Raw genomic sequence first — 115,343 nt, 5'->3', positions numbered from 1 at the left:
CGGTGACGTCGCTGCCCTCACCGACGCCGACTTCACGTTGCACCGGAACACGATCTACGGCCTGCTCGGCCGCAACGGCGCCGGCAAGACCACCCTGATGCAGCTGCTTGCGGGCCACCTGCGTCCCACCACCGGCAGCGTCGAGGTGTTCGGAGCGGATCCGTACGAGAACACCGCCGTACTCCAGCAGCTGTGCTTCGTCGCCGACACCCAGCGTCATCCCGACGACCTGCGGGTCGGGCACGTGCTCGCTTCGGCGGAACTGTTGCTGCCACTGTGGGATCGGGGGTATGCCGAGCGGCTGGCCGAGAGGTTCGCGCTGCCCTGCGGCCGCAAGGTCAAGAAGCTCTCCCGCGGCATGAGTTCCGCGCTGGGCATCGTGGTGGGCCTCGCGTCGCGCGCACCGGTGACGATCTTCGACGAGCCGTATCTGGGCCTCGACGCCGTCGCCCGGCAGATGTTCTACGACGAACTGCTGCTCGACTACGCCGAGCGGCCGCGCACCGTCGTGTTGTCGACCCACCTGATCGACGAGGCCGCCGACCTCCTGGAACACGTCCTCGTGCTCGACCGCGGACATCTCGTCGTCGACGAGGACACCGACACGCTGCGCACCCGGGCCGCGCAGGCGACCGGACCGGCGGACGAAGTGGCACGGATCGTCGGCGACAGCACCGTCCTGCACACGGAGGGACTCGGCGGCGTCGCCCGCACGACCTTCCTCCGCAGCGACCCGGACGAACTTCCCCGCACCTCCGGACCGGTGGACGTGCAGCCGATCTCGCTCCAGGACCTCGTGGTCCATCTCCACCGGACATCCGCATCCGCCACCACGAACGAGGAGGCATCGCTGTGACCACCGCGATCCCGCTGCCGGCCCCGATCACCACCGGGCCCGCGCGCGTCCTGTCCGTCGCCCGCCTGCAGCTCGTCTCGTGGCCACTGCTCCTCGCGTGGCCCGTCGGACTGCTGGCCACCTCGGCCCTCATCCCGTGGGTGATCTTCTCGCTCGTCGACACGGGTGCCGAGTACAACGTCACCGGGAGCGTGCTGTCGGTCTACGGCTTCGTCATCGCGTTCTACCTCCTGGCGATGACCCAGATGTTCTCGTTCGCACTGCGTCTCGGCTCCACCCGATCGCACTACATGCAGTCGATGGTGTGGATCGCCGTGGCCCAGTCCGCGGTGTTCTCGGCCGTCTTCCAGATCCTCTCGGTGCTCGAAGCCGCGACCGGTGGCTGGGGCGTGAACATGCGGATGTTCGGAATCCTGCGTTTCGTCACCGACAGTTCCGTGGTGCAGTTCCTGGGCTTCTTCACCACGATGCTCCTGATCATCGCACTGGCGATGCTCGCCGGCGCCATCCAGCACCGTTGGCGCGCAACGGGTCTGCTGACGGCTACCGCGTCCGTCGTGGTGCTCGGCGGCCTCGCCGCGATCGTCGTGACGTGGACCGGATCGTGGTCGGCGCTGTGGTCGTGGTTCGCCGATGCCGCGCCGACCACGACCCTGGTGGTGCTTCCAGCACTGGTCGCCGCGGTGTGCACGAGCGCGACCTGGTGGGTCGCCCGGAACGCCGCGCCCTAGGTGGTCACGGCAGGGTGAGGATCTCGGCGCCCGTGTCGGTGACGACGATGGTGTGCTCGAACTGCGCGGTCCACTTGCGGTCCTTGGTGACGACCGTCCAGCCGTCGTCCCAGATCTCGTAGTCGGGGGTGCCGAGATTGATCATCGGCTCGACGGTGAACACCATCCCGGGTTCGATGATCGTGTCGATGTCGGGACGGTCGTAGTGCAGGATCACCAGGCCGTTGTGGAAGGTCTCGCCGATGCCGTGGCCGGTGAAGTCGCGGACGACGCCGTAGCCGAAGCGGTTGGCGTAGGACTCGATGACCCGGCCGACGACGTTGAGGGCCCGGCCGGGCCTGACGGCCTTGATGCCCCGCATCGTCGCCTCGCGGGTGCGTTCGACCAGAAGGCGGACCTCCTCGGAGACGTCGCCGGCGAGGAAGGTCGCGTTGGTGTCGCCGTGGACGCCGTCGATGTAGGCAGTGACGTCGATGTTGACGATGTCGCCGTCCTCGACGACGGTCGAGTCGGGGATCCCGTGGCAGATCACCTCGTTGAGCGAGGTGCAGCACGATTTGGTGAAGCCGCGGTAGCCCAGCGTCGACGGGTAGGCACCGTGATCGCACATGTACTCGTGGGCGACGCGGTCGATCTCGTCGGTGGTCACACCCGGCGCGACGGCCTTACCGGCTTCCACGAGCGCCTGCGCGGCGATCTTCGAGGCGAGTCGCATCTTCTCGATCGTCTCGGGTGTCTGCACCCACGGCTCGTTGCCTTCCTTCGCCGTGGGCTTCCACACGTACTCCGGGCGTTCGATCGACGCGGGCACCTCCCGGACGGGAGTCGGAGTGCCGGGGACGAGCGGAGCGCGGGTAGCCATGACTTCCAGATTAGCTGCCGCGCCCCGCTCCCCCGTCATCCACCGATCAGGCCGTCATCCACAGATCAGCCGACGGCGCCCGCCTGGCGCAACCTGAACCGCTGGACCTTGCCGCTCGGCGTCTTGGGCAGGTGCGGAACGAAGTGGACGGCGCGCGGGTAGGCGTGCGCGGCGTACTTCTGCTTCACGAGCTTCTGGAGGTCCGCCTCGAGCGCATCGTCGCCGTGGACTCCCTCGCGCAGCACCACGAACGCCTCGAGGACCTCACCGCGCAGCTCGTCCGGCAATCCGACCACTGCGGCCTCGATCACGTCGGGGTGCATCACGAGCACCGATTCGACGTCGAACGGGCCGATGCGGTAACCGGCCATGATGATCACGTCGTCGTCGCGGGACGAGAAGAAGAAGAATCCGTTCTCGTCGACCTTCCCGGCGTCGCCGGTCAGATACCACCGGCCGTCGGCGCTGAACCGTTCGGCGGTCTTCTCGGGAGCGTCGACATACCCGGTGAACCACACCAGCGGGCTCGCGTGCACGTCGATCGCGACGCGGCCGACCTCACCCGGTTCGGCCGGTTCGTCGCTGTCCTCCTGCAGCACCGTGCAGCTCCAGCCCGGCAGGGGCTTGCCCATCGACCGCGGCGGGGTGTCCTCGCGCAACTCGTCCGCCCATGCGTCGACGACGAACATGCCGTGTTCGGTCTGCCCGTACTGGTCGCGCACCACGACGCCGAGGGTCTCCTCGGACCAGGCGAGGACGTCGGGGGTGAGCGGCTCACCGGCCGAGGAGGCGCGGCGCAGCCGGACCCGCGGATGCTCCGCCGTGTCGGCCTTCAGGCTCCGGTAGACGGTCGGGGCCGCCGCGAAGTTGGTGACGCCGAAGGTGTCGAGGATCTTCCAGGTGAGCGCGGGCGAGAAGCCGGCGTGCAGCAGGAGGCTGCGCCGACCGGCGGCGAGCGGCCCGAGCAGCGCGTAGTAGAGCCCGTATGCCCATCCCGGGTCGGCGGCGTTCCAGAAGACGTCGTCCTCGCGCACGTCGAGACCGAACTCCAGGTAGGCGTGGAAGGACGCCAGCGCCTTCACCGGGACGGGAACGCCCTTGGGGGTGCCGGTCGTGCCGGAGGTGAACAGCTGGACCAGCCGTCCGCCCCCACCCACGGCGACCGCCTCGCCTCGGGGGTCGTCGGCCGAATGCGCTGCGAGCAGTTCGCCGAAGTCGCGGGCCCCGCGACCCGATGCGTCGGCATTGCCCTCACCGGCCACGACGACCTGCCACGACACGTCGGCGGGAAGGTCGGAGCCCGCGGCGAGCTTGCCCGCCTGGTCGCGGTCGGCCACGACCACCTTGGTGCCGCTGGCGTCGAGCCGGAAGGCGATCGCCGGCGCCGCGAAGGCGGTGAACAACGGCACGTGCACCGCGCCGCGACGCCAGATGCCGAGGACCGCAACCACCAGATCGGCGGACTTGCCCATGAGCGTGGCGACGTGGTCGCCGGGTTCGACACCGAGATCCGCCAGCGCCGCGGCGAAGCGCGCCGAGCGTTCCCGAAGCTCACCGTAGGTGAGATCGGTGGAACTCAGATCGGCGTCGATGACGGTGAACGCCACCGCATCGGCGGGGTGGTCGTCGCACAGCAATCGGGCTGCGCAGGCGTCTGCCGTGTCGTACCGCTCGAGCAGTGTCCGCACACGGCTTGCTGTGTCGCGCATCGTGGTCCTTTCGTCCGTACCGGCCGGTATGTCGTCGTCTGTGGGATAGACCCGTTCGACGTCTATGATTCGAGTCACACCGTATTCCCGATACCCCCGGAAAGGGGTGGCGTTCGTGTCGTCCTCCTCGTCGGCGCTCCTGCGTCCCCGCGACGGTGATGCCTTGCGGGGAGAACTCCGCCGCACCGCGGCGCACGCCCAACTGCCCGTGGTCTTCGCCGGTGAGGTACAACAGGGATCGCTGCAACTGAGCGAATTCTTCGGCACCCGCACCAACAGCCTGGCCGGTGTCGTGGTGCCGCCGCGCGCAGGTCTCGGCGGCCGCGTTCTCGCGGAGTCGCGGGTGGTGACGGTGTCGGACTACGGTCGCTCCGCGTCGATCACACACCACTTCGATCGTCCGGTGCTGTACGAGGGGTTGCGGTCCATCCTCGCCGTGCCCGTGCTCGTCGAAGGGAAGGCCCGCGCCGTGCTGTACGGCGCGGCCCGCGAGTGCGCCCCGGTCGGCGATCGCGCGGTGACGGCGTTCGCGCAGGCGGCAGCACGTCTCGCGCACGAAATCGCGGTGCGCGACGAGGTCGATCGGCGACTCGCGATGCTCGAGCATTCGTCCGGCGACCGCGATCCGGTCGCGACCGCGCAGGTCCGCGAAGTACACGCCGAGCTACGGGTGCTCGCCCAGGGCGCGACCGACCCGGCGCTCCAGGACAAGCTCCGCTCGCTCTCCGACCGGCTCGCCGGAGTGCTCGACGGGACGCAGCCGGAACCGACGGAGGTCGTGCTGTCCCCGCGCGAGACCGACGTGCTGTCCCATGTGGCGCTCGGGTGCAGCAACGCCGAGATCGCCCAGCGCCTGTCGGTCGGTGCCGAGACGGTCAAGAGCTACCTGCGCAGCGCCATGAGCAAGCTCGACGTCCATTCCCGCCACGAGGCCGTCGTCGCGGCGCGTAAGTCGGGGCTGCTGCCCTGAATCCGGCCGGGTCCACAGACCCGAACTCAAGCCCCTTCGTCGTATTCGGGCGGCAGGGCGTCGAACATGTCACGCGTGACCGCGACCGCGTTGTCGGAGCTGCCGCCGCGGACGACGAGCGTCGCGAACGCGAGATCACCGCGGTAGCCGACGAACCACGAGTGCGACCCGCCTTCGACCTCGGCCTCACCGGTCTTGCCGTAGACATCGCCCTGGTCCCGGATGCGATCGGCGGTGCCGCTGGTGATCACCAGCCGCATCATCTCGCGCAGACCCTCCACCATCTCCGGCGTCACCGGCGGCGGTGCACCGTCGACGACCGTCTCGCGCCCGGCGATGAGATAGGGCACGGGGGTGCGGCCGGCAGCGACCGTCGCCGCGGTCAGCGCCATCCCGAACGGGCTGACGACGACCTTGCCCTGGCCGAAGCCGTCCTCGGTCCGTTCGACGAGATCCTCTGCAGGAGGAACCGAACCGGTGAAGGTCGGCATCCCGACCACCTCGTAGTCCACGCCGATCCCGAACCGGGAGGCGGCGATCGTCAACGCGTCCGGCTCCATCTCGGAGGCGAGCTTGGCGAAGGAGGTGTTGCAGGATCGGGCGAACGCCGTGGCGAGAGATACCGTTCCGAGCTCGAATTCGTTGTAGTTCGGCACGCTCCGCTCCCCGATGGTGATGCGGCCGGGGCACGGAACCATGGTATTCGGGGTCGCACGCCCGTCGGCGATCGCCGCACCGGAGGTAATGATCTTGAACGTCGAACCCGGTGGATACTGGCCCGCCAGCGCGACGGGCCCGTCGCGGTCGGCGGCCTTGTTCTGGGCCACCGCCAGGACGGCGCCCGTGGACGCCTCGATCACCACCGTCATCGCCTGTTCGGTCCGCGCATCGACGGCTGCCTGGGCCGCGACCTGAAGGGGACGATCGAGGCTGACCGAGAACGACGGGGCCGGCTGCGGCGGTGTCTCGGTGAGTACCCCGGTGTCGACGCCGTACTGGTTCACCACCACGACACTCCACCCCGCCGTACCGTCGACCTCGTCGATGACGGTCTTCTTGATCTGCCCCACGAGATCGGGAGCGAAGTTGCGGTCGGTCGCGACGAGATCGGCCTGCTCGGTCACCACGACTCCGTCGATCCCCGACAGGCGGGGGGCGACGCGTTCGTAGTCGTCCTCGCGCAGCCGCACCACCGCACGCGGACCGGAGGCGGCCGTCACCGATTCCGCGATGGCCTGCGCGGTGAGCGAGGCATCGAACTCCGAGAGTGCTGATGCGAGCTGACGCGCCGCACCGGCGAGGTCGGTGGCTTTCGACGCGTCGAACGCGATGCCGTAGACCGTGCCGGGGACGAGGATGTCGCTGCCGGCATGCTCGTTGACGCGGGCACGCGGTGCCGGGCTGCTGCGGAGCAGCATGGTCTGTCGTTCGCCGAGCTGTGGGTGCAGCGCGGACTTCGCCCACCGCACGACCCAGTCGGTCCCGCTGCGCCCCATGTTGAGTTCACCGGCGTACTGCCACACCCGTTCCTTCGGCAGGTGCCATTCGTAGCTGTATCCCACGGCGGCGGAGTCGCCGCTGATCCGGACAGATGTGGTTGTGGCCGTGAGAGATTCGGCCTGCAACCCGTCCAGGACCTCCTGCATCGCGACGGCCGCGTCGTCGGGACGGTCGGTGCGGGCCGCCGCCGAGTCCACGTCCTGCGCGGCGAACGAGTCGAGAAATGCCTGGGCGGCCGCCTCGGGACCGGCCGGTCGCGGCGTGCACGCGACGGCCAGACCGAGGAGCACGACGGTCGCCGACAACGCCGCGCAGATCCGGAGCGCGCGGGTGTACGAGGATGCCGGGGTGCCGCTTCGAGGTCTCATCGCCCGTCATCGTAGGCAGAGCCGGCGGGAAATCAGTCGAGCAGCACCGTGGAGAACGTCGCGACCTGACGGAATCCTGCGCGGGCGTAGGCTCCGCGGGCCGGAGCGTTGAAGCTGTTGACGTAGAGACTGGGCAGACGACCGCTGCGAGCGACCGCGCACGCCACAGCGGCTGTGCCGACCGTGCCGAGACCTGTGCCACGGTGTGCGGGATCGACCCAGACGCCCTGGATCTGGCCCACCGTGGACGACTGCGAGCCCACCTCCGCCTTGAACACGACCTGCCCGTTCTCGAAGCGCGCCCAGGCACGTCCCGCCGCGATCAGACTCGCGACACGACGCCGGTAGCCCGCACCGCCGTCGCCGGTTCGCGGATCGATGCCGACCTCCTCGATGAACATCGAGATCGCGGCGGGCAGATACACATCCAGTTCGTCGGTCCGCACGGGCCGGACCAGCGGGTCGGGGTCCACGAGCGGTTCGCGGTCGAGGACGAGGAGGGGTTGCTCGGCGCGCACCTCGCGGGGAGCGCCCCACGTGGATTCGAGCCGCTCCCACATGGGCAGCGCGTACTCGGCGCGACCGACGATGGACGAACACAACCGCGGACCGCGACTCGCGCGTTCGGCGAACGCCTGGATGTCGTCCGGGCTGCCCAGCAGCGGAATGAGGTTGGCACCCGAGAAACACAGCGACGTCTCCGGTCCACCGCGGCTCCACATCTCGCCGCCGACGGCACGTCCGTCGAGCCCGTACTCCTCGATGCGGCCGGCCACCATGCACGCGGCCACGGGGTCTCGGGCGAGCACCCGGAGCACCGCGGCGGTGTCACGTCCGCCCAACGACCGGACACCCAGAAGCTTGAGCACTCGCTCACCACCCGTCGACAAGCCGATACGACATCAGGGTGCCATGTCGGGCGGCGGCGTGGAAACCGGAGGACCCGAAAGTGAGAGAGGCCCGTCCCGTGCGCCCCACCCGTATCAGCCGACCGACACCACGGGACCGCCGCCCGCGGCGTCGCCTTCCATCTCGTCGGCGATCCGCATCGCTTCCTCGATGAGCGTCTCGACGATCTGCGCCTCGGGCACGGTCTTGATGACCTTGCCCTTGACGAAGATCTGGCCCTTGCCGTTTCCGGAGGCCACACCGAGGTCGGCCTCGCGGGCCTCACCGGGGCCGTTGACGACACAGCCCATCACCGCGACCCGCAGTGGCACCTCCATGCCTTCGAGGCCGGCCGTGACCTCGTTGGCGAGGGAGTAGACGTCCACCTGGGCGCGTCCGCAGGACGGGCAGGAGACGATCTCGAGCTTGCGGGGACGCAGGTTCAGGGACTGCAGGATCTGGGTGCCGACCTTGATCTCCTCGGCCGGTGGCGCCGAGAGCGACACGCGGATCGTGTCGCCGATGCCCTCGCTCAGCAGCGCACCGAAGGCCACGGCCGACTTGATGGTGCCCTGGAAGGCCGGACCGGCCTCGGTGACACCCAGATGCAGCGGGTAGTCGCACTGCGCGGCGAGCTGCCGGTAGGCCTCGACCATCACGACCGGGTCGTTGTGCTTGACGGAGATCTTGATGTCGCCGAAGCCGTGTTCCTCGAACAGGCTCGCCTCCCACAACGCCGACTCGACGAGCGCTTCCGGGGTGGCCTTGCCGTACTTGGCCATCAGGCGGGGATCGAGCGAACCGGCGTTGACGCCGATGCGGATGGGGATTCCCGCATCGCCGGCCGCCTTCGCGACCTCTTTGACACGACCGTCGAATTCCTTGATGTTGCCGGGATTGACGCGCACGGCCGCGCAACCGGCGTCGATCGCGGCGAAGATGTACCGCGGCTGGAAGTGGATGTCGGCGATCACCGGGATCTTGCTCTTCTTCGCGATGATCGGGAGTGCGTCGGCGTCCTCCTGACGCGGGCACGCGACACGCACGATGTCGCAGCCGGACGCCGTGAGTTCCGCGATCTGCTGGAGAGTGGCGTTCACGTCGTGCGTCTTCGTGGTGGTCATCGACTGCACGGACACCGGGTGATCGCTGCCGACGCCGACATTTCCGACCATGAGCTGGCGGGTCTTGCGCCGGGGTGCGAGGACCGCAGGAATTTCGGGCATGCCCAATCCGACGGGGCTGGTCACAGTTCGCCTTCTTTCGTCGCTACTCGGCAAGTCTACCGGCGCAGATCAGAACAGCTTGATGGGGTTGACGATGTCTGCTGTGAGTGTGAGCACCATGTATGCCCCACCGATGACCACCGCCACGTAGGTCAGCGGCAACAGTTTCATGTAGTCCACGGGCGGGCCGACGGGCAGCCCGCGCAGGCCGCGCAGCCAGTTGCGGGCCTTCTCGTAGATCGCGACGGCCATGTGCCCGCCGTCGAGCGGCAGCAGCGGGAGGAGGTTGAACGCACCGAGGAAGAAGTTCAGCTGTGCGAGCAACAGCACGAACGATTCCCAGATGCCGCGCTCGGCGAACTGGCCACCGATGACGCTGGCTCCGACGACGCTGACCGGGGTGTCGACCGCACGCTCACCACCGGTGACGGCCGTCCACAGGTCGGCGACCTTGCTCGGCAGGCTCACGAGTGCCTCGGCGGTACGGGCCGCGAGGTAGCCCGTGAAGTCGAGGGTCGCAGGGATCGCCGAGAGCGGCGTGTACTCGATGATTCCCGGCTCACCACCGACACCGATCGCGCCGACCGTCCGGGAGACGGGTTCGGCGTCGGGCGACTCGCTCTCGTACACCCAGCGCTGGACCTGCTGCACCGTGACCGGCACGGTGAGGGTCTCGTCGCCGCGCTCGACGGTGAACGGCACTGTGCCCGACAACGGCTGCGTGGCCCGGACGAGGTCGCCGAACGTTTCGACGGGCTGCCCGTCCACCGCGACGATCACATCGCCCGGTGCGATGCCGGCCTGTTCGGCCGGACCGGGACCCGAACAGTCGGCCGGGGTGTAGTCGGGCGGGCCGTCCTGGGTCGGTGCGGCACAGCCGACGGTGCCCACCACTGCGCGGTTGTCGGTGTTGGGCAGTCCCGCGCTCGCGGCGAGGCCGTAGACGAGCACGATGCCGAGCAGGAAGTTCATCGCGATGCCACCCGACATCACGACCAGACGCTTCCACGTCTTCTGCTTGTACATCGCGCGGTCGACCTCGTCGGGCGCGAGTTCGTCCAGGGCCGTCATACCCGCGATGTCGCAGAACCCGCCGGCCGGAACGGCTTTGAGACCGTATTCGGTCTCCCCGCGGCGGAACGCGAACACACGGGGGCCGAAACCGATGTAGTAACGCCGGACCTTCATGCCCAGCTTCTGCGCCGTCCACATGTGGCCGGCCTCGTGCAGAGCGATCGAGATGGCGATGCCGAGGGCGAACACCACCACGCCCAGTGCGAACATCATGAGTGGCCGATCCTCCTATACGAGTGTGCGCGCCCGGTCGCGGGCCCAGCCGTCGGCGGCGAGCACGTCGTCCACGGTACTGGGTTCGGCGGACCACTCGTGCGCGTCGTTCAGCACGGCCTCGACGGTCTGCACGATCCGCGGGAACGACAGGGTTCCGGCGAGGAAGGCCTCCGCAGCGACCTCGTTGGCCGCGTTGTAGACCGCCGTGAGACATCCGCCTCCGAGACCGGCCTGGCGTGCGAGCCGCACCGCAGGGAAGACGTCGTCGTCGAGGGGTTCGAACTCCCAGGTCGACGCCGCCGAGAAGTCGAGCGCCGGTGCAGCGTGCGCGACGCGGTGCGGCCAGCCGAGAGCCAATGCGATCGGCAACTTCATGGACGGCGGCGACGCCTGGGCGAGCGTGGAACCGTCGACGAAGGTGACCATCGAGTGCACGATCGACTGCGGGTGCACGGTCACGTCGATCCGGTCGTACTCCACGCCGAAGAGCAGGTGCGTCTCGATGAGTTCGAGTCCCTTGTTGACGAGCGTGGCCGAGTTGAGGGTGTTCATCGGTCCCATCGACCAGGTGGGGTGCGCACCGGCCTGCTCGGGTGTCACCGAGTCGAGGCGATCGGCCGTCCAGCCACGGAACGGTCCGCCCGAGGCGGTCAGGACCAGGCGCGCCACCTCGTCGCCGCTGCCGCCACGCAGGCACTGCGCCAGCGCGGAGTGCTCCGAGTCGACAGGAACGATCTGGCCCGGCCCCGCCGCCTTCGTGACGAGCGACCCGCCCGCGACCAGCGACTCCTTGTTCGCCAATGCGAGTCGCGCGCCGGTGCCGAGCGCCGCGAGGGTCGGTTCGAGACCGAGGGAGCCGACGAGGGCGTTGAGCACGACGTCCGCGCCGACCTCACGCACGAGTTCGGTGACGGCGGCCGGGCCGCTCCGGACCGGCAGGTCGAGCCGGGCGGCGGCGTCGGGATCGGCCACGGCGACCTCCCGTACGCCGGTCGCGCGGATCTGCTCGGCGAGCAGGTCGGTCCTGCCGCCGCCGGCGGCGAGACCGACGACTTCGAACTCGTCGGGGTTGGCGGCGATCACGTCGAGTGCCTGGGTACCGATGGAACCGGTGCTGCCCAGCAGGAGCACCCGGGTGCGGGAAGAAGATCGAGTGTCGGCCACGCGAGCATTGTTCCCCACGCACCTGAACAGTTCCTGAACCGCCCGGCCTCCACCCACCGGGAGGCGCCACACGCATGCCCCGCTTCGTACGACAGGGGGTCGTATGTCACGATAAGCAGCAACAGAAGCATCTGGTGAGCAGGAGGAAGCCGTGGCCGGTACCGAGTTGCAGTCCACTCGTAGTGATGTGGCGGCGGAAGTTCCGTCGGCCGAGTGGGGTTGGAGCGGGGAAGCCCCCAAGTTCTTCCGCGTCATGGCCCTGGTCGTCGCGGTGTTCCTGCTGCTGATGCTCATCGGCAACCACGAGGGACACGTGGAGAGCCTGTACCTGATCGGCTCGGCGGCCCTGCTCGTCTTCATCGTCGCGCGCGACGCGGTGCGCCGGCGCCGTCTGCGCTAGTTCCACGAACGTTCGGGGCCCGTCCGGAATTCTCCGGACGGGCCCTGTCGTGTCTTCGGTGCCGCCTCAGCCTTCGGCGGCGAGCTGCCCGCAGGCTGCCGCGATCTCCTGGCCACGGGTGTCGCGCACGGTGCACGACACGCCCTGGGCCTGCACGCGCCGCACGAATTCGCGTTCGACGTCCTTCGGGCTGGCGTCCCACTCGCTGCCCGGTGTGGGGTTCAGTGGGATCAAGTTGACGTGCACGAGCGACCCGAGCGCCTTGTGGAGCTTCTTGCCGAGCATGTCGGCGCGCCACGGCTGGTCGTTGACGTCGCGGATGAGGGCGTACTCGATCGAGACGCGCCGGCCGGTCTTGTCGGCGTAGTACCGCGCCGCCTCGAGAACCTCGGCGACCGACCACCTGTTGTTGACGGGGACGAGGGTGTCGCGCAGTTCGTCGTCCGGGGTGTGCAGCGACACCGCGAGGGTGACGCTCAGACCTTCGTCGGCGAGGCGCCGGATGGCCGGTGCCAGTCCCACGGTGGAGACGGTGACCGAGCGCTGCGACAGGCCGAGCCCTTCGGGGGCAGGTGAGGTGATGCGGCGCACCGCCGCGACCACCCGCTTGTAGTTCGCGAGCGGCTCCCCCATGCCCATGAACACGACGTTCGACAGCCGTCCGGGTCCGCCGGCGACGTCACCGTCGCGCAGCGCCGCAGCAGCCGCACGCACCTGATCGACGATCTCCGCCGTGGACAGGTTCCGGTCGAGGCCGCCCTGGCCTGTCGCGCAGAACGGGCACGCCATGCCGCATCCCGCCTGGCTCGAGATGCACAGCGTGGCGCGGTCGGGATACCGCATGAGCACGCTCTCGAGCAGGGTGCCGTCGTGCGCGCGCCACAACGTCTTGCGGGTCTCCCCTCCGTCGCACGCGATGTGCTTGACCGCGCTGAGCAGAGGCGGGAACAGCGACTCCCCCACCTTGTCGCGGACGGCGGCGGGAAGATCGGTCATCTTCGCCGGATCCGCCTCGAGCCGTCCGTAGTACTGCCGGGCGAGCTGGTCGGCACGGAAGGCCGGCAGCCCCAGTTCGCGCACCGCGTCGCGACGCTGATCTGCGTCGAGGTCGGCAAGATGGCGCGGCGGCAGACCACGCTTGGGCGCATCGAAGACCAGGGGCAGAGAAGAAGCCATAATCACCCATTGTCCCATGATCCGGGACGGATGGGTCGCGGTGTCGCTGTGATGCTCGCCCCCCTTCGGGGGCCGTGATGTTTCTTCCCGTCCGGGATCGGTCCCGATCGGTTCCGCACACTCCGAGTCGCCCGGCGCCGGAGTGGGAATGCGGGAGGATGGACATCATGACCGGTCTCGTCGCTCCCGAAGTCGCACGCTCGTGGCTGCTCGTTCCGGGCCGCTCCCCCGAACTCTTCGACGCCGCCGCCGGCTCTCCGGCCGATGCGGTGGTGCTCGACCTCGAAGACGCGGTGCCGGCCCCGGCCAAGCCGGCGGCACGCGACGACGTCGTCGCGTGGCTTCGCGGTGGCGGGCAGGCCTGGGTGCGCATCAACGACGCCACCACGTCGTTCTGGACCGACGATCTCGCCGCGCTCTCCGGGGTCCCCGGCCTCCGGGGCGTGATGCTCGCCAAGGCCGAGAGCGGTCACCAGGTCGAGGCCACCGCCGACCGTCTGCCGGAGGGCACCCGCATCCTGGTGCTGATCGAGTCGGCGATGGGTCTGGAGGCGGCTCCCGAGATCGCCCGGGCCGAGGGCACCTTCCGCCTGGTCTTCGGCAGCGGCGACTTCCGGCGCGACACCGGTATGAGCGACAGCCCGATGGCGATGGCGTACGCCCGGTCGCGACTGGTGATCACGAGCCGCGCCGCACGCCTGCCCGGACCCATCGACGGCCCCACCCTCAGCGACGATCCCGACGTGCTCGAACGCGAAGCCGAGCTGACCCGCTCGATGGGGATGACCGGCAAGCTGTGCATGACGGCCGAGCGCGCGTCGTACGCGAACGTCGCGCTGAGCCCGAACACCACGGATGTCGACTGGGCGGAGGGCGTGATCGATCGGCTCGGCGAGGACGGCCGCAACGTCCGCGACGGCAGCGACCTGCCGAATCTCGCGAAGGCGAAGAAGATCACCGAACTCGCGAGAATGTTCGGTATCGGCCGGTCGCGCTGAGGGGCGCGGCTCAGCGTAGTTCGAGGCGGGCGGGTCTGCGGCGCACGTGCAGCCGGTAGCGGACGGTGAGCGTCGTGCCGGGTGTCTCCCGGATCGCCCGGGCCGCGACTCGAGGTCCGAACTCGATGCCGAGCACGCGCGCCAGCGTCGCACGGTCCGGGAACTCCCATTGCGTGTCGATCCGGCGCAGGTCGAAGCCCTGGGCGTCGAAGAACCTTTCGACCGCCGCCGGGTCGTAGTGCGGCAGGTCGTCTCGCATCCAGTCGCCGTAGGGGTGAGCGGTGGCGTCGAGGTCGACGACGGCGAGCGCGCCACCCGGACGCAGCACGCGCATCGCCTCGAGGATGCCGGCACCGCAACCGGGACCGAAGAAGTAGGCGGTGCGGGCGTGGACGAGGTCCACCGACGCATCGGGCACAGGCATGTCGGCGGCGGCGCCTTCCGCCACGGTGACCGAGGGAAGATCGCGCACGCGGGCGCGTGCCGCAGCGACCAGCGGCGGATGCGGTTCGATCCCGGTCACCGCGCGCGCGTCGGCCGCGAACATCGGAAGGTGGAAACCCGAGCCGCACCCCACGTCGACGACGTCGCGACCGGTCCAGTCCGCGACCTGCCGCAGCGCCGCGTACACGGCGCCACGGGGGTCCTGCGCGCGGTTCTCCTCCTCGTACACCTCGGGCCAGTGCCAGATGTTGGGGCTGGCGATCACACCGCCACCCGACGTCGGCGTACGGAGCTTCGACGAACGCACCATCGGCCGGGCTACACGAAGGCCGTCAGGATCAGCCAGGTGACGAAGGCCGACGGCAGGATCGAATCGAGCCGGTCCATGATGCCGCCGTGGCCGGGCAGCAGGGTGCCCATGTCCTTGATCCCGAGATCGCGTTTGACCTGCGACTCGATCAGGTCGCCGGCTGTGGCGGTAAGGGCGAGCACCGCACCGAGCAGTACACCGACCCACCACGGTCCGTCCAGCAGGAAGACGACGGTGAGGACGCCGGTGGCGATACACGCCGCGAGCGACCCGCCGAATCCCTCCCAGGACTTCTTCGGGCTGATCGCGGGCACCATCGGGTGCTTGCCGAACAGCACGCCGGCCGCGTAACCACCGATGTCCGACGCGACGCACACGAGCATCAGGCAGAACACACGCTGGGCGCCCTGATCCTGGAGGACCATGAGGGTCGCGAAGGACGCGAGCAGCGGCAGCCAGGCGGCGACGAAGACCGCAACCGCGGTGTCGCGCAGGTAGTTGCGTGGCTGCGCGACGAGGCCGTGATCGAACAGGCGCCACAGCATCGTCACCACGACCGTGCCCGCGAACGCGCCCAGCACACCCGTTGTGCCGTACGGCCACCCGAGCCAGATCATCGCCTGGCCACCGGCCAGCAACGGCAGTCTGGGGACGAGCACGTCCGCCTCGCGCAGACGCTTGGTGACCTCCCAGGTCGCGATACCGATCGCGGCCGCGACCACCGCGAGCCAGGCCGTCGGGGCGAACAGCAGGATCCCGATGACGAGCGCACCCAGACCACCGCCGACCGCGAAGGCGGCGGGAAGGTCACGTCCGGCCCGCGACGGCTTCTCGACCGGCTCCGACCCGGGGTCGGTCGCCGGTGCCGGGTCTGCAGGGGTGGCACCGGAGTCGGCTCCGGCACCGAGTGGAAGCTGCGGGTCGGAGGACCCGTCGGCTCGGCCCACTGTCAGACCTCCATCAGTTCGGCTTCCTTGTGCTTCATCAACTCGTCGATCTGACCGACGTATTTCGCGGTCGTCTTGTCGAGCTCCTTCTCGGCACGGTTCACGTCGTCCTCACCGGCTTCGCCGTCCTTCTGGATGCGGCCGAGTTCCTCCATCGCCTTGCGGCGGACGTTGCGCACCGCCACCTTGGCGTCCTCGCCCTTGGCTCTGGCCTGCTTGACGAGTTCGCGGCGACGCTCCTCGGTGAGCTGCGGGACCGAGATGCGGATGATGTTGCCGTCGTTGGAGGGGTTGACCCCGAGATCGGAGTTGCGGATCGCGGTCTCGATCGCGTTCAGCTGCGAGGCCTCGTACGGCTTGACGATGACCATGCGCGCTTCGGGAACATTGATGCTGGCGATCTGCGTGATCGGCGTGGGAGCACCGTAGTAGTCGACGACGATGCGGTTGAACATGCCCGGGTTCGCCCGACCGGTCCGAATGCCGGCCAGATCGTCCCGGGCCACCGTGACGGCTTTCTCCATCTTCTCTTCGGCTTCGAAGAGGGCTTCATCGATCACGGCAGTTCCTCCATGTTCCGTTGTCCGTTCATGACCGTACGAGTGTTCCGATCTTCTCACCGGCGATGGCTCGAGCGATATTGCCCTTGGTCAGCAGATTGAAGACCATGATCGGCATGGCGTTGTCCATGCACAGGCTGAAGGCGGTCGCGTCGGCGACCTTGAGGCCCTGTTCGATGACCTCGCGATGGGTGATCTCCTCGAACAGCACCGCATCGGGGTTGGTGCGCGGGTCGTCGGAGTAGACGCCGTCCACGGCCTTCGCCATGAGGACGACCTCGGCGCCGATCTCGAGGGCACGCTGCGCGGCGGTGGTGTCGGTGGAGAAGTACGGCATACCCATGCCTGCACCGAAGATGACCACGCGCCCCTTCTCGAGGTGCCGGCGCGCACGCAGCGGCAGGTAAGGCTCCGCGACCTGCCCCATCGTGATCGCCGTCTGCACGCGGGTATCGATGCCTTCCTTCTCCAGGAAGTCCTGCAGCGCAAGGGAATTCATGACCGTGCCGAGCATGCCCATGTAATCGGACCGCGCACGCTCGAGACCACGCTGCTGAAGTTCGGCGCCGCGGAAGAAGTTGCCGCCACCGATCACCACCGCGACCTCGGCGCCCCCGCGCACGACCTCTGCGATCTGCTGGGCCACCGTCGTCACCACATCCGGGTCGAGTCCGACCTTGCCACCGCCGAACATCTCGCCGCCGAGCTTGAGCAGTACCCGGCGGAATCCGGGCCGATCGTGGGCGTGGTCGGACATGACTCTCCTCTGGTTGCACATGAATCGGCCCTTACCATCCTGCCTCATCCACCCTGGGGAACCGAGATCGGGCGGATCGACACGCCACACCTGTCACCGCGCGACACGCGCGGGCGCCTCCGGGCCCGAGGCGGCGTGGCCCGACACACCTCGACCCCGCCGGTTGTGAACCGACGGGGTCGAGGAGTGGAAGAACTAGCTGGCGCCGACCTCGAAACGCACGAAGCGGGTGACGGTCGCACCGGCCTCGTCGAGGATCGCCTTGACGGTCTTCTTCGAGTCCGTCACGGACGCCTGCTCGAGCAGGACGACGTCCTTGAAGTAACCGTTGACACGGCCTTCGACGATCTTCGGCAGGGCCTGCTCCGGCTTGCCCTCGGCCTTGGCGGTCTCCTCGGCGATACGACGCTCGTTGGCGACGACCTCCTCGGGAACCTCGTCGCGGCTGACGTACTTGGCCTTCAGCGCGGCGATCTGCATCGCGGCACCGCGAGCGGCCTCGGCAGCAGCGTCGCCCTCACCGGTGTACTCGACGAGCACGCCGACCGACGGCGGCAGGTCCGAAGCACGCTTGTGCAGGTAGACGGCGGTCTGGCCCTCGAACGCCGCGACGCGACGCAGTTCGAGTTTCTCGCCGATCTTCGCGGACAGCTCCTGGACGAGGGTGTCGACGGTCTTGCCGTCGGCCTCGACGGCCTTGAGTGCCTCGACGTCGTTCGAGCGGGCCTGCGCGGCAGCGGTGACGACCTTGTCGGCGAGAGCCTGGAACTCGTCGTTCTTGGCGACGAAGTCGGTCTCGGAGTTCAGCTCGACCAGAACGCCGTCCTTGGCGACGACGAGGCCCTCGGCGGTGGAGCGCTCGGCGCGCTTGCCCACGTCCTTGGCACCCTTGATGCGCAGCTGCTCGACGGCCTTGTCGAAGTCGCCGTCGTTGTCGGCGAGCGCGTTCTTGCAGTCCAGCATTCCGGAGCCGGTGAGCTCACGAAGACGCTTGACGTCGGCGGCGGTGTAGTTCGCCATGGAAGCGAGCCTCCTGTGTCTGTGGTGGAAAAGTCTCGGGGCGCAGCCTCGGCACCCGGACGGGCTCGGGCTGCGATGCGACGGCCCCGACCATGATCTTTCGATCGAGCGGTCGGGGCCGGGCAACGAATCAGGCCTCGGGGGCTGCGTCTGCGGCGGGGGCTGCGTCCGCTGCGGGCGCCTCGGCGTCTGCGGCGGGGGTGGCCTGCGCGAGCAGTTCCTGCTCCCACTCGGCGAGCGGCTCGGCGCCGGCCTCGGGCTTGGCCTCGGCGTCGCCGCTCTTGCCGGCGCGGGCCTGCAGGCCCTCGGCGACTGCGGAAGCGACGACCTTGGTCAGCAGCGCCGCGGAGCGGATCGCGTCGTCGTTACCCGGGATCGGGTAGTCGACGAGGTCCGGATCGCAGTTGGTGTCGAGGATCGCGATGACCGGGATGTTCAGCTTGCGGGCCTCACCGACGGCGATGTGCTCCTTGTTGGTGTCGACGACCCAGATCGCCGACGGAACCTTCGCCATGTCGCGGATGCCGCCGAGGGTGCGCTCCAGCTTGTTCTTCTCACGCGTGAGCATGAGGATTTCCTTCTTGGTGCGTCCCTCGAAGCCGCCGGTCTGTTCCATCGACTCGAGCTCCTTCAGGCGCTGCAGGCGCTTGTGGACGGTCGAAAAGTTGGTGAGCATGCCGCCGAGCCAGCGCTGGTTCACGTAGGGCATGCCCACGCGGGTGGCCTCTTCGGCGATGGATTCCTGCGCCTGCTTCTTGGTGCCGACGAACAGCACGGTTCCACCGTGGGCGACGGTCTCCTTGACGAACTCGTACGCCTTGTCGATGTACGTCAGGGTCTGCTGCAGGTCGATGATGTAGATGCCGTTGCGGTCGGTGAAGATGAACCGCTTCATCTTCGGGTTCCAGCGACGGGTCTGGTGTCCGAAGTGGGCGCCGCTGTCGAGCAGCTGCCGCATAGTCACAACAGGCATGCCTGTTTCTCTCTTTCGTGTCGGTTTCCGCGGTGGATCTTGCGATCTCCGCCCTGGCGTCCACATGCCCGTCGAACCCTTGCGGGACCGGCGACGGTCATTTCCGGTGCGGCCCGGAGAAAACGGGTCGGTACCGATGCGCGGACGCGCGAAGTCGATCTGCGTATACAGACCGCCCGACAAGTGTACGCGGAGCGGGCGCGGATCCCTAACCGGGAGGCACCGAGGCTGTGGAGAGATCCGGGTTGTCCCCAGATCGCGACGACCTACTGGTGCGGAGGACTCCGATTCACGAGGCTGGCGACATGGCCCTTGCCGCTCCCCTGCGGATGCTCCCCGTCGCGATCGCCGCGCTCGTCCCGCTCGGTGCGCTCGCCGCACCCGTCGTCGTCCCGGGCACCGCCTCCGCCGACCCCGGACGGTTCGTGTGGCCGCTCGATCCGCGTCCCGCGGTGAGCAGACAGTTCGATCTTCCCGAGCAGAACTGGCTCCCCGGACACCGCGGCGTCGACCTCGACGCACACGCGGGACAGACCGTCGCGGCCGCCGGTGACGGCGTCGTCGCGTTCGCCGGCACCGTGGCGGGCAAGCCCGTGGTCTCCATCGATCACGAGGGCGGTCTGCGCACCACCTACGAACCCGTCGACGCCTCGGTCACCGCCGGTCGCCGGGTGACGAGAGGCGATCCCATCGGCACCGTCGCCGCCGGCCACGAAGGATGCGTCTCCCCCGCATGTCTGCACTGGGGGCTGCGCCGCGGACGCGCCGACTACCTCGATCCGCTCCCCCTCGTGCAGCGTCCGGTGATCCGGCTGCTGCCCGTATGAGACGGTCAGTGCCCCGTGCGCCGACCCGGCTGGTGCACCGCGTGCCGGCCCGAGAGGGCGGGGAAGTCGTCGGCGACCATCGCGGCCAATTCGACGAACGCGGTCCGGGTCGCGGGCCGGAGCCGATCGAGATCGATCTCGGCGCCCTCGGCAAGATGCTCGTCGAACGGAATCACCTTCACCGCGCGGCAGCGAGCGAGGAAGTGCGCGGTCAACGCGTCCATGTCGATGCTCGCCGAACCCGGCCGGGGAGAACTGACGACCACGACCGTCCGTTCGACCAGCGCGGAGAAGCCGTGCGCCTGTAGCCAGTCGAGTGTCGCGGCAGCACTGCGCGCCGCGTCGACCGCCGGCGACGCGACGAGCACGAGGGTGTTCGCCAGGTCCAGCACTCCGCGCATGACCGAGTGCATGATCCCGGTTCCGCAATCGGTGACGATGACGTTGTAGTAGACCTGCAGGATGTCGACGACGCGGCGGTAGTCCTCCTCGCTGAACGCTTCCGACGCAGCGGGATCACGTTCGCTCACAAGCACTTCGAGTCGGCTCGGCGCCTGCGAGGTGTAGGCGCGCACATCCGAGTACCGGCGGATCCCCGACGCGTTCGCGAGCAGATCCCGCACCGTCGACGTGGTCTGCTGCGGAATCCGTTGGGCGAGGGTGCCGAAGTCCGGATTCGCGTCGACGGCGATGACGCAGTCGCCACGCAACGAGGCGAACGTCGATCCCAGCCCGACGGTGGTGGTGGTCTTTCCCACCCCACCTTTCAAGGACAGCACCGCGATCCGGTAATCGCCCGGGATCGGCTGGCGGATCCGGGCGACGAGTTCCTCGCGGCGCTCGCTGCTTCCGCCGTCGAGTCTGCCCCCGGTGAGTCTGCCGACACTCTCCCGCCACCGCCCCGACGGACGTCGCGACCGGCGGACGAGCACTCCCGACGCGAGGTCGATGTTCGACGGTCGATGGTCGAAGTGCTGCGCCGCGTACTGCGAGTCGTCGGCCGCGGTGTCCGTCGGCGGTGAGACGGGATCGAGCATCGGTACCGGACGAGGACCGACGGACACGGGTTCGGGCTCTGCGGTCTCCCGGACCGGCACCTCCGGTGCCGGCTCCCCGGTTCCGGGCCCTGACGCCACCCCCTCGGCTGCCGGATCGGCGGAAACGGATTCCGGTTCCACCGACGCGGGATCGGAAACCGACTCGCGTTCGGCCACCTCGCCCAGGATCGTCTCGGCGGATTCCGGGCATGCGGGGGCCGGTGCGGCCACCGGCTCCGACACTTCCTGCACGGAACTCTCGTCCGTGGTGATCCGGGGCCGCAGCGCCATGCCGAGCGGTACGGATGCCGTCATCCCGAGCGGAGCGGAGGGAACCGGAGCGGACGCACCGTCGCCGGGCGGAGCCGAAGGGCCGGATGCCTCGGCGCCCCGGCCCGCGCGGCGGAAGCCGCGACGCGCGGAGTCGGTCTCGGATTCCGGTGGGTCCTGCAGCCAGGCGGGCACGGCAGGACTCGGATCGTTGCGTCTCATCTGTTCCCCCGATTCGATGGTGCCGGCGCACGCTATCAAACCGGGAGGGTTCGTCGGCAGCCGATCAGGCGCGGGGATGGGCCTGATCGTGCGCGGCGCGCAGGCGGGCCGCCGAGACGTGTGTGTAGAGCTGCGTGGTGGCCAGACTCGAATGTCCCAGCACCTCCTGGACCACGCGCAGGTCCGCTCCCCCTTCGAGCAGGTGCGTGGCAGCGCTGTGCCGCAGGCCGTGCGGCGCGAGATCGGGTGCGCCGGGCACCGACGAGACGGCCTCGTGCACCACGGACCGGACCTGCCGCTGATCTATCCGCCCGCCGCGTTTGCCCAGCAGCAGCGCCGCACCCGACGACGGGCGCACGAGGTACGGGCGTCCGTGACGCAGCCACGCGTCGATCGCATCCGCCGCGGGAGCTCCGTAGGGGACGATCCGTTCCTTGTCGCCCTTGCCGAGGACCCGGACGACTCGGCGCTCGGCGTCCACATCGTCGATGTCGACGGCGCAGAGTTCCCCGACCCGGATTCCGGTCGCGTAGAGCAGCTCGACGATCAGGCGATCCCGCAGGGCGACAGGATCGAGTTCGCGCGCACCGGATTTCGCGGCCTCCATGATCTCCAGCGCCTGATCGTCGCGGAGTACCGCGGGCAGCGACCGGTGCGGGCGCGGCGAGACGAGGCGCGTCGCCGGGTCGGTGTCGAGACGCCGGGTGCGCTCGAGCCATGCCGTGAAGACGCGTGCCGACGACGTGCGCCGCGCGAGCGTGGCGCGCGCCGCGCCCCCTGTCACCATCCCGGCGAGCCACGAGCGCAGCAGATCGAGGTCGAGGTCGGTGATGCGCGCCTCCGGGTGCCGGTCGGCGAGGTGCTGCAGAAGCGAGCGGATATCGGTCCGATAGGCGCGGATCGTGTGTTCCGAGCGGTTGCCTTCGAAGCGGAGATGGTCGACGAAGTCGTCGAGATGCACGGCCAGTGTCGCCGGGAGCATGTCGGAACTGTCACCTCGCATGCGTCCACCGTGCGGCACGACGGCTCCGGGTGCAACGACCCGCGCCGACTAAGGTGCTTTCGTGAACAAAACGATCCCGGTACCGATGTTGTGCGCCCTGGCGTTGCTGTCGGCGATCGCGCCGCTCGCGACGGACATGTACCTTCCGGGACTTCCCGTCATGGCGGAGAGCCTGGGCAGTTCGACCGTCGGCGTTCAGCTCACCCTCACGACCTTCATGGCGGGGCTCGGACTCGGTCAGTTGCTCGTCGGTCCGCTCTCGGACGGCTGGGGCCGGCGACGGCTGATCCTCGCAGGCACGATCGTCCTCGCGGTCAGCAGCGCGATCTGCGCGATGGCGCCCACCGTCGAGATTCTGATCGCGGCGCGTCTCATCCAGGGATTCAGCGGCGGCACCGGCATCGTTCTCGCCCGCGCGGTGATCGCCGACCGGGCCCGGGGCAATCAGGCGGCGAAGTTGTTCAGCCTGATGATGATCATCGGCGGCATCGCACCCGTCGCCGCGCCGCTTCTCGGCGGGGTGCTGCTGGATCCGATCGGGTGGCGCGGCATCTTCTGGGTGCTCACGGGCCTGGCAGTCCTGATGGCCGCCGGCGCCTTCGCGTTCGTCCCGGAGACCCTTCCGCCGGAGAAACGGCACAGCGGCGGCCTGAAGACGATGGCCGGCAACTTCGGGTACGTCCTCCGGCAGCGACGCTTCGTGGGTTACGCCGCCGCCATGGCCCTGGGCTTCGGCGCGATGTTCTCGTACATCTCGGCGTCGCCGTTCGTCACGCAGAACATCCTCGGTCTGAGCCCCGGCCAGTTCTCGATGGTCTTCGCCGTGAACTCGGCCGGTCTCGTGCTGGCCAACGCCGTCAACACCCGCCTCATCGGCCGGTTCGAGGTGCGGACACTGCTGCTCTTCGGTGTGACCACCATGTTCACGGCGGGCACCCTGCTGCTGCTGACGATGGTCGTCGTCGGCTACGTCGCGGCGCTGATCCTGCCGCTGCTGTTCGTCGCGATCAGCATGATGGGCCTGACGCTGGGCAACGCCACCGCGCTGGCCCAGTCGCAGGTCCCGAAGGCGGCCGGTACGGGCTCCGCCGTGATCGGTGCCTCCCAGTTCGGTCTCGCCGCCGTGGTCTCCCCCCTCGTCGGGCTCGGCGGCGAAGGCACCGGTATCCCGATGGCCGTCGCCATCGTGGTGTGCTCGGGACTCGCGCTTGCCTCCGCTGCGGTGCTGGCGCGTGACTCGGCCGCGGTGCCGGCGCGCGAGTCCTCGAGCTGACGCGAACCGCCGGCCGTCAGTTGCTCTGGACGGCCGCCAGTTCGCTCTTCCACACGCGAAAGCCCTCCTCGGTGCGTCCGCGACGCCAGTAACCCGAGATCGACGCGCGTGCCGGCGGTACGGCCCGTTCCTTCCGCAGGTACGGCCGGATGTGCTTCATGACGGCCTCGGCCTCACCGTGCACGAAGACCTGCACGTCGCCGCCCGGCCAGGGCAAGGCCTTCACCGCGGCGACGAGCGGCGAGTTGCCGTCGATCAGGTCGGCACCGGCGTCACCGGCCGCGACACCGCGATGGAGCCACGTGACGTCCACCCCCGCCGGGGCATCGAGTTTCAGTTCGTCGCCGGGCCCGATGACCTCCAGGAAGACCGCTCCCCTCGCATCGGCCGGAAGATCCTCGAGCGCAACCGCGATCGCGGGGAGCGCGGTCTCGTCGCCGGCGAGCAGATGGAAGTCGGCGGAGCGATCGGGCCGGTAACCCGCGCCGGGACCCCGCACCACGACCTGCGTGCCCGGTTGCACCGATCGAGCCCACGGTCCCGCGACACCCTCGTCGCCGTGGACGACGAAGTCGATCCAGATCTCCCGGGCGTCGGGGTCGACGCGCCGGACGGTATAGGTGCGGACGACGGTCTCGTCCCCTGCCGCCAACTCGATCTTCACGTAACTGTCGGTCTCCGGGCGGGCGGGGAACTCGCCGAATCCGTCCCCACCGAGCACGACACGAACGAAATGCTCGCCGATCGTCTCGGTCCGCAGGACCGTGAGTGTCGTCGATGCGGGCGCTTTCCGAGCCACCGGACCTCCAAATTAGGGTTACCTATTACTGCGCCACCGTACTCTGCGGCGGGGTGCGGCGGGGACGTCACGATCGGCGACGCTCTAGGCTCGAGAACATGAGCACCACCGCGGCCGACATCGCCACCTGGATGACCGACATCATCACCACCGAACGCAGGGTCACCCAGACCGACATGGTCGACGCGATCGACGCCAAGTTCGGCTCCGACTGGATCTACGTCAACGACAACGGCCACCCGTCGATCGACCGGGCAGTCCTCAAGGAGTTCCGCAAGGCACATCGCGGCGCGGTGAAGTGGAACCGCGACGACCGCGCCTGGTACGTCGACGACGAGCCGACGGCGGGCACCTCGACCGAATGATCGACGCTCGGGGCACCGGTCACGTCCGCCGCCATCCTCCGTCCGTGGTCTCCACCAGTCCGTCGAGTTCGAGCAGGGGCAGTGCTGCCCGCACCCGCTCGATCGGCAGCCCCGCCGACTCGGCCACCATCGCCGGATCACTGACGTCCGACGCCGGAAGCGCCTCGTAGACCAGTGCCATGTCGCCCGACAGTCCGTCCAGCTCGCGGCGGAACAGGCCGTCGCGGTCGTCGTCCCCGCCCGCCATCAGCGGACCGCACTCCTCGACGACGTCGCGCGCCACGCCCACCAGGCGGGCTTCTCCTTCCCTGATCATGCGGTGACATCCCTGTGAGGCCGCCGAGGTGACCGGTCCGGGCACCGCCATGACCGGTCGGCCGAGTCGTCTCGCCCACGCCGCGGTGTTGCGCGCACCACTGCGCCACCCCGCTTCGACGACCACGGTGCCGGCCGACAGGGCCGCGATCAGCCGGTTCCGGGCCAGGAACCGGTACCGAGCGGGGCTCACCCCCGGCGGATACTCGCTGACCACCAGTCCGGACTCGGAGATCTGCCGCAGCATCGTCGTATGTGCCGCCGGATACGCCCGGTCGACACCGCACGCCAGGATCGCGACGGTGGTGCCGCCCACCCCGAGCGCCGCGCGATGCGCGGCCGCGTCGACGCCGAAGGCGGCCCCGGACACGACCGTCCACCCGTCGGCGGCGAGATCCCCGGCGATCTCCGCGGTGACGTGTTCACCGTAACCACTCGCGGCGCGGGTTCCGACGACGCCGATCGCGCGTTCGGCCAGTTCGTCGAGCCGCCGGCTCCCCCATACCCACAGTGCGAGGGGTGGCCCCTCGGCGTCGGTCGCGGTGTCGAGGGTGCCGAAGCCGAGCATCTGCCACGCGGGCCATTCGTCGTCGTCCGGCGTCACCAGCCGCCCTCCGGCCCGCCCCAGACGCTCGAGATCCCGGGCCGCGGTATCGAGATGCGCCCGAACCGAGTACCGCGCCGAGAGCTCGTCGGGGGTCGAACCCGAGCGGATCGAGGCCGCCACCTCGACCACTCCCCGGGCATCGACCGCCGCCGACAACGACCGCGACGCACCCTGCGCGACGGTGGACAGATATGCCCAGGCCAAGCGGCGTTCGTCCGGCTTCTCGTTCACGCGACACCTCGATCCCGGAAGTCGAGTGCGGCGGCGACATGCGTCGCCGACGGCGAATCCGAACCCTCGAGGTCGCTCAGTGTCCACGCGACCCGCAGTGCCCGATCCGCCCCGCGGGCGGTGATCGCGCCCTTGCGCAGCGCCCATTCGACCGGTTCGAGGGCGGCACGCGGGAGCCGGAACTTCTGGCGCAGGGCCGGACCGGGAACCTCGGCGTTGGTGGCCCAGCCGTATTCGGCCCACCGCTCACCCGCTGCGGCTCTCGCCCGGGCGACCCGCGCCCGCACCTCGCCGGTGCTCTCGCCGGTCTCCCCCATCAGTGCGCTCGTCGCGACGGCCTGCATCCGGACGCGCAGGTCGACGCGGTCGAGGAGGGGGCCGGACAGGCGTCCGAGATAGCGGCGGCGCGCGGTCGGCGCACACACGCAGTCGGCATCGCGTGGAGGTGCGCACGGACAAGGATTGGCCGCGAGGATCAGCTGGAACCGGGCCGGATATCGGGCGACGCCGTCCCGGCGGGCGATGCGCACCTCCCCGTCCTCGAGCGGTGTCCGCAGCGCTTCGAGGACCTTCGTTCCCATCTCGGCGACCTCGTCGAGGAAGAGCACGCCGCGGTGCGCCCGGCTCACCGCGCCGGGTTTCGCCATTCCCGTTCCTCCTCCGATCAGGGAACTCACCGACGCCGTGTGATGCGGTGCGATGAACGGTGGTTCGGTCACCAGAGGGCGATCGCTGGTGAGGGTGCCCGCCACCGAATGGATCGCCGTCACTTCGAGGGCATGACTCTCGCTCAGGTCCGGCAGTATCCCCGGAAGACGCTGTGCGAGCATCGTCTTCCCGATTCCGGGCGGACCGGTCAGCATCAGGTGATGCGCCCCGGCCGCGGCGACCTCGATCGCGCGGCGCGCCTCGTGCTGGCCGACCACTTCGCTGAGGTCGCCGCGCACCGCACGTGGCGGAAGGGCACGCGGATCGGGTCGTTCGAGCGGACCGTCTCCCTGGAGCCACAGCACCAGCTCGCGCAGCGTCTCGGCGCCGTAGACGTCGATGCCGTCCACGAGCGCCGCTTCGGTCATCGTCGCGGCCGGCACCACCACGCGCGACCAGCCGTGCCTCTTCGCCGTGAGCACGGCGGGCAGCACACCGCGCACCGGGCGGACCCGGCCGTCGAGCGCGAGCTCGCCGAGCAGCACCGTCCGGGAGACGGCCTCGGCCGGCACGACATCCGCGGCGTCGAGCACCGCGCAGGCCAGCCCGAGATCGTAGACACTGCCGACCTTCGGCAGGGTGGCCGGCGACAACGCGAGGACGACCTTCGAATCCGGCCACGCGGCCCCGGAGTTCGACACGGCGGCGCGCACCCGGTCGCGCGATTCCTGAAGCGCGGTGTCGGGCAACCCGACCATCGTCACACCGGGCAGACCTCGCCCGATGTCTGCTTCGATCTCGACGACCTGTCCGTCGATCCCGGAGACCGCAACCGACCAGGCGCGCCCGAGCGCCATCAGAGGACCTGCTTGCGGTGGGTGATCTCGGGCGCACGGCCCCGCGCGAGCAGCACGGTCACCACGTCGACCCGGATATGCGACCAGCGGCGCGTCTGTTCCGACAGCCACAGTCCGGCGAGGCGGCGGATACGTTCGGCCTTCGCCGGCGTCACCGCTTCGGCAGGGGTGCCGTAACCGGTACCCGTGCGGGTCTTGACCTCGACGAAGACGACGGTCGCTCCGTCCTGCACGATCAGATCGAGTTCGCCGTAACGGCTGCGCCAGTTCCGTTCGAGGACGACCATGCCGGTCGATTCGAGGTATTCCGTGGCGAGATCCTCACCTCGCGCGCCCAGATCCCGGTTGTGCCCTGTCCTGTTTCTCCCCTGCATACCCTCACTGTGGAGTACCGGGGTCCGCGGATTCGGCCGCCGAGTGCGCGATCGCGGGATCTGTGGACGAGTGCGGTGCCTGTGGACAACCGCAGTCGGAACGTCGTGGGGAACCGCTCGGTGGCGGCGTCCCCGTTAGGATGCGGCCGCTCGGCGCGGGTCCATCCCCGTGATCGTCAGCCCAGCTTGTCGGGCAGTCTCAGTTCGGGCTTGTCGAGCTCTTCGATGTTGACGTCCTTGAACGTGATCACGCGGACGTGCTTGACGAAGCGTGCGGGACGGTACATGTCCCACACCCAGGCGTCGGACATGCGCACTTCGAAGTACACCTCGCCGTTGGCGTTGTGCGGCAGCAACTCGACCGCGTTCGCCAGGTAGAACCGGCGCTCGGTCTCCACGACGTACGCGAACTGACCGACGATGTCCCGGTACTCCCTGTACAGCGAGAGTTCCATCTCGGTTTCATACTTCTCGAGATCCTCGGCACTCATCGGTCTCGGTGTCCTCCCACTCTGGTGTGTCCTGCAATCATCCCGCATCCGCCTCGTCCGTGAACAATCGACGCCCGACATCGTCGGTGTACGGGCGACGACCCGGGTCATCGGCGAACAACCGGCGACGCACCGCGGGCACTCCGCACACCGAGCGCACATTGGCCCACGACCGCCGGTGCTGCGGTGACGGGCCGTGCTCGGCCAACGCCGCCATGTGCGTCGGAGTGCTGTAGCCCTTGTGTACTGCGAAACCGTACTCCGGTAGCTCGCCATCGAGGTCGACCATCATGCGATCGCGTGTGACCTTCGCGAGCACACTGGCCGCCGCGATGCACGCGGCCGCCGCGTCGCCGCCGATGACCGGCAGGGACGGTGCAGGCAGTCCGGGCACCCGGAAGCCGTCGGTGAGCACGTAGCCGGGCGGAGTCGACAGACCTGCCACCGCGCGTCGCATGCCCTCGATGTTGGCGACGTGGATGCCGATCGCGTCGACCTCCTCCGCGGGGATCACCACCACGCTCCACGCCCGGGCGCGTCGCACGATCACCGAGTACAGCTCCTCACGGGTGCGTTCGGTGAGCTTCTTCGAATCGTCGAGCCGGTCGAGCGACGCGTGCGGCCGGTCGCCGAGCACGCAGGCGGCGACGACCAGCGGTCCGGCGCAGGCACCGCGGCCGGCTTCGTCGACCCCGGCGACCGGACCGAGACCGCACCGCGCGAGCGCGGACTCCATGGTGCGCAGTCCCGAGGAGCGACGGATCACGGGTCGAGGTGGCCAAGCAGTCACGAGGGCAGGATCTCCGGTGATTCGATCAGGCCCCATCGGCCGGGAGGCAGCACGATGAAGCGGGCTTTTCCGATGACGTTCTCGAGCGGGATGGCGCCCTGATGCTCGTCGCCCACGTGGTAACGGGAGTCGGCGGAGTTGCTCCGGTTGTCGCCCATCACCCAGACGTGCCCGTCGGGAACCGTGACGGGTCCGAAGCACCGCCCGGAAGGCACCTCGGTCTCGCACGTGACGACACCCGGTGTGAACGGGAAGTCCATGGTCACGTACGGCTCGTCGAGCGGCACCCCGTCGACCAGGACGCGACCCTGGTCGTCGCAGCACTCCACCGTCTGACCACCGACCGCGATCACGCGCTTGACGAGATCGTTCTCGTCCGGGGGCACGACACCCACGAGGGAGCCGATTTCCTCCAGTCCCCGCACGACGACGTTGTCGGAACGAGTGGACACGTAGCCCGACGACCACGAGTCGGGTCCTTCGAAGACGATGACGTCGCCGGGCCGGGGATCGGTGAAGCGGTATCCCACCTTCTCGACGACGATGCGGTCGCCGGTGCAGCCCGGACAGCCGTGCAGTGTCGGCTCCATCGATTCGGACGGAATGAGGTAGACCCTCGCCACGAAGGTCTGCAGCAGGAAGCTCAGGGCCAGAGCGACGACGATGAGGATCGGCAACTCGCGCCAGAAGGACTTCTGTTTCTTCGCCTTCGGGGCGGTGTCGTTCGCTGCGGGGTCCTCGCGCCGGTGGTGTGCACCGTCGGCTCGATCGCTCCGAGCCGAACCTCGAACGTCGTTGCGGTTCACGTCCGGTCCGGCCGGATCGTGCGGGGAATCTGCCACCTCGACAGACTAGCGTCTGCCGCAGGGCGGACCTCCGAGGACGACCCTCGACCCCGCCGCCCGGTAACGGACCATCCCCGCAAAGACGACGACCCGGCCGGGACATGGGTCCCGACCGGGTCGTCGGATGCTCTATCGGGTGGCTCGAGAGCCGCGCCGAGCAGCCCGAAGGGCTTCTCAGCGGCCGAAGATCAGCGCTTCTCCTTGATCTTGGCAGCCTTGCCGCGCAGCTCACGCAGGTAGTAGAGCTTCGCACGGCGGACGTCGCCACGGGTCAGCACGTCGATCTTGGCGAGGTTGGGGCTGTGCACCGGGAAGGTGCGCTCCACGCCCACGCCGAAGGAAACCTTGCGGACGGTGAAGGTCTCGCGGACACCGCCGCCCTGACGCCGGATCACGACGCCCTTGAAGACCTGCACGCGCTCCTTGCTGCCCTCGATGACCTTGACGTGCACATCGAGAGTGTCGCCGGGACGGAAGTCCGGGATGTCGTTGCGCAGCGACTTGGCGTCCAGAAAGTCCAGGGTGTTCATCGGTTGTTCATCCTCTTGTTCGCTCGAGCAGAGGAACCTGGCGGCGACCGCCGTGTGGCGGGCTCGACCGGTTCGTGCCCAGGTCAGGTAGGCGTGCCCGAACGGGGCAACCCGTCCATTGTGCCAGACGGAACATCGATCGAAGAAATCGGCGGCGGGGCCGGACGGACCCGCCGGTCCAGTTCCGCCTCGGTCGCGGTACGCGAGTGCTCCACACTGCCCCGCACGGTCTCGAGCGTCGGGGCCCCCGCAACGAGGTCCTGCACGAAGATCTTGGCGCGGATCACCGGACGTCGCACTCGACGTTCGCGCTCGAGCGCCCGGCTCATCCGGCGCGACCGCTCGCCGTACCGCCAACGCGCCCAAGGGGCACCCGGCCGGGAGAGCCGGATCGCCCCGACCCACAGGAGCGGAACGACGAACAGCCCGACCAGACCGGTCCAGATCTTGCCCTTCGCCAGGACGATCGCGGCGAGGAGGAGGTTCACGAGCACGGCCACGACGAGGCCGGCCCGTTCGGCCCAGTCACCGCTGTCCTCGAAGTTCGTGGCGTCCCCCAGTTCGAACGGGCGCAGGCCGAGCAGCCACATCCCGGTCACGGCGATCGCCACGAAGACGGCGTCGACGGAGACCCGCCCCTGCTCTTCCCAGTACACGTCGTTCAGATAGAAGATCAACGCGAACTCGTCGAGGGTCAGTGCGGCGCCGATGCCGAACACCGCGGCGAGGACCGTGGCGGCGACCCGGTTCGAGTCCTCGGAGATCGCGATCAGTCCCCCGCCGGCGATCACCATCGTGACGACGCCGAACACCACGTGGTGCACGTGCTGCCCACCGGGGGTGATGTTGCCGGGCCACCAGCGCACCTGTGCCCGGATCAACCGCACGCTGATCCGGATGAAGACGAACGCGGCCACGAAGCCGAGCAAGAAGGCCAGCAGCGGCAGGTGGCCCTGATCGACGATCTCGCGCCGCACCCAGTCGAGCATCACCGGATCACCCCGGCCACCGTGGATTCATGTCCACAGCATTGCAGGAGTGACCCGGTGATTCGGGTCAGTTGTTGCCGAAACCGGCGCGTCGCAGCGCGTCGGCCATCGACCCGGACGCGGCAGGTGCCGAACGGCGGTCGCCGCCCCGGCCCTGCTGGTCACGCTTGCCCTGACCGTTCCGGCCCCGCCCGCTGCCCTGGTTCCCCCCGCTCCGGTTCGCTGACCGCCGGGCACCTCCGCGCGGCTGATCTCCGGATTTCTCGGCGTCCGGCGCGGGGATCTCGTCGTCGAGTCGCAGTGTCAGACCGATGCGTTGGCGGGCGACGTCGACCTCGAGGACCTTCACCTTGACGACCTCGCCGGATCGGACGACGTCGTGTGGATCCTTCACGAAGCTGCGCGACATCGCGGAGACATGGACGAGGCCGTCCTGGTGCACTCCGACGTCGACGAACGCGCCGAACGCCGCGACATTGGTGACCACGCCCTCGAGGACCATGCCGGGCTTCAGGTGGGCGACCTTCTCGACACCGGCTGCGAAGGTCGCGGTCTTGAACTCGGGACGCGGGTCGCGGCCGGGCTTCTCGAGTTCGGAGATGATGTCGGTGACGGTCGGGACACCGAAGCGGTCGTCGGCGAATTCGTCCGGCCGCAGCTTCCGCAGGGTGGCGGTGTTGCCGAGGAGTTCGCGGACGCTCCTGCCGGTCCGGTCGACGATCCGGCGCACCACGGGGTACGCCTCGGGGTGCACCGCGGACGCGTCGAGCGGATCGTCGCCGCTGGGGATGCGCAGGAAGCCCGCGCACTGCTCGAAGGCCTTGGGGCCGAGACGCGGAACGTCCTTGAGTGCGGTCCGCGCACGGAACGGACCGTGCTGGTCGCGGTGGGCGACGATGCTGTCGGCCAGAGAACCCGTGATGCCGGAGACGCGGGCCAGCAGCGGAACCGACGCGGTGTTGACGTCGACGCCGACGGCGTTCACCGCGTCCTCGACCACCGCGCCGAGCGACCGCGCGAGCATCGTCTCGGACACGTCGTGCTGGTACTGGCCGACACCGATCGACTTCGGGTCGATCTTCACGAGTTCGGCGAGCGGGTCCTGCAGGCGGCGCGCGATGGAGACCGCACCGCGGATGGACACGTCGAGGTCCGGAAGCTCCTTGGTGGCGTACTCCGAGGCCGAGTAGACGGACGCTCCCGCCTCCGACACCACGATCTTGGTCAGCCCGGGCACCTTCGCCAGGGAGACGAGTTCGGTTGCGAGAGCGTCGGTCTCACGCGACGCCGTGCCGTTGCCGATCGCGATCAGTTCGACACCGTGCCGCGCGACCAACGCGGCGAGCACCGCGAGGGCCTCGTCGCGCTTGTTGTGGGGCTGATGCGGATAGATGGTGGTGTGGTCGACGACCTTGCCGGTCGCGTCGACGACCGCGACCTTCGTCCCGGTGCGGTAACCGGGGTCGAGGCCCATCGTCGGGCGGGTGCCGGCCGGGGCAGCGAGCAACAGATCCTTGAGGTTCGCGGCGAACACGTCGACCGCGTCCTTTTCCGCGGACTGCCGCAGCCGCATCCGGATGTCGAGTGCGAGCGACATCTGCAGCTTGGTACGCCATGCCCACCGGACGGTGTCGAGGAGCCACGTGTCGGCGGGGCGCCCCTCGTGGGCGATGCCGAAACGGGTGGCGATCCGTCCCTCGTAGTAGCTACGTTCGCCGGGGACGGTCTCGTCGGCCTCGGGATCGAGTGACAACGAGAGCACCTCCTCCTTCTCCCCGCGCAGGAGGGCGAGGATGCGGTGCGAGGGGAGCTGGGTGAACGGCTCGGAGAACTCGAAGTAGTCGGAGAACTTCGCGCCGTCGATCTCCTTGCCGGAACGCACGGTGGAGGTCACCTTGCCGCGCGTCCACATCGCCTCACGCAGTTCGCCGACGAGATCGGCGTCCTCGGCGAAACGCTCGACGAGGATGGCGCGCGCACCGTCGAGCTGCTCGGGCGTGTACCCGGCGGGATCGGTGGTGGGATCACCGATGAGCGCGTCGGCGACGGGTTCGTGACCGGCCTCACGGGCGATCTGCGCCTTGGTACGCCGCTTCGGCTTGAACGGCAGGTAGATGTCCTCGAGCCGAGCCTTGGTGTCGGCGAGCATGATCTGGCCACGCAGCGCGTCGTCGAGCTTGCCCTGCGTCTCGATCGACTCGAGGATCGCGGTGCGGCGCTCGTCGAGTTCGCGCAGATAACGGAGGCGTTCCTCGAGGGTGCGCAACTGGGCGTCGTCGAGCCCGCCGGTCGCCTCCTTGCGGTAGCGCGCGACGAACGGCACGGTCGCACCTCCGTCGAGCAGACCCACGGCCGCAGCGACCTGGTCTTCGCGGACGTCGAGTTCCTGAGCGATCCGCCGGTTCACGGTGTCGAGTTGGGTCGTCACGTCGAACGACCCTACAGTTGCCTTCCCCGGCCGCGCCCGTGACCGCACGGGGCGCCCCGCGCCCGTGACCGCATGGGGTCCCTGCAGGATCCCGAGTGGACCGGCGCTATTGTCCACAGCACAATGGAATGCAGGGACCGGAAATGAAGCGCACACGCGGACGCGCACGATCGGGCGCGATGATGCTGTGCACGGCCGCCACACTGGCCGTATCCGGCTGCGATTCCATGGATCCCCATCCGCTCCCGCACGAGGCGCTCGGCCTCGCCTCGATCGCGGACGCCGGTCTCGACGAGCGCAACGTCTCGCTGTCGACGGCCGAGCTCCCCCGACAGATCGACGCCGCCGTCGCGCTCGCCGACAGCCGGGGAGCGCGCCTCACCGTCGCCGTGCTCGACCGTGAATCCGGGACCCGCGTCGTCGGCGGATCGGACGAACCCTTCGAGACGGCCTCTACGGTGAAGCTGTTCATCGCCGAGGAGGTCCTGTACCGCGAGGCGGTGGGCGAGGTGACGCTCGCCGACGAGGACCGGGAATTGATCCGTTCGATGCTGCGGTCGTCGGACGACAACGCCGCGACGGTTCTGTGGGAGGCCTACGGCGGTCCCGAGATCGTCGAGCATGCCGTGGAACGGCACAATCTGACCGGTACGACTCCCCCGGACCCGGAGTCCTGGTGGTGGAACACGACCACGACGGCGTCGGACATTCTGACCTGGTACGACGATCTGCTCGGCGACAGCGCGTCGGGCGAGGAGAGTGCTGCCCGGATCGTCGGCCACCTGTCGGAGTACACCGACGAGGGTGTCGACGGATACGACCAGAGCTTCGGGCTCCCCGAGGGCGTCGGCGACTCCACCGATCTGGGCGTGAAACAGGGGTGGATGTGCTGTCTGGCCGGTGAATGGCTCCATCTGTCCACGGGTTTCCTCGGCGCCGACCACCGGTTCGTGGTCGTGGTGGCCGCACGGGAAGCCGTCACCTACGACGAGTCGGATCCCTTGTACGAGACGGGATTCCTGCCCGACACGGCGCTCTACGACGCGACCGACGACGGCAGCGCGCAGCACGCGCGCGAGACGGTCACGCTGGCGGTCGAGACGACCCTCGGAACCGCCCATCGCCCCTGAGAGCGGACCGATCCGGCGTCAGTCGTCGGACGGGAGCAGATCGGGGCGCCGCTCACGGGTGCGCTCCAGCGACTGCTCGTGGCGCCAGCGAGCGACCTTGCCGTGGTCGCCGGACATCAGCACCGGCGGCACCTCGAGATCGCGCCACACTGCCGGCCGGGTGTAGCTCGGGCCCTCGAGAAGCCCGTCGGAGAACGAATCCTCCTGGTGTGACTGCTGATTGCCGAGCACACCGGGCAGCAGCCGGACGACCGCCTCGACCATGACGAGCACGGCGACCTCACCGCCGATGAGGACGTAGTCGCCGATGCTCACCTCTTCGACGCGCACGCGCCGCGCGGCATCGTCGAACACGCGCTGATCGATACCCTCGTACCGTCCGCACGCGAAGACGATCCGCTTCTCCTGCGACCAGCGTTGCGCGGTGGCCTGATCGAAGCGGCGACCGGCGGGGGTCGGAACGACGAGCAGCACCTCGGGATCGGTCTCGCCGTCGGGACCTGCCAGCACGTCGTCGAGCGCCGGCCCCCACACCGTGGGTTTCATGACCATGCCCGGTCCGCCGCCGTAGGGCGAATCGTCGACGGCCTTGTGCACGTCGTGCGTCCAGTCGCGCAGGTTGTGCACACCGACGGAGATCAACCCCTTGTCGATCGCTTTGCCGAGCAGCGCGACGCGCAGAGGTTCGAGATATTCGGGAAAGATGGTGACGACGTCGAGCCGCACGGACTACTGCTTCCCCTCGCTCGACTTCTTCTTGGACGGGGGTTCGCCGAAATCGGGGTCGAGCAGACCGTCGGGCGGATCGATCTCGATGACACCCTCGCGGACCGACACCGTCGGCACGATCTCGGTGACGAACGGGATCAGCAGCTCTCCGCGCTCCTGCCCGGCAGGACGGATCGACAGCAGTTCGCCTGCCGCGGTGTGCAGGACCTCGCGGACGGTGCCGATCTCGGTGCCGCCGTCGGGGCGACCGCCGACGATCCGCACCGTCAAGCCTTCGAGTTCGTGGTCGTAGAACTCGTCCGGATCGTCGGACGGAGGCAGATCGGCGCTGTCGACGACGAACAGCACCCCGCGCACTGCGTCGGCCGCGTCGCGACCGTCGATGCCCTGCAGGCGCAGCAGAAGCCGCCCGGAGTGTTCCCGGGCGGCTTCCACTGTGTACTCGTGCAGGTGCTTGTCGCGAGGCTTGCGGCCGCGCAGGACCGTGCCGACGGCGAAGCGCTCCTCGGGTTCGTCGGTGCGAACCTCGACGACGACTTCGCCTCGAATGCCGTGCGATTTGGCCACACGGCCCACGACGAGCTCCATCGACGCTCGCCTAGCGGTCGGTGTCGACGACGTCGACACGGATACCCCGGCCACCGATTCCGGTGACGAGGGTCCGCAGAGCGGTCGCGGTGCGACCGCCCCGGCCGATGACCTTGCCGAGGTCGTCGGGATTGACGTGCACCTCGACGGTGCGGCCCCGACGGCCCGCGATCAGGTCGACGCGGACGTCGTCGGGATGGGCGACGATTCCACGAACGAGATGCTCGACGGCATCGGCGACCACGGCGCTCATTACTCGGCGGCCTCGGTGGACTCGGCCTCGGTGGACGCCTCGGCGGACTCTTCCTTGGCAGCCTTCTTCTTCTTGGGCGTGACGGCCTCGGCAGCCGGCTCGTTCTCGGCCTGCGCGAGAGCAGCCTGGAACAGCTCGAGCTTGGACGGCTTGGCCTCCGCCTTCTTCAGGGTGCCCTCGGCGCCCGGCAGACCCTTGAACTTCTGCCAGTCACCCGTGATCTTGAGGAGGTTGAGGACCGGCTCGGTCGGCTGCGCGCCGACGGCCAGCCAGTACTGCGCACGCTCCGAGTCGATCTCGATCAGCGAGGGCTCTTCCTTCGGGTGGTACTTGCCGATGGTCTCGATCGCCCGGCCGTTGCGACGGGTGCGCGAGTCCGCGATGACCACGCGGTACTGCGGGTTGCGGATCTTGCCGAGACGGGTGAGCTTGATCTTGACAGCCACTGCTGTTTCTCCTTCGGGGTGCGCCGAGGCGCGTGTCACGTGCAATTCGGACGACGCGCCCTTCTGGCACGCCCGGTTTTGCCACCAACCTGTGACCGCCGCGCGGTACGTAACCGGATGCGACGACAGCGAACCATTCTGCCAGACGCGCGAGCCAGGACGAAACCGGCACCCGGTGACCCCGCGCACGCCTCGCGGTTGCGCTGTCACAGGCGCAAGACTGTCGTCCCGGGCCCGGCTCAGTTCTTGGGGAACTTCAGCTTCGACAGGTCGAAGTTCTCCAGACCCGGAGGCAACTCGTCGAGCCCCTTCGGCATCTTCGACAGGTCGGGCATTCCGGCCGGCATGCCACCCGGCAGACCGGGGAAGCCGCCGGGCATACCGCCCCGCACCTTCGGCGGCGTCGGTCCGCGACCGCCCTTCTTCCCCTTCTTGCCCTTCTTGCGCTGGTTCCTGCGCGCACCGGGCATGCCCATCTGGCCGGCCATCGCGGTCATCATCTTCCGGGCCTCGAAGAACCGGTCGACGAGCTGGTTGACGTCGGAGACCTTCACGCCGGAACCGTTGGCGATACGCAACCTTCGCGAGCCGTTGATGATCTTCGGGTTGGCGCGCTCCTCCGGCGTCATGCCGCGGATGATCGCCTGGATGCGGTCGAGCTGTTTCTCGTCGACGTTGGCGAGGGCGTCCTTCATCTGCCCGGCCCCGGGCAGCATGCCGAGGAGGTTGGCGATGGGCCCCATCTTGCGCACGGCCATCATCTGCTCGAGGAAGTCCTCGAGGGTGAGCTCGCCGGAACCGATCTTGTTGGCGGTGGCCTCGGCCTGCTCGGCGTCGAAGACCTGCTCGGCCTGCTCGATCAGGGTGAGTACGTCGCCCATACCGAGGATGCGGCTGGCCATGCGCTCGGGGTGGAAGACGTCGAAGTCCTCGAGCTTCTCACCGGTGGACGCGAACATGATCGGCTGGCCGGTGAGCTCACGGACGCTGAGCGCGGCACCACCGCGGGCATCGCCGTCGAGCTTGGTGAGTACCACGCCGGTGAAGCCGACGCCCTCGCGGAACGCCTCGGCGGTGCTCACGGCGTCCTGACCGATCATCGCGTCGAGGACGAAGAGCACCTCGTCGGGCTGCACGGCGTCGCGGATGCCCGCGGCCTGCGCCATGAGTTCCTGGTCGATACCGAGGCGACCGGCGGTGTCGACGATGACCACGTCGTACTGCTTGGTGCGCGCCTCGGCGATACCCTGCTCGGCCACGGCGATCGGGTCGGCAGCCGTGACACCGAGCTCGTTCTCGCCGCCGCCGACGGACGTGCCGGGGTGGGGAGCGAAGACCGTCACGCCGGCCCGCTCGCCGACCACCTGCAGCTGGGTGACCGCGCCGGGACGCTGCAGGTCGCAGGCGACCAGCATGGGCGTGTGCCCCTGCGCCTTGAGCCACTTCGCGAGCTTGCCCGCGAGGGTGGTCTTACCGGCACCCTGCAGACCGGCGAGCATGATGACCGTCGGCGGGGTCTTCGCGAACTGCAACCGCCGGGTCTCGCCACCGAGGATCCCGACGAGTTCCTCGTTGACGATCTTGACGACCTGCTGGGCCGGGTTGAGCGCGCCGTGCACCTCGGCACCCTTGGCGCGCACCTTGATCTTCTTGATGAACTCGCGCACGACGGGCAGTGCGACGTCGGCCTCGAGCAGGGCGAGCCGGATCTCGCGGCAGGTCGCGTCGATGTCCGCGTCGGACAGCCGCCCCTTGCCGCGCAGGTCCTTCAGGACCCCTGTCAACCTGTCGGAAAGGGATTCGAACACCGAATGCGCTCCTGAGCTCTGACGAAGATGCGGACAATGCTGCGAACCAGGGTAACCGTTCGCGATCCGTCGCGGCCGCGGGTGGCCACGCCGTGCGGCGGGCCACCCGCGCGGTCACGATGCGCCGGCGGGCGCGGCAGGTCCGGGAGCGGGCAGGACGGAGAGGAGTTCCCGTTCGAGATGTTCCCGGGAGACACGGGTGTGGGCGCCGGCGAGATCGACACAGAACGAGTCGATCACGGTCGAACCCAGTGTGCTCACCCGCGCCCACCGCACGTCGGCCCCGACACGCTCGAAGACGTCCGCGAGACGGCACAGCAGACCGATCCGGTCCTCCGAGCGGATCTCGAGCACCACCTGGTCCGACTCGAACCCGTCGAACCAGATGATCCGCGGCGGCGCGAGCGCGGCGCCGACGGGGACCGCCCGGGCCGTTCGTTCGGGAAGGCGACTCTCGCGTTCGGCGCGGTCCTTGGCCTCGAGCGCACCGAGCAGATCCAGGTCGCCGGATCGCGCCCGCACGAGTTCCTGCCGGAGCAGTGCCGCCTCGGGCGGTGAGCCGAACCTCGGGGCCACCACGAACGTGTTGACCGTGCTGCCTGCGTGGCTGCCGATGGAGGCCGACAGCACGCGCAGACCGTGCAGCGAGAGCACCCCGGCCTCGTCGGAGAGCACACCCCTCTCGTCGGGGGCGAGGAAGGTCGCCGTGAAGCTGCGGCCGTCCTCACGCGGTTCGAGTGCGACGTGCAGGGCACCGTCCTCGGCGAGGTTCGCGAGGACGGGATCGATCGGATCCGGCGCGGGCAGCTCGTCGCCCGCCATCATCATCCGGCAGCGGCGCACGAGTTCCCGGATCAGCGACGCCTTCCAGTCGCCCCAGACCCCCGGGCCGGTGGCCTGGGAATCCGCTTCGGCCAGGGCGTGGAGGAGGTCGAGCAGCACCGGATCGCCGTCGAGGGCCTCGACCACCGCCGCGACCGTCTCCGGATCGTCGAGGTCGCGCCGGGTCGCGGTGTGCGGCAGGAGCAGGTGGTGCCGCACCATCGCGGTGAGCAGCGCCAGATCCGAGGGCCACACTCCCATCCGCCGCCCGATCTGCAAGGTCAGCTCCGCACCGACCACGCTGTGATCGCCGCCGCGCCCCTTGCCGATGTCGTGCAGCAACGCCCCGAGCACGAGCAGGTCCGGACGGGCGACCCGCGTGGTCAGTTCGCTCGCGTAGACGGCGGTCTCGACGAGGTGCCGGTCGACGGTCCACGTGTGGACGGCGTCACGCGGCGGCAGGTCGCGTACCGCGCCCCATTCGGGGAGCAGGCGTCCCCACAGTCCGGTCCGGTCCAGCGACTCGATGACGTCGACCGCACGACGCCCCGAACCGAGCAGCACCAGGAAGTCGTCGAGGGCTTCGCGAGGCCAGGGTTCCCGCAGTTCCGGGGCGTGATCGGCGAGCCGGGTGAGGGTGGCCGCCGAGACCGGCAGACCGGCCTGTGCGGCCGCCGCAGCGACTCGCGTGGTCAGACCCGGATCCCGACGCGGATGCGCGTCCCGCGCGAGGGCCACCTCTCCCCCGTGCTCGACGACCCCTTCGTCGAGGGGACGCCGCACCGGTCCGCGACGCAGCCGCGACAGACCTTTCCGCGGCAGCGAGTTGGCCGCGGTGCGCAGACCGACATCCACGGAATAGCTGATGGTACGGGCCGATTCGGTGAGCACCCGGGCGAGATCGAAGCGGTCGCCGATCCGCAATGCCGCGGCGATCTCGTCCGCGTCCTGCGCACGCAACTGGTCGCGGGAGCGACCGGCGACGCGGTGCAGTTCGGTGCGTACGTCGAGCAGTCGCCGGTGGGCGGCCGCGAGGCCACCACCGGGGACGTCCGGTCCGAGCCCCGGCATGCCGTCGGTGAGCTGCGCAACGGACAGGGCATTGAGTAACTGCACGTCCCGCAACCCGCCGCGACCGCTCTTGAGGTCGGGTTCGGCTCGGTGGGCGATCTGCCCGCTGCGCTGCCATCGCCCCTCGGTCATCTCGATGAGTTCGTCGAAGCGGGACCGGATGCCGGTCCGCCACTGACGTCGTACGCCGCCGATGAGGAGATTGCTCAGCTGGGCGTCGCCCGCGATGTGCCGCGCCTCGAGCATCCCCAGCGCGGCCGTGAGATCGGAGGAGAACACCTGCAGGGCCTGGGGCACCGTCCGGACACTGTGGTCGAGCTTGATGTGCGCGTCCCACAGCGGGTACCAGAGCTGGTCGGCAACCTTCGACACGACGGCCGGCGCCATGTCGTCGTGGAGAAGGATGAGGTCGAGGTCCGAGTACGGGAGCATCTCGCGACGACCGAGGCCCCCCACCGCGACGATGGCGAAACCGCCCTCGCGCCTGATGCCGAGTTCGGAGCCCTTCGTCGTCAACCAGAATTCGTGCAGGTCCACCAGGGCGTGACGCAGGGCCACGGTGTCGAGGCGGCGGCTGCGGGGGCCGCCGGAGAGCAGGGCGTCACGGGCTGCCGTGAGATCGGCGGCTCCCGCGGGTGCGGGCGTGCGGGCCGAGGACACCGAAGGCCCCGACCCCACTGCCGACGCAGCGGGATCAGGGCCTCGAGAGTCGGACCCCTGGGGGTCAGAGCGCATCCGAACCTCGTTCTCCGGTACGGACCCGGACCACACCTTCCACGGGGGTGACCCACACCTTGCCGTCGCCGATCTTCCCGGTACGGGACGCCTCGACGATGGTCTCGACGACCTTGTCGACAACGGAGTCGTCCACGACGACCTCCACCCGGACCTTGGGGACGAAGTCGACGGAGTACTCCGCCCCGCGGTAGACCTCGGTGTGGCCCTTCTGGCGGCCGTACCCCTGCACCTCGCTGACGGTCATTCCGAGCACTCCGGCCTGCTCCAGGCCCGCCTTGACGTCCTCGAGCGTGAACGGCTTGATGATCGCCGTGATCAGCTTCATTTCCTCATCCTTCCCAGAGCCCGCTGGCCGCTGTCATCCCTGCTCGCTGTCGTGGTCTTCTTATCACTTGAGAGCCGGCGCGAAGTCGTATGCGGATTCCGCATGTTCGGCTTCGTCGATACCGCGGGCCTCTTCTTCGTCGCTCACACGCCAGCCCATCGGCTTGAGTGCGAAGGCGATCACGGCGGTGACGATCGCGGTGAACACCAGGGCGACGACTGCGATGACGATCTGGATGACGAGCTGCTTGTAGTCGCCACCGTAGAACAATCCGGTCTCGGTGCCGAGGAAGCCGATGGCGACCGTCCCCCACAGGCCGGACACGAGGTGGACACCCACGACGTCCAGCGAGTCGTCGTAACCGAACTTGTACTTCAGGCCCACGGCGAGGGCGGACAGGACGCCGGCGACGACACCGAGGGCGATCGATCCGACCGGGCTCAGCGAGCCGGCAGCGGGCGTGACGGCCACGAGACCGGCGACGGCACCGGACGCGGCACCGAGGCTGGTGGCCTTGCCGTCACGGATGCGCTCGGTGAGGAGCCAGCCGAGGATGGCGGCAGCGGTGGCCGTGGTGGTGTTGACCCAGGCCAGGCCTGCGAGGCCGTCGGCCGCGAATGCCGAACCGGCGTTGAAGCCGAACCATCCGAACCACAGCAGTGCGGCGCCGAGCATGACGAACGGCAGATTGTGCGGGCGGAAGGCGGTGCGTCCGAAGCCGGCGCGCTTGCCGATGACGATCGCCAGGACGAGAGCCGCGATACCGGCATTGATGTGGACGACCGTGCCGCCGGCGAAGTCGATCGGGGCCACCGAAGCGACGACCTCTCCGCCGTCGTCGACGGTGCCGAACAGTGCGGCTGCGATGCTGTCCTCGGAACCCGACAGCAGACCGCCACCCCACACCATGTGGGCGAGCGGGAAGTAGGCGCAGGTCACCCAGATCGCCGCGAACGCCATCCACGTACCGAACTTGACGCGCTCGGCCAGCGCACCGCTGATCAGCGCGGTGGTGATGATCGCGAAGGTCACCTGGAAACCGATATCGATGATCTGCGGGTAGTTGCCGAGACCGGCGAGGAATTCCCCGTCCTCGCCGTAGATGGCGCCCTGCAGACCGAACTGCTCGAACGGGTTCGCGAAGATGCCGAGCACGTTCTGGGTTCCGTAGGACATCGACCAGCCCCACAGGACGTAGATCACCGCGATGACCGCCATGGACCCGAACGACATCATCATCATGTTCAGCACGGACTTGGACCGGGACATCCCACCGTAGAAGAACGCCAGGCCCGGGGTCATCAGCAGCACGAGGGACGCAGCCATCAGCATCCACGCCGCGTCGCCTGTGTTCACCACTTCCTCCACTTGCAACCTCCCTGTAGGCCGCGCCGATCGGCACGTTGTCGAGGGAAAGCTTGCTGCCCGGATGTTTCCGTGGAGGCGCCGCGCTGTTTCATGGGCGTGAACGCAGGAACCGACCTTGTTTCATCCTTGTTTCACACTTCGGACACAGCACCCCGCCGACGAAACCGGCCGCTGTCCGCACGAGCGGACAGCGGCCGGAGGACCCGGGACGGATCAGCCGAGCAGAGCGTCGACGAACGCCTCGGGTTCGAACGGAGCGAGATCGTCGGCGCCCTCACCGAGACCGACGAGCTTGACCGGGACGCCGAGCTCGTGCTGCACCTGGAAGACGATGCCGCCCTTGGCGGTGCCGTCGAGCTTGGTGAGCACCACCCCGGTGATGTCGACGACGTCGGCGAACACGCGGGCCTGCATCAGACCGTTCTGGCCGATCGTCGCGTCGAGGACCAGCAGCACCTCGTCGACGGCGGCCTTCTTCTCGACGACGCGCTTGACCTTGCCGAGTTCGTCCATCAGGCCGGTCTTGGTGTGGAGGCGTCCGGCGGTGTCGACGAGGACGGCGTCGACCCCGTTGTCGATGCCCTTCGCCACGGCATCGAACGCGACCGCGGCGGGATCGGCGGCCTCCTTGCCGCGGACGACCTCGGCACCCACACGCTCGGCCCAGGTCTGGAGCTGGTCGGCGGCCGCGGCACGGAAGGTGTCGGCGGCACCGAGCAGCACCCGTCGTCCGTCGGCGACGAGCACGCGCGCGAGCTTGCCGGTCGTCGTGGTCTTGCCGGTGCCGTTGACGCCGACGACGAGGAGAACCGCGGGATGGTCCTCGTGCGGGAGCGCCCGGATGGAACGGTCGAGCTCCGGACGGAGTTCGTCGACGAGCACGCTGCGCAGCACAGCCCGGGCGTCGGCCTCGCTGCGCACGTTGCTCACCGCCATCTCCTCACGCAGACGGTCGACGATCTTCGTCGTCGTGGCGGCACCGAGGTCCGCGACGAGCAGCGTGTCCTCGATCTCCTCCCAGGAGTCCTCGTCGAGGTCGCCGCCGCCGAGCAGACCGAGCAGGCTCTTGCCGACCGCCGACTGGGAACGGGCCAGACGGCCGCGCAGGCGCACCAGGCGACCCGCGGTGGGTTCGATCTCCTCGATCGGGGCGGCCGGGGGAACAGCTGCCGGCCCGGCCGGTTCTGCGGGTGCGGGCAGCACCTCCGGCTCGACGACCGCCTCCGTAGCGGGTTCCGGCGTCGGCGCGACTTCCGGTTCCGGCGTCGGCGCGGGGACGACCTCGGGCTCGACGGGTTCGGGAGCGGGTCGCTCCGGTGCCGGGACGACCTCGGGCTCGACCGGCTCGGGTTCGACCGGCTTCGGCTCTGCCGGCTTCGGTTCGACCGTCGGCTCAGGCTTCGGTTCGACCGTCGGCTCAGGCTTCGGTTCGACCGTCGGCTCAGGTTTCGGTTCGACCTTCGGAGGTGCGACCTTCGGCTCCGCAGGGGCGCTCGGCGGAGCTTCGGTGATCTCCTCCGGCAGCGGCACGGTACGAGGCGCCGGCTCGGGTTTCGGTGCGGGCTTCGGCGCCGGCCGGGGTGCCGGCGCCGGAGGGGCGGCCGTCCCCTGCGAGAAATTGAATCCGCTCTGCGCCTTGTAACCGCCGGAGCGGTCCTTGGTCTCTGCGGAATCGAGCTGCGGGGTCTCGGGCGCCTTGAGCGACACCTGCCGCCGACGGTAGAGGGTCAGGCCGACGACGAGCGCGACGAGAACGACCGCCAGCGCGGCGGCGATGACTATCCAGGCTCCGGTACTCACGCACCCATACTGTCAGGCCTGGAGCTCTTCCTCCGGTTCGGGGACCGGTGTCGCGATCGCGCGTCCGCGCAGGCGTTGCGAGATGACCCGGGTGATGCCGTCGCCCCGCATACTCACGCCGTACAGCGCGTCGGCGACCTCCATCGTCGGTTTCTGGTGCGTGATGACGATGAGTTGGGACTTCTCGCGCAGCTGCTCGAAAAGCCCGATCAACCGCCGGAGGTTGGTGTCGTCGAGCGCGGCCTCCACCTCGTCCATGACGTAGAAGGGTGACGGTCGCGCCCGGAAGATGGCGACCAGCATCGCCACGGCGGTGAGCGACTTCTCGCCACCCGACAGCAGCGACAGCCGCTTGACCTTCTTGCCCGGCGGGCGGGCCTCGACCTCGATGCCGGTGGTGAGCATGTCGCTCGGGTCGGTGAGCACCAGCCGTCCCTCACCGCCGGGGAACAACTTCGCGAAGACCTGTTCGAACTCGCGCTCGACGTCGGCGTACGCCTCCGTGAACACCTGCAGGATCCGCGCGTCGACCTCTTCGACGACGGCGAGCAGGTCCTTGCGGGCACCCTTGACGTCCTCGAGCTGGGTGGACAGGAAGTTGTACCGCTCCTCGAGGGCCGCGAACTCCTCCAGCGCGAGCGGGTTGACACGCCCGAGCGTCGCGAGATCCTTCTCGGCGCGTTTGGCCCGCCGCTCCTGAGCGGCCCGGTCGTACGGCATCGGCTGCGGAGCGACCACCTGTTCGCCGCGTTCGCGGGCCTGCTCGTACTCGGCCATCTCCAGCGGCGTCGGCGGCAGCGGCACGTCGGGGCCGTACTCGGCCACGAGGTCGTCGAGGGCGATGCCGTGCTGCTCGAGGATGGTCTGTTCGAGTTGCTCGATCCGGAGCGAGGCCTGCGCCCGGGCCACTTCGTCACGATGCACCGCGTCGGTGAGCTGGTCGCGCTGCGCCGACAGTTCGCGGACGAGTTCGCGGGCCCGTTCGAGTTGCTCGGCGCATTCGGCGCGGCGCCGGTTCAGGTCGTCGCGCTGGGCGAGTGCCGTCACCACGGCCACCTCGAGTTGTTCGGCGAGTCGCTGCCCTGATTCGGCCACCGCAGCGGCGACGGCCGCGGCCTGCCGTCGCGCGACGCGAGCGCGTTCGGCACGAGCGCGGGCCTCGCGTTCGGCCTGCGCCGCGCGACGGAGCGAATCCGCTTTGCCCCGAAGCGCTTCGGCGCGTTCCTCGGCCGTGCGCGCCGCGAGTCGCGCGTCGACCTCGACGGCCCGCACCTCGGCGAGAGCGGCTGCGGCCATCTCCCGTTCGGCGGCCGTGTGCTCGGTCCCGGCTCCGTCGCCGGTCCCGGCCGAGTCGTCCTCGGCCAGACGCAGTCGCTCCTCGAGCTCCACCAGCTTCTCGCGCGCCGCGTCACGTTCCTTCTCGGCTTCGGCGCGCTGGGCCGCGAGTCGGCCGGATTCGGCATGGGCAGTGCGTGCCGCCTGACCGAGACGGCCGAGTTGCTCGTAGACGGCGGACATCGCGGCGTCGGATTCGTTGAGCGCGGCGAGGGTCTGCTCGACGTATTCGGCGCGTTCGGCCTGCTCCGCGAGGGCGCCTGCCAGGGCTGCGGCCAGTTCCTCGGAGCGGCGTTCGGCCTGTTCGAGACCGGCCCGGGAGGTGTCGATCGCCGCCTGGATCTCGAGAGTGCTCGGGGCACGGTGGGAACCGCCGACCACCCAACCCGCGCCGGCGAGGTCTCCCCCGCGCGTCACGGCGCGCAGGCCGGGCCGGGTCGCGCAGACGTCCAGGGCGGTGCGCAGGTCGTCGACCACGACGGTGCGGGCCAGCAGGCCGTCGACGCCCCCGCGGAGGTCGGCGGGACACTCGACGACCTCGCGGAGCCATCGGGCACCGGCCGGCAGGCCGCCGGTGTCGGCGGGAGCGGCGGGGCCCGGATGGACGAACGCGACCCTTCCCTGATCGGCCTCCACCAGCGCGGCGACCGCCGCGACCGCCGCATCGGCCGACTCCACCTCGAGCGCGTCGGCTGCCGCGCCGAAGGCCGCCGCGACGGCGGCCTCGTATCCCGGAGCCACCCGCAGCCGGTCGGCCAATCGGCCCACGAGTCCGTCGCCGGAGCGCGTGTCGATCAGCCAGGCCGCACCGTCGGTGCGTTCGAGTCCCATCGAGAGGGCCTCGATGCGGGCGCCGAGGGACGCGACCTCCTTACCCGCGGCGCGTTCGGCCTGCTGGAGTTCGGCGACCCGTTCGTCGGCGAGTCGCTGTGCTTCGAGCGCTCGTTCGTGCTGGGCGTCGGCGTCGACTTCGCCGGCGTCGAGATCGTCGATGCGCGCCTGAGCGGTCTCGAACTCGGCCTGGGCCTCGACGCCACGCAGCCGGGCCTCCTCGATGGCCACGGTCAGGCGCGCGATCTCGGCGTCGATCGATTCGGCCCGGGTCCGCATCGTGTCGACCTGGCCGGCGAGGCGCGCGAGGCCCTCGCGCCGATCGGCGACGGCACGGACCGCGGCGAGATGCGCGCGTTCGGCGGCGGCCGCGGACTCCTCCTGCGCGGCGAGTTGTTCGCGGGCCGCTTCGAGGGCTCCGTGCGCGATCTCGACCGCCTCGATCAGTTCCGCCTCTTCGGCGGCGATCCGATCGGCGCGGGCCTCCATCTCGTCCGGATCCTGACCGGAGCGGTCCTCGGGTTCGGCGTGCAGGTGCCGTGCGCGTTCCTGCGCGACCCGCACGGTCGCCGAGACGCGCTCGGCGAGGGCCGACAGGCGGAACCAGGTCTGCGACGCCGCTTCGGCTCCCGGCGTGAGCTGCGCGAGAGCTTGTTCGTGACGGGCGAGTTCGGCGTTCGCGTCGTCGAACGCCGCGAGAACGGTGTCGAGGCGCTCCCGGACCATCTTTTCCTGCTCGTCGTGCCCGGCGAGTTCGGCTCGGCGGGTGACGAGGTCGTCGGCGGCAAGGCGCAACCGCGCATCGCGGAGGTCGGCCTGGATGGTCTGGGCGCGACGCGCGACCTCGGCCTGCCGGCCGAGCGGTTTGAGCTGACGGCGCAGTTCGGCGGTGAGGTCGGTGAGGCGGGCGAGGTTGGCCTGCATGGAGTCGAGCTTGCGCAGCGCCTTTTCCTTGCGCTTGCGGTGCTTGAGGACGCCGGCGGCCTCCTCGATGAAGGCGCGCCGGTCCTCCGGGCGGGATTCGAGAATCGCGGCGAGACGGCCCTGCCCGACGATGACGTGCATCTCGCGGCCGATACCGGAGTCGGACAACAGTTCCTGCACGTCCATGAGACGGCAGGAACTGCCGTTGATCTCGTATTCACCCGCACCGTCGCGGAACATGCGGCGGGTGACGGAGACCTCGGAGTACTCGATGGGCAGCGCGCCGTCGGAGTTGTCGATGGTGAGCGTGACCTCGGCGCGTCCGAGGGGCGGGCGCCCGGTGGTTCCGGCGAAGATGACGTCCTGCATCTTGCCGCCGCGCAGCGCTTTGGCACCTTGCTCCCCCATCACCCAGGTGAGTGCGTCGACGACGTTCGACTTGCCGGACCCGTTGGGTCCGACCACACAGGTGATGCCCGGTTCGAAACGCAGAGTCGTCGACGAGGCGAAGGACTTGAAGCCCTTCAACGTCAGACTCTTGAGGTACATGGGTGAGAACTCTACCGGCGGGTTGTGACCGTTCTCCTTCGCCGGGTACGCGGTACGGACCGCGCCACCGAAACCGGTCGTGTACAGGACGTTCGGGTCCGACCCACACCACCCGGCCGCTTCCACTCGGTCGGAGCGGATACCGAGCGAACGGGAGACGGGACGAAGATCAGCGCTCGACGAAACCGGTGAGATCGCCTCGCGGCGGATCCCACGATTCGACGACGAGCCGCACCTCACCGGGGGTGTCGCCGGATCGCAGCCACGCGAGGAGCTGTTCGAGCGCGGACCGGGGGCCTTCGGCCACGACCATCACGCGACCGTCGGGATGGTTGGTCGCATGCCCGACGAGACCGAGTTCGAGTGCGCGGGCACGCGTGAACCAACGGAAACCGACCCCTTGGACGCGGCCGTGCACCCACGCCGTGAGCCGTTCGATGCCTGCGGGGGTGCTCATCGGTCAATCCTCGGCGGTGATCGCCAGCGAGATCTTCGTGCCCGCCTTCAGGGTGCGACCCACCGTGCACACCTTGTCGACGGAGCGTTCGACGAGGGCGATGAGCCGGTCGCGGGCGTCGGCGTCGAGTTCCGACAGGTCGAGGATCATCTCCTCCTCGAGGTGCGGATAGACCTCGGTCTCGCGGTCCGCCGCTCCGGAGACGCGGATCGTCGCGTCGTAGTCGTCGCCGAGCCGGCGGGACAACGGGAAGTCCGAGCTCATGCCGGAGCAGGCGGCGAGTGCGATCTTGAGCAGCTCACCCGGAGTGAAGACGCCCTCGACGCTCTCCGAGCCGATGAGTACCTCGGCGCCGCGCGAGCTGCGGCCGGTGTAGCGACGCGTACCGGTGCGCTCGACCCACAGCTCGGTGGCGGGAAGGTCGGAAGTCTGGTCAGCCATGGGGGAAATCCTGCCATGCCCCGTCGACGGGGACAGCGCGCAGGATGGTCACGAAATCCTCGAGCGCCGCGGACGACGCGTCGGCACTGCGTCGCAGCACTCCGATCGGCTCGACGGTGCCCGCGGTGGGCACGTCCAGGCGCCGGACCACCCCGTCGGCGAGGTCGTCGCGGGCCGCACGTTCCGTGGTGATCCACACCGCGTCGCTGCGCCGGACCACCCCCCGGGCCACAGCGAGATCGAGCGTCTCGATCAGCCCGGCCGGCAGTCGCAGGCCGTGACGTTCGAACAGTGCCTCGGTCGCGTGGCGGGGCACGGTTCCGCGGGTCGCGACCACCAGCGGGTGTTCGAGTGCGTCGGTGACCGAGGCGGAACGCTCGGCGAGAGGATGGCCGGGCCGGACGACGAGGATCAGCGTCTCGGCGTACAGGAGCTCGAACGACAGCCCGACCATCCGGGAGGGTTCGGCCATGCGTCCGAGGGCGACGTCGAGGGCGCCGGCGGCCAGCGCCGACAGCAGGACGGCATTGGGGTCGGTGCGGATCCGGATGTCCAGATCGGCGCGCACGCGGCGCAACTCCGCCAGAGCTTCGGGGAGTACGGACCCGGCCACGGTGGGCAGGGCCCCGATCCGCAGCGGCTCGCGAGCGGGTTCGGCCGCTCCCGCCAGTGCGGCCACCGCTGCGTCCAATGAGGTGGTGACGTCCTGCGCGTATCGCAGGAAGCGGTGACCCGCCGCGGTGAGGCGCGCACCGTGTCGGCCGCGGTCGAGGAGTTTCGCTCCGGCGAGCACCTCGAGCTCGTTGAGGGTCTTCGTGACGGCCGGCTGGCTCAGCTGCAACAGCTCGGCCGCGCGTCCGACCTGCCCTTCGCGCGCCACGGTCACGAAGCACCGGAGGTGCCGGAGGCGGATCCGTCGGGCCTGGTCCGGCACGGATGAGGAGAGACCCCTGTCGGATTGCATCACCGGAAGTTATGAATAAACGGCAATTTTGTCAATTTACATGAGTTTTTCTTCACCATATGGTGGTCCTCACCGCTCAGAGATCGGAGATCGCATGCCCAGCGGCGAATACGTCGAGCGCGACCACACACTGCACCCACCCGCGCTCACTCCCGGTTATCGCACGTCGGTGCTGCGCGCACCGAAGAACGCGCTCATCACGCCGAAGCCCACCCTGTCGGAGATCACCGGCCCCGTCTTCCGCAGCGACGAGCTCGGCTCCCTCGACAACGACCTGATCCTGAACTTCTCGAAGGACGGCCTGCCGATCGGTGAACGCATCATCGTCCACGGCTTCGTCGAGGACGAGTTCGGCAATCCGGTCGAGGGTGCACTCGTCGAGGTGTGGCAGGCCAACGCCGGTGGCAGGTACCGCCACAAGAAGGACACCTATCTCGCGCCCATCGATCCGAACTTCGGCGGCTGCGGGCGGATGCTCACGGACGCGAACGGCTACTACCGGTTCCGGACGATCAAGCCCGGCGCCTATCCGTGGGGCAACAGCCGCAACGCCTGGCGCCCGGCGCACATCCACGTGTCGATCCTCGGCCGCGGATGGGCGCAGCGCCTGATCACCCAGCTGTACTTCGAAGGCGACCCGCTGATCGAGAAGTGCCCGATCGCGCGGACGATCCCGACCGTGGACCAGCTCCGCAGCCTGATCGCCCAGGAGGATCCCGCCTCGAACGCCCCGTTCGACGCGCGCGCCTACCGCTGGGACATCACCCTGCGCGGGCGACGCGCCACCTTCTTCGAGAACACCGACCTGCCGGGAGCCCCGCGATGAGCCTGCCCACCGATCCCTACCGGCCCGTGCCCCCGCTCCTCCCCCGCCCGATGGTCACGCATTTCCCGGAGACGCCTTCGCAGACCGGCGGTCCCTACGTCCACATCGGTCTGGCGCCGCAGCAGGCCGGCTTCGACATCTTCGACAACAACTTCGGCAACGTCCTCGTCACCGACGAGACCGAGGGCGAGCGGATCGTGTTGGAGGGCCGCGTCATCGACGGCACCGGCACCCCGGTGCGCGACGCGCTGCTCGAGAGCTGGCAGGCGAACGCCCACGGCCGGTACGCGCATCCCGACGACGAGCAGGACACGGACCTCGATCCGGACTTCCGAGGCTGGGGACGCACCGGCGGCGACTTCGAGACCGGCGTGTTCACGATCGAGACGATCAAGCCCGGTGCCGTCACCAATCCCGACGGATCCGTCTCGGCACCTCACATCCTGCTGGTGATCTTCGCGCGCGGTATCAACCTCGGGCTGCACACGCGGGTCTACTTCGAGGACGAGACCGAACTCAACGCCGAGGATCCCGTCCTGAAGGGCATCGAATGGGAGGTGAGGCGCACCACCCTCATCGCGTCGCGTTCCGAGCGCGACGGCCGCACCGTGTACACGATCGACATCCGGCTGCAGGACACCCCGGACGGCGGTGCCGAGACGGTGTTCTTCGACATCTGACCGACACTGCTCCGAACAGCCCGGTATGCGCGTGCGCTACCGGGTCGTTCTCGGTCGGGGCTGACACTTCGGGCAACTGTACGACGAGCGGTTCATGAATTTCTCACGGCGGATCGGGGCGCCGCATCGCCGGCACGGCTCGTTCTCTCGCCCGTACACGTTCAGGGAGCGTTCGAAGTAACCGGACTCCCCGTTGACGTTGACGTAGAGGGCGTCGAACGACGTACCGCCCTGTCCGAGCGCCTCGGCCATCACTTCGGTGGCAGCGTCGAGTGCCGACCGGAGTTTCGGTCGCGACAGCGCGTCGGTCGGCCGGTTCCCGTGAATCCTTGCGCGCCAAAGCGCTTCGTCGGCGTAGATGTTGCCGATTCCGGAGACGACGGTCTGGTCGAGCAGCGCACGCTTGATCTCCGTGTGTTTGGTGCGCAGCACGGCCACGACCGCGTCCGGGTCGAAGCGGAGATCCATCGGGTCGCGGGCGATGTGCGCGACCGGCAGCGGCAGTCGATCGCCGTCCACCTCCACGAGCGGCGCCAGGGCCCAGCCTCCGAAGGTGCGCTGGTCGACGAAACGCAGATCGGCGCCGTTGTCGAGGACGGCGCGGATACGCAGGTGCTTCTCGTCGGGGACGCTCGGCGGCTGCACGAGCATCTGCCCGCTCATCCCCAGGTGCACCACGAGGGCCAGGTCGGCCGGCTCGAGCACCAGCCACATGTACTTGCCGCGGCGTTCGACGGAGGCGACCTTCTGACCGGTCACCTGCAGTGCGAGATCACGCGGCCCGGGTTCGTGCCGGCGGACGGCACGGGGGTGCAGCACCTGCACCGAATCCACCGTCGCGCCGACGACGTGAGCGTCGAGTCCGCGACGGACCACCTCGACTTCGGGAAGTTCCGGCACCTGCGGTCAGTTGCCCTCGGTGGATCCGGACTGCGCGGCGTCATCCGACTGCGCGGCGTCATCCGACTGTGCACGGGGGGCTCCGGCTTCGGCAGTGTCGCCGTCGGTCAGCGCATTCCACGCAGCCGACGCGGCCTTCTGCTCGGCTTCCTTCTTGGTGCGCCCGATACCGGTCCCGTAGGGATTGCCGGCGATGAGAGCGGTGGCAGTGAATTCCTTGTCGTGATCGGGACCGGTGGCGGTGATCTCGTAGGCGGGAACACCGAGGCCACGTTCGGCGGTGAGCTCCTGCAGACTCGTCTTCCAGTCGAGGCCCGCACCGAGCCGGGGGCCTCGTTCGAGCAGGTCGGCGAACAGACGCAGGACCACTTCGCGCGCGACATCGATGCCGTGCGCGAGATGGACGGCACCGAGGAGCGATTCCATCCCGTCGGCGAGAATGCTGGCCTTGTCGCGGCCGCCCGTCAGTTCCTCGCCTTTGCCGAGGTGGAGATGCACCCCGAGCCCGCCTTCTCCGAGGCCGCGCGCCACCTCTGCGAGCGCGTGCATGTTGACGACGCTCGCGCGGATCTTGGCGAGTTCGCCCTCGGACTTGTCCGGATGGGTGAGATAGAGCTTCTCGGTCACCGCGAGCCCGAGGACGGCATCGCCGAGGAACTCGAGACGTTCGTTGGTGGGCAACCCGCCGTTCTCGTAGGCGTACGAGCGATGGGTGAGCGCCAAGGACAGCAGTTCTGCGTCCAGAGGCACGCCGAGGGCGGCGAGGAGAGACTCATGGCTCTCTTCGCCGCCCTCGGTAGCTGTTTCGGGGGACTTGCTCGTCACGTGAGTACCGATTAGACGGGCGCGGTCACCTGACGGCCGTTGTAGGTGCCACACGACGGGCACGCCACGTGAGGCAGCTTCTTCTCTCCGCAACCCCGGTTCGGGCAGGTGACGAGCGTCGGCGCAGTGGTGTTCCACTGGCTGCGCCGCGACCGGGTGTTGGAACGCGACATTCTGCGCTTGGGGACGGCCACGTCTACTTCTCCTCGTTGTTCGAGCTGTCGATTTGACTGCTGGGTTCTTCGGAGCCCGCGCCGAACTTGGCTGCCAACCCAGCCCAGCGAGGATCCATTGTCTCATGACGGTGCCCGGATTCCGCAATCGCCAGGCGAATGCCGCATTCGGGGCACAATCCCGCACAGTCGTCACTACACAACGGCTGCAACGGAAGTTCCAGGCCCACCGCGTTCACGAGGACCGGTTCGAGATCGATCAGATCGTTCTCGACGCGGTACACCTCGTCGTCCTCGGTGGTCTGCTCCGTGACGCTGTTCGGGTAGGCGAACAGCTCGGTGAGGTACACGTCCACCGGTTCGGCGAACGATTCGAGGCACCGCGAGCACTCACCCACGGCGTCCGCACGAACTGTACCGGTGACCAGGACACCCTCCGACACCGACTCCATGCGGAGATCGAGGTCGATCTCGGACCCCTCTTCGATCGCGATGAGATCGAGTCCGATGCGCGACGGTGACGGCACCTTCCGCTCGACCGCACGCATCGATCCGGGCCGGCGACCCAGGGAGAGCGTGTCGAACACCAGACCGGAGTCCCTGCCGGGACGGGTCGTGCCGGAACCACGGGTGGACACGGGGAACTCACCTTCTTCGGACGACGCAGAACACGACTCGGTCGTGATAGGGCAACCGCTCCATGATACGCGATGGGCGGCACGAGCGGAAATTCCGCCGATCAGCGGCGGCGGCTCGCCCGAGGGTCGGCCTCCGCGAAGTCGGGGGCACCCGAGAGCCGCAGCTGCTGCCGGCCGCGGCCGACCGACCGCAGGGTGGTGCCGAGCAGTTCCTCGAACTCCGAGAGCTTTCCGTCGATGTACTCGTCGCATTCCGTCCGCAGGCGGTCGGATTCGGCGTGGGCCGAATCGATGACGCGAGCCGACTCGGCGTGCGCGGCCTGCACGACCTCCGTCTGCGACACCAGGCGCGCCTTCTCGGCCTCGCCCTCGGCCACGGAACGCTCGTACGACGCCTGGCCGGACTCGACCAGGCGGTCGGCCTCGAGGCGGGCGCGCCCGGTCACGCTCTCGTACTGCTTGTTGCCCTCTGCTACGAGGTCGTCGGCCTCGGCCTGAGCGTCGCGCACGAGTTCGTCGGCGTGGGCGCGTGCTTCCTTGACCATCCGGTCCGCCTGCGCCTTCGCGTCCGCCAGCATGCGGTCGGCGTCGGTACGCGCGTCCTCGAGCAGGGTGCGCGCCTCCTCGTCGGCGTCGCCGACGGTCTTCTCGGCCTGCGCCCGCGCGTCGTTGATCAGCTTGTCGCGGTGATCGAGCACGTCCTGTGCGTCGTCGAGTTCGGGCGGCAGCGCGTCGCGCACGTCGTCGAGCAGCTCGAGGACATCGCCGCGCGGTACCACGCAGCTCGCCGTCATCGGAACGCTACGTGCCTCTTCGACGATTGCGACCAGCTCGTCGAGTGCCTCGAATACCCGGTACACGCCCAACCCCAATCACTCGCTCGGCGCGACCGGTGCGGACGCGCCACCGTCCAGTCTGCCGCAGCGCAGGGCACGCTCGTGTGCCCTGCGCTCGGTGTGTCGGGATCCGGCCGTCACAGACCGTGCGGGAGGGGTGCTGTCTATTTCGCGGCGGCCCGCTCGGCGAGGCGCGCGAGCAGACGAGCGTGCACGGTGCCCGGCAGCATGTCGGAGACATCGCCGCCGTAGGTCGCAACTTCCTTGACGAGCGAGCTCGACAGGTAGCTGTACACCGGGTTGGTGGCGACGAACAGGGTGTCGACGCCGGTGAGCTTGTGGTTCATCTGCGCCATCTGCAGCTCGTAGTCGAAGTCGTTGGCGCCGCGCAGGCCCTTGACGATCGCGGTGATCCCCCGCTCGCGGGCGTAGTCGACGAGCAGGCCCTGCCAGGCGTCGATCGTGACGTTCGGCAGGTGCGCCGTGGCCTCGGTGAGCATCTCGAGGCGTTCGTCGATCGTGAACATCCCCCGCTTGTTGGGATTGATCGTGACGGTCACGACGACCTCGTCGAACTGGGCCGAGACCCTGCCGATGACGTCGAGGTGTCCGTTGGTGACCGGGTCGAAGGATCCTGGGCAGACCGCGCGGCTCATGATCCAGCACCGTAGCAGGTGGCGATCTCCACCCTCGTCTCCCCGTATCGCCGCGACCTGCCGACCTCGAATGCCTGCGGCCACACCGTTTCCGGCGACCGAGACGAGCGTTCGACCACGACGACCGAACCGTCCTCGACCCAGCCGCCGGACACCAGCGCCTCGAGCACTCCGGTGACGGCCCCCTCGGTCACGGCGTAGGGCGGGTCGGCGAGGACGAGGTCGTACACCCGGTCGGCGGTACCCGCGAGCACGGCGGCCACCGGTGCCGTGCGCAAGACCGCCCCCGGCAGTCCGACCGTCGCGATGTTCTCGCGGATCACCCCCGCCGCCTTGGCGTCGGACTCGACGAGCATCGCGTGCTCGGCGCCGCGGGACAGCGCCTCGAGGCCGAGAGCCCCCGACCCCGCGTAGAGGTCGAGGACTGCGGCACCGTCGATGTCCATGCGTGCGTCGAGCGAACTGAACAAGGCCTCACGGACCCGTTCGGAAGTGGGCCTGGTCCCGCGGGGCGGCACCTTCAGGCGCCGCCCCCCGGCCCGGCCGGCGACGATCCGTGTCACTCGGCGCTGTCTCCCGTGGACACCTCGACGAGCAGGTCGCCACCTTCGACCTGTTGCACCGGGCCGATCGCGACACGCGTGATGCGTCCGCCGCGCGGCGCGGTGATCGCGGCCTCCATCTTCATCGCCTCGATGGTGGCGACGGTGTCGCCCGCCGAGACGCTGTCGCCCTCGGACACCACGAGGGTGACCGTGCCGGCGAACGGCGCGGCGACGTGACCGGGATGGTTGCGGTCGGCTTTCTCCGCGGCCGGGATGTCGGCGGCCACCGACCGGTCGCGCACCGACACCGGGCGCAGCTGCCCGTTGAGGATGCACATCACCGTGCGGAAGCCTTTCTCGTCGGCGTCGGAGATCGCTTCGAGACCGATGAGCAGTTCGACGCCCTTGTCCAGGCGCACCCGGTGCTCCTCGCCGTGCCGCAGCCCGTAGAAGAACTGGTTGGCCGACAGCTCGGTGGTGTCGCCGTAGGTCTCCCGGTGCTGTTCGAACTCCTTGGCCGGTCCGGGGAACAGCAGGCGGTTGAGCATGCGGCGACGCTCGGCCGAGGTGCCGCCGAGGGCCTTCTCCTCCTCGGGCGCGAGCGGGGTGATCGGCTTGGGCTCGGCTCGGCCCGACAGCGCCTTGCTGCGGAACGGCTCGGGCCAGCCCCCGGCGGGGGTGCCGAGGTCGCCGCGCAGGAAGCCGATGACCGAATCGGGGATGTCGTACTTGCCGGGCTCGGCGGCGAAGTCGTCGACCGAGACCCCGGCACCGACGAGGTGCAGCGCGAGGTCGCCGACGACCTTGCTCGACGGGGTGACCTTGATCAGGCGGCCGAGGAGACGGTCGGCGCCGGCATAGGCGGCCTCGACCTCCTCGAAGCGGTCGCCGAGTCCCAGCGCGATGGCCTGCTGGCGCAGGTTCGACAACTGGCCGCCGGGGATCTCGTGGGTGTAGACGCGGCCGGTCGGGGCGGGCAGCCCCGACTCGAACGGTGCGTAGACCCTGCGCAGCGCCTCCCAGTACGGCTCGAGATCGCACACGGCCTGCAGGTCGAGGCCGGTGTCGAACTCGCTGTTCGCCGCGGCGGCGACGATCGCCGACAGGGCGGGCTGGCTCGTCGTACCGGCGAGCGCCGCGGAGGCACCGTCGACGGCGTCGGCACCGGCGTGCCAGGCCGCAAGATAGGTCGCGAGCTGCCCACCCGGAGTGTCGTGGGTGTGCACGTGGACCGGCAGGTCGAAGTTGCTGCGCAGCGCCGAGACGAGCGTCGCGGCGGCCGGGGCGCGCAGCAGACCGGCCATGTCCTTGATGGCGAGCACGTGTGCACCGGCCTCGACGATCTCCTCGGCCAACCGCAGGTAGTAGTCGAGCGTGTAGATCGTCTCGTCCGGGTTCGACAGGTCGCCGGTGTAGGACATCGCGACCTCGGCGAGCGTGGTGCCGGTCTCGCGCACCGCGTCGATCGCCGGACGCATCTGGTCGACGTTGTTCAGCGCGTCGAAGATGCGGAAGATGTCGATGCCCGTGTCTGCGGCCTCCTGCACGAACGCGCGGGTCACGGCCTCCGGGTAGGGGGTGTAGCCGACGGTGTTGCGTCCCCGCAGCAGCATCTGCAGGTTGATGTTCGGGATCGCCTCGCGCAGCGCGGCCAACCGCTCCCACGGATCCTCGTGCAGGAAGCGCAGAGCGACGTCGTAGGTCGCGCCGCCCCACGCCTCGATCGAGAGGAGCTGCGGGGTCATCCGGGCCACGTGCCCGGCGACCGTCAGCAGGTCCTTGCTGCGCACACGGGTCGCGAGCAGCGACTGGTGCGCGTCGCGGAAGGTGGTGTCGGTGACGCCGATGGACTTCTGCTCACGCAGCGCACGGGCGAAGCCCTCGGGTCCGAGTTCGAGCAGCCGCTGCCGCGAACCGGCCGGCGGCGCGGCGCTCAGGTCGATCGCGGGCAGCTTGTCGTGCGGGTAGAGCGTGGTGGGGCGCTCGCCGTGCGGCTTGTTGACCGTCACGTCGGCGAGGTAGTTCAGGATCTTGGTGCCGCGGTCGGCGGACGAACGCAGCGTCAGCAGCTGCGGACGTTCCTCGATGAACGAGGTGGTGACGTGTCCGTCGCGGAAGTCGGCGTCGTCGAGCACGGCCTGCAGGAAGGGGATGTTCGTCGCGACACCGCGGATGCGGAACTCGGCAACCGCGCGGCGGGCACGGGCGACAGCGGTCTCGAACGTCCGGCCGCGGCAGGTGAGCTTGACGAGCATCGAGTCGAAGTGGGCGGAGATCTCCGCGCCGACCGAGGTGCCGCCGTCGAGACGGATGCCGGCACCACCCGGGGTGCGGTAACCGGTGATACGGCCGGTGTCCGGGCGGAACCCGTTGGCGGGATCCTCGGTCGTGATGCGGCACTGCAGCGCCGCGCCGCGGATGGTGATGCTCTCCTGTGACAGACCCAGATCGGCGAGCGACTCGCCGGCGGCGATGCGCAGCTGCGACTGCACGAGGTCGACGTCGGTGATCTCTTCGGTGACCGTGTGCTCGACCTGGATCCGGGGATTCATCTCGATGAACACGTGGTTGCCGCGCTCGTCGACGAGGAATTCGACGGTGCCCGCGCACTGGTAGCCGATCTCCTCGGCGAATGCGACGGCGTCGGCGCAGATTCGGTCGCGCAACTCCGGGTCGAGATTCGGGGCCGGGGCGAGCTCGATGACCTTCTGGTGCCGGCGCTGCACCGAGCAGTCGCGCTCGTACAGGTGGATGACGTTGCCGTACTTGTCGGCGAGGATCTGTACCTCGATGTGCCGCGGGTTGACCACGGCCTGCTCCAGGAAGACGGTGGGATCACCGAAGGCCGCGTCGGCCTCGCGGGAGGCGGCTTCGATCGCTTCGCGCAGCTGGGAGGGCTCGGCGACCCGGCGCATGCCGCGTCCGCCACCACCGGCGACGGCCTTGACGAAGACCGGGAAGTTCATCGACTCCGACGCGGCGATCAGCGCGTCGACATCCGAGGACGGCTCCGACGACGCCAGCACCGGCAGACCTGCGGCCTTCGCCGAGGCGATCGCGCGGGCCTTGTTCCCGGTCAGCTCCAGGATCTCCGCCGAGGGGCCGACGAAGGTGATGCCCGCGTCCGCGCACGCCGCGGCGAGGTCCGGGTTCTCGGACAGGAAACCGTAGCCGGGATAGATCGCGTCGGCTCCGGCCGACACGGCCGCTTCGACGACCTTCTCGACCGACAGGTATGCGCGGACCGGGTGCCCCTCGTCACCGATCTGATAGGCCTCGTCGGCCTTCAACCGGTGCAGGGAGTTCCGGTCTTCGTACGGGAACACCGCGACCGTCCCGGCACCCAGTTCGTAGGCGGCACGGAAGGCACGGATCGCGATCTCGCCACGGTTGGCGACAAGCACTTTCGAGAACATTGGTCGACGGTACCGCGACGTAACATTCCGCCTTCGACGCGCATTCCACATCGTGGGACGGAGTGGCCGGACGGCACGACTGGAACGATGCAGTGGGACCGTCCGTAACACGTTGTCAACGTTCCGGGGAGGGTGGTGGAAACCTCACCGGAGGTTCCACGGCACGGTGTACAGAACGTAACTCAGGACTTGTCGAGGTACTCGACGCGCTCGGCGTCGAGCGCCGCGCGCACCATGCTCGCGAGCCCCGGATGGTGTTCGAGGCCCGGATCCTTCTCGGTCACCGTCCGGGAGAAGTCGCGGGCCGCCTCGATGACGTCGGCGTCGTCGACGAGCGAGAGCAACCTGAGCGTCGACACCGTGCCGGACTGGGCGACCCCGAGGACGTCGCCCTCCCGTCGCAAGTGCAGATCGAGCTGGGCGAGTTCGAACCCGTCGGTGGTGCCGGCGACGGCCTCGAGCCGCATCATCGTCGGGGTGCCTGGTTTCGCGTCGGTCACGAGCAGACACAGCCCCTGGTGCCCACCACGGCCCACGCGACCGCGCAGCTGGTGCAGCTGGCTGACACCGAACCGGTCGGCGTCGACGATCACCATCACCGTCGCGTTCGGCACGTCGACACCGACCTCGACGACGGTCGTGCACACCAGCACGTCGAGCTCCGCCGCGTTGAAGGCCTGCATCACGGCGTCCTTCTCGTCGCCGGGCAACCGGCCGTGCAGCAGACCCACCCGCAGGTCGCGCAGCGGACCGGAGGTCAGGAACTCGAACTGCTCGAGCACCGAGGTGGTCTCGGGTGGCGCCTGCTTGCCCTTCCCCGAGCCCGACGGCTCGGGAGCGCCCGGATCGAGGAGTGCGTCGTCGTCGGAATCGCCGTCGCCGATGCGTGAGCACACCACATAGGCCTGCCTCCCGTCGGCGACCTCTTCGCGGATACGTTCCCACGCCCGGTCGACCCACGTCGGGTGCACCTTCGCCGGGACAACGCGGCTGACGATCGGCGACCGCCCTCGGGGCAGTTCGCGCAGGGTCGAGACCTCGAGGTCGCCGAGCACGGTCATCGCGATGGTGCGCGGGATGGGCGTCGCGGTCATCACCAGCACGTGCGGTGACGCCCCGTCGCGGCCGCGCGACCGCAATGCGTCGCGCTGCTCGACGCCGAACCGGTGCTGCTCGTCGATCACCACGAGACCGAGGTCGAAGAACTGCACCTTGTCCTCGATGAGCGCGTGGGTGCCGATGACGATCCCGGCATCTCCCGTCACCGCCTCGTTGAGCGCGGCCCGCTTGCGCGCGACCCCCATCGAGCCGGTCAACAGGGTCACGCGGGTCGCGAGTTCGTGGGCACCCAGTTCGCCCGCCGCCGCGAGGTCGCCGAGCATCGTGGTCAACGAGCGGGCGTGCTGCGCCGCGAGCACTTCGGTGGGTGCGAGCAGGGCGCACTGCCGCCCGGAGTCGATCACCTGCAGCATCGCCCGCAGCGCGACGATGGTCTTGCCCGAACCGACCTCGCCCTGCAGCAATCGGTTCATGGGGTGTTCTCGGGCCAGATCGGCGGAGATCTCCTCCGCCACGGCGAGCTGGCCGGCCGTCAGCTCGAAAGGCAGGCGCCGATCGAACTCGTCGGCGATCCCGTCCGCGCGGTGCGGGCAGGACGGCGCCGAACGCACCTCGACGTCGTGCCGGCGGCCCGCGAGCACGAGCTGCACCGCGGCGGCCTCGTCGAACCGCAGGCGGTCGCGTGCCCGGTCGATCTCCTGTTTCGTGTCGGGCAGGTGGATCGATCGCAGGGCATCGTCGAGACCCACGAAGCCGTGCTCGTCGCGGACCCACGCGGGCAGCGGATCGTCGACGTGGTCGAGCTGGTCGAGCACCTGCCGCACGCAGCGCATGACGGTCCACGACTCCACCTCGCGGGTCGCGCGGTACATCGGGATCAGCGCGCGGTCGAAGACCGACATGTCCACCCCGGAGCCGTCCTGCGCGGTACGCGCGAGACCCGCCAGGGCACCGGCGCCCCGCACCCGCGCGGGCGCCGCCGAGACGAGATCGTCCGCGTCGCGCGGCTCGGGAAGCACGAGATAGCTCGGGTGGGTCAGGCTCCACTTGTCGCGGAAGTACTTCACGGTGCCGGAGAACATCGCGCGCACACCGGGCTTGATGTTGTGCTTGACCCGGTGCGGATTGAAGAAGGTGACGTCGATGCTGTGGCGATCGGAGCGCAGCCGCACCGCGAGGCGCTTCCCGGCGCGGGACTTCATCGGCACCTCCTGCGCCGATTCGACCCGCGCGATGATCGTGATGTGCCGGCCCTCCTCGGGCCGGCTCTCACCGAGCTCGGCGCCCTGGGTGGCGTAGCGGTGCGGATAGTGCCGCAGCAGATCCTCGACGGTGGCCATCCCGAACGCGTCGTGCAAGGCGTCCGCCGTCTTGCGGCCGAGGACATGATCGAGCCGGTCCGCGAGTGTCGCCACTGCCGTCCCTTCCGCTACTCGTGCGGTGGCCTCGCGGCGCACCGGCTACTCGACGCCGAGCTGCAGCAGGTCGCTGCGCTGACCGCCCTGATAGACCACCACGTCGATCTCCGGGTGGCGGCGATCGAGGTGGTCGGCCAGTTGCTCGACGAGTCCGTCGGGAGCCTCGGCCCCGACCAGCATCGTCACGAGCTCGCCGCCCGCGGCGAGAAGCCTGTCGAGCAGCGATGCTCCCGCTGTCACCAGATCATGCTCGATCACTACGACATCATGGCCGGCGAGGCCGAGACTGTCGCCGGGCTCGCACGTTCCGACCCAGGTCAGAGCACGTTCGTTCGCGTACCGCAGCGACCCCCAGCGCACGCACGACGCCGCCTCCGACATCGCGAACGCATCGTCGACGGTGGCCCGCATCGGATCGTGCACGGCCAACGACGCCAGCCCCTGGACCACCGAGGACGACGGCAGGAACATCACGTCGCAGTCCTCCCGCCGCGCCCGGGCGCCCACGGCGACGACGTCCTGCGCGGAGAGCGCGCCGTTGGGGAGCACGAGGACGTCCCGGCTCGGCAGTGCCCGGATCGCCGCGAGCAGCTCGTCGGGGACGGAGATCTCCTCCGCCCGCAGCACCTGCGCGCCCTCCGCTTCGAACAGTTCGGCAGCACCGTCGCCGCCGACCACCGCGAGGACCGCGCGGGACTGCTCCCCCGCCATGTGGGTGTGCGCCGGGACTGCGGCCGTGCCCGACGCGGCGGCTCCGTCGCCGCACCCGCGACGTGCGGACTCGAGCGCGAAGCACGTGATGTCGATGCGACGCAGGGCACCCGCCGCGAGACCGGCCTCGACCGCTGCTCCGGGATCGCAGCAGTGCACGTGCACGGACCAGCAACCCGACTCCCCGGCGACGATCGCCACGGAGTCTCCCAGCACGTCGAGATGGGAACGCAGGGCGGCGATGCGCGTGTCGTCGGAGTTCTCGACGAGATACATCACCTCGTACTCCTGCTGGTCGCTGTCGTGGCGGTCGTCGACGATCTCGGGTTCGACCACGGGACGCGAGGCGCCGGCGAGCACCATCCGGCGGTCGGGGCGCGTTCCCGTGGTGACCTCGACCAGGCAGTCGAGCAGCACGAGCAGGCCGAGACCGCCGGCGTCGACCACCCCTGCCTCGGCGAGGACGTCGAGCTGGGTGGTAGTGCGCTGCAGCGCGTCGGCAGCGGCGTCGGCGCTGGCGACGACCACCTCGCACACGGTCGGGTCGGTCTCCGCGGCAGCGCGGGCGGCACCGTCGGCTGCGGCTTCGAGGACGCTGACGATCGTGCCCTTCGCGGGCGCGCTGAGCGCTCCGGTCACGAGTGCCGCGGCGTTCGAGAGTGCGGCGGCGAGATCCGCGGCGCCGACGGTCGTCAGCCCGGCGACTGCGTCGGCCACACCGCGCAGGGCCTGCGCAAGGATGATCCCCGAATTGCCCCGGGCGCCGGTGAAGGCACCGCGTGCGAGCCCCTCGGCGACGTCGGACGCGGTGAGCGCGCCGTCCGCGGGGCCACCGATCCGGGCCGCGGCGGCCTGCAGGGTGCTGAGCAGGTTGTTTCCGGTGTCGCCGTCGGGTACCGGGAAGACGTTGAGCGAGTTGATCTCGGCCCGGCGCTGTTCGAGCGCGTCCACACCGAACTCGACCCACCTGCGCAGCGCTCGCCCATCCACCGTGTCCTCGGCTTCGAGCAACGATTCCACCCCCTTCGCCTCTCGCCTCCGGGCCGCATCCGCCACTACGATGGGTACCGATCGCCACGGTGCCGAGCCCTGGCGAACAGGTTAGCCGCGAGCCGTCCCGGCGTCCGGTTTGGCCATCCGCACTCGAGTTCGCTAAGCTTGCCGGGTTGCCTCGCACGGGTGGCTCGTTCCCCGTGTTTGCAGGGTGAAACAACACAGACAGAAGATCTATCCACTAGACACAAGGAGTTCGCGACATGGCTGCCGTCTGCGACGTATGCGCCAAGGGCCCCGGCTTCGGGAAGTCGGTCTCGCACTCGCACCGGCGTACCAACCGTCGCTGGAACCCGAACATCCAGAGCGTGCGCGCTCAGGTTGCACCGGGCAACACCCGCAAGATGAACGTGTGCACCTCCTGCCTCAAGGCCGGCAAGGTCGTCCGCGGCTGATTCCCGGTCGAGTCGTAGTGAAGGCCCCTTGCGCTGATTGCGCAGGGGGCCTTCACTGTTCGATTCTGCGGCCGGATATCGTGCGGGAATGACCGAGAACCAAGTTTCCTTTCCTGCCGGCAACGGCTCTCTTCACCCGCTGGTGAGTGTGGAGGACCGGGTCCTGCGGATCGCCGTGGCGACCTCCGAGTACGGCACCTCCCTGTCCCCCGCGGGAATGGAGCAGGGCATCGCGGCTCTGCGGGCGGCAGGCCCGGAGATCGGCGCCGTCCTGCTCGTCGGCGAGGGCGCGAACTTCTGTGCGGGCGGCAACGTCCACGGATTCGCCGCGGCCGAGGATCGTGGCGCCCACCTGTTCGAGGTCGCGAGTCTCTTCCACGACTTCGTCCGTGAGCTGAACAAGGCCGCCGTCCCGGTCGTCGCCGCCGTGCACGGCTGGGCTGCGGGCGCCGGCATGAGCCTCGCGTTGCTCGCGGACATCGCGCTCGCCGGCCCGGGTACGAAGATGCGCGCCGCGTACCCCTCGATCGGTTTCTCGCCCGACGGCGGGATGTCCTGGACCCTGCCGCGGATCGTCGGTCCGGCGCGGGCGCGCGAGATCATCATGACCGATGCCGTGATCGGCGCCGACGAAGCCGTGCGTCTGGGTCTGCTGAGCCGGCTCGTCGCCGACGGGGAGATCCAGGGCGAAGGGTTGCGGCTCGCCCGGACCCTCGCCCACGGCCCGACGCAGTCCTACGCCTCGATCCGCTCGCTCGTCGCCGAGTCGGCAGGACGGTCGCTGTCGGAGCACCTCGACGCGGAAGCCGCCGCGATCTCCGCGGCCGCGACGAGCCCCACGGGCATCGAGGGCGTCGATTCCTTCGTCGCCAAGCGCCGCCCCGACTGGGATTCGATCCGCGCCTGACGATCCGGTATCGGTGACGGACCGGTGGTCAGGGCAGTCGCCAGTCCACCGGTTCGCCGCCCTGTTCGACGAGGAGAGCGTTCGCGCGGGTGAACGGACGCGACCCGAAGAATCCGCGGGAAGCCGACAGCGGGGACGGATGCGCCGACTTCACGGTGGGCGCACCGCCGAGCATGGGCTCGAGGGTCGCCGCGTCGCGGCCCCACAGGATGGCGACGAGCGGGGTACCGCGCGCGACCAGCGCGCGGATGGCCTGCTCCGTGACCGCCTCCCAGCCCTTGCCCCGGTGCGAGGCCGGCTGGCCCGGCGCGACCGTGAGCACCCGGTTGAGCAACAGGACGCCGTGCTGCGTCCACGGCGACAGGTCGCCCGTGGACGGCTGCGGCAGATCGAGATCCTCGGTGTACTCGCGGTAGATGTTGGCGAGACTGCGAGGGATCGGACGGACGTCCGGAGCCACCGAGAAGCTCAGTCCCACAGCGTGACCGGGAGTGGGATAGGGATCCTGCCCGACGATCAGGACGCGTACCGCCTCGAAGGGCTGGGCGAAGGCACGCAGCACGTTCGGGCCGGACGGCAGGTAGCTGCGTCCCGCGGCGAGTTCCGCGCGGAGGAACTGCCCCATGGCGGTGATGTCGTCGGCGACGGGTTCGAGCGCTCGGGCCCACCCCGGGTCGACGAGTTCGGAGAGGGGGCGGCCGGATCGGGGTTCACCCTCTCCACCGGACGCGGACTGTGTGTCGACGGTGTCGGCCACCTGTCACTCCTGGTCGATACGGCGGAGGGCGGTCCGGTAGTAGGCCGCGTTCGCTGCGTACATCTCGGCGTTGGCGTCGAAGTTGTTCTCGGGAACCTCGTACCCCTCGCGGACCTTGGCGGGGATGCCCATCGCCATGCGGCGGGGCGGGAGTTCGAATCGCGGAGGGATCAGGGCGCCGGCGGCGACCTGGGCACCGGCACCGATGACCGAGCCGTTGAGGACGAGCGAACCCGACCCGATCAATGCACCGTCACCGATGGTGGAGCCTTCGATGTGCGCGTTGTGACCGACGACGCACCGCGCACCGATGACGGTGGCCTCGATCGCGGTGCAGTGGATGATCGTGCCGTCCTGGATGTTGGTCTTCTCCCCCACGGTGATCGTGCCGTAGTCCCCGCGCAGCACCGCCGAAGGCCACACGGAGGCCCCGGCACCGAGGGTGACGTTGCCGATCACGACCGCGTCGGGGTGAATCCATGCGTCGGGATGGATATCGGGGACACGCTCGCCGAGTGCGTAGACAGCCATGACTGCAGAACCTATCTCGAGTCGGGACCCTGGGATGCAGCGCCCGGCGCGAAGCTCTCCCAGCCTCCGGATCCCTCCCGGCCTTCCCCGTCGACGGTGACACCGGCGCCCTCGAGCACCACCCCGATCGGCCGCCATCCGTCCGGCAGGGCGACCCCGCGCGGGAAGCATGCCGCGAGGGCGTGGTCCTCGCCGCCGGTGAGGATCCACTCCCACGGATCGGCCGACAGCGCCTCGCCGGCCTTCCGGAGCTGCGTGTCGGGAGTGAGCGCGTCGGAGTCCAGGTCGATCGCGACTTCCGAAGCTGTACAGATGTGCCCGAGGTCGGCGACGAGACCGTCGGAGATATCGGTGCAGGCGTGGGCACCCGCCGCCGCTGCGGCAGGACCTGCAGCGTAGGGCGGAGTGGGCACGAGATGCGACGCGACGAGCTCGGGGAACTCCGGGTTGCCGGCAAGCAGCAGAGCGAGGCCGGCTGCCGAGCGGCCGGTGCTGCCGGCGAGTGCGACGACGTCACCGGGACGGGCGGTCGAGCGGAGCAGCGGGAGTCGGCCCTCGAGGTCGCCGAGCACGGTGACCGACACGATCACCTGGCCGGCCTGCACGAGGTCGCCCCCCACCACTCCGGCACCGATCTCCTCCGCGGCCTCCCCGATTCCCGCGGAGATGCCGTCGAGCACGGCGACGGGAGTGTCGGGCGGGCACCCGAGACCGACGACGAAGGCGGTGGGGCGTGCCCCGACCGCGGCGACATCCGCTCCGTTCTGGGCGACGGCCTTGCGCCCGACCTGTTGCGGGCCGGACCAGTCGAACCGGAAGTGACGTCCTTCGACGAGCATGTCGGTGGAGATCGCGATACGGCCGTCGACCGCTGCCACGACCGCCGCGTCGTGGCCCGGACCGACGAGCGTGCTGCGTGGCTGTCGCCGTGCCCTCACCGCCCGTTCGATCACGGGAAACTCCCCGATGTCGGAGACGGTGGGTCCGGTCGGGTTCGTCACGGTGACGGTCGCCTCTTTCTCGGTCGGCGGCGGGAGAGAGCCGGCACGTGTCCTGCTACGTTCGGTTCACGCTACCGCCCCCTGTCCCCGAGCCCGGATTCTGGACACGATGAACGACACCTCTGCTTCCGACCGCGAACCCTCCGACGACGTCCCCGGCGAGACGCCCGAAATGGATGCGACCCGCCGCAGTCCCGCCCTGATCGCCACGGCGATCGCACTGCCCGTCGCTCTGCTGGTCGGGGTGGTCGTGGCGGCCGTGACGGTGTCCCGGTCACCTGTGAACACGCCCGTCGGTCTGGGTCCCGTGCCCGCCCCCGAGGCCGAATCCGAATCGTGCGCGCAGTTGCTCGCGGCCCTGCCCGAGGAGCTCGGCGACTACACGCGCGCCGAACTGGCCGACCCGGCTCCGGTGGGCGCCGCGGCCTGGCAGTCCGACGAGGGCGACGAGGTGGTCCTGCGCTGCGGTCTCGACCGGCCCGAGGAGTTCGACCAGGCAGCGGCTCTGCAGGTGATCGACGAGGTGCAGTGGTTCGAGGTGTCGGGGGCCGAGCAGGGCATCCCGGCGAGCACGTGGTTCACGGTCGATCGTCCGGTCTACGTGGCGCTGACCGTGCCCGACGGTTCCGGGCCGACCCCGTTGCAGGACATCACGGCGGCGATCGAAGCGACGCTCCCGCAGCAGCAGATCGATCCGGCGCCGATCCGCTGAGCCGGACATACCCTGCGGCGGGTCACCGAGCCGGACATACCGGGCGAGGGGTCACCGAGCCGGACGAAGGTCGGCCCCGGCACCGTGGATGTGGTGCCGGGGCCGACCTCGTTCGTCGCCGCGTCGATCAGGACGCGTGCATGGTCCCCGTGCGCTGGTAGCGCTCGTGGAAGGAGAACGCCTCACCGAGCAGGTGCGGGGTGTGGCCTGCTCCGGGAGCCGCTTCGGCGCGCTCGATGTAGTCGAGCAGTTCGGCGCGGTAGTCGGGATGCGCGCAGCGCTCCACGACGACCCGCGACCGACGACGGGGAGACAGGGCGCGAAGATCGGCGAGACCCTGTTCGGTCACGATGACCTGCACGTCGTGCTCTGTGTGGTCGACGTGCGGCACCATCGGAACGATCGAGGAGATCGCGCCGCCACGGGCGGTCGACGGGCTCAGGAACATCGACAGGTAGCCGTTGCGCGCGAAGTCGCCGGAGCCACCGATGCCGTTCATGATACGGGTGCCCATCACGTGGGTGGAGTTGACGTTGCCGTAGATGTCGGCCTCGAGCATGCCGTTCATGGCGATGATGCCGAGTCGGCGCACGATCTCCGGATGGTTGCTGATCTCCTGCGGTCGCAGCACGATGTGATCGCGGTAGAAGTCGATGTTCTCGACGAAATCCTTCAGACCCGCTTCGGACAGCGCCAACGAGGTCGACGAGGCGAATCGGACGGTGCCGTGCTTGACGAGGTCGAGCATGCCGTCCTGGATGACCTCCGAGTAGCAGGTCAGCCCCCGGTAGGGTCCGCTGTCGAGGCCTGCGAGCACGGCATTGGCGACATTGCCGACGCCCGACTGCAACGGGAGCAGGGTGTCGGCGGGCAGCCGTCCCGCAGCGACCTCGTGTGCGAAGAAGTCGAGGACGTGGTCGGCGATCGCCCGACTGGTGGCGTCCGGCTCCGTGAGCGCCGTGGCACTGTCGGGCCGATCGATCTCGACCACCGCGACGACACGTTCCGGATCGATCCGGAAGTAGGGCTGCCCGATGCGGTCCTCGACGCCGGTGAGGTCGATCGGCCGGCGGTGCGGCGGGAGCGCCGTACCGTAGTAGACGTCGTGCACGCCCTCTATCGCGGAGGGGATCCACGAGTTGACCTCGAGGATGACCTTCTCGGCAACGTCGAGCCAGGTCTTGCTGTTCCCGATCGACGTGGCGGGGATCAACTCGCCCGTTTCGGTGATGCCGGCAATCTCGACGACGGCGACGTCGACGTGTCCGTAGTAGCCCTCCCAGACCTGCTGCGCGACATGCGACAGATGGATGTCGACATAGTCCATCCGGCCCTCGTTGATCCGTCCGCGTGCGGTGGGCTCCGCCTGGTACGGCATACGCAGCGCGATTCCGTCGACGTCGGCGAGCATGCGCTCGACGTCGGAGGCGACCGACGCACCGGTGAGGAGATTGATCCGGAAGTCGCCGCCGGTCGCCCGGGTGCGCCGGATGCGCTCGGTGAGGGCCGGGGGCACGGCCTTCGGGGTGCCTGCGCCGGAGAAACCGCTGATAGCGACGGTGTCGCCGGGACGGATGCACTGCACCGCATCCTGCGCCGACATGATCTTGTTGCGGTAGGTCTCATGACGTACCCGAGCCTCGGCCGGGCTCACGACGACCGACTCCACAGACGGCGCTGCGGGGGATGAAAGGGCTGCGTACATGACGACGACCATAGCGGCGCGGATGATCCGCTCGTCACACTCGGGCCGGACCGGCGAGCGCCGTCACCAATGTGGACACAGAGTGTCACGAGTCGCACTCCAAGATCGATACCATCGGAAATTGTTGTTCCGCAATATTTTACATCATAATTTCCCGCCACCCGGAGTGACACTCGGTGCCACCCTACTTGCGGAAGCACGTGTGGTCATCGCCTCCACGGTATCCCCGTTCGCCGCCGCATCGGTACCGTTCACCGCCCGCGACGAACCGCTCACCGCTGCCGTGACGGAACGACGTCGGGCACGATTGCAGCATGACGAACTCCACCGAGCTTTTGCGCGACGACGCCGAGCATCTCCTCCGCGAACTGGCGGGTCCCGACGCCCGGCTCCGCGGCGACCAGTGGGTCGCGATCGAAGCGCTCGTGGTGCACCGTCGCCGCGCCCTCGTCGTGCAGCGCACGGGCTGGGGGAAGTCGGCCGTCTACTTCATCTCCGCCAAGTTGTTGCGTCGGCAGGGCCGGGGTCCGACCGTGATCGTCTCGCCGCTGCTCGCGCTGATGCGGAACCAGGTCGCGGCCGCCGAGCGGGCCGGCGTCCACGCGGCGACCATCAACTCCGGCAATGTCACGGAGTGGGACTCGATCCACGAGCAGATCGCGGCGGGCGAGGTCGACGTACTCCTCGTGAGCCCCGAGCGCCTCAACAATCCCGACTTCCGCGACCAGGTGCTACCGTCTCTCGCCCGCGATGCCGGACTGGTGGTCGTCGACGAGGCGCACTGCGTGTCGGACTGGGGTCACGACTTCCGGCCCGACTACCGCCGAATCCGCACCCTCGTCTCCGAACTCGGCGACGACATCCCGGTGCTGGCGACGACCGCGACCGCCAACGATCGGGTGGTGGCGGACATCGCCGCACAACTCGGTGTGGGCGGGAACGCCGATGTCGACGGAAGCAGCGATCCCGGCCCCGGCGAGACACTCGTGCTGCGCGGCGGGCTCGACCGTCCGTCGCTGCACCTGTCGGTGGTGCGGATCGACGAGCCGGCACGGCGTGCGGCGTGGCTCGCGCAGCATCTGAAGGACCTGCCGGGCTCGGGCATCGTCTACGCGTTGACGGTCTCCGCCGCCCGCGACCTCGCAGCGCTCCTGGCCGACCACGGTTACGCGGTGGCCGCGTACACCGGGCAGACCGAACCGACCGAACGCGAACAACTCGAGGCCGACCTGCTCGACAACAAGGTCAAGGCACTCATCGCCACCTCGGCACTCGGCATGGGTTTCGACAAGCCCGACCTCGGCTTCGTGGTCCATCTCGGTGCCCCGTCGTCGCCGATCTCCTACTACCAGCAGGTGGGGCGCGCGGGTCGCTCCACCGACCGTGCCGAGGTGGTCCTGCTCCCCGGCCCGGAAGACCGCCGGATCTGGCAGTGGTTCGCGTCCGTCGCCTTCCCGGACGAGACTCTCGTCCGTCGTGTGATCGAGGCGCTCGATATCGAACGGCCGGTGTCGACCCCCGCCCTCGAACCTCGGGTCGACCTCACCCGCTCACGCCTGGAGATGGTCCTCAAGGTTCTCGATGTCGACGGAGCTGTGAAGAGGGTCAAGGGTGGCTGGATCGCCACCGGGCAGCCGTGGGTGTACGACGACGAGCGGTACGGGCGCCTCGAGGAGGCACGCGCGGCGGAGCAGGAGGCAATGCTCGAATACGAGCACACCACCGAATGCCGCATGGTCTTCCTGCGTCGCCAGCTCGACGACCCCGGACTCGATGCGCAGGGCACCGGCTGCGGTCGCTGCGACAACTGCACCGGCTCCCGATGGGCGACGTCCGTCGGCGACGACGAGGTCGCCCGGACCCGGGCCCGACTCGAACGCCCCGGCGTCGATCTGCCGCCGCGCCGCCAGTGGCCCACCGGGATGTCGACGCTCGGGATTCCCCTGTCGGGACGGATCGCGGACGGACCTCGTCCCGGCCGCGTCCTGGGTCGGCTGTCGGATCTGGGCTGGGGGCCTCGACTCCGGGAACTGCTCGACGGGCCGGATCGCGAGGTACCGAAGGCGGTGGTCGACGCGTCGATCGCGGTGCTCGCCGCGTGGGACTGGGAGGAACGACCGACCGCGGTCATGGCGCTGGAATCCCCCGACCACCCCCTCCTCGTGGAGTCCCTCGCGTCACGATTGGCACAAATCGGACGATTACGAGATCTAGGTGTACTACGACGCCGTAGCGGGAATACGGAGCCCACGGCAGCGAACTCGGCATACCGGGTCGCCGCGTTGATCGATGCGTGGGAACAACCCGACACGGTCGGGTCGAGTGGTCCGATCCTCCTCGTCGACGCGGTGACCGACACCGGCTGGACGTTCACCATGGCGGCGAGAACCCTCGTCGCCGCGGGAGCCGACGCGGTGTTGCCGTACGCACTCGCGAGCCCGAAGTAATCGCCACGAGGAGGACCGACGTAACATGTTTGTGACCGGTATCACAACATGCGCTCCACCTGCACGGACCACAGGGTTCCGATCCCGATTCCGGGCATCGAGGTGATCTCGATACCGGAAGTTGTTAGGTTGAAAGGACATATGAGGCCCGTCAAGGAAAGAAGTACCCCGACCCCCGACTCGGCTGAATCGAATATCGCGACCACCCCTCGGGGCGTGGCCGCATCCGAGTCCGGTAGTGAGCCGGCTGCAATCGAATTCCGGCGTCCGCGTATCGCCGACGGTAGACGACTCTGGCAGATCGCGCGTGATTCGCAGGTTCTCGACGTCAATTCCGGTTACGCATATGTGTTGTGGTGTCGCGATTTCGCCGACACATCGGTTGTCGCAACCGACGATACCGATCGCCCTGTGGGGTTCGTGACCGGCTACCGCCGTCCCGATTCCCCGCACACACTGTTCGTCTGGCAGGTCGCGGTCGACGCCGATCAGCGTGGACGCGGAGTGGCGGGCCGCATGCTCGATGCCCTCCTCGACCGACTCGAGCCGCTCGGCGTGACCCGTCTGGAAACGACGGTGAGCCCCGACAACGAGGCATCGATCGCAATGTTCACCGCTCTCGCACGTCGCCGTGGAACGCATATCACTCGCACAGAGTTGTTTGCACCCGACGATTTCCCCGATTCCCACCTGGCCGAGGATCTGTACACCGTCGGCGAATGATCGCAGCGCATCTGCGCGCGGAAATCCCATAATCTTCGAATAATCACAGGAGGACCACGACATGACCATCCTGGAAAACAAGCCCGAGACCACGCCCAATTCCGACACCGCAATTTTCTCGCACCTCGAATCCGAGGTCCGCAGTTACAGCCGCGGTTGGCCCGTCGTTTTCGACAAGGCATCGGGATCCTGGCTGCGCAGCGAGGACGGGAAGGACTACCTCGACTTCTTCGCCGGCGCCGGAGCCCTGAACTACGGCCACAACAACCCTGTTCTCAAGTCGGCGCTCGTCGACTACATCATGGGCGACGGCATCACCCACGGCCTCGACATGCACACCGTCGCCAAGCGCACGCTCCTCGAGACCTTCGAGTCCCACGTGCTCGCACCCCGCGGCCTGGACTACAAGGTCCAGTTCCCCGGCCCGACCGGCACCAACGCGGTCGAGGCGGCGCTCAAGCTCGCCCGCAAGGTCACCGGCCGCGAGTCGATCATCAACTTCACCAACGCTTTCCACGGTATGACCCTGGGCGCCCTGTCGGTGACCGGTAACTCCATGAAGCGCGCCGGCGCAGGCATCCCCCTCGTGCACGCCACGCCGATGCCGTTCGACAACTACTTCAACGGCGTCACCGAGGATTTCCAGTGGTTCTCGCGCGTCCTCGACGACGCGGGCAGCGGACTCAACCGTCCCGCCGCGGTCATCGTCGAGACCGTGCAGGGTGAGGGTGGCGTGAATGTCGCTCGCCCCGAATGGCTTCGCGCTCTCGCCGACCTGTGCCGGGAACGCGACATCCTGCTCATCGTCGACGACGTGCAGATGGGCTGCGGCCGCACCGGTCCGTTCTTCTCGTTCGAGATCGCCGGCATCACGCCCGACATCGTGACCCTGTCCAAGTCGATCGGTGGCTACGGAATGCCGTTGGCGCTCACCCTGTTCAAGCGTGAGCTCGACGTGTGGGGGCCGGGCGAGCACAACGGCACCTTCCGCGGCAACAACCCGGCCTTCGTGACGGCCGCCGCCGCCCTCGAGCACTACTGGTCCGACGACAAGCTCGAGCGCGAGACCCTGCGCAAGGGCGAGCGCATCCGTCAGACCTTCATGAACCTGTCCGACATGTTCGACGGTGTCTCGACCCGCGGCCGCGGCCTGGTCCAGGGTCTGGTCTTCGAGAACCCGGACGACGCCGAGAAGGTCTGCGCCCTGGCCTTCGAGGAGGGTCTGCTCGCCGAGACCTCCGGTCCGTCGGACGAGGTCGTCAAGCTGCTGCCGCCGCTGACCATCACCGACGACGAACTCGAGTTCGGGCTCAACATCCTCGCGGAAGCGACCGCCAAGGTCCGCTCCTGAGCGGTCCGCTTCTCCGCCCGTCCCGAACCGATTTGCAGAAGAAGGACTTTCGACACCCATGATCGTTCGCACGACAGAAGAGATCACCGGCACCGAGCGCGATGTCGTCTCCGAGGACGGCCAGTGGCGCAGCAAGCGCATCATCCTCGCCGGCGACAAGGTGGGCTTCTCGTTCCACGAGACGACCATCGAGCCCGGCACCGTCAACGAGTTCCACTACGCCAACCACGTCGAAGCCGTGTGGCTGGTCGAGGGCACCGGCAAGCTGCAGGATCTCGACAACGACGTGGAGTACGAGCTCGCCCCGGGCTCGATGTACCTGCTCGACGGGCACGAGCGTCACCGTGTGCTCCCGGAGACGCGGATGCGCATGCTCTGCGTCTTCAACCCCCCGGTGACCGGCCGCGAGGTGCACGACGAGAACGGTGTGTACCCGTTGATCGAGGAACCCGCCTGAGCGCGGTAACCACGTGACCGATGCGGGGCGGACGCTTAGAGTCGAGAACATGACTCCCGAGCGTGCGCCCCGCATCGCTGTCGGTCCCGAGCGCGACCCCCGCTTCGAACGGGCGGTCGCGGCTGGGGGCGGTGTGTGCTGCAGGCTCGAGGACGCCCCCGACGCGCTCGTCTGGACTGCCGGGCCACAGAACTTCCCCGAGGCCCTACCCGCCTCCGTCCGTTGGGTGCAGCTCCCCTCCGCCGGAGTCGAGTACTGGTTGTCGCAGGGTGTCGTCAAGGCCCACCCGCGGGTCACCTGGACGTCCGCCGCGGGCGCGTACTCGGCGGCCGTCGCCGAACATGCCCTTCTCCTTCTCCTCGCCGGGGTCCGGGCGTTACCGGCGCACCTGGCCGCCACATCGTGGGCACCCGAGAGCCTCGCTCCGGCCGTCGGCACCCTCCGGGGCGCGACCGTCGGGATCGTCGGCGCAGGTGGTGTCGGCCGGGCGCTGATCCCGATGCTGGCCGCACTGGGCGCCCACACCCTCGCCGTCACCCGGAGCGGCCGTCCCGTACCCGGGGCCGTCGAGACATTCCCCGTCGAACGGATCGACGAGTTATGGCCTCTCGCAGATCATGTCGTCATCTCCGCAACGGCCACCCGAGACGTCGAGACCCTCGTCGGCGCCACTGAACTCACCGCGATGAAATCCACGGCGTGGGTCGTCAACGTGTCCCACGGCGAACTCGTCGACACCGATGCCCTCGTCGCCGCACTCCGGTCCGGCGCGATCGGCGGCGCAGGTCTCGACGTCACCGACCCCGAACCGCTCCCGGACGATCATCCGTTGTGGACCCTGCCCAACGCCGTGATCACACCCCACGATTCCAATCCGCCGCCGCTACGTATCCCGGCCTATCTCGAGCACGTCACCGAGAACGTCACGCGCTTCGCATCCGGACTCGTACCGATCGGGGTCGTCGACCCCAGCGCCGGATATTAGGCCGCGGCTGTCAGGCCACGCCCACGAGGCCACCGGGCTCACTCCGACCCCTTCTCCTGCTTCTCGTCGCGTTCCGCCCATTCGAGCAACGGATCGAGGGAGAAGACCGCGTCGTCGATACCCGCGTGCAGGTCGCCGAGCTCCTCGACGCGCTGCGGTACGGTCCGGATCGTGAAGTCCCTCGGGTCGAGATCGTCGATCTCGTCCCACCGCACGGGGGTGGAGACCGTCGCCCCGGGCACACCGCGGACCGAATAGGCACTGGCGATCGTGTGGTCGCGCGAGTTCTGGTTGTAGTCGACGAAGACCGCCGCCGGGTCGCGTTCCTTGCGCCACCATGCCGTGGTCACGTCGCCGGATGCGCGCCGTTCCACTTCACGTGCGAAAGCCCATGCGGCCCTTCGGACGTCGTCGAAACCCCATTCGGGTGCGATGCGAACGTAGATGTGCAGACCGTCTCCTCCCGAGGTCTTCGGCCAGCCCACGGCACCGAGCTCGTCGAGCACTTCGTGCGCCACCGCCGCGACGCGCCGGACCCGGCCGAAATCGCAGTCGGGCATCGGGTCGAGGTCGATCCGCCACTCGTCGGGCCGCTCCACGTCGCTGCGCCGCGAGTTCCAGGGATGGAACTCCACGGTCGACATCTGCACGGCCCACACGACGTCGGCGAGATGGGTGACGCACAGCTCGTCGGCATCACGGTCGTAGCGCGGGAAGTGCACCCGGACGGTCTCCACCCAGTCCGGCGCCCCGCGGGGCAGCCGCTTCTGGTGCACCTTCTGCCCTTCGAGCCCGTCGGGGAACCGGTGCAGCATGCAGGGCCGTTCGCGGAGCGCCCGGACGATCCCCTCCCCCACGCTCAGGTAGTAGTTCGCGAGGTCGAGCTTGGTCGCCCCGATCTCGGGGAAGTACACGCGCTCGGGGTGCGAGATACGCACCGTGCGACCGTCCACGTCGAGCTCGACTGCATCGGCGTCCTTGCTCATCGGCGCCTCCCGCCTTTCCCTCTCGTGCACCATCCTCGCCTCTCGATTCCCGCCTCGGTGAGGAAATACACCACCGACGCACGATTTCCTCCGCCCGGCACAGCGGGACGCTAACGTCGAAGCGATGCTGCTGCACTCGGTTGTCGACACCTCCGTCGCCGTCGCCGCCACACGGTCACGACGCACCAAGATCGACCTGCTACGCGAACTGCTCGACCGTGCCGAACCCCACGAGGTCGAATCGGTGGTCTCATGGCTGTCCGGGGAGATGACACAGGGTCGCCTCGGGGTCGGCTTCCGCACCCTCGCAGCTCTGTCCGCACCGGTCGCCGCGGAGCCGACACTCTCCGTGGACCAGGTCTCGGGCCTGCTCGACCGGCTCGCCGGCATCTCCGGACCCGGATCCGCCGCCGCGCGGCAGCACCTGCTCGTGGAACTGTTCGAGCAGGCCACCGAGGCCGAGCAGCGCTTCCTCGTCGCACTCCTGGGAGGTGAGCTGAGACAGGGGGCTCTCGAAGGGGTCATGACCGATGCGGTCGCGGCTGCGGCCGGTCTCGCGGTGGAGCCGGTCCGCCGGGCGGTGATGTTGTCCGGCCGATTGGCCCAGGCCGCAGCAGCGGCCTTCGAGGGCGGTGTGGACGCCCTCGCCGGGTTCGGCCTCGAACTCGGCCGACCGGTCCGGCCGATGCTCGCCTCCCCCGCCGAATCCCTCGACGCCGCGCTCACCGAGTTCGACGGTGCCGTGAGCGTGGAGTACAAACTCGACGGTGCCCGCATCCAGGTGCACCGCCGGGACGACGCCGTATGGATCTTCACCCGCACCCTGCGCGACATCACCACTTCGGTCCCCGAACTGGTCGATCTCGTACGGGCACTTCCCTGTCGCAGTGTCGTGCTCGACGGCGAGACGCTCGCGCTCACCGATTCCGGGCGTCCCCGGCCGTTCCAGGAGACCATGAGCCGGTTCGGTGCCCGTTCCGAACGCGAACTGCTGTTGCACCCGTATTTCTTCGACTGCCTGCACCTCGACGGCGACGACCTGCTCGACGAGCCGTTGTCGGTACGACTCGACCATCTCGCCCGCGTCGCGGGTGAACATCGCATCCCGACGCTGGTCGCTCCGGACGCCGACAGCGCCGAGGCCCATCTCGGCGACTCGCTCGGCAACGGCCACGAGGGCGTCATGGTGAAGTCGCTCACGTCGACCTATACCGCCGGCCGCCGGGGCCGGGCGTGGCAGAAGGTCAAACCGGAGCACACCCTCGATCTCGTGGTGCTCGCCGCGGAATGGGGATACGGGCGCCGCACCGGTTTCCTGTCGAATCTGCACCTGGGCGCCCGCGACCCGGACGGCGGCCCACCGATCATGGTCGGAAAGACCTTCAAGGGCCTCACCGATGCGTTGCTGCAGTGGCAGACAGAGGAATTCCCGCGGTACGAGTCGCATCGCGACGAGCACACCGTCCACCTCCGACCCGCGATCGTCGTCGAGATCGAACTCGACGGGGTGCAGACCAGCAGCCGATATCCGGGTGGGGTCGCGTTGCGGTTCGCGCGGGTGCTGCGCTACCGACCCGACAAGTCGGCCGGCGACGCCGACACGATCGACGCGGTCCGTGCGCTCCTGCCCACAGCGCCGGTTTCCGGAACCGGCCTACCGTAGATGGGGTGATCGACCTTTCACTCCGCTCCGACGACCTGCACACGCTCCTGCACGGACGTCGGATCGCCGTTCTCACCGGCGCCGGCCTGTCGACGGATTCCGGTATCCCCGACTATCGCGGACCGGACTCGCCCCCGCGCAATCCGATGACCTTCCAGCAGTTCGTCGGCGATGCGGAGTTCCGGCAGCGTTACTGGGCCCGCAACCATGTCGGCTGGAGACACATGGACGCCGCCCGGCCCAACGCCGGGCACCGTGCCCTCGCATCCCTCGAACGCGCCGGATCCGTCGTCGGTGTGATCACCCAGAACGTCGACCTGCTGCACACGAAGGCCGGCAGCCGCCGGGTCGTCGACCTGCACGGCACCTATGCGCAGGTCCGGTGCCTGTCGTGTGAATACCGCATCTCCCGGTTCACGCTGCACGAACGGCTGTGCGCGGCCAATCCGGGATTCGACGACCGGGTCCGCGCGACGACCGGCCTCGAGGTCGCTCCCGACGCCGACGCGGTGGTCACCGACACCGAGGACTTCGTCGTGGTCGACTGCGAGCGCTGCGGCGGGATGCTCAAGCCCGACATCGTGTACTTCGGGGAGACGGTTCCGCGCCCGCGCGTCGATCTCGCTTTTTCCGTCGTGGACGGCGCCGACGCCCTGCTGGTCGCCGGCAGTTCGCTGTCGGTGCAGTCGGGATTGCGTTTCGTGCGCCGCGCCGCGCAGCAGGACATCCCGGTGGTGGTGATCAATCGTGGCGCTACACGCGGTGATGCGCTGGCGACTCTCAAGCTCGACGCCGGCACGTCGGAGACGCTCGCGTTCCTGGCCGATGCGGTGACCGCGCCCGGTCTGTGACGGCGGTCAGACCACCCGCACGAGATCGTCCGCGTGCACGACGGGTCGCTGGAGATCCGGCGGCAGCTGACCCGTGGAGAAGCCGATCATGAAATCGAGTTCGGACGCGTCGTAGGCCACCACACCGCGAGCGACCGTGCGGCCGTCGGGCGCGACGATGCCCACGACGTCGCCGGCGTGGAAACCGCCACTGGTGCCGGTGATCCCGGCAGCGAGCAGCGAGCGGCGCCGTTCCATCACGGCCCGCACGGCACCCTCGTCGAGATACAGCGAACCGTGCACGTCGGCGGCGTGACGCACCCAGAAGCGCCGCGCGGACAGGCGCTGGGGACGAGCGGCGAAGGCCGTGCCGACGTCGGCGGCGGCAAGAGCGCGGTCGGCCTGGGAGGCCGCGGCGAGCAGCACCGGCACCCCGGAATCCGCCGCGAGGCGGGCCGCGGACAGTTTCGACGCCATGCCACCGGTGCCGAGAGCCCCACCCGATCCGGCGACCACGCCGTCCAGATCCTCGGGGGTGCGCACCTCGGGGATGAGGTTCGCGGCGCCCTTACGCGGATCACCGTCGTACAGGCCGTCGACGTCGGAGAGCAGGATCAGCGCGTCGGCGCCGATGAGATGCGCGACCAGCGCGGCGAGGCGGTCGTTGTCGCCGAAGCGCAGTTCGACGGTGGCGACGGTGTCGTTCTCGTTGACCACCGGAACCGCCCCGAGCGAGCGCAGGCGGTCGAGCGTGCGTTGCGCGTTGCGGTGCTGGGTGCGCCGGCCGATGTCGTCGGCGGTGAGCAGCACCTGGCCCACGGTGCGGTCGTAGCGGGCGAAGGAGGTACCCCACGCGTGGGCGAGGGCGAGTTGCCCGACGCTCGCCGCGGCCTGTTTCGTCGCGAGATCCCGCGGCCTGCTGGTCAGGCCGAGGGGTGCGAGACCGGCACCGACGGCGCCGGACGAGACCACGACGACGCTCGCGCCCGTGCCGATCCGGCCTTCGATGGCGTCGACGAGACGGTCGAGCCTGCTGCGATCGAGCCCACCCACCAGGCTCGTGATCGCCGACGACCCGATCTTGACCACTACGCTGCGGGCCTGGGAGATGACCTCCCGAGTGTCGCTCATGTTCTCCTCGGTACGCTTCGGACTTCCTGATCGATGGGAAGGCGGGGCCGGCTACTCGAACTCGTCGTCGGTGGCCAGGCCGCGGCGCACCTTCTTGGCGTGGCGGCGTTCGGCGGCGCCGACGCGGTCGACCTGATCGAGACGGGCATCGGTGCCGCGACCGGTCGGCACGACATCCACGCCGGCCTGCGTCTGCGGTTCCCACTCGAAGCCGACCTCGCCGATGGTGACCCAGCATCCGGGTTCCGCGCCGAGCTTGACGAGCTTGTCCTCGACCCCGAGACGTGCGAGGCGGTCGGCGAGATAACCCACCGCTTCGTCGTTGTCGAAGGCCGTCTGGCGCACCCACCGCTCGGGACGTGTGCCCTGCACGACGAATCCGCCGGGCACCTCGGGATCGCGGACCACGGTGAAGGCCTCCTCGTCGCGGGCGACGGGACGGATCACCGGGCGGGTGGGCGCGGCCGGAGGATGCGCCGCCCGGTACTCGTCGACCATCTTCGCGAGGGCGAACGTCAAGGGGCGCAGCCCGTCGCGGCTCACGGCCGAGATCGTGAAGACCGGCCATCCGCGCGCCTCGAGTTCGGGGGTGACGAACTCGGCGAGTTCCTTCGCGTCGGGCACGTCGGCCTTGTTCAGGATCACGATGCGGGGACGCTCGGCCAGGTCGCCGAGTCCGCTGTCGCCCGACAGGGCAGGCTGGTAGGCAGCGAGTTCGGCCTCGAGCGCGTCGATGTCGGAGATCGGGTCGCGGCCGGGTTCGAGGGTCGCGCAGTCGACGACGTGTGCGAGTACGGCACAGCGCTCGAGATGCCGCAGGAAGTCGAGGCCGAGACCGCGACCCTCGCTCGCACCGGGGATCAGACCCGGCACGTCGGCAACGGTGAAGGTCGTGTCGCCCGACTGCACCACACCGAGATTCGGCACGAGAGTGGTGAACGGATAATCGGCGATCTTCGGCTTGGCCGCCGAGAGCACCGACACGAGAGACGACTTGCCGGCCGACGGGAAGCCCACGAGGCCGACGTCGGCGACGGACTTCAACTCGAGGACGAGATCCAGTTCCTCGCCTTCTTCACCGAGCAACGCGAAACCGGGTGCCTTGCGCGCCTTCGACGCGAGCGCAGCATTTCCGAGACCACCGCGACCACCGTGCGCGGCCACGAAACGCGTACCGGTTCCCACGAGATCGGCGAGGATCCGGCCTTGGCCGTCGAGCACGACGGTGCCGTCGGGAACCTTCAGGACGAGGTCGCCGCCGTTGGCACCGTTGCGGTGCCCGCCGGCGCCCTGGGCCCCGTTGGTCGCCTTCGCGTGCTGGTGGAAGTGGAAGTCGAGCAGGGTGTGGACATTGCGGTCGACCTCGAGGACGACGTCGCCGCCGTTGCCTCCGTTACCCCCGTCGGGGCCGCCGAGCGGCTTGAACTTCTCGCGGTGGACGGAGGCGCAGCCGTTGCCGCCCTTGCCGGCGCTGACGTGCAGCACCACCCGGTCGATGAAGCGGGACATGGGTGGACCTTCTCTCGTCCTAAGAACAAACGTGGTGATCAACGCAACAAGGGCGGGTCAGGGTGTGCGACCCTGGCCCGCCCCTATTGGGAGTATGTCGCGGGAGATGTCCCCGCGGTGTCCGTACCGGACGGCAGATCAGGCGTCTGCCGTAGCCGGAACGATGTTGACGGTCTTGCGACCGCGCTTGGTACCGAACTCGACGGCACCGGCCGCGAGAGCGAACAGCGTGTCGTCGCCGCCGCGTCCCACGTTCACGCCGGGGTGGAAGTGGGTGCCGCGCTGGCGCACGATGATCTCGCCGGCGTTGACGGCCTGGCCACCGAAGCGCTTGACGCCGAGTCGCTGTGCGTTCGAATCGCGACCGTTACGGGAGCTGGATGCACCCTTCTTGTGTGCCATGACGAACCCTCCTGGGGTTGAAGCTCGAAGCTCGGTTTACTTGATGCCGGTGACCTTGACGACCGTCAGCTTCTGACGGTGGCCCTGGCGCTTGTGGTACCCGGTCTTGTTCTTGAACTTGTGGATGCGGATCTTCGGGCCCTTGGTGTGCTCGACGATCTCGCCGGTGACCGAGATCTTGGCCAGCTTGTCGGCGTCGGTGGTCAGTTCGGATCCGTCGACGACGAGGACCGGGGCAAGCGAGACAGCAGCGCCGGGCTCACCCTCGATCTTCTCGACCTTGACGAGGTCGCCTTCAGCGACCTTGTACTGCTTACCGCCGGTCTTGACGATCGCGTACGTTGCCATCGGACGGCTACCCCTTGCTTCTTCGAACGTGCTCGCGCCACAGTGCTGCGGACGCGACTGGTCTGGTGTGGTTGCTGCCTCGGGTCCCGCCGGCATCCTGAATCCGGACGCGGCTGGGCACTATCGCCGAGTAGCGACTGAACAAGATTACGGGAAGGTGACTCCCAGGGTCAAACCGGGCGGCGTGGTCGTGCCGCTTCCGGGCCGGTCGTGGACCGGCCCGGAAGCGGAAGGTCACGCCTCGGCGTCGACGGGCGGACCCGCGGGACGCCCCGCGGCGCGCCGCGAACGCGGCCGCCGCACGATCTCCACCGGCGTCTCCACCGGTGTGCTCGGCGGGGACTCCGGCTCGGCTCCGGTAGAAGCGTCGGCCGTGACGGGGACGACGAACACCGTGGCTTCCGGCCCGGTCTCCCCGGCAGGCGCGGCGGCTGCCCGGGCGACCCTGCGTGCACGGCGGCGACGCGGGGCCGGTTCTGCGGCGCCGGCGGAAGCCGCTCCGTCGGTGCTCTGTGCGGATTCGGAGCCGGCAGCCGCCGTTGCGGCAGCCTCGGACACGGCGGTCTCCGCGACCGCGGACTCGGCCGCTGCGACCTCTGCTTCGATCTCGGCGGGCTCGTCGGAGGCGGTCGTCACCGTGGTGGCGTCCTCCCCGGCGACGGAGCCCTTCGTCGGTGCGGCGACCTTCTCCGGCTCGACGGCATTCAACGGCTCGGTGACCTTGACCGGATCGACCTCGGCGGCCGGCGCCGTCCCGGTCGCCGACGCTTCCTCGGCCGGTGCCGAATTGTGTGCGGCCATCGCGAGCGCCACAGGATGCGGTGCACGCTTGACCACCTCGTCGGGCGAATGCGTGGGCGTCTCGGCGGCGGGCTCCTGCGAGCTCTTGTCGCGTCCGCGCTTGCGGCGCGAACCGCCACCGGACGAACGACCCGAATCGTCCGAGGACTTCGACTCGATCGGCTCCGAATGCACGATGAGGCCACGACCACCGCAGTGTTCGCAGGTGGTGGAGAACGCCTCGACGAGACCGGTCCCGAGCCGCTTACGCGTCATCTGGACCAGGCCGAGCGAGGTGACCTCCGAGACCTGGTGGCGGGTGCGGTCCCGGCCGAGTGCCTCGGTCAGGCGCCGCAGCACGAGATCGCGGTTGGACTCGAGCACCATGTCGATGAAGTCGACGACGATCATGCCGCCGATGTCGCGCAGGCGCATCTGCCGGACGATCTCCTCGGCCGCCTCGAGGTTGTTACGGGTGACCGTCTCCTCGAGATTGCCGCCGAAACCGGTGAACTTGCCGGTATTGACATCGATGACGGTCATCGCCTCGGTGCGGTCGATGACGAGCGTGCCGCCGGAGGGCAGCCACACCTTGCGGTCGAGTGCCTTCGCGAGCTGCTCGTCGATGCGGTGCGCGCCGAAGACGTCCACCGAGTTCTCCGAGCGGTAGCGCTCGACGCGAGGCAGCAGGTCGGGCGCGACCGTGCGGATGTAGCTCTCGACGGTGTTCCACGCAGAGTCGCCCTCGATGACGAGCTTGGAGAAGTCCTCGTTGAACAGGTCGCGCACGACCTTGACGAGCAGATCCGGCTCCTCGTAGAGGGTTTTCGGCTGTCCCGAGGCGTCGGCCTGCAGCTTCTCGGACTGCTCACGGATCGCCTCCCACTGCGTCTGCAGCCGGGTGACGTCGCGCGAGAGTTCCTCCTCGCTCACGCCCTCGGCAGCGGTGCGGATGATCACGCCCGCCTCGGCCGGGACGATCTCGCGGAGGACGTCCTTGAGACGTTTGCGCTCGGTGTCGGGCAGTTTGCGGCTGATGCCCGTGGACGATCCACCCGGCACGTACACCAGGAAGCGTCCGGCCAGGCTGATCTGGGTGGTCAGACGCGCACCCTTGTGGCCGACCGGGTCCTTGCTGACCTGCACGACCACCTGGTCGCCGGGCTTGAGGGCCTGTTCGATCTTGCGCGAGTTGCCGCCGAGGCCCGCGGCCTCCCAGTTCACCTCGCCGGCGTAGAGCACGCCGTTGCGTCCGCGGCCGATGTCGATGAACGCGGCCTCCATGGACGGCAGCACGTTCTGCACGCGGCCCAGGTAGATGTTGCCGACCATCGATGCCGACCCGGAGGTCGTGACGAAGTGCTCGACGAGGATGCCGTCCTCGAGCACGGCGACCTGCGTCATTCCCGCATGGGCGCCACCTGTGCGCTCACGCACGACCATCACCCGGTCGACGGCCTCACGACGCGCGAGGAACTCGGACTCGGTGAGGATCGGGGGCCGACGGCGACCCGCCTCGCGGCCGTCGCGGCGACGCTGACGCTTCGCCTCGAGACGCGTCGAACCGCTGATGCCCTGGACCTCGTCCTTGACGCGGCTCTTCGGACGCGGCTCCCGCTCGTGGACGACCGTGGGAACCGAGTCGTCCTCGGTGCTCGCGGTGTCGGTGTCGGCGGAACCGCGACGACGACGGCGGCGACGACGACGACGCGACGTCCCGCCCTGCTCGTCGTCCTCGTCGTGCTCGTCGGTGCTCTGCTCGTCGCCCGAGGTCGATTCCTCGGTGGTGTCCTTCTCGGTGGAGGACGTGTCCTCGGCGGGGGACTCCTCCGCCTCCGCGGCGGACGACTCGGTGTCCTCCCCGGTCGCCGTGGTCTCGTCCTGCTCGATGTCGGTGCCGTCCCCACGGCCCCGCCCACGACCGCGACGTCCGCGACGACGGCGACGCGGCTGGTCGTCCTGGTCTTCCTCGGCCTGCGACGAGGTCGCCTCCTCGGTGGACTCGGCGGCGGCCGTTTCGGCGGACTCGGCGGGCTGCTGCTCTTCCTCTGCCACCGGCTGCTCGGCGTCCTTGCCGCGACGCGCACGTCGCCGCCGCGGACGGGTCTCCTCCTCGGCGGGCGAGGGTACCTCGGGCTGCAGGAACAGCGGCGCGGCGACGATCGACTCGGTCGTGGTGGACGGCTCGGGCATCTCGAACAGCGGCGTGCTCTGCTCCACGGACGTGAACAGCCCGGTGGGTCCTCCGACGGACGGGGTCTCCACTGCCTGCGGCGCGGTCTCGTCCGAGGCCTTCTCGGCGGGCCGGAGCTCTCCGCTCTCGACCGGCACAGCCTCGGCGCTCTCGACCGGCACAGCCTCGGCAGTCTCCTCTGCCTCTGCCTTCGCGGGCTCGGGCGCCGTCTCGGCTGCGCGCTCGGGGGTGTGCTCTGCTGCGGGCTCGGCGGCTGGGGCTTCGGGAGCCGCTTCGGCTTCCTGCACTGCAGGCTCGGGCGTACCTGTATCGCTCAGCGCGGCGTGCAGGCCCTCCGCGACGTCGCGAGGGAGCGTCGAGTGCGCACTGCGCAGCTCGGTGCCACGCTCGGCGGCTTTCGCGATCACCTGCTTACTGGTCAGCCCCAGCAACTTGGCGAGGGCATGGACGCGGATCTTGGCAGGCAGACCGAGGAGGTTTCGTCCCTCTGCGTCCGACGCTTCGATCGAGTTGTCTTCCGGCGGCTCTTGATCGGCCACGTAGGTCTCCTAAGGCCCCCGGGCGCGTCCACCACCGACTACAGCGATGTGAGCGGCCACGCGGGGGCGCAGCTTGTGTACTCGCGCCGGGTGGGCGCGAGTCCTTCCGGTCTCGCATCGCGCGGTCGTCCGGTGCCCGTTTTCACTGCACGGCCGAGCAATGCCTGGCTTGATCGCGGGTCGAGCGCCGGAACATCCAGCGTGCCGCCGAGCGAGGGTGTCTCCTTCGTCCTCGGCCACAGCGATGTCGGGCATCGATCCGTGATGTCGTTCGGCCGCTCCGCACGCGGTGTGTGCGGGGCAACCTCTGCCAGTATCCCACACGGAGATGTCCGGATACGCCAACGGCGCCCCGGAGGGCGCCGTCGGGGGTGTCGGGAAGCGCGAAGCGCGACGCCCGAACGGTTTCGTGGCCGACACGCCAGGCGCGCCGGCCGGTGCAGGGTTGCTATTTCGCCAGGGCGGGGAACCAGAGAGCGATCTCGCGCTCGGCGGACTCCACCGAGTCGGAGCCGTGGACCAGGTTCTCGCCCGGATCCAGGCCGAGATCGCCGCGGATCGAGCCGGGAACGGCCTTCTCGACCGGATCGGTGCCACCGGCGAGCTGCCGGAAGGCTGCGATCGCGCGGGGGCCTTCGAGGACCGCCGCCACGAGCGGACCACCGGTGATGAACTCGATCAGCGAGGGGTAGAAGGGCTTGCCCTCGTGTTCCGCGTAGTGCGCTCCGGCGACCTCCTCGGTCGCCGTACGCAGCTCGAGAGCCACGATGTCCAGACCCTTCCGCTCGATGCGCGCGAGGATCTCTCCGACATGACGGCGTGCGACGCCGTCGGGCTTGATCAGTACCAGGGTCCGCTCAGTCACGCGACAAGCCTAGAGGTTCAGTCCCGCTGGCCCGGGAGCAGACCCCTGGATTCGCGATCCCTGATGTCTTTACGCAGGTAGAAGATGTACGCCCATACCACGGCGAAGAGCACGCCCACCGCGCCGAACGCGAGGTCGACGAAGAAACCCAGCACGGCGAGCACCTGCAGGGTGATGTTGAACGGGATCGCCCACGACTTCTTCTGCACCCCGGCGCCGAGGAACATCAGGACGGCGAGGCCCACGACGTAGGTCGTCGACCACGCGCTCAGTCCCCCACCGACGGTCGCGATGACCGGCAGCACCAGCAGGACCACGATCGCCTCGAGCACGAGTGTTCCCGCCATCACGCCCCGGAAACCCTTCCAGGGGTCCGTCGTCGGCGGCCGGAACTTCTGTTCCTCCGGCTTGTCGTTGCTCACGCGGGATCCTTTCCGAACAGACTGCGGGCCGCACCTGCGGTCACCACCGAACCGGTGACCACGACCCCGGCGCCCGACACCGCTTCGCCGGGCTCGCCGACCTCCTCCGCGATCGCGATCGCGGTCTCGATCGCATCCGGGAGCGTCGCCGCGGTGACGACCCGTTCGTCGCCGAATCGGGCGACGGCGATGTTCGCGAGATCGTCGACGTCCATCGCCCGCGGCGACCCGTTGTGCGTGACGACGATCTCGTCGAAGACCGGTTCGAGCGCCTCGATCAGACCCGCGACGTCCTTGTCGGCCATCACGCTCACGACGCCCACGAGCTTGCGGAAGTCGAACTCCTGGGCGAGCGCGGCCGCCAGGGCCTTCGCGCCGTGCGGGTTGTGCGCGGCGTCTAGGAAGACGGTGGGTGCATTGCGCACTCGTTCGAGCCGGCCCGGTGTGGTCACCGACGCGAACGCGTCGCGCACCGCCTCCACGTCGAGCTGCTTGCCGGGGCCCGCCCCGAAGAACGCCTCGACCGCGGCCAGCGCGACCGACGCGTTGTGGGCCTGGTGCTCGCCGTGGAGCGGCAGGAAGATGTCGGTGTAGAGACCGCCGAGACCCTGCAGGTCGATCTGCTGTCCGCCGACGGCGACCGCGCGCCGGACCACCGCGAACTCGGAGCCCTGACGGGCCACGGCCGCGTCGGCTTCGACGGCCTGCCGCAGCAGCACGTCCATCGCCTCGGGTTCCTGCTGCGCGATGATCGTCACGGTGTCGCGGGGCACGAGACCGTCGTCCGGTGCCTTCTTGATGATCCCGGCCTTCTCCCCCGCGATCTCTGTGAGGGTGTCACCGAGATAGCCGGTGTGGTCGATACCGATGGGAGTGATCACCGCGACCTGCCCGGTGACGACGTTGGTGGCGTCCCAGCGTCCGCCGAGACCCACCTCGACGACGGCGACGTCGACCGGGGCATCGGCGAAGGCCGCGAACGCCATTGCGGTGGTCACCTCGAACTTGCTCATCTTCGGCCCACCGGCCGCCTCGGACTGCTCGTCGATCATCCGGACGTACGGTTCGATGTCGCGGTAGGTGTCGACATAGGTGCGCGGCGAGACCGGGGCACCGTCGATGCTGATCCGCTCGGTCGCGAGCTGCAGGTGCGGGCTCGTCGTGCGACCGACCCGGTGATGCATGCGCGTGAGCAACGCATCGATCATCCGGGTGGTCGACGTCTTGCCGTTGGTGCCTGCCACATGGATCGACGGGTAGCTGTTCTGCGGCGACCCGAGAATGTCCATGAGCGCGGCGATCCGCGCCAGGGACGGTTCGATCTTCGTCTCCGGCCACCGCTTGTCGAGTTCGGCCTCGACGAGCGTCAGTTCGGCGAGGTCCACCGGGGACGGCGACCCCGGGGTATCGGTGCTCACGCCGCGCCCAGCTCCTTCAGCCGCGCGGTGATCCGCGCGATCTCCTCTTCGGCGATCTGCTTGCGACCGCGGATCTTCTCGACCACCTGATCGGGTGCCTTGGCGAGGAACGCTTCGTTCGACAGTTTCCCCGAGGTGCCCGCCAGTTCCTTCTCCGCGACGGCGAGATCCTTTCGCAGGCGCGCGATCTCGGCGCCGACGTCGATGCTGCCGGAGGTGTCGAGCTCGACGGTGACCGTCGCGCGGCTCAACCGGACCTCGATCGACGCCGTGGCCGAGAACGAGTCCTCCGGCTCGGTCAGGCGCGCGAGCGACTGCACGGCCGGCACCTGGGCGACGAGATCCGCGTCCTCGACGTCGACGAGCCGGGCCGCCACCTTCTGCGACGGCTTGAGGCCCTGGTCGCTCCGGAATCGGCGGATCTCGGTGACGAGCTTCTGCAGGTCGGCGACACGCTGCGCCGCGGTGTCGTCGGTGGGCACTCCGGACGTCTCGGGCCAGGACGCGATCACCACGGACTCGCCGCCGGTGAGCACCTTCCACAAGGTCTCGGTGACGAACGGGATGACCGGGTGCAGTAGGCGCAGCAGCTGGTCGAGGACGGTGCCGAGCACGACCTTGGTGCCGTCGGCGTGAACGCTGCCCTCGGCGAGCTGGACCTTGGCGAGCTCGAGATACCAGTCGCAGACCTCGTCCCACGCGAAGTGGTAGAGCGCCTCGCACGCCTTGGAGAACTCGTAGTGGTCGAAGGCGGCGTCGACCTCGGTGCGCACCTGCTCGAGGCGGTCGAGGATCCATCGGTCGGCGTCGGTCAGCTGCTCGCGGGCGGGGAGCTCGCCGATCACCGCACCGTTCATGAGCGCGAACTTGGTCGCGTTGAACAGCTTGTTCGCGAAGTTGCGCGACGACTGGGCGTGGTCCTCACCGACGGCGAGGTCGCCGCCGGGGTTCGCACCACGCGCCAGCGTGAAGCGCAGGGCGTCGGCGCCGAAGCGCTCGACCCAGTCGAGCGGGTCGATGCCGTTGCCGCGCGATTTGGACATCTTCTTGCCGAACTGGTCGCGGACCAGGCCGTGCAGGAACAGATCCCGGAACGGCACCTGCGCCTGGTGCACGGCGTCGTCGCCCGACACGTAGGTGCCGAACATCATCATGCGCGCGACCCAGAAGAACAGGATGTCGTAGCCGGTGACGAGAACGCTGGTGGGATAGAACTTGTCGAGTTCGGGGGTTTTCTCCGGCCAGCCCATCGTCGAGAACGGCCACAGACCGGACGAGAACCACGTGTCGAGCACGTCCGGGTCCTGCTCCCAGCCGTCGGGTGCGGTCTCGTCGGGGCCGAAGCACTGGACCTCTCCGTTCGGGCCGTACCAGATCGGGATGCGGTGACCCCACCACAGCTGACGCGAGATGCACCAGTCGTGCATGTTGTCGACCCAATCGAACCAGCGCGGTTCCTGGCTCGCGGGGTGGATGACGGTGTGGCCGTTGCGCACTGCGTCACCGGCGGCCTTCGCGAGCTTGTCGACCTTGACCCACCACTGCATCGACAGGCGCGGTTCGATGGTCTCGCCGGACCGCTCGGAGTGGCCGACGCTGTGCAGATAGGGGCGCTTCTCGGCGACGACGCGTCCCTGCGCGGCGAGTTCCTCGCGGATCGCGACGCGTGCCTCGAAGCGGTCCATGCCGTCGAAGCGCGTACCCGAATCGGCGATGCGACCGGCCTTGTCCATGATCGTGGGCATCGGCAGGTCGTGCCGCAGACCCATCTCGAAGTCGTTGGGGTCGTGCGCAGGCGTGATCTTCACTGCGCCCGTACCGAATTCGGGGTCGACGTAGTCGTCGGCGATGATCGGGATCTGCCGCCCCGTGATGGGATGCTCGAGCGTGGTGCCGATGATGTCCTTGTAGCGCTCGTCCTCGGGGTGGACCGCGACCGCGGTGTCGCCGAGCATCGTCTCGACGCGGGTGGTGGCGACGATCACGTGCGGCTCGTCGTCGTTCAGGGAGCCGTAGCGCAGGGAGACGAGTTCGCCCTCGACCTCCTCGAACTTCACCTCGATGTCGGAGATCGCGGTCTGCAGCACGGGCGACCAGTTGACCAGTCGCTCGGCGCGGTAGATCAGGCCCTCGTCGTAGAGGCGCTTGAACATCACCTGGACAGCGCGGGAAAGCCCCTCGTCCATGGTGAAGCGGTCGCGCGACCAGTCGACGCCGTCGCCGATACGACGCATCTGGCCCTGGATCGTGCCGCCCGACTCGGCCTTCCACTGCCAGACCTTGTCGATGAAGGCCTCGCGGCCGAGGTCCTCCTTTTTCTTGCCGTCGGTGGCGAGCTGCTTCTCGACGACGGTCTGGGTGGCGATACCGGCATGATCCATGCCGGGCAGCCACAGCACCTCGTAGCCCTGCATGCGCTTCCGGCGGGAGAGTGCGTCCATGAGGGTGTGGTCGAGGGCGTGACCCATGTGCAGGCTGCCGGTGACGTTCGGCGGCGGCAGGACGATCGAGTACCCGGGCTTGTCGCTCGTAGGGTCGGCCTCGAAGTAGCCGGCGTCCACCCACTGCTGGTAGAGCTCCGCTTCGACGGCGCTGGGGTCCCAGCTCTTGGGAAGGGCGTCGGCGGGGTTCTGCGAGTTCTCTGGCGCACTGGTCACCCGTCAATCGTAAGCGTCGGACGCGAACCTCCTGGACAGGGGCCACGAGAGAACCGGACAGGGGCGGCGACCGGAGGGTGTGGCCCGGTCCCCGACCGGGTATCGCATTGCCGGGCCGCCGAATGCGCGGACGCCGAACTGACAGGACGGAGGACCCCGTCATGATGCGGGCATTGATCTTCGCTGCAGGTGCAGCTGCGGGATTCGTCGCGGGGACCCGGGCGGGCCGCGAGACGTACGACAAGATGCGGGGACGTTCGAACGAGCTGTGGCACAACCCGGCGGTACAGGACAAGGTCATACCTGCCGTACAGGACAAGGTGAACGAAGCGGCCTCCGTCGTGAAGGAGAAGGCACCACAGCTCCAGGAGACGGTGGGCGGTCTCGCCGAGAAGGTCACCCACCGCGGTCAGAGCGGGTCCGGCCAACACGCGGCGACGCACACCGGCTCGTCTACGAGTGAGTCGACCCCGGCCACCGACGAGCCCACTCGTCCGCCCGCCTCGCCCGGCGACCAGCCGCGACCGCCCGCGTAACAGGCGGTCGACACCCCCGGACGTTCTCGGTCAGCCCAGCTCGGCCGGCAGGTCGAGCGGGCGGCCGAGCACGTGCTCCGACAGGAATGCTTCGACCGTGCGGTACCAGATCTTCGAATGCTGCGGCTGTAGCACCCAGTGGTTCTCGGACGGAAAGTACAGGAACCGGTGGACGGTGGTGCCGTCGTCCTCGGCGGGCAGCCCCGATTCGTCGAGCAGCTCGTACCACAGGCGCAGTGCTTCGCCGATGGGGACGCGATAGTCCTTGTCGCCGTGGATGACGAGCATGGGCGTGACGATATCGGCGACGAACAGGTGCGGTGAGTTCTCGACGGCCATCTCCGGGGTCATCTCCCGTTGCCAGTACCAGGCCACGTCGGTGGTCGGGGTGAACTGGTCCAGCGCCCACAGACCGGCGTGGGTGACGACCGCCCGGAACCGGTCGGTGTGACCGGCGATCCAGTTGGCCAGATATCCGCCGAACGAGCCACCCATCACCGCGGTCCGGTCCTCGTCGATGTCGTTCCGCGCGACCGCGGCGTCGGTGATCGCCATGAGATCGGTGTACGGTTCGCGTCCCCAGCGTCCCCAGCCGCGCCGGATGAAGGCGTCGCCGTATCCCGTGGACAGTGCGGGGTCCGGCAACAGCACCGCGTAGCCCCGGGCGACGAGAAGCCACGGGTTCCAGCGCCACGACCATGTGTTCCAGCTGCTCAGCGGTCCACCGTGCACCCACAGCAGCAGCGGTGCGGGGTCGGCGGCGGACGCGGTGTGCGGGAGCGCAAGCCATGCCCGCACCGGCGTGCCGTCGGCGGCGTCGGTGGTCGTTTCCACGAGGCGGCCCGGCAGTTCCGGGAGCGCAGCGGGAGCGGGCAGGGGCGTGACGGTGCCGGCGCCGGGTCCGGTCAGGTCGATGCGCACGGGATGTGGCGGTGCGTCGTACGAGGCCCTCAGCGCGTACGCACGGTTGCCGTCGGGCGCGAGGTGGACATGGGTGTAGGCGGCGTCGTCCGTGGTGACGCGGACGGGCTGCGCGTCTCCGAGCCGCTGGACGAAGACCGGTGCGCGTCCGTGATCGTCGGCGGTGAGCACGAGACCGGACCCGTCGGGCAGCCAGGCCACCGAAGTGGGACGCCGGTCCCACTCGGGGGCTTCGATATCGGTGGCTCCGGAGGCGATGTCGAGGACGCGGACGGTCACCTGCGGCGGGTTCTCGGCGTCGCCGATCGACTCGTGCAGATAGGCGAGTTTGCGTCCGTCCCGGGAGAGCGACGGATGTGTCGCGTCGCCGGTCTCGTCGTCGACGAGCGGGGTGCGCAGACCGGTGCCGAGATCGATCCGCACGACGGTGACGCGGCGCGAGGCGAGCGGACCGGGGACCACCCAGGTGGCCGCGGCGAACGAACCGTCCGCAGCGACATCGAGGTGGGCGTCGCGCAGCGACCCGCGGATCCCCGGGGTGAGATCGGTGAACCCGTCGCCGCTGTTGTCCGGGAGGAGCAGATGCGGCTGGTCGGGTCCGAGATCGTGATCCCAGTAGCGCACCGGATAGCCGGCATGCAGCACGGCGGTGACCGCACCGTCCTTGCGGGCGTCCCGGATCCGTTCGTCGTCGGACTCGCTGTGGCCGAGAACGGACGCGAGCAGGACCGTCCTGTCGGCGTGCGACGCCGCACACACCGACGCGAACCCACCCTTCCGGGATCCGATCTGCTCGGCCTCCCCGCCGGCCACGGGCAGTCGCCACAGCGACACCGGCGGGTCGTCCGTACCGCGGGCGGCGGTGAAGAGCAGGTCGCCGGTCGCGGTGAAGGTCGGGTTCGACTCCCCCGTGGCGCCGTGGGTCAGGCGCCGCGCCGGGGTATCGCCGGCGGGATCCACCTCCCACAACGCGCCCGTGTACGAGGTGGCCTTGTCGTCGAGCGTCGACTGCGTGATCACCAGGCGGTTCCCGTCCGGAGACATCGTGAGGGAGGTGACGCGGGGTAGCGCCAGGTAGTCGTCGAGCTCGTCGAAGGCCGTCATGCCTGGACGATATCGGGAGCGGCGGTGGGCGGTCCGCAGGTGGCACCGGGTTCGTCTGTAACCTGGTCGTCCGGCGGGTACATCCCGCGGAAACGCCGTCTCCCCGTCCGAACGGAGCACTCACATGGTCGACCTCGCATACGTCATCGCCGGCTCGGAAGCGACCGGTGGCGCCGGTCTGCAGGTCGACCTCAAGACGTTCCAGCAGCTGGGTGTGTACGGCGTGGGCACCACGACGTGCATCGTCTCGTTCGATCCGAAGAACGACTGGGGCCACCGCTTCTTCCCCGTCCCGGCCGAGGTGATCGCCGACCAGATCGAGGCAGCAACCGCCGCTCACGACCTCGACGTGGTGAAGATCGGCATGCTGGGCACACCCGCGACGATCGATGTGGTCGCCGAGGGCCTGGAGAAGCAGTCCTGGCGGCACGTCGTGCTCGACCCGGTCCTGATCTGCAAGGGCCAGGAAGCCGGGGCGGCGCTCGACACCGACAACGCGTTGCGCGCGCAGGTGCTGCCCCATGCCACGGTCGTCACCCCGAACCTGTTCGAGGCTCGCATGCTGTCCGGTATGGACGACATCACCTCCGTCGACCAGCTCGTCGAGGCGGCACGTCGCATCCACGATCTCGGCCCGCAGTACGTCGTGGCGAAGGGCGGCGTCGAACTCGACGGCGAGGACGCCGTCGACGTCCTGTTCGACGGTTCCGAGGTCACCCTGCTGACGGCACCGAAGGTCGGCAACGAGCGGGTGTCCGGCGCCGGCTGCACCCTCGCGGCCGCGATCACGGCCGAACTCGCGAAGGGCGGGTCGGTCGCCGACGCCGCGGCCCGCGCCAAGGATTTCGTCACCGCGGGGATCAAGGCGCGGGTGTCCGCCAACACCCCGTTCGACACCGTCTGGCAAGGCGCCTGATTCCTCGGTTCGCCGAAACCGATTCCAAGACAAAAGCATTCGCGATCCGATTCGTCATCCGCTGCGGCAATTGCTGTAGCGGATGACGAATTCGATCGCGGATCGACACCTCAGCGCGGCTGCCGCCACATTCCCCACAGCGTCGGCCCGCCGTCGGGGACGACGATGGCGCGGGTGACCTCGAACCCGAACCGCTCGTAGTAGGGAATGTTCGCCTCCTTGCTCGATTCGAGGTAGGCCGGAGCGTGTTCGGCGTCGGCACGGTCGAGGCCGGCCTTCATGAGGGCTGTGCCGAGGCCGGTCCCCCGCGCGGCAGGTGAGGTGCCGATCGTCGACAGATACCAGTGCGGTTCGCCCGGATGCGCCGCATCGAGGGTTTCGTCGACCTGCCGTCCCCGTTTCATGTACCTGCCGAGTGCTGCGCAGAAACCGGGCAGCAGACGGAGCGAGGTCCACATATCGCTACGCCATCCTCCGGGTGGCGCCCACATCGCCGCGCCTCCGACGACCCCGTCGGACTCGGCGATGTCGGTGGCTCCCAACGGCACCATGTGGTGCCGGGCGTCGGCCGCGAAGAAACGGGTCATGCGCCGGATGCGGTGGTGTTCGTCCGGGAACATCCACGTGAAGACCGGATCGTCGACGAAGGCTTCGGCGACCACCGGAGCGAAGGCCGGAATGTCGCGGCGCGTGGCGGTTCTCGGTTCGATGGCCATGAGCGCAGCCTACGACGAGGACCTGCCCGACGGCGCGCCGTCCGTCGCCGCCGCGAGTTCCTTCGCGAGAGGTGTCGGGAATCTGGCCGTCACCTTCACTCCCCCGAGCCACTCGTCGAGGCGCGCGGCCTCCTGTTCGAGCACCGCCCGGCCGTCGACCCCGATGTCCTCGAGCAGATGCAGTTCGACGGATCCGGAATCGCTCTGCCACCACGTGCCGACGATCCGTCCGTCCCACCACGCCGTGGGCCCGGCATTGCCGTTCGAATCGAACAGGTCGCCCTTGTACGACCCCAGATACCAGTCTCGTTCGGCCCACCCCATCACCGTGGGGTCCAGGGAAGGCAGCAATACCCCCCACGGGTCGGCGGGAGCAGGTTCCTCCACGTCGTCGGCCAGGAGGTATCCGGAACGGCCGTCGAGATCCACCTCCACCACGTCGAGGTCGGCGAGAGCCGCGCGTACGGCGGTGAGGGTGGAGCCGAGCCACCACTTGATGTCGGCCTCGGTACCCGGCCCGAAGACCCGCAGCCATGATTCCACGAGGGCGCGTACACCGTCGGCTTCGTCGCACGGCGCGATCCCGGCGCCGAGCCACGACTCCGTCGACGTCCAGGCGGGCCGCGACACGCGCCACGACCCGTTGTTGGACGCCCGCACCACTTTTCCTTCGGCGGAGAGCACGGTGAGCACGCGCGGAGCGAACGGGACCCTGCCGCCCCACGACTTCCCGATCCCGTAGTCGATACTCGCGTCGAGAAGCGGGATCTCGGCACGCAATTCGCTGGACGTCGCTTCGCGTCCTCCGGACAACGCCTGCAGCACGTGGCCGCTCACCTCGTCGAGCCACTGCTCGCCGTCGCCGTGCAGACCGGCCTTCTCGACGTCCTTGACCACCTGACGGCGTTGCGCCGCTGCGACTCGCGCGCTCGCGCCCGCCTGCACGACCGGCAGGATCTCGCGCGGGAAGACGAAGACGGTGCGCCGCATGGCCATGTGTTTCACCAGCGACCGATCCGTGTAGAGGGCCCGATCGAGGTCGGTCGTGACGAAGTCGTCGACCCGGGCCCATGCCGACAGGTAGACGCTGGCGGGATCGGTGCCGTGCAGGCACACCATGCCGGTCGCGGCGTCGACCGCATCGGCGGCGCGGTGCCCGGGATGCAGGCGGTGCCGGGTGGCGAGTCGTGCTCGGCGTTCGGTTGCGTCGATCCTGCGCACAGCCATGGCCGACATCGTAGATGCGATGTCCGACTCGGCAGAGCGACCACACGAGTCCACCCTGTTCGACCCTGGTATCCGCGATCCGAAGCCGACCGGTGGCCCGCATTCATCACCGTCCCCCGAGAGGAGACCGAGTCTGTAGTGTCCCTACGAGGAGCGAGTGGGTTTCGTGTGGTGCCACCCGCGGTCCACACCGCCTCGGGGCGGAGCCGAGCGCAGTCGTGAACGGGCGGGCAGTGGCGGACAGTACGGAGGATGACGTGCCGCACGACCGGGTACCCCTGCCCTGTCGAGTTGCGTAGTGACAAGGGCTCGACCCGCTGCACGTATCTGGGAGGTAGAGGATGGGACGGGTCACGACACGTCGATCGGTACTGCGCATCACGGCGGACAGGGTGACGCGACGTCCCGACACCCTCGCCGTCGAGGAACCGCTCGAGATCAGGATCGGCGGCGAATCACTGACGATCACGATGCGCACCCCCGGGCACGACGTCGACCTCGTCCACGGATTCCTCCTGGCCGAGGGGATGATCGGCAGTCGTGAGGACATCGCCGCGGTGCGGTACTGCGACGGGGTCGACGAGAGCGGCGCCAACACCTACAACGTTCTCGACATCACCCTCGCTCCCGGTGTCACGATCCCGGAGGGGACGGGGCGACGCGCGTTCACGACCACCTCCGCGTGCGGGGTGTGCGGGAAGAACTCGCTCGACGAGGTGCGCACCCGCACGCGATATCCGCTGCGGGAGGCCGGCGGCACCTCGATCGGCACGCACACGCTCGCGGAACTGCCCGACACCCTGCGGCGGCACCAGCAGGTCTTCGAGTCGACCGGGGGCCTGCACGCAGCGGCACTGTTCACGCTCGACGGTGCGCTGTGGGCCCTGCGCGAGGATGTCGGCAGGCACAACGCCGTCGACAAGGTGCTCGGCCGGGCCCTGACCGACAACCGGGTCCCGCTGTCGCACAGCGTGCTCATGGTGAGCGGACGCGCCTCGTTCGAGCTCGTGCAGAAGGCCGTGATGGCCGGCGTTCCCCTACTCGCCGCGGTATCGGCGCCGTCGTCCCTCGCCGTCGACCTCGCCGCGGAGTCGGGCCTGACCCTGGTGGGTTTTCTCCGCGGCGAGACGATGAACGTCTACACCGCACCGGAACGCGTCAAGACCGACTGAACGACCGCATCAACCGCACGTCCCGTCCTGCGTCTCGCCCGCGCGCACTCCGTCGACGAAGGTCCGCACATCGTCGAAGGACGCGTCGAGCACGCCGCGATGGTCGGCTCCGTCGTACACCCGGTAGGTCAGGTCGGCGCCGTTGCCGCACAGCGCCTCGGTGACCCGGTCGGTGACCGGACGCGACACCAGCACATCGTCGGTGCCCTGGACGACGAGTGTCGGCACCGTCAGGGTGAGCGCTTCGAGTTCCTGGCCGGCGTAGTACTCGCGGAGCGCGTCGAGATCCGCATCGGGAGCGAACACCTGATCCACCGGAACGGTGCTCGCGGCTTCGCGGATGTCGTCCATGCACCCGGTGCGCGCTGCATCGAGCAGAGGTCGCGACGCGTCCGTGAGCATCGCGTCGGCGTCGATGGACGGGTCCGCCGCCTGCGCCCCGAGCAGCAGGACCGGCAGGAATCCGAGCGCCGGACCGATCGCGGGGCCGGCCGTCGCGTAGTACTGGGCGGTCTCACTCGTCCGGCTGCCCGGTGCGAAGGCGATCGCTCCCTGCAGGTCGAGCTCAGGGGCGTGTTCCTGCCCGCGCGCCGCCGCGTACAGCGCGGCGTGGCCACCCTGACTGTGGCCCATCGCGACCCACCGGGTGCCGATGCCCGGATCGAGTTCCCGGGCCGCGCGCACGATGTCGACGACGGCGGCGGCGGCACTGTCACCGTTCATGTAGGGATGTCCACCCGGAGTGCCGAGCCCCTCGTAGTCGGTCTGGACCACGGCGTAGCCGTCGGCGACCCACCGGTCGAGCATGGCGGTCGTCCTTGCGACATAGGAGTGGGCCGGGCCTCCGGGAGTGTCGGCGGAGGGCGCACAGGCATCGCCGACCCCCGTGGTCCCGTGGGCCCAGCTGAGCACGGGCCAGCCTCCCTCCGGTGCCTCTCCTTCGGGGATCGCGACAGTCCCGGAGACGAGGACGGGACGCCCGTCGGCCCCCTCGGACAGATAGGTGATCAGGTCGGTTCGTGACGCGCTGGGAAGCGCCGCCGCACCGGTGAGGGGGCGGTCGGTGACCAGGGAGCCGGGTCCTCCTGCTGCCTCCTCGGTGTCGTCACCGCCGGTGTCGGAGCAGGAGGTGAGGCCGAGCATCGAGACCGCGGCGAGTACCGATACCGCGCTCCGAGCAGTACGAGAGATCATGAATCCTCCGTCGGGATTTCAGTCGACCGCCGGCGCCCATTGCACGCCGTTGATGTGGCTACCGCCGTCGACGAACAGCGTGTTGCCGGTGAGATAACGCGAGTCGTCGCTCGCGAGGAAAGCCGCGACGGTACCGATGTCGTCGAGAGGGTCACCGATACGGCCCATGGGGTTGGCCGCGGCCTGTGTCGCCGCCATCTGCGGATCGGCCTCCGCGACCCGCCGGTACGCCGCGCTCTGCGCGCCGGGGCAGATCACGTTGCAGCACACCTGTTTCGGGGCCCATTCCCGGGCCGCGGTGCGGGTCATGCTGCGCAACGCCTCTTTCGCGGCGTTGTACGACACCGAGTACATGTGGGCATTGACGCCGTTGAGACTGCACATGTTGATCACTCGGCCGGTTCCGTGGCGGGCGAGTTCCGGGTACGCGCGTTGCATCGCCCAGAAGGTCGCCATCACGGCCATGTCGAAGCCTGCCTGCATACTCTCTTCGGGCGTCTTCTCCATGCGCGCGAATCCCAGTGACCGCCAGGCGTTGTTGACCAGGATGTCGAGACGTCCGAATTCGCGCACGGCCGAGTCCACCATCGCGTGCACCTGCTCGCGGTCGGTGACATCGGTCGGCACGAAGTGCGCACGCACGCCCCACCGGTCGGTGAGCCACCGCGCGGTATCGGTCCCTGCCGCCCGGTCCACTTCGGCGACCACGACGTGCGCGCCCTCGCGGGCCAGAGCACCGGACACTCCTCGGCCGATCCCCATACCGGCTCCGGTGACGATCGCCACCCGCCCGTCCAGCTTTCCCATGTCGGTCCTCTCCGATCCGGTGAGATGAGTGATGGCGACCGTCAGCGAGGACGGGGAACCGTCCTGTCGATGAACAGTGCCTCGACGGACACGCACACCGTGCCGTCCGCGGTCCTGATCTCCCCGGCCGTGTTGATCTTGCGGCCGTCCTGCTCGACCAGACGACCGGTGACCGTCAGCGGTTCGAACAAGGGCGTCGGACGGTGGTACCGCACGTTCAGCTGGGCGGTGGCACCGCTGCGTCCGGCCCACGCGTTCGCCACACCCAGCGTGTGATCGAGCAGAAGCGCCGAGACTCCGCCGTGCACGTGCCCGGGCGGACCCTGGTACGGGAAGGTCAGTTCGACGACGCCTTCCACCGAGCCGTCCTCACGCCCGGAGAGAACCAGCGGCGGCGCGAGCGCGTTCTCGGGTCCGGTGACGGGGTCGTGCCGGGTGACGCCCTCTCCGTGCCACATGTCGACCAGTCGCTCCTGCACCTCGGGGGCATGTTCCTCGAGGTGCTCGGCGATGCTGTCGAGTTCTTCCGCGACCCGCTCGAGATTCGCGTTGGCGCGGTCGGTGCGCAGCAGCGCGTCCACCACGCGCCGCGCGGCAGCGGTGGCGCGGTCGACGGCGGTGTCCTGCGGCGCCGAGGTCAGCACCGTGCCGGCGGGCGCGTGCCCGACGATGGGGTGGGTATCGGGGTCGACTCTCATCGGATCTCCATCGTGGCGTGGGTGAGCACCGGTTGTCCGTCGCGCTCGGGGCAGGTGGCGAGCAGGGTCAGGGTGTCGCCGTCGCGCCACACCGCCGTCTCGATCGTCTCCCCCGGGTACAGCGAGCCGGCGAAGCGGACCGAGAACGACCGGACACGGGTGGGATCGCCGTCCAGCACACCGTCGACGACGGCCTTGCACACGACACCGTACGACGCGAGGCCGTGCAGGATCGGCCGGTCGAACCCCGCCATCTTCGCGAAGTCGGGGTCGGCGTGCAGCGGGTTGAGGTCGCCGCTGAGCCGGTACACCAGCGCCTGCTGTGTGCTCGTGGGCGACACGAGGATCTTGTCGGCCTCCCGTTCCGGGACGGTGGTCGACGTGTCGGGTCCAGGATTGCCGCCGAACCCGCCCTCACCGCGCGCCCAGATCTGCATCGCACTGGTCCACAGCGGGTTTCCGTCGCCGTCCGTGGCGGACTGTTCGAGCACGATCACCGCGGCCTTGCCCTTGTCCCAGACATCCGCGATACGCGACGAGATCGTCGCGGAACCCGAGGTCGGGATCGGGGCGTGCACGGTGACGGATTGCCCACCGTGGAGAATCTTGCGCAGATCGATGTCGATTCCCGGCAGGTTCATTCCGGTCGGCGACACCTGTCCGGCGGAGACCCCTTGCCCCGCAACCATTGCGAAGGTCGGCAGGACCTGCAGGCCTTTCTCGTAGACCCACCGCAGTTCGGCGGGGTCGAGCGAGTCGGCGCCCGCCCCCAGCCCGAGGTGGTAGAGGATCACGTCGCGGTCGGTCCAGGCGGCCTCACGGGTGGTGGGGGCGGCGGACAGTGCGACATCCCTGTCGATGGGCATGGGCACTCACTTTCCGGGTTCGGGATCGCGGGGCAGGCCGAGAAGCCGCTCACCGATGATGTTGAGCTGGACATTGGTCGTCCCGCCGGCGATGGACATGCACTGCACGTTGAGGAACATGTGGGTGGCCGAGGCGCGGTCCTGGTCGTCGAGCAGAGAGGCCGGGCCGGCCCAGTCCATCGCGGTCTCCCAGACCTGCTGGAGGTGCTCGACACCGAGCAGCTTGGCGACGGAGGACTCGGGACCGGGCTGCGCACCGGCCAGGGAGCGCAGCGCGGTGCGCAGACCCATGAGGCCACCGGACGCGGCATCGCCGAGCACCTTGCCGAGGACGGTGAGCTGTTCGTCGTCCGGCCCGCCGGGGGTGTTCTCCGCCAGCGTCGCCAGAGCCTCGCAGCCGGCTCCGAAGGAGGAGTCGTGGGAGAGGGAGACACGTTCGTTGGCGAGGGTGGTGCGGGCGAGCTTCCACCCGTCGCCCGGCTCACCGACGAGGCACTCGTCGGGCACGAACACACCGTCGAGGAACACCTCGTTGAACAATGCCTCGCCGGTGATCTCCCGCAGTGGCCGGATATCGAGACCCTCGGTGTTCTTGATGTCGATCAGGAAGTAGGACAGGCCCTTGTGCTTGGGTACGTCCATGTCGGTGCGGGCGAGGCAGATGCCCCAATCCGCAACGCGCGCCATCGACGTCCACACCTTCTGGCCGTCGAGTTTCCATCCACCGTCGACCTTGACGGCCTTCGTGGACAGACCCGCGAGGTCCGATCCGGCGCCGGGCTCGGAGAACAGCTGGCACCACACGAGATCCCCGCGCAGCGACTGCGGGACGAAGCGCTCGATCTGGTCGGTGCTGCCGTGTGCGATCAGGGTCGGCACCACCCAGTTGCCGATGATCATGTCGTGCGGTTCGAGGCCGGCGGTCCGCAGTTCCTCGGCGACGACGAGCTGCGTGACGGCGTCGGCGGCCTTGCCCCACGGTGCGGGCAGATGCGGAGCGGTGTATCCCTTCTCGGCCAGATATGCCTTGCGTGCCGCCCCCTCGAGCGAGGTGGCCGGCTCGAGCTCTGCGCGGATGTCGGCACGGATCTCTTCGGCCTCGGCCGGCAGGTCGACACTCAGCACACGGCGGGCACCGCCGAGCGTGAGACGGGCGACCCGGCGGCGCCAGGATGCCGTGGAGCCGAGCAGCAGGCGAAGCGACTGAGCGCGTCGCATGTACAGATGGGCGTCGTGCTCCCAGGTGTAGCCGATGCCGCCGAGCACCTGGATGCAGTTCTTGGTGACCTGGAAGGCCGCTTCCGGGGCGATGGACGCCGCCACGGCGACGGCGAGCGACGCCTCGTCCTCGGGTGTCTTCTCGTCGAGTGCTCGCGCGGCATCCCATGCCACGACGCGCGCCTGCTCGGTGAGGCAGAGCATTCGGGCGACGGTGTGCTTGACGCCCTGGAACTGGCCGATGACCCGTCCGAACTGCTTGCGGACCCGTGCGTAGTCCGCCGCGGTGGTGGTGGCCCGGTCCGCGAGGCCGGCCGACTCGGCGGCGAACAGCGTGGCGGCGATATCCACGACCCGCTGCGAGTCCAGTCGCAGCACATCGCCGTCGGACAGGTCCAGGCCGTCCACGGTGATCTCGGCGTTCCGTCGGACCACGTCGTAGCTGGGCAGGTGCGCGACGTCGACCCGATCACGCGTGACGACGACGAACGCCGTCTCGCCGTCGTCGTCGGCCGCGAGCAGGAACACATCGGCGACCTGGCCGCCGAGCACGACACCCGAGGTGCCCGAGAGGGTGACGGAGTCGCCCTCTCGCACGACTCGCATGTCCCCCGGCTGCAGGGACACCGCACCGAACAGCGATCCGTCCGCGAGTCCGTCGAGTTCGGTACGACGCCCCGCCTCGTTCAGGACCGCCGAGACGATCACGGTCGGAAGGAACGGGCCGGGCACCATCGATCGCCCGAGTTCCTCGGCGACGATCGCGGTTCCGAGCAGGCCGAATCCGGCACCTCCCACCTCTTCCGGTAGGTGCAGTCCGAGCATGCCGAGTTCGGCGAGCGAACTCCAGTAAGTCGGGCGCGCTTCGGTTTTCGCTTCGACAGCCGTGCGGATCACGTCGGCTGTCGCGTGCCGAGCCGCCCAGCCGCGTACGGAATCGCGGATTTCGCGGTCCTCGTCACTCAATCCCAGAGTCATGAACGGTCCTTTGGATAGAAGAATGTCCGACGTCAGATGCGCTCGATGATGGTGGCGGTGGCCATGGCGCCACCCGCACACATCGTGACCAGCGCCGTGGAACGGTTCGAACGCTCGAGTTCGTGCAGGGCAGTGGTGATCAGCCGGGATCCCGTGGAACCGACGGGATGTCCGAGCGCGATGGCACCGCCGTTGACGTTGACCTTGCTCATGTCGGCTCCGTGGACCTGGGCCCAGGACAGCACGACGGAGGCGAAAGCTTCGTTGATCTCGACGATGTCGATGTCCGACAACGACATTCCGGTTCGATCGAGCACCGCGCGGGTCGCGTCGACGGGGCCGTCGAGGTGGTAGTACGGGTCGGAACCGATCAGGGTCGACGCGAGGATGCGCGCACGCGGCCGCAGACCGGCTTCGCGTGCCTTGTCCTCGCTCATCAGCAGCACCGCGGCGGCACCGTCGCTGACCTGGGAGGAGTTGCCCGCGGTGTGGATTCCGTTCTCGATCACCGGACGGAGGCCGGCAAGCCCTTCTGCGGTGGTCTCGCGGAGCCCACCGTCGCGGGTCACGGTCGCGATCTCACCGGTGGGCTCGCCTTCCTTCGTCACGACGGGCGCCTGCACCGGGACGATCTCGCGGTCGAAGCGGCCTTCCGCCCAGGCGGCCGCGGCGCGCCGCTGCGACTCGAGCCCGAGGGCGTCGACGTCGTCGCGCTTGATCCCGCGCTTCGCGGCGATCCGCTCGGCGGAGGTGAACTGGTCACCCATGTCGATGGACCAGTCGTCCGGATAAGGGTTGCCGGTGCCCGGTGCGTTGGCCTGACCGAGGAATACCCGGCTCATGACCTCGACGCCGCACCCGATTCCGGCATCGATCTGACCGGACGCGATCAGTCCGGCGACCATATGGACGGCCTGCTGCGACGAACTGCACGCGCAGTCGATGGTCGTCGCGGCGGTCGTGTACGGAAGTCCCGCGTGGAGCCACGCCTGGCGGGTCACGTTGTTGGACTGCTCCCCCGCCTGCGTGACCGCGCCTCCGACGATCTGGCCGACCTGATCGGCGGGCAGTCCGGTGCGGTCGAGAACGGCCTTCTGGGCGGCGCCGAGCAACACCGCGGGATGCACCCCGGCCAGCTGTCCGCGGCGACGACCGATCGGTGTCCGCGCGGCCTCCACGATGACGACGTTGCTCATGCCCACTCCCAGCTCTTCGAGGATATTGAAATTTATTCTAGTGACGCAGACCGCAGATTTCCGAGCCGTCCCACCGAGCGGGACAGCCCTTGCGGATTCGATTCCCGGGCCTGCCCGTCAGCGCACGCCGGCGGACAGATCGACGAGCAGAAGGTCGCACGCGACACGCAGGTCGGATTCGACCTCGGGGATCGACATCCGGCCGTTGAGCGCCGATCGGACGAGCCCGAACCACAGCGCCACCAGCAATCGCACGACGGTCACGTCACGAACGGTCGGCTCGTCGATACCCGCGGCGGCCAGAAGCCGTCCGTCGAAGTGCCGATCGATCTTCGCCACATCGGGAATGGTGGCGGCGTTCGACGAGGCGGCGGACTGGATCATCGCGTTGGCCAGCAGCGGTGCTCGCACCAGCGCCCGAGTGGCCTGCAGCAACGCGTCGTAGACCGCGTCCGCGGGCGCAGCGGACGGACGCGAACGTCTGGAGAGATGAATACCCATGCGGTCGATCTGGTCCACCATGACCGCGACGAACAGATGCGTCTTGGACGGGAAGTACCGATAGAGGGTGCCGATGGCGACCCCGGCAAGTTCGGCGACCTCCTGCATCCGAACCCGCTCGAGCTCCTTCTCCGCACCCAGTTGCGCTGCGGCATCGATGATCCTGCCGTACCGCGCGTGCTGCTCGGCCGAGTTCGGCTCGGCCGCATCCCGCACTTCCGCAAGTCTCGGCATGCTCGACTCCTCCCCTTCGTGATCGGTCGGCACCCACCCGTCGTCGGCGACGAACGTTCCAGGTGGAACAGGTCGGGGTCCACCCGATCCCATCCAGCGGGACCGTGTCGACAGTCGAATCGCACACACCCGCAAACTAGAATGAATACTAATTCAGCCGCGGAATGATGACGGACCACGGCAACCGAACAGGAGACGAAGCATGGGTGAATCTGTGAGCCTGACCGGGCGTGCCGCGGTCGTGACCGGTGCCGGAGCGGGCCTGGGGCGGGCCGAGGCCCTCGCCCTCGCCGCAGCGGGTGCCGCCGTCGTCGTCAACGACATGGGCGACGCGGCACACGAGGTCGCAGAGGAGATCGTCGCCACCGGTGGCCGGGCCATCGCGGTGACCGGCGATGTGTCCGACTGGTCTCTCGGAAGCCGTCTCGTCGAGGAGTCCGTCAAGGCCTTCGGATCCTTCGACATCCTCGTCAACAATGCGGGCATCATCCGCGACAAGATGATCTTCAACCTGACCGAGTCCGACTGGGACGACGTGATCCGGGTCCACCTCAAGGGTCACGCCGCCACATCGCACGCCGCCGCGGTGCACTGGCGCCAGGCGAGCAAGGCAGCCGGCGGACCGGTCTACGGTCGTATCGTCAACACCTCGTCGGAGGCCTTCCTGTTCGGTTCGGCCGGGCAGCCGAACTATTCCGCCGCGAAGGCCGGAATCACGGCGCTCACCCTGTCCACGGCTCAAGGGCTGGCCCGCTACGGAGTCACCGCGAACGCGATCTGCCCCCGCGCACGCACCGCGATGACCGCCGAGGCATTCGGTGAAGCCGACGGCACGACCGGACTCGATCCGCTGGCCCCCGAGCGTGTCGGCACTCTGGTGAGTTATCTCGCCTCCCCGGCCTCCGCGGAGATCACCGGGCAGGTGTTCGTCGTCTACGGCAAGATGGTCGCGCTCATGGCCTCGCCGAAGGTCGAGAACCGTTTCGACGCGGCCGGTTCGGCTTTCACGGTCGAGGAACTCGACGAGCAGCTTTCCTCGTATTTCGCCGGTCGTGGCCCGTACGAGACCTACGCTGCATACAGCATCGCGGAACTCGAGAAGGTCGCACTGGCCGTCGACTGACCACCCGGCACCGCACGACGAAGGGAACACGGCATGAGGCTTGCAGGCAAGGTTGCGATCGTCACCGGCGGCGCCGGAGGAATCGGGCGCGGCATCGTCCGGGCGTTCGCGGAAGAGGGCGCACGGGTCCTGTTCGTCGACATCGACCGGTCCGCGGGCGAGGCACTCGAAGCCGAACTCGGCGGAGCCGGGAAGTTCTCGTACGCGGACATCTCCGAGGAGTCGGCCACCGAGACGATCGTCGCCACCGCCGTCGAACAGTTCGGCAAGGTCGACGTACTCGTCAACAATGCGCACGTCTCGAGGCAGGCGCCCCTGCTGGAAACCACGCAGGACATGCTCGACCTGTCGTTCGGCACGGGCTTCTACCCGACATTCCGGTTGATGAAAGCAGCGCACGCCCAGCTCGCCGCGAACAAGGGCTCGGTGATCAACTTCGCATCAGGAGCCGGTATCGAAGGAAGCGTGACGCAGAGTTCGTACGCGGCCGCCAAGGAAGCGATCCGGGCGATCAGCCGGGTCGCGGCAAACGAGTGGGCCGCGGACGGCATCAACGTCAACGTCATCTCTCCTCTGGCGTTGACCGAGGGCATCGAGGCGTACATCGCGGCCCACCCCGGCGTCGAGCAGGCACTCCTGGCGAAGACGCCGATGCACCGTTTCGGCGACCCGCAGGCCGACGTCGGCCGGGTCGCAGTCTTCCTGGCCAGCGACGACGCGTCCTACATGACCGGTCAGACGCTCATGGTCGACGGTGGGACCATCAAGCTGCGTTGACCGGACATCCGCCTGAGGACGACAGCACCTCCGACCGCAGCCTGCTCGGTCGGAGGTGCTCGTGGCCGGCAGTCGCTACGGCGCCATGTCCGTCCAGCCGACGAAACCGGACGGGTCGTGCCGTCCCATGACCGCGTGCTCGAACATCCCCCAACCGACCTGCCCGTCGATCGTCGCTCGTGCGATGTGATCGATCGTCGAATACGGCAACCGGCCGTGGAACTCCGCAGTGGTGGTATCCACCACCGACGCGGACGACCAGTTCTCCCCGCGCCACTCACCGTGCGTCCATTCGGGGTCGCCGCCGTATCCGGCACCGTGGCTCAGAGAGATGGACCCGAGGTTCTCCACCTCGACGACCAGGGGCTTCCCCTCCGGCGTGGCGAGGTGGATGCGCGCGGATTCGGGGTGCCGCGTGCCGCTGCGGTAGTTCACCTCGAGGCGCGGCCACCCGAGCTGCTCGACGCGACCGTCGGGGAAGACGCGTGTGGCGTGATTGAGCGTGCGATGGCCGTCGGACGATTCCTGGACGATCACCATGAGTGCGAAGTCGTCGAATCGCAGAGGGGCGTACGTCCAGTAGTGCCCACCGCGGTTCTCGTATGTCCAGCGTCCCTGCGGATCCGGCTCCCCCACCGGGCGGATGCCCCACGAGCGATCGCGCGTACCCATCCAGGTGTCCGGGTCGACCGTGAAGTCCTTGCCCTGCACGCAGATGCTGCCCGACCAGCTCCCGACCTGAGCGAATCGGGAGGCGTCCAGGATGGGGCGCGGACCCGACATCAGGATGTGCGCCTCTTCGAGTACCGCGAGGAACGACCCGTCCCAGGTGAGGTCACAGGACAGCTCGTCGTGTTCGCAGACGACGCGAATCCTCTGCAAGGGTTCGATCACCTCGAGCCGGTACCCACCGACCGCGCTCTCCATGGACCGCTCCCCGAGAGCGCCGGAGAACCGGACCGCTACCTGGGAATCCCCGTGCCGAACCGTGACGAAGGCGTCGACCACACCCAGATTCGGGTAGACGCCGAAACCGGTGATGAGGTAGATCGAGCCCGTACGGTCGTGGGCGTTGAAATAGTTGCGGTCGTAGAAGTTCCGGTCGGTGGACGCCACCCGTCCCATCGACAGCGGTGACTGGTGCACCGGAAATTCGTCGAGCGGAGCTGGTTTCATCGGGTCACTTCTCCCACTCGTAGGATTCGTCGAGCAAGCGCGCGAGCATGTCGCGGTGGAGGACGTACGCGTCCGGGTCGTCGTGTGGTTCCACCTCACCGAAGTGGATACGCCGGCGCTCGATCTGCGACATCACGATGCCGTGGCGCAGCGCGGCGTACACGAGGTAGAAGTCGAGGTCGCGCACCTCGACTCCGGCGGCCTTCTCGTATTCCGCCACCACGTCGGAACGTCGGAGGAAATTCGGGAGGCCGGGGAACGAGAACTGTTCGGCGATGTCCTGGAAGATGCGGTGGAAACAGATGAACCAGCCGAGGTCCAGCTCCCGGGGCGCGAGCGCAGCCGACTCCCAGTCCAGCACCGCTACGGGAGTCGTGCCGTCGTACATGATGTTCCCGATCCGGGCGTCGCCCCAGCACAGCACGTCGGACGACGGTTCGGCAGGCCAGTGGGCGTCGAGCCAGTCGAATGCCCTCTCCAGCACCGGGATGCGCAGACCGTCTTCGCGACGCGTCCATTCGTAGTAGGCGCGTTCGTTCTCGAAGTGCCGTCGCAGTCCCGACAGTCCGTTCGTCCCGGCGAGCGACGGAATCCGCGAGGCCGGATCGTCGACGGCGTGGATCGCCGCCAGCACTCGCACGCTGGCCTTCTCCAGTGCCGCGCGCTCGTCGTCGTTCGTCTCGTAGAGCCAACCGCCGAAGACGTACGGCGGATTGTCCACCGGCACATCGCCTTCGGCACGTTCCATGACGAGAAAGGGACGGCCGAGCGGACCCGAGGAGGACTCCACCCACCGCACCGCGGGCACCGGCACCGCGCCGTGATCGCGCACCGCGGCCATGACGTCGAACTGACGCTGCAGGTCGTAGCCGGGAAACACCGGGAACGCCGTCTCCTCGGGCGCGAGCCGGACGACCAGGTGTTCCGTCTGCTGCTGCCCGTTACGGCTCCAGTCGAGATCGAACAGGACGGAGATGCTGGACATGCCGGAGTGGGTCGGGCGGGTCACGTTGTACACCCGCGGGGCTTCCGTCGCCCCGACACGCTCGCCGAGCCAGTCCTGCAACTGCTCGCGCAGGGCATCGAGATCGGTCTCGGTGGTCTTGATCTCCTGTTCCGCGCCTTCCGGTACCACACCGTCCGTAGCCATCCATGCCTCCAGTTCTCTCTACGAAACGAGCCCGATCGTCCCCGGATTTCGGACATCCGTTCCGGTGAGCGATGTCTCGACCATCTCCCCCCCGGAGAGCTCGAGAAGGATATGGCGACAACGGAACTCGGCGATGCGCGCACGCAGCGGCCGGACGGCGAACTGCTCCGCATCCTGCAGGCCGGTGCGCCCCGCGACGAGGTACGCACCGACCACCCGCCGCAGTTTCTCGCCGCAACGATCGGTGCGATGCACCTCTCGACCGTTCGACGCCGGAGATCCGACCCGAACGACGACGTGACCGAGATGTTCGTCCGCGCAGCGCGTTTCGCCACCGAGTCGATTGGCCCCGACCGTCATCCGGACGAGGGGTGCCGCTAACGGGACGACTCGAGTGTCGTCTTCGCCCAACGGTAGTCGGCCTTGCCGGCAGGAGAACGCACGATGTGATCCACGCCGACGACCACCCGCGGAACCTTGTAACGAGCGATGAGTCCGGCGACGTGCTCGGCCAGCTCGTCGAGCGACGGCACATCGTGCCCTTCGCGCGGCTGGATCACGGCCCCGACCCTCTGGCCGTAACGCTCGTCGTCGACACCGGCGACGAGCACATCCATGACGTCGGGATGACTCTTCACGGCCATCTCCACCTCTTCGGGGAACACCTTCTCCCCTCCCGTGTTGATACACATCGATCCGCGGCCCAGCAGGACGATCGTGCCGTCCTCCTCGACCCGGGCCATGTCACCGAGAACCGACATGCGCACGCCGTCGACGACCGGGAAAGTGGCTGCGGTCTTCGCGGGATCGCCCCAGTAGCCGAGCGGCACGTGCCCTGCGCGGGCGATGTAGCCGATCTCGCCGGAACCCGACTCGAGCGGGCGCATCCGTTCGTCGACGACACGCACGGTGGGTTTCGGGGCGATACGCATCGTCCCGTCGCCCCCGATGGCGAGTTCGCCGTCCGTACCGGACTCCGACGAACCGAAATTGTCGCGCACCATGACGTTCGGGAGCAACGAGGACAACTGTTCGCGAACGCTGCGAGAGAACAGCGCACCACCGGAGCCCACCACGAACAGCGAGGTGAGGTCGTACTCGGATCCGTGCTCGGAGATCGCGTCGGCGAGGGGGCGGGCCATGGCGTCGCCGACGATGGTCATCGTCATCACCCGCTCGCGTTGAATGAGACCGAGCACCTCCACGGGGTCGAAGCCCCGCATCAGCACCTGCGCCGTCCCGAGACAGAAGCCACTGAACATGCTGTACACGGCAGCACCGTGGATGAGGGGCGCGGTGAGCATCCAGGTCATCTCCGGCATCTGTGCGGCCGCGGCCGCCACTGCGGCGGCATCGGCGTGAGGCTCGCCGAACGGATTCCCGCCCGACAGCGCCGCGTGGAAGAAGTCCTCGTGCCGCCACATCACGCCCTTCGGCAGCCCCGTCGTTCCCCCGGTGTAGATGATGAACAGATCGTCGCCGCTACGCGCCGGGAAGTCGCGCTCGGCGGACTCTCCGGCCGTCGCCTTGCCGAAGTCGACGGCGGTGACCTCGCCCCATTCCACGTCGGCGACCGATCCGACGGTGACGACGTGCCGCACCGTGGGTGTTCGCGGCAGCACCGCAGTGGTGGTGCCGGCGAACTCGCCGTCGGCTATCACGGCGACGAGTTCCGCATTGTCGAACAGATAGGCCAGTTCCGCGTCGACGTACCGGAAGTTGATATTGATCGGGACCGCACGGATCTTCAGGCACGCGAGCAGCGACTCGACGAATTCCGTGCTGTTGCGCATGTACAGACCGACGTGGTCACCGGCGCCCACTCCCGCACCGGCCAGATGGTGGGCAAGGCGATTGGCGCCGGCATCGAGTTCGCCGTAGGTGAGTCGCTCGTCGCCGCAGACGATCGCCGTCCGTTCGGGCACGGCGTCGACGATCGCTTCGAACAGGTCCGCGAGGTTCAGCGACATCGAGAGTCCTTCCGACACAGGAGCATGAGATGCGGCCAAGGTGTCATCTCACACGCACAGTGACATTCACCACTCCCGGTGAGCGGGACTGGTGAAGGTCGCACTCGATGCCCCGCGACGGCGAGCGCCCCGGCACTGTCCGTGCCGGGGCGCTCGTGGAAAAGTCGGAGTTCTACGGATCAGGCGCTCTTGTCGCGGCGCTCCCGATCGGCCTTGCGGGGCACGATCGTCGGGAGAACGTTGTCGTTGACGGTCTCGGCCGTCACCACGACCTTGGCGACGTCGTCGCGGCTGGGGATGTCGTACATCACGGGCAGCAGAACCTCCTCCATGATGGCACGGAGCCCACGAGCGCCGGTGCCACGGAGGATTGCCTGATCGGCAACCGCTTCGAGACCGTCCTGGGAGAACTCGAGTTCGACGCCGTCCATCTCGAACAAGCGCACGTACTGCTTGACCAGAGCGTTCTTGGGCTCCGACAGGATCTGGACGAGGGATTCCTTGTCGAGGTTCGTCACCGACGCGAGGATCGGCAGACGACCGATGAACTCGGGGATCAGGCCGAACTTGATGAGGTCCTCGGGCATGACGTCGGCGAAGTGATCGGTGGTGTCGATCTCCGCCTTGGACCGCACCTCGGCGCCGAATCCGATGCCTCGCTTGCCGACGCGGTCGGAGACGATCTTCTCGAGACCGGCGAACGCACCTGCCACGATGAACAGGACGTTGGTGGTGTCGATCTGGATGAATTCCTGGTGCGGATGCTTGCGGCCACCCTGCGGCGGGACGGAGGCCTGGGTGCCTTCGAGAATCTTCAGCAGCGCCTGCTGCACACCTTCGCCCGAGACATCGCGGGTGATCGACGGGTTCTCGCTCTTACGGGCGATCTTGTCGACCTCGTCGATGTAGATGATGCCGGTCTCGGCGCGCTTGACGTCGTAGTCGGCGGCCTGGATGAGCTTGAGGAGGATGTTCTCGACGTCCTCACCGACGTAACCGGCCTCGGTCAGTGCGGTGGCGTCGGCAATCGCGAAGGGCACGTTGAGCATCTTCGCGAGTGTCTGCGCAAGATAGGTCTTGCCGCAGCCCGTGGGGCCCAGGAGCAGGATGTTGGACTTCGCGAGTTCGACCGTCTCACCACGGGAGTCGCGAGCCTTGTCGCCGGCCTGGATGCGCTTGTAGTGGTTGTAGACCGCCACGGCCAGCGTGCGCTTGGCGGAGTCCTGGCCGATCACGTAGTTGTCGAGGAAATCGCGGATCTCGGCGGGCTTGGGCAGCTCGTCGAGCTTGACCTCGCTGGTCTCGGCGAGTTCCTCTTCGATGATCTCGTTGCAGAGATCGATGCACTCGTCGCAGATGTAGACACCGGGGCCCGCAATGAGCTTCTTGACCTGCTTCTGGCTCTTTCCGCAGAAGGAGCACTTGAGCAGATCTCCGCCGTCACCGATACGTGCCATCAGTCAGGTCCCTACTTCCTCGTGTGCGTGCAACCGGTCCCGCAACCACCACACGAGGCGGTCCCGGGGAGCGGGCCCTTTGATCGACCGTACCCGGATGTCGGCGCGCAGGTCGACCGGTTCTGCGCGTTTCCGGTGATATTTGTACAGCACCGCATGTGTCGGCGATCACAGTCCCGGCGGTGGCGGTTCCGGAAGGCGGTGGGCCTCCCGGAACCGCCTGCGTCGTTCTACTTCTGGGCCGAGAGCTTCCGGTACTCCAGGACCCGGTCGATCAGACCGTATTCGACGGCCTGCTCCGCGGTGAGGATCTTGTCGCGGTCGGTGTCCTTGCGGATCTGCTCGGGCTCCTTGCCCGTGTGCTTCGCGAGCGTGTTCTCCATGAGGGTGCGCATGCGCTCGATCTCGGCGGCCTGGATCTCGAGATCGGAGACCTGCCCCTGGATTCCACCCGTCGCCGGCTGGTGGATGAGCACACGGGCGTTGGGCAGGGCGAGTCGCTTACCGGGGGTACCGGCGGCGAGCAGGACCGCCGCGGCCGAAGCCGCCTGGCCCAGGCACACCGTGGTGATGTCGGCGCGCACGTACTGCATGGTGTCGTAGATCGCCATGAGCGACGTGAACGAACCGCCGGGCGAGTTGATGTACATGGTGATGTCGCGGTCCGGGTCGAGCGACTCGAGCACCAGCAGCTGCGCCATCACGTCGTTGGCAGAGGCGTCGTCGACCTGGACGCCGAGGAAGATGATGCGTTCTTCGAACAGCTTGTTGTACGGGTTGGATTCCTTGACGCCGTAGCTCGAGTGCTCGATGAACGACGGAAGGATGTAGCGGCTCGCGGGCGAGGCAGGAGCGGCGCCGCCGAGCTGGCGCGGATCGAACATGTTGGTCATCGCTTCTCCAAGAATTCGGTGGGGTGAGGGCAGATCGGGCCGGGACCTAGTTGCCGGTGCCGCCGGCCTGCTGCGCCCGGGAGACGACGTGGTCGACGAAGCCGTATTCGAGCGCCTGCTGCGCCGTGAACCAGCGGTCGCGGTCGGAGTCCTTGGTGATCTGCTCCACCGTCTGGCCCGTGTGCTCGGCGATGAGCTCGGCCATCTCGCGCTTGGTGTGGGCGAACTGCTCCGCCATGATCGCGATATCGCTCGCCGTACCACCGATGCCCGCGGACGGCTGATGCATCATGATCCGGGCGTGCGGCAGGGCGTAGCGCTTGCCCTTGGTGCCGGCGGAGAGCAGGAACTGCCCCATCGAGGCCGCCAGGCCCATCGCGAAGGTCGCGACATCGCACTCGACGAACTTCATCGTGTCGTAGATCGCCATGCC

The 115,343-nt window shown here is 68.8% G+C and carries 106 protein-coding genes (2 of these 106 cut by a window edge); 27 read left to right on the top strand and 79 right to left on the bottom strand.

Annotation, left to right across the window (positions count from 1 at the left end; translation table 11 throughout):
- Both EQ874_RS09300 and EQ874_RS09295 read left to right on the top strand, forming a co-directional pair.
- On the top strand, positions 1-856 hold the 3' portion of the coding sequence (locus EQ874_RS09300; protein WP_129976600.1) for an ABC transporter ATP-binding protein. The gene continues 50 nt to the left of window position 1, outside the view; the window shows 856 of its 906 coding nt (coding positions 51-906); its start codon lies beyond the left edge, outside the window; it ends in the stop codon at positions 854-856.
- A complete protein-coding gene (locus EQ874_RS09295) occupies positions 853-1,587 on the top strand; it encodes a hypothetical protein (RefSeq protein ID WP_129976599.1) in 735 nt (244 codons plus the stop codon). Before EQ874_RS09300 ends, EQ874_RS09295 begins: the two co-directional genes overlap by 4 nt.
- Before the next feature lie 4 nt (positions 1,588-1,591).
- Here the strand turns inward: EQ874_RS09295 and map are convergent, their stop codons facing one another.
- Both map and EQ874_RS09285 read right to left on the bottom strand, forming a co-directional pair.
- Positions 1,592-2,449: a type I methionyl aminopeptidase gene (gene map / locus EQ874_RS09290; protein ID WP_129976598.1), complete on the bottom strand. Its 858-nt coding sequence runs from the start codon at positions 2,447-2,449 to the stop codon at positions 1,592-1,594.
- A gap of 65 nt (positions 2,450-2,514) precedes the next feature.
- Positions 2,515-4,158, bottom strand: a complete 1,644-nt coding sequence (locus tag EQ874_RS09285) for an AMP-binding protein (protein ID WP_129976597.1) — start codon at positions 4,156-4,158, stop codon at positions 2,515-2,517.
- A gap of 106 nt (positions 4,159-4,264) precedes the next feature.
- On the opposite strand from EQ874_RS09285, the gene EQ874_RS09280 reads away from it, so the two are divergent.
- On the top strand, positions 4,265-5,128 hold the full coding sequence (locus EQ874_RS09280) for a LuxR C-terminal-related transcriptional regulator (RefSeq protein WP_084421578.1): 864 nt from the start codon (positions 4,265-4,267) through the stop codon (positions 5,126-5,128).
- 26 nt (positions 5,129-5,154) lie between these two features.
- On the opposite strand, the gene EQ874_RS09275 is transcribed toward EQ874_RS09280, so the two are convergent.
- The 5 genes from EQ874_RS09275 to dxr form a co-directional block, all read right to left on the bottom strand.
- Entirely contained in the window at positions 5,155-6,996 is a 1,842-nt protein-coding gene (locus EQ874_RS09275) for a penicillin-binding transpeptidase domain-containing protein (protein WP_242496701.1), read from the bottom strand.
- A gap of 32 nt (positions 6,997-7,028) precedes the next feature.
- Complete coding sequence (locus EQ874_RS09270) at positions 7,029-7,865, bottom strand: GNAT family N-acetyltransferase (protein ID WP_016933176.1); 837 nt, start codon at positions 7,863-7,865, stop codon at positions 7,029-7,031.
- 114 nt (positions 7,866-7,979) lie between these two features.
- Positions 7,980-9,134: a flavodoxin-dependent (E)-4-hydroxy-3-methylbut-2-enyl-diphosphate synthase gene (gene ispG, locus EQ874_RS09265; protein ID WP_064063381.1), complete on the bottom strand. Its 1,155-nt coding sequence runs from the start codon at positions 9,132-9,134 to the stop codon at positions 7,980-7,982.
- A 45-nt stretch (positions 9,135-9,179) separates the two neighbouring features.
- Positions 9,180-10,397 carry a M50 family metallopeptidase gene (locus tag EQ874_RS09260; RefSeq protein ID WP_129976596.1) on the bottom strand — a complete coding sequence of 406 codons (1,218 nt, stop codon included), beginning with the start codon at positions 10,395-10,397 and terminating at the stop codon, positions 9,180-9,182.
- A gap of 15 nt (positions 10,398-10,412) precedes the next feature.
- Complete coding sequence (gene dxr, locus EQ874_RS09255) at positions 10,413-11,564, bottom strand: 1-deoxy-D-xylulose-5-phosphate reductoisomerase (protein WP_165369230.1); 1,152 nt, start codon at positions 11,562-11,564, stop codon at positions 10,413-10,415.
- A gap of 151 nt (positions 11,565-11,715) precedes the next feature.
- On the opposite strand from dxr, the gene EQ874_RS09250 reads away from it, so the two are divergent.
- On the top strand, positions 11,716-11,964 hold the full coding sequence (locus tag EQ874_RS09250) for a DUF2631 domain-containing protein (RefSeq protein WP_129976595.1): 249 nt from the start codon (positions 11,716-11,718) through the stop codon (positions 11,962-11,964).
- A 66-nt stretch (positions 11,965-12,030) separates the two neighbouring features.
- On the opposite strand, the gene rlmN is transcribed toward EQ874_RS09250, so the two are convergent.
- Positions 12,031-13,140 (bottom strand): 23S rRNA (adenine(2503)-C(2))-methyltransferase RlmN, encoded by a 1,110-nt coding sequence (rlmN, locus tag EQ874_RS09245; RefSeq protein WP_064061626.1) that lies wholly within the window; start codon positions 13,138-13,140, stop codon positions 12,031-12,033.
- Positions 13,141-13,298: 158 nt separating this feature from the next.
- Here rlmN and EQ874_RS09240 point away from each other — a divergent pair, with 158 nt between their 5' ends.
- On the top strand, positions 13,299-14,138 hold the full coding sequence (locus tag EQ874_RS09240) for a CoA ester lyase (protein ID WP_129976594.1): 840 nt from the start codon (positions 13,299-13,301) through the stop codon (positions 14,136-14,138).
- Between the two features lie 10 nt (positions 14,139-14,148).
- On the opposite strand, the gene EQ874_RS09235 is transcribed toward EQ874_RS09240, so the two are convergent.
- From EQ874_RS09235 to rpsB, 6 genes are all read right to left on the bottom strand, one after another.
- Positions 14,149-14,892 carry a class I SAM-dependent methyltransferase gene (locus EQ874_RS09235; RefSeq protein WP_165369229.1) on the bottom strand — a complete coding sequence of 248 codons (744 nt, stop codon included), beginning with the start codon at positions 14,890-14,892 and terminating at the stop codon, positions 14,149-14,151.
- Between the two features lie 8 nt (positions 14,893-14,900).
- Positions 14,901-15,839 carry a phosphatidate cytidylyltransferase gene (locus EQ874_RS09230; protein ID WP_064063378.1) on the bottom strand — a complete coding sequence of 313 codons (939 nt, stop codon included), beginning with the start codon at positions 15,837-15,839 and terminating at the stop codon, positions 14,901-14,903.
- Between the two features lie 2 nt (positions 15,840-15,841).
- The gene (gene frr / locus EQ874_RS09225) at positions 15,842-16,399 is read right to left on the bottom strand and encodes a ribosome recycling factor (protein ID WP_016935508.1); all 558 of its coding nucleotides are present in this window, start codon (positions 16,397-16,399) and stop codon (positions 15,842-15,844) included.
- A gap of 28 nt (positions 16,400-16,427) precedes the next feature.
- On the bottom strand, positions 16,428-17,156 hold the full coding sequence (pyrH, locus tag EQ874_RS09220) for a UMP kinase (RefSeq protein ID WP_006550976.1): 729 nt from the start codon (positions 17,154-17,156) through the stop codon (positions 16,428-16,430).
- A gap of 195 nt (positions 17,157-17,351) precedes the next feature.
- Positions 17,352-18,176: a translation elongation factor Ts gene (gene tsf, locus EQ874_RS09215; protein WP_064063377.1), complete on the bottom strand. Its 825-nt coding sequence runs from the start codon at positions 18,174-18,176 to the stop codon at positions 17,352-17,354.
- Between the two features lie 130 nt (positions 18,177-18,306).
- Positions 18,307-19,149: a 30S ribosomal protein S2 gene (gene rpsB, locus EQ874_RS09210; protein WP_026003585.1), complete on the bottom strand. Its 843-nt coding sequence runs from the start codon at positions 19,147-19,149 to the stop codon at positions 18,307-18,309.
- Positions 19,150-19,454: 305 nt separating this feature from the next.
- Here rpsB and EQ874_RS09205 point away from each other — a divergent pair, with 305 nt between their 5' ends.
- Entirely contained in the window at positions 19,455-19,976 is a 522-nt protein-coding gene (locus EQ874_RS09205; RefSeq protein WP_129976592.1) for a M23 family metallopeptidase, read from the top strand.
- A 5-nt stretch (positions 19,977-19,981) separates the two neighbouring features.
- Here the strand turns inward: EQ874_RS09205 and EQ874_RS09200 are convergent, their stop codons facing one another.
- Both EQ874_RS09200 and EQ874_RS09195 read right to left on the bottom strand, forming a co-directional pair.
- Positions 19,982-21,505: an AAA family ATPase gene (locus EQ874_RS09200; RefSeq protein WP_129976591.1), complete on the bottom strand. Its 1,524-nt coding sequence runs from the start codon at positions 21,503-21,505 to the stop codon at positions 19,982-19,984.
- A 64-nt stretch (positions 21,506-21,569) separates the two neighbouring features.
- Positions 21,570-22,508, bottom strand: coding sequence for a tyrosine recombinase XerC (locus EQ874_RS09195; RefSeq protein WP_129976590.1), 939 nt, complete (start codon positions 22,506-22,508; stop codon positions 21,570-21,572).
- 85 nt (positions 22,509-22,593) lie between these two features.
- Here EQ874_RS09195 and EQ874_RS09190 point away from each other — a divergent pair, with 85 nt between their 5' ends.
- Positions 22,594-23,781: a multidrug effflux MFS transporter gene (locus tag EQ874_RS09190; protein ID WP_129976905.1), complete on the top strand. Its 1,188-nt coding sequence runs from the start codon at positions 22,594-22,596 to the stop codon at positions 23,779-23,781.
- A gap of 16 nt (positions 23,782-23,797) precedes the next feature.
- Here EQ874_RS09190 and EQ874_RS09185 read toward each other — a convergent pair whose 3' ends face one another.
- Positions 23,798-24,580: a siderophore-interacting protein gene (locus EQ874_RS09185; protein ID WP_129976589.1), complete on the bottom strand. Its 783-nt coding sequence runs from the start codon at positions 24,578-24,580 to the stop codon at positions 23,798-23,800.
- 98 nt (positions 24,581-24,678) lie between these two features.
- Between EQ874_RS09185 and EQ874_RS09180 the strand changes: the two genes are divergently transcribed.
- A complete protein-coding gene (locus EQ874_RS09180) occupies positions 24,679-24,945 on the top strand; it encodes a hypothetical protein (protein ID WP_016933846.1) in 267 nt (88 codons plus the stop codon).
- Between the two features lie 19 nt (positions 24,946-24,964).
- Here EQ874_RS09180 and dprA read toward each other — a convergent pair whose 3' ends face one another.
- The 9 genes from dprA to EQ874_RS09135 all read right to left on the bottom strand — a co-directional run bounded on the left by dprA (position 24,965) and on the right by EQ874_RS09135 (position 34,050).
- Positions 24,965-26,098: a DNA-processing protein DprA gene (dprA, locus tag EQ874_RS09175; RefSeq protein WP_129976588.1), complete on the bottom strand. Its 1,134-nt coding sequence runs from the start codon at positions 26,096-26,098 to the stop codon at positions 24,965-24,967.
- Complete coding sequence (locus EQ874_RS09170) at positions 26,095-27,603, bottom strand: YifB family Mg chelatase-like AAA ATPase (protein ID WP_129976587.1); 1,509 nt, start codon at positions 27,601-27,603, stop codon at positions 26,095-26,097. Before EQ874_RS09170 ends, dprA begins: the two co-directional genes overlap by 4 nt.
- Positions 27,603-27,977, bottom strand: coding sequence for a YraN family protein (locus EQ874_RS09165; RefSeq protein ID WP_129976586.1), 375 nt, complete (start codon positions 27,975-27,977; stop codon positions 27,603-27,605). The genes EQ874_RS09170 and EQ874_RS09165 overlap by 1 nt, the downstream gene beginning before the upstream one ends.
- A 176-nt stretch (positions 27,978-28,153) precedes the next feature.
- Positions 28,154-28,468, bottom strand: a complete 315-nt coding sequence (locus EQ874_RS09160) for a DUF2469 domain-containing protein (protein WP_006550963.1) — start codon at positions 28,466-28,468, stop codon at positions 28,154-28,156.
- A gap of 37 nt (positions 28,469-28,505) precedes the next feature.
- On the bottom strand, positions 28,506-29,294 hold the full coding sequence (locus tag EQ874_RS09155) for a ribonuclease HII (RefSeq protein ID WP_129976585.1): 789 nt from the start codon (positions 29,292-29,294) through the stop codon (positions 28,506-28,508).
- Positions 29,255-30,064 (bottom strand): signal peptidase I, encoded by an 810-nt coding sequence (gene lepB, locus EQ874_RS09150; protein WP_064063406.1) that lies wholly within the window; start codon positions 30,062-30,064, stop codon positions 29,255-29,257. The genes EQ874_RS09155 and lepB overlap by 40 nt, the downstream gene beginning before the upstream one ends.
- Positions 30,065-30,291: 227 nt before the next feature.
- Positions 30,292-30,633: a 50S ribosomal protein L19 gene (rplS, locus tag EQ874_RS09145; RefSeq protein ID WP_016933840.1), complete on the bottom strand. Its 342-nt coding sequence runs from the start codon at positions 30,631-30,633 to the stop codon at positions 30,292-30,294.
- 83 nt (positions 30,634-30,716) lie between these two features.
- Positions 30,717-31,622 carry a hypothetical protein gene (locus EQ874_RS09140; protein ID WP_064063369.1) on the bottom strand — a complete coding sequence of 302 codons (906 nt, stop codon included), beginning with the start codon at positions 31,620-31,622 and terminating at the stop codon, positions 30,717-30,719.
- 67 nt (positions 31,623-31,689) lie between these two features.
- Positions 31,690-34,050: a Tex family protein gene (locus EQ874_RS09135; RefSeq protein ID WP_129976584.1), complete on the bottom strand. Its 2,361-nt coding sequence runs from the start codon at positions 34,048-34,050 to the stop codon at positions 31,690-31,692.
- A gap of 143 nt (positions 34,051-34,193) precedes the next feature.
- On the opposite strand from EQ874_RS09135, the gene EQ874_RS09130 reads away from it, so the two are divergent.
- Positions 34,194-35,180, top strand: coding sequence for a hypothetical protein (locus tag EQ874_RS09130; protein ID WP_242496700.1), 987 nt, complete (start codon positions 34,194-34,196; stop codon positions 35,178-35,180).
- Between the two features lie 18 nt (positions 35,181-35,198).
- Here the strand turns inward: EQ874_RS09130 and trmD are convergent, their stop codons facing one another.
- The 13 genes from trmD to EQ874_RS09065 form a co-directional block, all read right to left on the bottom strand.
- The gene (gene trmD / locus EQ874_RS09125; protein WP_016932814.1) at positions 35,199-35,906 is read right to left on the bottom strand and encodes a tRNA (guanosine(37)-N1)-methyltransferase TrmD; all 708 of its coding nucleotides are present in this window, start codon (positions 35,904-35,906) and stop codon (positions 35,199-35,201) included.
- Positions 35,907-35,909: 3 nt separating this feature from the next.
- On the bottom strand, positions 35,910-36,497 hold the full coding sequence (gene rimM / locus EQ874_RS09120; protein ID WP_129976582.1) for a ribosome maturation factor RimM: 588 nt from the start codon (positions 36,495-36,497) through the stop codon (positions 35,910-35,912).
- 10 nt (positions 36,498-36,507) lie between these two features.
- Entirely contained in the window at positions 36,508-36,750 is a 243-nt protein-coding gene (locus tag EQ874_RS09115; protein WP_006550954.1) for an RNA-binding protein, read from the bottom strand.
- Positions 36,750-37,196, bottom strand: coding sequence for a 30S ribosomal protein S16 (gene rpsP, locus EQ874_RS09110; RefSeq protein ID WP_064063365.1), 447 nt, complete (start codon positions 37,194-37,196; stop codon positions 36,750-36,752). Before rpsP ends, EQ874_RS09115 begins: the two co-directional genes overlap by 1 nt.
- A 239-nt stretch (positions 37,197-37,435) precedes the next feature.
- A complete protein-coding gene (gene ffh, locus EQ874_RS09105) occupies positions 37,436-39,004 on the bottom strand; it encodes a signal recognition particle protein (RefSeq protein WP_064063364.1) in 1,569 nt (522 codons plus the stop codon).
- A gap of 114 nt (positions 39,005-39,118) precedes the next feature.
- Positions 39,119-41,632: a [protein-PII] uridylyltransferase gene (locus tag EQ874_RS09100; protein WP_165369228.1), complete on the bottom strand. Its 2,514-nt coding sequence runs from the start codon at positions 41,630-41,632 to the stop codon at positions 39,119-39,121.
- Positions 41,622-41,960 (bottom strand): P-II family nitrogen regulator, encoded by a 339-nt coding sequence (locus tag EQ874_RS09095; RefSeq protein ID WP_016932809.1) that lies wholly within the window; start codon positions 41,958-41,960, stop codon positions 41,622-41,624. Before EQ874_RS09095 ends, EQ874_RS09100 begins: the two co-directional genes overlap by 11 nt.
- Before the next feature lie 63 nt (positions 41,961-42,023).
- Entirely contained in the window at positions 42,024-43,328 is a 1,305-nt protein-coding gene (locus EQ874_RS09090) for an ammonium transporter (protein WP_016932808.1), read from the bottom strand.
- 213 nt (positions 43,329-43,541) lie between these two features.
- Positions 43,542-45,128 (bottom strand): signal recognition particle-docking protein FtsY, encoded by a 1,587-nt coding sequence (gene ftsY, locus EQ874_RS09085; protein ID WP_129976580.1) that lies wholly within the window; start codon positions 45,126-45,128, stop codon positions 43,542-43,544.
- Between the two features lie 12 nt (positions 45,129-45,140).
- Positions 45,141-48,767, bottom strand: a complete 3,627-nt coding sequence (smc, locus tag EQ874_RS09080) for a chromosome segregation protein SMC (protein ID WP_129976579.1) — start codon at positions 48,765-48,767, stop codon at positions 45,141-45,143.
- A 169-nt stretch (positions 48,768-48,936) separates the two neighbouring features.
- Positions 48,937-49,224 (bottom strand): acylphosphatase, encoded by a 288-nt coding sequence (locus tag EQ874_RS09075; RefSeq protein ID WP_064063359.1) that lies wholly within the window; start codon positions 49,222-49,224, stop codon positions 48,937-48,939.
- A gap of 3 nt (positions 49,225-49,227) precedes the next feature.
- Complete coding sequence (locus EQ874_RS09070; protein ID WP_016933288.1) at positions 49,228-49,665, bottom strand: OsmC family protein; 438 nt, start codon at positions 49,663-49,665, stop codon at positions 49,228-49,230.
- Entirely contained in the window at positions 49,658-50,629 is a 972-nt protein-coding gene (locus EQ874_RS09065; RefSeq protein WP_129976578.1) for a LysR substrate-binding domain-containing protein, read from the bottom strand. The genes EQ874_RS09070 and EQ874_RS09065 overlap by 8 nt, the downstream gene beginning before the upstream one ends.
- Before the next feature lie 94 nt (positions 50,630-50,723).
- Here EQ874_RS09065 and pcaH point away from each other — a divergent pair, with 94 nt between their 5' ends.
- Both pcaH and pcaG read left to right on the top strand, forming a co-directional pair.
- Positions 50,724-51,455: a protocatechuate 3,4-dioxygenase subunit beta gene (gene pcaH, locus EQ874_RS09060; RefSeq protein ID WP_129976577.1), complete on the top strand. Its 732-nt coding sequence runs from the start codon at positions 50,724-50,726 to the stop codon at positions 51,453-51,455.
- Positions 51,452-52,135: a protocatechuate 3,4-dioxygenase subunit alpha gene (gene pcaG, locus EQ874_RS09055; protein ID WP_129976576.1), complete on the top strand. Its 684-nt coding sequence runs from the start codon at positions 51,452-51,454 to the stop codon at positions 52,133-52,135. Before pcaH ends, pcaG begins: the two co-directional genes overlap by 4 nt.
- Positions 52,136-52,171: 36 nt before the next feature.
- On the opposite strand, the gene mutM is transcribed toward pcaG, so the two are convergent.
- The 10 genes from mutM to EQ874_RS09005 form a co-directional block, all read right to left on the bottom strand.
- Positions 52,172-53,035: a bifunctional DNA-formamidopyrimidine glycosylase/DNA-(apurinic or apyrimidinic site) lyase gene (gene mutM, locus EQ874_RS09050; RefSeq protein ID WP_064063355.1), complete on the bottom strand. Its 864-nt coding sequence runs from the start codon at positions 53,033-53,035 to the stop codon at positions 52,172-52,174.
- A gap of 6 nt (positions 53,036-53,041) precedes the next feature.
- Positions 53,042-53,860 (bottom strand): ribonuclease III, encoded by an 819-nt coding sequence (rnc, locus tag EQ874_RS09045; RefSeq protein WP_064063354.1) that lies wholly within the window; start codon positions 53,858-53,860, stop codon positions 53,042-53,044.
- A gap of 11 nt (positions 53,861-53,871) precedes the next feature.
- Entirely contained in the window at positions 53,872-54,054 is a 183-nt protein-coding gene (gene rpmF / locus EQ874_RS09040; protein ID WP_006551208.1) for a 50S ribosomal protein L32, read from the bottom strand.
- A 2-nt stretch (positions 54,055-54,056) separates the two neighbouring features.
- Entirely contained in the window at positions 54,057-54,671 is a 615-nt protein-coding gene (locus EQ874_RS09035) for a DUF177 domain-containing protein (protein WP_016934182.1), read from the bottom strand.
- Positions 54,672-54,772: 101 nt separating this feature from the next.
- On the bottom strand, positions 54,773-55,531 hold the full coding sequence (locus tag EQ874_RS09030) for a DivIVA domain-containing protein (RefSeq protein ID WP_064063353.1): 759 nt from the start codon (positions 55,529-55,531) through the stop codon (positions 54,773-54,775).
- Between the two features lie 140 nt (positions 55,532-55,671).
- Positions 55,672-56,163, bottom strand: a complete 492-nt coding sequence (gene coaD / locus EQ874_RS09025) for a pantetheine-phosphate adenylyltransferase (RefSeq protein WP_129976575.1) — start codon at positions 56,161-56,163, stop codon at positions 55,672-55,674.
- Entirely contained in the window at positions 56,160-56,726 is a 567-nt protein-coding gene (rsmD, locus tag EQ874_RS09020) for a 16S rRNA (guanine(966)-N(2))-methyltransferase RsmD (RefSeq protein WP_129976574.1), read from the bottom strand. The genes coaD and rsmD overlap by 4 nt, the downstream gene beginning before the upstream one ends.
- Positions 56,723-60,124 carry a pyruvate carboxylase gene (locus EQ874_RS09015; protein WP_129976573.1) on the bottom strand — a complete coding sequence of 1,134 codons (3,402 nt, stop codon included), beginning with the start codon at positions 60,122-60,124 and terminating at the stop codon, positions 56,723-56,725. The genes rsmD and EQ874_RS09015 overlap by 4 nt, the downstream gene beginning before the upstream one ends.
- 182 nt (positions 60,125-60,306) lie before the next feature.
- Positions 60,307-62,598 carry an ATP-dependent DNA helicase RecG gene (gene recG / locus EQ874_RS09010; protein WP_064063350.1) on the bottom strand — a complete coding sequence of 764 codons (2,292 nt, stop codon included), beginning with the start codon at positions 62,596-62,598 and terminating at the stop codon, positions 60,307-60,309.
- Between the two features lie 45 nt (positions 62,599-62,643).
- Entirely contained in the window at positions 62,644-64,332 is a 1,689-nt protein-coding gene (locus EQ874_RS09005) for a DAK2 domain-containing protein (protein ID WP_129976572.1), read from the bottom strand.
- A 236-nt stretch (positions 64,333-64,568) separates the two neighbouring features.
- Here EQ874_RS09005 and rpmB point away from each other — a divergent pair, with 236 nt between their 5' ends.
- Both rpmB and EQ874_RS08995 read left to right on the top strand, forming a co-directional pair.
- Entirely contained in the window at positions 64,569-64,760 is a 192-nt protein-coding gene (rpmB, locus tag EQ874_RS09000) for a 50S ribosomal protein L28 (RefSeq protein ID WP_006551201.1), read from the top strand.
- A gap of 88 nt (positions 64,761-64,848) precedes the next feature.
- The gene (locus EQ874_RS08995) at positions 64,849-65,667 is read left to right on the top strand and encodes an enoyl-CoA hydratase-related protein (protein ID WP_064063348.1); all 819 of its coding nucleotides are present in this window, start codon (positions 64,849-64,851) and stop codon (positions 65,665-65,667) included.
- A gap of 28 nt (positions 65,668-65,695) precedes the next feature.
- Here EQ874_RS08995 and EQ874_RS08990 read toward each other — a convergent pair whose 3' ends face one another.
- From EQ874_RS08990 to EQ874_RS08980, 3 genes are read right to left on the bottom strand one after another with little or no spacing between them, the layout of a single operon-like run.
- The gene (locus tag EQ874_RS08990) at positions 65,696-66,424 is read right to left on the bottom strand and encodes a uracil-DNA glycosylase (RefSeq protein WP_016932500.1); all 729 of its coding nucleotides are present in this window, start codon (positions 66,422-66,424) and stop codon (positions 65,696-65,698) included.
- Between the two features lie 3 nt (positions 66,425-66,427).
- Positions 66,428-66,955, bottom strand: coding sequence for a gamma carbonic anhydrase family protein (locus tag EQ874_RS08985; RefSeq protein ID WP_129976571.1), 528 nt, complete (start codon positions 66,953-66,955; stop codon positions 66,428-66,430).
- An 11-nt stretch (positions 66,956-66,966) separates the two neighbouring features.
- A complete protein-coding gene (locus tag EQ874_RS08980) occupies positions 66,967-67,956 on the bottom strand; it encodes a thiamine-phosphate kinase (protein ID WP_129976570.1) in 990 nt (329 codons plus the stop codon).
- Between the two features lie 109 nt (positions 67,957-68,065).
- On the opposite strand from EQ874_RS08980, the gene EQ874_RS08975 reads away from it, so the two are divergent.
- Positions 68,066-68,668 (top strand): DUF3515 domain-containing protein, encoded by a 603-nt coding sequence (locus EQ874_RS08975; protein ID WP_207213517.1) that lies wholly within the window; start codon positions 68,066-68,068, stop codon positions 68,666-68,668.
- 127 nt (positions 68,669-68,795) lie between these two features.
- On the opposite strand, the gene EQ874_RS08970 is transcribed toward EQ874_RS08975, so the two are convergent.
- Positions 68,796-70,373, bottom strand: a complete 1,578-nt coding sequence (locus EQ874_RS08970; RefSeq protein ID WP_242496699.1) for an acetyl-CoA hydrolase/transferase family protein — start codon at positions 70,371-70,373, stop codon at positions 68,796-68,798.
- Between the two features lie 314 nt (positions 70,374-70,687).
- Here EQ874_RS08970 and EQ874_RS08965 point away from each other — a divergent pair, with 314 nt between their 5' ends.
- From EQ874_RS08965 to EQ874_RS08945, 5 genes are all read left to right on the top strand, one after another.
- The gene (locus tag EQ874_RS08965) at positions 70,688-72,820 is read left to right on the top strand and encodes a DEAD/DEAH box helicase (RefSeq protein ID WP_129976569.1); all 2,133 of its coding nucleotides are present in this window, start codon (positions 70,688-70,690) and stop codon (positions 72,818-72,820) included.
- A gap of 252 nt (positions 72,821-73,072) precedes the next feature.
- Complete coding sequence (ectA, locus tag EQ874_RS08960; RefSeq protein WP_347400872.1) at positions 73,073-73,543, top strand: diaminobutyrate acetyltransferase; 471 nt, start codon at positions 73,073-73,075, stop codon at positions 73,541-73,543.
- Between the two features lie 61 nt (positions 73,544-73,604).
- Positions 73,605-74,894 (top strand): diaminobutyrate--2-oxoglutarate transaminase, encoded by a 1,290-nt coding sequence (ectB, locus tag EQ874_RS08955; RefSeq protein ID WP_129976568.1) that lies wholly within the window; start codon positions 73,605-73,607, stop codon positions 74,892-74,894.
- Between the two features lie 58 nt (positions 74,895-74,952).
- Positions 74,953-75,351 carry an ectoine synthase gene (locus EQ874_RS08950; RefSeq protein ID WP_064063344.1) on the top strand — a complete coding sequence of 133 codons (399 nt, stop codon included), beginning with the start codon at positions 74,953-74,955 and terminating at the stop codon, positions 75,349-75,351.
- A gap of 49 nt (positions 75,352-75,400) precedes the next feature.
- Positions 75,401-76,336 (top strand): D-isomer specific 2-hydroxyacid dehydrogenase family protein, encoded by a 936-nt coding sequence (locus EQ874_RS08945; protein ID WP_129976567.1) that lies wholly within the window; start codon positions 75,401-75,403, stop codon positions 76,334-76,336.
- 38 nt (positions 76,337-76,374) lie between these two features.
- Here EQ874_RS08945 and ligD read toward each other — a convergent pair whose 3' ends face one another.
- On the bottom strand, positions 76,375-77,322 hold the full coding sequence (gene ligD, locus EQ874_RS08940; protein ID WP_129976566.1) for a non-homologous end-joining DNA ligase: 948 nt from the start codon (positions 77,320-77,322) through the stop codon (positions 76,375-76,377).
- Positions 77,323-77,446: 124 nt separating this feature from the next.
- On the opposite strand from ligD, the gene EQ874_RS08935 reads away from it, so the two are divergent.
- Both EQ874_RS08935 and EQ874_RS08930 read left to right on the top strand, forming a co-directional pair.
- Positions 77,447-78,985: an ATP-dependent DNA ligase gene (locus tag EQ874_RS08935; RefSeq protein WP_129976565.1), complete on the top strand. Its 1,539-nt coding sequence runs from the start codon at positions 77,447-77,449 to the stop codon at positions 78,983-78,985.
- A 5-nt stretch (positions 78,986-78,990) separates the two neighbouring features.
- The gene (locus EQ874_RS08930) at positions 78,991-79,836 is read left to right on the top strand and encodes an NAD-dependent protein deacetylase (protein ID WP_064063340.1); all 846 of its coding nucleotides are present in this window, start codon (positions 78,991-78,993) and stop codon (positions 79,834-79,836) included.
- A gap of 6 nt (positions 79,837-79,842) precedes the next feature.
- On the opposite strand, the gene proB is transcribed toward EQ874_RS08930, so the two are convergent.
- From proB to EQ874_RS08885, 9 genes are all read right to left on the bottom strand, one after another.
- Complete coding sequence (proB, locus tag EQ874_RS08925) at positions 79,843-80,946, bottom strand: glutamate 5-kinase (RefSeq protein ID WP_016935406.1); 1,104 nt, start codon at positions 80,944-80,946, stop codon at positions 79,843-79,845.
- Between the two features lie 51 nt (positions 80,947-80,997).
- A complete protein-coding gene (gene obgE / locus EQ874_RS08920; protein ID WP_064063339.1) occupies positions 80,998-82,455 on the bottom strand; it encodes a GTPase ObgE in 1,458 nt (485 codons plus the stop codon).
- A 138-nt stretch (positions 82,456-82,593) separates the two neighbouring features.
- Positions 82,594-82,857, bottom strand: a complete 264-nt coding sequence (rpmA, locus tag EQ874_RS08915; protein WP_016934951.1) for a 50S ribosomal protein L27 — start codon at positions 82,855-82,857, stop codon at positions 82,594-82,596.
- 36 nt (positions 82,858-82,893) lie between these two features.
- Complete coding sequence (gene rplU, locus EQ874_RS08910) at positions 82,894-83,205, bottom strand: 50S ribosomal protein L21 (protein ID WP_129976564.1); 312 nt, start codon at positions 83,203-83,205, stop codon at positions 82,894-82,896.
- A 234-nt stretch (positions 83,206-83,439) separates the two neighbouring features.
- Positions 83,440-86,718, bottom strand: a complete 3,279-nt coding sequence (locus tag EQ874_RS08905) for a translation initiation factor IF-2 N-terminal domain-containing protein (protein WP_129976563.1) — start codon at positions 86,716-86,718, stop codon at positions 83,440-83,442.
- 448 nt (positions 86,719-87,166) lie between these two features.
- Positions 87,167-87,583 (bottom strand): nucleoside-diphosphate kinase, encoded by a 417-nt coding sequence (gene ndk / locus EQ874_RS08900; protein ID WP_016932616.1) that lies wholly within the window; start codon positions 87,581-87,583, stop codon positions 87,167-87,169.
- A 17-nt stretch (positions 87,584-87,600) separates the two neighbouring features.
- Entirely contained in the window at positions 87,601-88,005 is a 405-nt protein-coding gene (locus tag EQ874_RS08895) for a DUF4233 domain-containing protein (protein ID WP_016932615.1), read from the bottom strand.
- Positions 88,002-89,423, bottom strand: coding sequence for a folylpolyglutamate synthase/dihydrofolate synthase family protein (locus EQ874_RS08890; RefSeq protein WP_165369227.1), 1,422 nt, complete (start codon positions 89,421-89,423; stop codon positions 88,002-88,004). Before EQ874_RS08890 ends, EQ874_RS08895 begins: the two co-directional genes overlap by 4 nt.
- Complete coding sequence (locus tag EQ874_RS08885; protein WP_016932613.1) at positions 89,420-92,080, bottom strand: valine--tRNA ligase; 2,661 nt, start codon at positions 92,078-92,080, stop codon at positions 89,420-89,422. Before EQ874_RS08885 ends, EQ874_RS08890 begins: the two co-directional genes overlap by 4 nt.
- A 161-nt stretch (positions 92,081-92,241) precedes the next feature.
- Here EQ874_RS08885 and EQ874_RS08880 point away from each other — a divergent pair, with 161 nt between their 5' ends.
- Positions 92,242-92,616: a YtxH domain-containing protein gene (locus EQ874_RS08880; RefSeq protein ID WP_129976562.1), complete on the top strand. Its 375-nt coding sequence runs from the start codon at positions 92,242-92,244 to the stop codon at positions 92,614-92,616.
- A gap of 30 nt (positions 92,617-92,646) precedes the next feature.
- On the opposite strand, the gene EQ874_RS08875 is transcribed toward EQ874_RS08880, so the two are convergent.
- Positions 92,647-94,641 (bottom strand): S9 family peptidase, encoded by a 1,995-nt coding sequence (locus EQ874_RS08875; protein ID WP_129976561.1) that lies wholly within the window; start codon positions 94,639-94,641, stop codon positions 92,647-92,649.
- A 124-nt stretch (positions 94,642-94,765) separates the two neighbouring features.
- On the opposite strand from EQ874_RS08875, the gene thiD reads away from it, so the two are divergent.
- On the top strand, positions 94,766-95,557 hold the full coding sequence (gene thiD, locus EQ874_RS08870; RefSeq protein WP_064063335.1) for a bifunctional hydroxymethylpyrimidine kinase/phosphomethylpyrimidine kinase: 792 nt from the start codon (positions 94,766-94,768) through the stop codon (positions 95,555-95,557).
- A gap of 110 nt (positions 95,558-95,667) precedes the next feature.
- Here thiD and EQ874_RS08865 read toward each other — a convergent pair whose 3' ends face one another.
- Both EQ874_RS08865 and EQ874_RS08860 read right to left on the bottom strand, forming a co-directional pair.
- On the bottom strand, positions 95,668-96,273 hold the full coding sequence (locus EQ874_RS08865; protein WP_129976560.1) for a GNAT family N-acetyltransferase: 606 nt from the start codon (positions 96,271-96,273) through the stop codon (positions 95,668-95,670).
- Between the two features lie 9 nt (positions 96,274-96,282).
- Positions 96,283-97,500, bottom strand: coding sequence for a winged helix DNA-binding domain-containing protein (locus tag EQ874_RS08860; RefSeq protein ID WP_106200066.1), 1,218 nt, complete (start codon positions 97,498-97,500; stop codon positions 96,283-96,285).
- 341 nt (positions 97,501-97,841) lie between these two features.
- On the opposite strand from EQ874_RS08860, the gene fdhD reads away from it, so the two are divergent.
- Complete coding sequence (gene fdhD / locus EQ874_RS08855) at positions 97,842-98,672, top strand: formate dehydrogenase accessory sulfurtransferase FdhD (protein WP_129976559.1); 831 nt, start codon at positions 97,842-97,844, stop codon at positions 98,670-98,672.
- 9 nt (positions 98,673-98,681) lie between these two features.
- Here the strand turns inward: fdhD and EQ874_RS08850 are convergent, their stop codons facing one another.
- From EQ874_RS08850 to EQ874_RS08820, 7 genes are all read right to left on the bottom strand, one after another.
- A complete protein-coding gene (locus EQ874_RS08850; RefSeq protein WP_064063331.1) occupies positions 98,682-99,866 on the bottom strand; it encodes a lipase family protein in 1,185 nt (394 codons plus the stop codon).
- 18 nt (positions 99,867-99,884) lie between these two features.
- Positions 99,885-100,673 (bottom strand): SDR family oxidoreductase, encoded by a 789-nt coding sequence (locus EQ874_RS08845; RefSeq protein ID WP_106200070.1) that lies wholly within the window; start codon positions 100,671-100,673, stop codon positions 99,885-99,887.
- A 41-nt stretch (positions 100,674-100,714) separates the two neighbouring features.
- A complete protein-coding gene (locus tag EQ874_RS08840) occupies positions 100,715-101,371 on the bottom strand; it encodes a PaaI family thioesterase (RefSeq protein WP_129976558.1) in 657 nt (218 codons plus the stop codon).
- Positions 101,368-102,237, bottom strand: a complete 870-nt coding sequence (locus EQ874_RS08835; RefSeq protein ID WP_129976557.1) for a MaoC/PaaZ C-terminal domain-containing protein — start codon at positions 102,235-102,237, stop codon at positions 101,368-101,370. The genes EQ874_RS08840 and EQ874_RS08835 overlap by 4 nt, the downstream gene beginning before the upstream one ends.
- A 6-nt stretch (positions 102,238-102,243) precedes the next feature.
- A complete protein-coding gene (locus EQ874_RS08830) occupies positions 102,244-104,433 on the bottom strand; it encodes an acyl-CoA dehydrogenase (protein ID WP_129976556.1) in 2,190 nt (729 codons plus the stop codon).
- Positions 104,434-104,465: 32 nt separating this feature from the next.
- Positions 104,466-105,629, bottom strand: a complete 1,164-nt coding sequence (locus EQ874_RS08825) for a steroid 3-ketoacyl-CoA thiolase (RefSeq protein WP_064063327.1) — start codon at positions 105,627-105,629, stop codon at positions 104,466-104,468.
- A 117-nt stretch (positions 105,630-105,746) separates the two neighbouring features.
- Positions 105,747-106,364: a TetR family transcriptional regulator gene (locus tag EQ874_RS08820; protein WP_026003400.1), complete on the bottom strand. Its 618-nt coding sequence runs from the start codon at positions 106,362-106,364 to the stop codon at positions 105,747-105,749.
- A gap of 202 nt (positions 106,365-106,566) precedes the next feature.
- Here EQ874_RS08820 and EQ874_RS08815 point away from each other — a divergent pair, with 202 nt between their 5' ends.
- Both EQ874_RS08815 and EQ874_RS08810 read left to right on the top strand, forming a co-directional pair.
- On the top strand, positions 106,567-107,487 hold the full coding sequence (locus EQ874_RS08815) for a 3-oxoacyl-ACP reductase (RefSeq protein WP_016934638.1): 921 nt from the start codon (positions 106,567-106,569) through the stop codon (positions 107,485-107,487).
- Positions 107,488-107,520: 33 nt separating this feature from the next.
- Entirely contained in the window at positions 107,521-108,264 is a 744-nt protein-coding gene (locus tag EQ874_RS08810; protein ID WP_129976555.1) for an SDR family oxidoreductase, read from the top strand.
- A 75-nt stretch (positions 108,265-108,339) separates the two neighbouring features.
- Here EQ874_RS08810 and EQ874_RS08805 read toward each other — a convergent pair whose 3' ends face one another.
- Together EQ874_RS08805 and EQ874_RS08800 are read right to left on the bottom strand one after the other, a co-directional pair.
- Positions 108,340-109,440, bottom strand: coding sequence for a hypothetical protein (locus EQ874_RS08805; protein ID WP_129976554.1), 1,101 nt, complete (start codon positions 109,438-109,440; stop codon positions 108,340-108,342).
- A 4-nt stretch (positions 109,441-109,444) separates the two neighbouring features.
- On the bottom strand, positions 109,445-110,590 hold the full coding sequence (locus EQ874_RS08800) for a phosphotransferase family protein (protein ID WP_106200085.1): 1,146 nt from the start codon (positions 110,588-110,590) through the stop codon (positions 109,445-109,447).
- Positions 110,591-110,701: 111 nt separating this feature from the next.
- On the opposite strand from EQ874_RS08800, the gene EQ874_RS08795 reads away from it, so the two are divergent.
- The gene (locus EQ874_RS08795) at positions 110,702-110,971 is read left to right on the top strand and encodes a hypothetical protein (RefSeq protein WP_129976553.1); all 270 of its coding nucleotides are present in this window, start codon (positions 110,702-110,704) and stop codon (positions 110,969-110,971) included.
- On the opposite strand, the gene EQ874_RS08790 is transcribed toward EQ874_RS08795, so the two are convergent.
- The 4 genes from EQ874_RS08790 to EQ874_RS08775 all read right to left on the bottom strand — a co-directional run.
- Complete coding sequence (locus EQ874_RS08790) at positions 110,968-112,560, bottom strand: acyl-CoA synthetase (RefSeq protein ID WP_064063402.1); 1,593 nt, start codon at positions 112,558-112,560, stop codon at positions 110,968-110,970. The genes EQ874_RS08795 and EQ874_RS08790 overlap by 4 nt on opposite strands.
- Before the next feature lie 179 nt (positions 112,561-112,739).
- Positions 112,740-114,017, bottom strand: a complete 1,278-nt coding sequence (gene clpX / locus EQ874_RS08785) for an ATP-dependent Clp protease ATP-binding subunit ClpX (protein ID WP_016933877.1) — start codon at positions 114,015-114,017, stop codon at positions 112,740-112,742.
- 230 nt (positions 114,018-114,247) lie between these two features.
- Entirely contained in the window at positions 114,248-114,910 is a 663-nt protein-coding gene (locus EQ874_RS08780; RefSeq protein WP_064063322.1) for an ATP-dependent Clp protease proteolytic subunit, read from the bottom strand.
- Positions 114,911-114,956: 46 nt separating this feature from the next.
- On the bottom strand, positions 114,957-115,343 hold the 3' portion of the coding sequence (locus tag EQ874_RS08775) for an ATP-dependent Clp protease proteolytic subunit (RefSeq protein ID WP_016933881.1). It continues 240 nt past the right edge of the window; only the last 387 of its 627 coding nucleotides appear in the window; its start codon lies beyond the right edge, outside the window — the gene reads right to left on this strand; it ends in the stop codon at positions 114,957-114,959.

Origin of the sequence: Rhodococcus sp. Q1 (assembly GCF_004153645.1) — a bacterium.
GTDB lineage: Bacteria > Actinomycetota > Actinomycetes > Mycobacteriales > Mycobacteriaceae > Rhodococcus > Rhodococcus gordoniae.
This window is presented reverse-complemented; position numbering and strand designations above follow the sequence as displayed.

Excerpts from the sequence above, each read along its gene's own strand:
- obgE (WP_064063339.1), bottom strand. The coding sequence starts at position 82,455 with ATGTCCCGCTTCATCGACCGGGTGGTGCTGCACGTCAGCGCCGGCAAG.
- EQ874_RS08845 (WP_106200070.1), bottom strand. The coding sequence starts at position 100,673 with ATGGGAAAGCTGGACGGGCGGGTGGCGATCGTCACCGGAGCCGGTATG.
- EQ874_RS09260 (WP_129976596.1), bottom strand. The coding sequence starts at position 10,397 with ATGATGTTCGCACTGGGCGTGGTGGTGTTCGCCCTCGGCATCGCCATC.
- EQ874_RS08860 (WP_106200066.1), bottom strand. The coding sequence starts at position 97,500 with ATGGCTGTGCGCAGGATCGACGCAACCGAACGCCGAGCACGACTCGCC.
- EQ874_RS09235 (WP_165369229.1), bottom strand. The coding sequence starts at position 14,892 with ATGGTGCGTTCGTCGAAGCTCCGTACGCCGACGTCGGGTGGCGGTGTG.
- EQ874_RS08865 (WP_129976560.1), bottom strand. The coding sequence starts at position 96,273 with ATGGCCATCGAACCGAGAACCGCCACGCGCCGCGACATTCCGGCCTTC.
- EQ874_RS09140 (WP_064063369.1), bottom strand. The coding sequence starts at position 31,622 with ATGCTCGACTGGGTGCGGCGCGAGATCGTCGATCAGGGCCACCTGCCG.
- EQ874_RS09155 (WP_129976585.1), bottom strand. The coding sequence starts at position 29,294 with ATGGGGCCTGATCGAATCACCGGAGATCCTGCCCTCGTGACTGCTTGG.
- map (WP_129976598.1), bottom strand. The coding sequence starts at position 2,449 with ATGGCTACCCGCGCTCCGCTCGTCCCCGGCACTCCGACTCCCGTCCGG.
- pyrH (WP_006550976.1), bottom strand. The coding sequence starts at position 17,156 with ATGTCCGACCACGCCCACGATCGGCCCGGATTCCGCCGGGTACTGCTC.
- EQ874_RS08805 (WP_129976554.1), bottom strand. The coding sequence starts at position 109,440 with ATGAAACCAGCTCCGCTCGACGAATTTCCGGTGCACCAGTCACCGCTG.
- pcaH (WP_129976577.1), top strand. The coding sequence starts at position 50,724 with ATGCCCAGCGGCGAATACGTCGAGCGCGACCACACACTGCACCCACCC.
- EQ874_RS09285 (WP_129976597.1), bottom strand. The coding sequence starts at position 4,158 with ATGCGCGACACAGCAAGCCGTGTGCGGACACTGCTCGAGCGGTACGAC.
- EQ874_RS09205 (WP_129976592.1), top strand. The coding sequence starts at position 19,455 with ATGGCCCTTGCCGCTCCCCTGCGGATGCTCCCCGTCGCGATCGCCGCG.
- rpmA (WP_016934951.1), bottom strand. The coding sequence starts at position 82,857 with ATGGCACACAAGAAGGGTGCATCCAGCTCCCGTAACGGTCGCGATTCG.
- EQ874_RS09195 (WP_129976590.1), bottom strand. The coding sequence starts at position 22,508 with ATGCGAGGTGACAGTTCCGACATGCTCCCGGCGACACTGGCCGTGCAT.
- EQ874_RS09065 (WP_129976578.1), bottom strand. The coding sequence starts at position 50,629 with ATGCAATCCGACAGGGGTCTCTCCTCATCCGTGCCGGACCAGGCCCGA.
- EQ874_RS08780 (WP_064063322.1), bottom strand. The coding sequence starts at position 114,910 with ATGACCAACATGTTCGATCCGCGCCAGCTCGGCGGCGCCGCTCCTGCC.
- EQ874_RS08820 (WP_026003400.1), bottom strand. The coding sequence starts at position 106,364 with ATGCCGAGACTTGCGGAAGTGCGGGATGCGGCCGAGCCGAACTCGGCC.
- EQ874_RS08830 (WP_129976556.1), bottom strand. The coding sequence starts at position 104,433 with ATGACTCTGGGATTGAGTGACGAGGACCGCGAAATCCGCGATTCCGTA.
- clpX (WP_016933877.1), bottom strand. The coding sequence starts at position 114,017 with ATGGCACGTATCGGTGACGGCGGAGATCTGCTCAAGTGCTCCTTCTGC.
- rimM (WP_129976582.1), bottom strand. The coding sequence starts at position 36,497 with ATGGAGCTCGTCGTGGGCCGTGTGGCCAAATCGCACGGCATTCGAGGC.
- EQ874_RS08800 (WP_106200085.1), bottom strand. The coding sequence starts at position 110,590 with ATGGCTACGGACGGTGTGGTACCGGAAGGCGCGGAACAGGAGATCAAG.
- coaD (WP_129976575.1), bottom strand. The coding sequence starts at position 56,163 with ATGAGCCGCGCGGTCTGCCCAGGATCCTTCGACCCGGTCACCAACGGA.
- EQ874_RS09100 (WP_165369228.1), bottom strand. The coding sequence starts at position 41,632 with ATGCGCTCTGACCCCCAGGGGTCCGACTCTCGAGGCCCTGATCCCGCT.
- EQ874_RS08985 (WP_129976571.1), bottom strand. The coding sequence starts at position 66,955 with ATGGCTGTCTACGCACTCGGCGAGCGTGTCCCCGATATCCATCCCGAC.
- tsf (WP_064063377.1), bottom strand. The coding sequence starts at position 18,176 with ATGGCGAACTACACCGCCGCCGACGTCAAGCGTCTTCGTGAGCTCACC.
- EQ874_RS09115 (WP_006550954.1), bottom strand. The coding sequence starts at position 36,750 with ATGAGCGCCGTGGTCGCCGATGCCGTCGAGCATCTCGTTCGTGGAATC.
- EQ874_RS09160 (WP_006550963.1), bottom strand. The coding sequence starts at position 28,468 with ATGAGTGCCGAGGATCTCGAGAAGTATGAAACCGAGATGGAACTCTCG.
- ectB (WP_129976568.1), top strand. The coding sequence starts at position 73,605 with ATGACCATCCTGGAAAACAAGCCCGAGACCACGCCCAATTCCGACACC.
- EQ874_RS08810 (WP_129976555.1), top strand. The coding sequence starts at position 107,521 with ATGAGGCTTGCAGGCAAGGTTGCGATCGTCACCGGCGGCGCCGGAGGA.
- rlmN (WP_064061626.1), bottom strand. The coding sequence starts at position 13,140 with ATGGCTTCTTCTCTGCCCCTGGTCTTCGATGCGCCCAAGCGTGGTCTG.
- rpmB (WP_006551201.1), top strand. The coding sequence starts at position 64,569 with ATGGCTGCCGTCTGCGACGTATGCGCCAAGGGCCCCGGCTTCGGGAAG.
- smc (WP_129976579.1), bottom strand. The coding sequence starts at position 48,767 with ATGTACCTCAAGAGTCTGACGTTGAAGGGCTTCAAGTCCTTCGCCTCG.
- EQ874_RS08880 (WP_129976562.1), top strand. The coding sequence starts at position 92,242 with ATGATGCGGGCATTGATCTTCGCTGCAGGTGCAGCTGCGGGATTCGTC.
- rplS (WP_016933840.1), bottom strand. The coding sequence starts at position 30,633 with ATGAACACCCTGGACTTTCTGGACGCCAAGTCGCTGCGCAACGACATC.
- thiD (WP_064063335.1), top strand. The coding sequence starts at position 94,766 with ATGGTCGACCTCGCATACGTCATCGCCGGCTCGGAAGCGACCGGTGGC.
- ligD (WP_129976566.1), bottom strand. The coding sequence starts at position 77,322 with ATGAGCAAGGACGCCGATGCAGTCGAGCTCGACGTGGACGGTCGCACG.
- EQ874_RS08995 (WP_064063348.1), top strand. The coding sequence starts at position 64,849 with ATGACCGAGAACCAAGTTTCCTTTCCTGCCGGCAACGGCTCTCTTCAC.
- EQ874_RS09095 (WP_016932809.1), bottom strand. The coding sequence starts at position 41,960 with ATGAAGCTGATCACGGCGATCATCAAGCCGTTCACGCTCGAGGACGTC.
- EQ874_RS08875 (WP_129976561.1), bottom strand. The coding sequence starts at position 94,641 with ATGACGGCCTTCGACGAGCTCGACGACTACCTGGCGCTACCCCGCGTC.
- EQ874_RS08790 (WP_064063402.1), bottom strand. The coding sequence starts at position 112,560 with ATGTCGCTGAACCTCGCGGACCTGTTCGAAGCGATCGTCGACGCCGTG.
- EQ874_RS08795 (WP_129976553.1), top strand. The coding sequence starts at position 110,702 with ATGGCGACAACGGAACTCGGCGATGCGCGCACGCAGCGGCCGGACGGC.
- EQ874_RS08950 (WP_064063344.1), top strand. The coding sequence starts at position 74,953 with ATGATCGTTCGCACGACAGAAGAGATCACCGGCACCGAGCGCGATGTC.
- EQ874_RS08945 (WP_129976567.1), top strand. The coding sequence starts at position 75,401 with ATGACTCCCGAGCGTGCGCCCCGCATCGCTGTCGGTCCCGAGCGCGAC.
- EQ874_RS09015 (WP_129976573.1), bottom strand. The coding sequence starts at position 60,124 with ATGTTCTCGAAAGTGCTTGTCGCCAACCGTGGCGAGATCGCGATCCGT.
- rplU (WP_129976564.1), bottom strand. The coding sequence starts at position 83,205 with ATGGCAACGTACGCGATCGTCAAGACCGGCGGTAAGCAGTACAAGGTC.
- EQ874_RS08965 (WP_129976569.1), top strand. The coding sequence starts at position 70,688 with ATGACGAACTCCACCGAGCTTTTGCGCGACGACGCCGAGCATCTCCTC.
- EQ874_RS09240 (WP_129976594.1), top strand. The coding sequence starts at position 13,299 with ATGGACATCATGACCGGTCTCGTCGCTCCCGAAGTCGCACGCTCGTGG.
- EQ874_RS09190 (WP_129976905.1), top strand. The coding sequence starts at position 22,594 with ATGTTGTGCGCCCTGGCGTTGCTGTCGGCGATCGCGCCGCTCGCGACG.
- fdhD (WP_129976559.1), top strand. The coding sequence starts at position 97,842 with ATGGGACGGGTCACGACACGTCGATCGGTACTGCGCATCACGGCGGAC.
- EQ874_RS09130 (WP_242496700.1), top strand. The coding sequence starts at position 34,194 with ATGAAGCGCACACGCGGACGCGCACGATCGGGCGCGATGATGCTGTGC.
- rpsB (WP_026003585.1), bottom strand. The coding sequence starts at position 19,149 with ATGCCTGTTGTGACTATGCGGCAGCTGCTCGACAGCGGCGCCCACTTC.
- EQ874_RS09180 (WP_016933846.1), top strand. The coding sequence starts at position 24,679 with ATGAGCACCACCGCGGCCGACATCGCCACCTGGATGACCGACATCATC.
- EQ874_RS09200 (WP_129976591.1), bottom strand. The coding sequence starts at position 21,505 with ATGAGACGCAACGATCCGAGTCCTGCCGTGCCCGCCTGGCTGCAGGAC.
- EQ874_RS08835 (WP_129976557.1), bottom strand. The coding sequence starts at position 102,237 with ATGCCCATCGACAGGGATGTCGCACTGTCCGCCGCCCCCACCACCCGT.
- EQ874_RS09075 (WP_064063359.1), bottom strand. The coding sequence starts at position 49,224 with ATGAGCACCCCCGCAGGCATCGAACGGCTCACGGCGTGGGTGCACGGC.
- EQ874_RS08840 (WP_129976558.1), bottom strand. The coding sequence starts at position 101,371 with ATGAGAGTCGACCCCGATACCCACCCCATCGTCGGGCACGCGCCCGCC.
- EQ874_RS09275 (WP_242496701.1), bottom strand. The coding sequence starts at position 6,996 with ATGAGACCTCGAAGCGGCACCCCGGCATCCTCGTACACCCGCGCGCTC.
- EQ874_RS08970 (WP_242496699.1), bottom strand. The coding sequence starts at position 70,373 with ATGTACGCAGCCCTTTCATCCCCCGCAGCGCCGTCTGTGGAGTCGGTC.
- EQ874_RS08935 (WP_129976565.1), top strand. The coding sequence starts at position 77,447 with ATGCTGCTGCACTCGGTTGTCGACACCTCCGTCGCCGTCGCCGCCACA.
- EQ874_RS09165 (WP_129976586.1), bottom strand. The coding sequence starts at position 27,977 with ATGCAGGGGAGAAACAGGACAGGGCACAACCGGGATCTGGGCGCGCGA.
- EQ874_RS08815 (WP_016934638.1), top strand. The coding sequence starts at position 106,567 with ATGGGTGAATCTGTGAGCCTGACCGGGCGTGCCGCGGTCGTGACCGGT.
- EQ874_RS08825 (WP_064063327.1), bottom strand. The coding sequence starts at position 105,629 with ATGAGCAACGTCGTCATCGTGGAGGCCGCGCGGACACCGATCGGTCGT.
- proB (WP_016935406.1), bottom strand. The coding sequence starts at position 80,946 with ATGAGCGACACTCGGGAGGTCATCTCCCAGGCCCGCAGCGTAGTGGTC.
- EQ874_RS09170 (WP_129976587.1), bottom strand. The coding sequence starts at position 27,603 with ATGGCGCTCGGGCGCGCCTGGTCGGTTGCGGTCTCCGGGATCGACGGA.
- EQ874_RS08850 (WP_064063331.1), bottom strand. The coding sequence starts at position 99,866 with ATGATCTCTCGTACTGCTCGGAGCGCGGTATCGGTACTCGCCGCGGTC.
- pcaG (WP_129976576.1), top strand. The coding sequence starts at position 51,452 with ATGAGCCTGCCCACCGATCCCTACCGGCCCGTGCCCCCGCTCCTCCCC.
- EQ874_RS09070 (WP_016933288.1), bottom strand. The coding sequence starts at position 49,665 with ATGGCTGACCAGACTTCCGACCTTCCCGCCACCGAGCTGTGGGTCGAG.
- EQ874_RS08975 (WP_207213517.1), top strand. The coding sequence starts at position 68,066 with ATGAACGACACCTCTGCTTCCGACCGCGAACCCTCCGACGACGTCCCC.